Raw genomic sequence first — 114,263 nt, 5'->3', positions numbered from 1 at the left:
CACGATCGGCACGTTGACGAGGAAGACCGAGCCCCACCAGAAGTGGTCGAGGAGCACACCGCCGGTGATGGGGCCGATGGCGATGGCGAGGCCGACGCCGCCGGCCCAGATGCCGATGGCCTTCGGCTGCTCCTCGCGCTCGAAGACGTTCATCAGGACGGCGAGGGTGGCGGGCATGACGAACGCGGCGCCGAGACCCATCACGGCCCGGAAGGCGATCAGCTCCCCCGGCGAGCCGGAGAACGCGGCGAGCGCGGACCCGATACCGAACACGGCGAGGCCGCCGAGCAGCACCTTCTTGCGGCCGAGCCGGTCGCCGAGCAGCCCGGCGGTGAACAGCAGGCCCGCGAAGACCAGGGTGTAGGCGTTGATCGCCCACTCCAGCTCGCTCTGCGTGGCGCCCAGGCCGGTCGGGGCCGGGGTGGAGATCGTCTTGATGGCGACGTTCAGGATCGAGTTGTCGAGGACGACGATCAGCAGGCTCAGCATCAGCGCACCGAGGATCGCCCAGCGGCGCCGGTGCACCGCTTCCGGTATCGGGGGGCCGGTGGGGGCGGCGCGGTCGGCAGGAGTAGTCATACCGTCGAGCGTAGAACCATTTCGATACGAGACCGTCTCGTATTGGAATACCCTTACCGAGCTCTTACTCGCACGGCCCCATCGGCGCGCCGGGCGGAACTCACAGGGCCTCCCCTAGCCCTGCTTGGCACGAGGTGCCACCATGGACGTGGTCCGGGGACGCCGTCAGGGCGCCTCGAGATGACGTGTGAGGAGCCGTGCAATGACGCAGCTTTCGGCTGCCCAGAGCGCCAAGACGCTGTACGGGGGCAAGGGAACCCGCCGTATCACCGTGCGCGACATCGCCGCCGCCAAGGAGCGGGGCGAGAAGTGGCCCATGCTCACCGCCTACGACGCGATGACCGCGTCCGTGTTCGACGAGGCCGGGATCCCGGTCATGCTCGTCGGCGACTCGGCGGGCAACTGCCACCTCGGGTACGAATCGACCGTGCCCGTCACCCTCGACGAGATGACCATGCTGTCCGCGGCGGTCGTACGGGGCACCTCGCGCGCCCTGATCGTCGGCGACCTGCCCTTCGGCTCCTACCAGGAGGGTCCGGTGCAGGCGCTGCGCTCGGCGACCCGGATGGTGAAGGAGGCGGGAGTGCAGGCCGTGAAGCTGGAAGGGGGCGAGCGGTCGCACGAGCAGATCCGGCTGCTCGTCGACTCCGGCATCCCGGTCATGGCGCACATCGGCCTGACCCCGCAGTCCGTCAACGCGATGGGCTACCGCGTGCAGGGGCGGGGCGAGGAGGCGGCCCAGCAGTTGCTGCGGGACGCGAAGGCCGTGCAGGACGCGGGCGCGTTCGCGGTGGTGCTGGAGCTGGTCCCGGCGGAGCTGGCGGCCGAGGTGACGCGGACGCTGCAGATTCCGACGGTGGGCATCGGGGCCGGCCCCGAGTGCGACGCGCAGGTGCTGGTGTGGACCGACATGCTGGGTCTGACCGGCGGGCGCGTCCCCAAATTCGTCAAGCAGTACGCCGACCTGCGTGAGGTCATGAGCGGCGCGGCGAAGGCGTTCGCCGAGGACGTCGTCGGCGGAACGTTCCCGCAGGAGGAGCACTCCGTCCACTAGAGCCACAGCGGTACCACGGACGGCCCGCCGACCTTCCCCCAGTCGGCGGGCCTTCCCTCTTTTCTCTGTGGTGTCGGCGGGCTGTAGGCGGCTTGTCGGTGGTTTGTCGGTGGGCCCTGAGACCGTCTGTCCCATGACGCGAATCGACACACACGCCGGCGGCGCCGCGGTCACCGTGCGGGGGCTGGTGAAGCACTACGGCGAGACCAAGGCACTGGACGGGGTCGACCTGGACGTGCGGGAGGGCACCGTGATGGGGGTGCTCGGGCCGAACGGGGCCGGCAAGACGACCCTGGTGCGGATCCTGTCCACGCTGCTCGCCCCCGACTCGGGCCGGGCCACCGTCGTCGGCTACGACGTCGTACGGCAGCCCCGGCAGCTGCGCCGGGTGATCGGCCTCACGGGGCAGTACGCCTCCGTGGACGAGAAGCTCTCGGGCTGGGAGAACCTGTACATGATCGGGCGGCTGCTCGATCTGCCCCGCAAGAGCGCCCGGGCCCGGGCCGACGAACTGCTGGAGCGCTTCACGCTCACCGAGGCCGCCAAGCGGCCCGCGGCGACGTACTCCGGAGGCATGCGGCGACGGCTGGACCTGGCCGCCTCGATGATCGGCCGACCGGCCGTGCTCTTCCTGGACGAGCCGACCACCGGGCTCGACCCGCGCACCCGCAACGAGGTGTGGGACGAGGTCAAGCGCATGGTCGGCGACGGCGTCACCGTGCTGCTCACCACTCAGTACATGGAGGAGGCCGAGCAGCTCGCCACCGAGCTGACGGTCGTGGACCGCGGGCAGGTCATCGCGGGCGGCGCCATCGAGGAGCTGAAGGCGAAGGTCGGCGGCCGTGCGCTGCGGATACGCCCGGCCGATCCGGTGCAGCTGCGGCCCCTCGCCGCCGCTCTGGACGACTTGGGCATCACCGGCCTCGCGACCACGACCGTGGACAGCGACCGGGGCGACGTCCTCGTGCCGATCCTCAGCGACGAGCAGCTGACAGCCGTGGTCGGCGCGGTCACCTCGCGTGGCATCACGCTCTCCTCCATCACCACCGAACTGCCCAGCCTGGACGAGGTGTTCCTGTCCCTCACCGGCCACCGCGCCAGTGCCCCGCAGGACACCGTGCCCGCCGACGACCGTCAGGAGGTCGCCGTATGAGCGCCGCCACCGCAGCCATCCACGAGGGCGAGGCGGACGCCCGTATCTCGCCGCGTGCCCATCTGCGCCACACCGGGGCCCTGGTCCGCCGCAATCTGCTGTGGATCCGCAAGGACCCGGAGTCGATGGCCGACGCGCTGCTGATGCCGGTCATCTTCACCCTGCTGTTCGTGTTCGTGTTCGGCGGCTCGATCGGGCAGGCGCTGGGCGGCGGGCAGGACCAGTATGTGCAGTACGTGATCCCGGGCATGATCGCGATGATGAGCATGACGCTGTCCCAGGGCGTCGGCACCGGCTTCAGCCAGGACTTCAACTCCGGTGTCATGGACCGCTTCCGGTCCCTGCCCATCGGGCGCGGCTCGGTGCTCTTCGCGAAGATCTCGGTGGAGCTGCTGCGGATGCTGTTCGCGACCGCCGTGCTGATGATCGTCGCCGTCGCGGTCGGGTTCGAGATCACCAACTGGCCCGGTCTGCTCGCGACCGTGGCGCTGTCCACCGCGTTCGCCTCGTCGATCATGTGGGTGTTCCTCACCCTGGGCGTGATCATGAAGAACGCGCAGTCCGTGCAGGCGATGGGCTTCCTGGTGCTGTTCCCGCTCCAGTTCGGCTCGTCGATCTTCGCGCCGACGACCTCGATGCCGGGCTGGCTGCAGGCCTTCACCGACTACAACCCGCTGTCCACGCTGGCGGACGCCGCGCGCGGGCTGATGGTCGGCGGGCCGGTCGCGCACGATCTGTGGGTGACGCTCGGCTGGTCGGTGGCGATCACGGCGGTGATGGCTCCGATCGCGATCCACAAGTTCCGCACCAAGAGCTGAGCGGAGAGGCCGTCTTCGCGTCGTTCGCGTCAGACCAGGGCGGTGGCCTCCTCGGCGGAGAGGCCGCCGCCTTCCGCGTACGCGCTCTCGTACGCCGGGTCGCCGAGCACCGCCCGGGCCCGCAGCTCCGCCCGCTCGCGGGTCTCGCGCTCCTGCCGCGCGGCGACATGGCCGGGCGGCAGAAGGCCGTCGGCGGCGCCCAGGCAGCGGGCCGCGTCGTGGGCGCGGTGCCCGCCGTCGAGGCCGGCCAGGGCTCCGGCCCCGATGGTCAGGTACACCGCGCGCATATGGGGGGCGATGAGCTGCGAGCGCGGGTCGGCGGCACGCTCCAGCGCCTTGCGGATGAGGTCAAGGCACTCCGCGTGCCGCCCCTCCACGGCGTCCAGCCAGGCCTCGGCGCCGAGGATGAACGCATCGAAGACGATGAAGTGGGCGATACGGAAGTCCTGCCGCAGCCGTCGCAGTTGCTCGCGTGCCTCGGGCACCCGGTCCGTCAGGCCCAGCCGGACGGCCAGGTAGAGGCGGGCGGCGGGCATGGCCTCGCTGATCGAGTCCCCGCGCTCGGCGATCACCTCGCGCAGCAGCCGCTCGCCGCGCTCCTCCTCGCCGGCCTCCAGCAGCGCGTTGCCGAGCCGGGCGGTGAGCACGGCCGTCTGGCCGTGGGCGCCGAGGTGGTCCGCGTGGGCGATGGCGGCCTCGTAGTCGGCGGCGGCCAGGGCGTAGGCGCCTCTGCGTTCATGGGTCTCGGCGCGGGCGGAGAGGGCCTCGGCGGTGCCCCAGGCGTCGCCGAGGCGCCGGTAGATCTCCAGCGACTCGTCGGCGTCCCGGGCGGCGTCGCCCGCCCAGTCGGTGCGGTTGGCGAGGAAGTTGGCCCGCATCTGGAGGCCGGAGGCCAGCTCCCATTCAAAGCCGGGGGTCTCCCGGCAGGTGCGGATGGACGCCTCCATGACGACGCGCAGCCGGTCCATGTCGCCGGTCAGCATCACGGCGAAGAGCCAGAGCAGGCCGGGGAGCCGGCAGGTCTGCGGGAGGCCGGGCTCGTAGGTGTCGGCGATGGTGTTCAGCTTCTGCTGGGCCCGCGGGGTCTGCCAGGCGTCCAGTTCGGTGTCCATGCAGGCGAGATGCGCCAGGTGGATCCCGCGCCGGGCCTCCTGGAGGACCTCGCCGGTCATCGGGGGCGGGGCGTCGGTGCAGCGCTGCCAGACCGGGGCGGCGGGGCGGACGGGCTCGGTGAAGGGGTCGGGGCCGAGGGTCATGACCTCGCGGCACCAGGTGCGGGCCTCGATGCGCAGGTCGCGCATCTGCCAGTACCAGACGAGGGACAGCGCGAGGCAGAGCGCCTCCTGCTCGTCGCGCAGGGCGACGGCGTGGCGCAGGGCGGTGCGCAGATTCTCGTACTCCCGCTCCAGCCGGTGGATGGCGGCGAGCTGGCCGGGGCCGTGCAGCAACGGGTCGGTGCGGCGGGCGAGTTCGCGGAAGTACGTCAGATGGGCGCGTTCGGCCTCGGCGCGCTGTCCGGCCTCGTCCAGCCGCTCGGCGGCGTACTCGGCGACGGTCTCCAGCAGCCGGTAGCGCATCTCGCCGTCCGAGGACTCACCGGGCGGCGCGGCCACGACCAGGGAGCGGTCGACGAGCGAGCCGAGCACCTCCAGGGCGACCGGCCCGCACACCGCCTCGGCGGCGGGGAGGTCGCAGCCGCCCGCGAACACCGACAGCCGCCGCAGGACGTCCCGTTCGTCCTCGTCGAGCAGGTCCCAGGACCAGTCGACGACGGCTCTGAGGGTCTGCTGGCGGGGCAGGACGGTGCGGCTGCCGGAGGTGAGGAGGCGGAAGCGGTCGTCGAGCCGCTCGGCGATCTGGCGGGGGGTGAGCATCCGCAGCCGGGCGGCGGCGAGTTCGATGGCCAGGGGCAGACCGTCGAGGCGGCGGCAGATCTCCGCGCACGCCCCGGGGTCGTCCTGGACGCGGAAGCCGGGCCGGGCCGCCCCGCCCCGCTCGGCGAGCAGCCGCAGCGCGACCGGCTCGGGCAGCGGCTCCACGGGCCGCAGCAACTCCCCCGGTACGCCCAGGGGTTCACGGCTGGTGGCGAGGACGGTCAGGCCCGGGCAGCGCTCCAGCAGTTCCTCGGCGAGCCGGGCGGCTGCGTCGGCGACGTGCTCGCAGTTGTCGAGGATCAGCAGCATGCCGGGGCGGGAGCAGTGCTCGGCGAGCCGCTCGACGGGGTCGTCGAGCCGGTCGGCGACAGCGGCCCGCATGCCCTCGGCGCCGCCGCCGTACAGCACGGTCTCCCGGGCGCCTACGGCGGTGAGTACGGCTTCCGGGACGGCGGCCGGATCGTCGACGGGGGCGAGTTCGGCCAGCCACACGCCGCCGGACATGGCGGGCCGTACGGTCTCGGCGGCCTCCTGCGACAGCCGGGTCTTGCCGGCCCCGCCGGGTCCGAGAAGGGTGACCAGCCGGGCGGTGGTGAGATCGCCCCGGATGGTCTCGATGTCGCTCTCACGGCCGATGAAGGAGGTGAGCCGCGCCCGCAGATTACCGACGGGCCGGGGCTCGACGACGGGCGCGGGGCCGCCCCCGAGGCTCAGCAACTCCGCGTGCAGGGAGCGCAGTTCCGGCCCCGGGTCGGCGCCCAGCCGATCGGCGAGCGAGCGCCGGACCTCCTCGTAGGCGTCCAGCGCCTCCGCCGTGCGGCCGGCGTCGCGCAGGGCGCGCAGACGCAGGGTCTGGAGGGGTTCGTCCAGGGGGTGGCCGTCGCACAGGGCGGTCAGCTCCGGCAGGGACTGTTCGGCCTGGCCGAGGGCGAGGGCGGCGGTGTGGCGGGCGCGCAGGACGTCCAGGCGGCGGGTGTCCAGGCGGGCCGCCTCGGCGGTGCGGTCGGGGAGGTCGGCCAGGGCCGGGCCGCGCCACAGCGCGAGGGCGTCGTCGAGGATCACGGCGGCCTTGGCGGGGTCGTCGTCGGCCAGGGCCCGCAGTCCCTCGCCGGCCAGCCGCTCGAACCGGTGCAGGTCGACATCGTCGGGCGCGGCCGTGAGCCGGTACCCGCCCTCGGCGGAGGCGACCGCGTCCGCCCCGAGCGCCCGCCGCAACCGCCCGATCAGCGCCTGGAGCGCCGCCGGACCGTCGGCGGGCGGGGCGCCGTCCCACACCTCGTCGACGAGCAGCCCCACGGGCACGGTACGGCCGGCCCGCAGGGCGAGCACGGTCAGCAGCGCACGCAAACGCGCCCCGCCCACCGAAACGACCGTGCCGTCGGTGCGGAGCGCTTGCGTGGTGCCGAGGATGCGGTAGCGCACGGGGTCCATTGTCTCCGGTGGTACGAGAACGGGTCACGAGGTTTCTACGGCGCGGCGGACGCCCTTGGCTGCGGAGCCACCCGGCCTCAGCCCCGACGCCGCCCAGCGCCCTCTGTCCCCGGTGGGGCCACGCCCACACTCGGGGACTCCAGCGCCACCATCACCCCCGACTCCCTCCACCGTCGCCCCTGCTCCGCGTCACCGTCGGCGAACCACTTCGGGCACCGCTCGACCGCCCTCAGACTCCGCTCCCCCGGGACCGGCTGCCAGGAGCGCGAGCCGGGCGGGGTCTCGGCGTAGCCCTGGGACAGCACCCGCACGGCCCGTACCCGCCCGGTGACCTGGGGCCAGGACGCGCCGTGCCGCTCGACGGAGAGCAGCCCGACCGAGCGGGTAGCCCTCCGGGGCTGCCCGCCCAGGGCCACCGTCAGGCCCGACTCCTCCCGCACCACCCGGACGCCGCCCACGTGCTCCACCGGTCCGGCGACCTTGGTGAGCTGGTCGTGCCAGCCGCCGCCGTACACGTCGGCCGGGTCCAGGAGCAGCAGGGGCCAGCTCACCTCGTCCCCCACCGAGAACGGTGTGCCGCAGCACTCCATCTGCCAGTCCGCGTAGAACACGTGCCAGAGCCCCATGCCCCCACCCTCTCCGGAACCGACCGCCCCGCGCGAGACGTTTTCCCCGTGCGCCCGGTACGGTCGGGCAGTCCCATCGCGTGTCCGAAGAGTGCGAAGAGTGCAGGGAGCCCCATGACCACCGCCACCAGCCGCCACAGCGAGCGGCGGATCAGTCCCGTCTTCGTCGGGATTCTGGCCGTGACGGCGGTCACCGGGTGGGCGACCTGGACCGGTTTCGCGGAGCAGCCCGGTGTCGCCGTGTTCCTCTTCGTGACGGCGGCCTGGATCGTCTCCCTGTGTCTGCACGAGTACGCGCACGCGCGCACCGCCCTGCACAGCGGCGACATCTCGATCGGCGCCAAGGGCTATCTGACGCTGAACCCCTTGAAGTACACGCACGCGCTGCTCAGCATCGTGCTGCCGGTGATCTTCGTGATCATGGGCGGGATCGGCCTGCCCGGTGGCGCGGTGTTCATCGAGCGGGGGCGGATCCAGGGGCGCTGGAAGCACAGCCTCATCTCGGCCGCGGGTCCGCTGACGAACGTGCTGTTCGCGATCGTCTGCACGGCCCCGTTCTGGCTGGACGCCCTGGACGGCGTGCCGACCGACTTCCGGTTCGCCCTGGCCTTCCTCGCCCTGCTCCAGGTGACGGCCGCGCTGCTGAACTTCCTGCCGGTGCCGGGCCTGGACGGCTACGGCGTGATCGAGCCGTGGCTGTCGTACAAGATCCGGCGCCAGGTGGAGCCGTTCGCGCCGTTCGGCCTGCTGTTCGTGTTCGCGCTGCTGTGGCTGCCCGCGGTGAACGGCGTGTTCTTCGACGTGATCGACACGATCCTGAAGTCTCTGAAGATCAGCGACTTCGAGACGTACTGCGGTCAGGAGCTGTACCGCTTCTGGCAGGGCTCGAACGAGTTCTGCTCGGCCGCGCCCTGAGGGGTCAGCCCGTGGGCGACTTCTGGGCCTTGGCGCGCTTCACGTAGTACCAGGTCATGTTCGACGACAGTCCGGCGAGCAGCACCCAGACGATCCCCAGCCAGCTGCCCTGCACGAAGGAGACCACGGCCGCGGCCACGGACAGGACGCAGAAGATGGAGGCGTAGAGGGCGAGGCGGGGCATGGCGGTCGGCTCCTGTCGGGGGACACTGCGGGTCATACGGTCACTGCTGGTGCCGTCCAGTGTCCCCCATCGGCCTCACCGGCTCACACGTCGGTGACGCGCAGCCCGGCGTGTGCCTTGTAGCGGCGGTTCACGGAGATCAGGTTCGCCACCAGCGACTCCACCTGGTGGGCGTTGCGCAGCCGCCCCGCGAAGATGCCGCGCATCCCGGGGATACGGCCGGCGAGCGCCTGGACGATCTCGACGTCGGCCCGGACCTCGCCGAGCACCATCACGTCGGTGTCGATCTGCTCGATCTCCGGGTCCTCGAGGAGCACGGCCGACAGGTGGTGGAAGGCGGCCGTGACGCGGGAGTCCGGCAGCAGGGCGGCGGCCTGCTCGGCGGCGCTGCCCTCCTCGGGCTTGAGGGCGTAGGCGCCCTTCTTGTCGAAGCCGAGCGGGTTGACGCAGTCGACGACGAGCTTGCCGGACAGTTCCTCGCGCAGGGATTCGAGGGTCTTGCCGTGGCCGTCCCACGGCACGGCGACGATCACGATGTCGCTGCGGCGCGCGGTCTCGGCGTTGTCGGCGCCCTCGATGCCGTGTCCGAGTTCCCCGGCCGCCGCCTGGGCGCGCTCGGCGGCCCGCGAGCCGATGATCACCTTCTGGCCGGCCCGGGCCAGCCGGTAGGCGAGGCCCTTGCCCTGGGGCCCGGTCCCGCCGAGCACACCGACGACGAGTCCGGAGACGTCGGGCAGGTCCCAGGGGTCCTTGGCGGGGGCCTTCTGGGCGTTGTCGGTGGCAGCACTGTCGGTAGAGGTCATGGCCCCGACTCTACGTCCGTGCCCGTGCCGCCGATGTCTCCCCCAGCCGTTCCCTCATGGCACGGGTGAGCGACCCAACTGCCCGGGCCGGGCGAATCCGTGGAGACTTCCTCCGCACCCGCGACCGGCTCGGGCAGGATGCGGCTCCATGGATGCCGTACGGGTCGCGCTGCTGCGGGAAGTGCTCGCCGGGACCGAGTGGCTGGGCGCCACGCGGAGGTTCGCCGGGGCGCTGCGGGGGTCGGTGGTGTCGCACGGGGGCGGGCTGCTGCTCGTCGGCACCCCGGAGTACGAGCCGTGGCACCTGGCCGCGCACCTCGTGGACGAGGCCGCCTGGTCGGGCACACCGGAGCTGGCCCCGACGCTGGTACGGCACGACGCCCGCGCCTGCGACCCGGCGCACCTCGCGGTCGGCCTGGGACGGCTGGAGGCGGCCCGGCGGGGCGAGACGCTGCTCGTGGTGTCCCCCGAGGGACCCGGACCCGCCGCACCACTCCTTGAACGCGTGTCCGACGCCCGTCGCGCCGGGGCGACGGTCCTCGCCCTCGGCCCCGACGCGGGCGAACTTCCGGCGATGGCCCACGAGTCCCTGTCCGTCCCCACCGGCGCGGAACTGGACCTGGACACGGTCCAGCACCTGGTCAGCGCGGCAGCCGGGGAGAACGCGCTACCGGCCCCCGCGCGAGGCCCCCGGCGCCTCAGGGACAGGCTGTCCCGACTGGCGGACAACCTGACGGCGCCCCCGCCGGCCCGCTGGTGACGACTCCCGCGTGCGTCTCCCGCGCGTCTCCCGCGCGATGAGCAACCGAGCCCCGAAAAGCAGTTGCCCGCCCGCGCCCCTCCCCCGACCATGACCCTTCGTGACCGACGACCTCCCCGAACGTTCTTCCGGCCTCCGCGCCATGCTCCCCGACCTGTCCCCCTGGCGGGCCTCCGCCGACTTCCGGCGGCTGTGGGTCTCGGGGCTGATCACCAACTTCGGGACGTTCCTGACGTTCGTCGCACTGCCCGTGCAGCTGAAGGAGCTGACGGAGTCGGCGGCGGCGGTCGGGGCCATCGGGGCCGTGGAACTGGTGCCGCTGGTCGTGTTCGGGCTGTACGGCGGGGCTCTCGCCGACGCCTGGGACAAACGGAAGCTGATCCTGTGGACGGAGGCGGGGCAGGGGCTGCTCAGCGTGGTGCTGCTGGCCAACGCGCTGCTTCCGCGGCCCGCTGTCTGGCCGCTGTACGTCGTCGCCGCCCTGTCCTCCGCCCTGGTGTCCGTGCAACGGCCCGCACTCGACTCGCTGTGGCCGCGGATCGTGGCCTACGAACATCTGCCGGCGGCGGCCTCCCTGAACTCGCTGCGCTGGACGGTCGGCGGCGTCGCGGGCCCGGCGCTGGCGGGGGTGGTGGTCGCCTACGCCGGTGTCGGCTGGGCGTACGGCGCCGACCTGGCCACGTTCGTCGTGTCCGTGGTGCTGATCACGCGCATCGCGGCCTCGCCGGCCTCCCACGAGGCGGTGAAGCCCTCGCTGCGGGCCATCGCCGAGGGCGCCCGCTACGCGTGGAGCCGCAAGGAACTCCTGGGGACCTACGCCGTCGACCTGGCCGCGATGTTCCTGGCGATGCCGCTCGCCCTGCTGCCGTTCCTGGCGGACGAGCTGGACGCGCAGTGGTCACTGGGGCTGATGTACGCGGCGGTCCCGGCGGGGGCCCTGCTGGTGAGCCTGACCAGCGGATGGACCTCGCGGGTGCACCGGCACGGCCGGATGGTGGTGCTGGCGGCCGCACTGTGGGGCCTGGCCATCGCGGGCGCCGGGGTCGTCGGCAATGTGTGGCTGGTGCTGCTGTTCCTGACCCTCGCCGGCGGCGCCGACATGGTCAGCGGCGTCTTCCGCGCGGCCATGTGGAACCAGACGATCCCGGACGAGCTGCGCGGCCGTCTGGCCGGGATCGAGCTGCTGTCGTACTCGGTCGGACCGACGGTCGGTCAGATGCGCAGCGGCGGTTTCGCGGCCTGGCTGGGAGTGCGGACGTCGGTCTGGTCCGGCGGGCTGCTGTGCGTGGGCGCGGTGGCGCTGCTGGCGGTGTGCCTGCCGAGGCTCATGACGTACGACGTGCGAAGCAACGAGCACGCGGTGCGGCTGCGCGAGAAACGCGCAGCCGCCGCTGTGGCCGCCGAGGCGTGATCAGTCCTCTTCCCGGCCGCCCGTCGGGGCGTCGTGCCACTTGGGGTCGTTCTCCCACTGGAGGTTGCGCTCGCGGGCGGTCGCCATCGCGTGTTCGGCCTCCGGGCGGGAGGCGTACGGCCCGAAACGGTCCTTGTTGGGGCACTCCGGCCCCTCTTCGACCTTCTTGTGCTCCAGGCAGTAGTACCACTCGCCCGGCTTGCCGACCGTGCGCTTCTTGAACAGGGCCATGACCAGCTCCTCTCGCCATCGACATGTTCCCCCATGGGCGCTGGTTAGACTCGCTGGCATGTCTGGCCAGTCGCTGCTCGTCCCGGGGGAGCTGTCCCCCACCCGTCCCGTGCCCGGAAACATCCGTCGCCCCGAGTACGTCGGCAAGCCCGCGCCGACGCCGTACACCGGTCCGGAGGTGCAGACCCCCGAGACGATCGAGGCGATGCGCGTCGCCGGCCGGATCGCCGCCCGGGCAATGGCGGAGGCCGCGAAGCTGATCGCCCCCGGGGTGACCACGGACGAGCTGGACAAGGTGGCGCACGCATACATGTGCGACCACGGCGCCTATCCCTCGACGCTGGGCTACCGCGGTTTCCCGAAGTCGCTGTGCAGCTCGGTCAACGAGGTCATCTGCCACGGCATCCCGGACTCCACCGTCCTGCGTGACGGCGACATCATCAACCTCGACGTGACGGCGTACATCGGCGGCGTGCACGGCGACAACAACGCGACGTACCTGGTGGGCGAGGTCGACGAGGAGTCGCGGCTGCTGGTGGAGCGGACGCGGGAGTCCCTGACTCGCGCGATCAAGGCGGTCCGCCCGGGCCGGCAGATCAACATCATCGGCCGGGTCATCGAGTCGTACGCGAAGCGTTTCGGCTACGGGGTGGTCCGGGACTTCACCGGCCACGGCATCAACAGCTCGTTCCACTCGGGCCTGATCATCCCGCACTACGACAGCCCGCACGCGACGACCGTGATCCAGCCCGGGATGACGTTCACGATCGAGCCGATGCTGACGCTCGGGACGCACGAGTACGACATGTGGGACGACGGCTGGACGGTCGTGACGAAGGACCGCAAGCGGACGGCCCAGTTCGAGCACACGCTCGTGGTGACGGACACGGGCGCGGAGATCCTCACGCTGCCGTAGCGCCCCACACACCCCATGAAACGGCCCGCTCCCCTCGGAGGGCGGGCCGTTCGCTTGCCTTCGGCAGGTTTTTACCGACAGCGCGTCGGGAAGGTTACCGACAACAGGTCGGAAAGGCTATTGACTTAGGTTAGCCTAACCATAGAAAGTATCGCCCATGGATTCCTTCTCGACCCTCATTCGGACGGCTTCCCGAGAGCAGCACGAGGAGGTCAGGGGCTCGACCTTCATGAGCGACCTGCTGGGGCGCAAACTCGGCGTCGACGCGTTCGCGCGCTACACGGAGCAGCTGTGGTTCGTGTACGGGGCACTGGAGTCGGCGGCCGCGCGGCTCACGGCGGATCCGGTGGCCGGACCGTTCGTCCGCCCGGAGCTGTTCCGTATGGCCTCGCTGGAGCAGGACCTGGAGTATCTGCGCGGCCCCGGCTGGCGGTCGGGCATCAGCGCGCTGCCGGCCACGCTGGAGTACGCGGAGCGGATCACCGAGTGCGCCCGCGACTGGCCGGCCGGCTATGTCGCCCACCACTACACCCGCTACCTCGGCGACCTCTCCGGCGGGCAGATCATCCGCGACACGGCCGAGAAGGCGTGGGGTTTCCCGAAGAAGGGCGACGGGGTCCGCTTCTACGTCTTCGAGCAGATCTCCAACCCGGCCGCCTTCAAGCGGAGTTACAGCGCACTGCTGGACGCGGTGCCCGGTGACGAGCTGGAGCGGCAGCGGGTCGTGGCCGAGTGCAAGCGGGCGTACGCGCTGAACAACGCGGTGTTCGAGGAGCTGGGCGCGGAGTTCCCGCTGACGGCGTAGGGCCGGGAGAGCTCCGTCGGTTCAGCGTTCGAGGTGGACCCGGCCGCCGACCTCGGTCCAGCCGCCCGGCTGGGGTGCGGTCAGGAGCTGGGAGCCGGCGCCCTGGGTGATGTTGAGGGCCCGGCCCAGCCGGTCGGTGAGCAGCAGGGCGGCCGCCCCGGTCGCCTCGTCCTCGTCGATGCCGTCGCCGCGGCCGGGGAAGGCCCGGGCGCGGATCCGGCCGGCGGGCTCGTCCTCCCAGGCCCAGGCGTAGACCCACTCCCCCGGCGGCGGTACGGCCAGATCGTCGACCTCGGCGGCGCTGCCGTACTGCCGCAGGGTGCGCGGCGGCACCCACTCCGCCCGCGCCTCGATCCAGCAGAACTCGCCGTCCTGCCGGGCCCCGACCACCCCGGCGGGGACGACCAGTTCGGGCACGTCGAGCAGCCACGCCGTCCCGACGCAGGGGTGCCCGGCGAAGGGCAGCCGCAGGGTCGGCGTGTAGATGTCGATCACGCCGCGCTCGGGATCGTCGACGAACACGGTCTCGCTGAAGCCGAGTTTCGCGGCGAACTCCTGCCGCTCGCTCTCCCCGGGCAGCACCGAACCCTCGCGAACGACCCCGAGTTCATTGCCGTATCCACCGCGCGGCCCGCAGAAGACACGGAGTACGTCGTAGTCAGTCACGAGGGCAATTCTGCCTTGAACCTTCACCGCCACGACGACCGACAGAGAGCGCAGGTAAGGCTGGATGACCGTCCTGGAGAGGCCCACCACGAGCGCCCCGCCCGAGGTCCCGCCCCGAAGACGCCGTACGACGGCCTGGCTGCTGACCGCCGGGCTGGTCTCGGCCCTTCTCGTCCTGGTCCCGGTCGCCGCCGGCACCGGCGCCTATCCCGTCCCGGTCGGTGACGTCCTCGCCTCCGTGCAGCACCGGCTGGGGCTGGGCGGCGGGGAGCTGGACCGGGTGGCCGAGTCGGTGCTGTGGAACGTGCGGTTCCCGCGGATCGTGCTGGCCCTGCTGGTCGGCGCCTCGCTGGGCTGCGCGGGCGCGCTGATGCAGGGCGTGTTCGGCAACCCGCTCGCCGAGCCGGGTGTCATCGGGGTCTCCTCGGGCGCGGCGGTCGGCGCGGTCGGGGCGATCGCCCTCGGGGTGAACGTCCTCGGCACCTGGACGGTGTCCGTCTTCGCCTTCGTCTCCGGTCTGGCGACGGTCCTGCTCGTCTACGCGGTGTCGCGTTCGGGCGGCCGTACGGAGGTGGTGACGCTGATCCTCACCGGTATCGCGGTGAACGCCTTCGCGGGGGCGCTGATCGGCCTGTTCCTGTTCTTCGCGGACACGGCGGCGGTCAACCAGATCGCGTTCTGGCAGCTGGGCTCGCTCTCCCAGGCGACCTGGCCGAAGGTGCTGGCGGTCCTGCCGTGCGCGGTCCTCGGCCTGGCGGTCGCGCCCCTGTACTCCCGCCGCCTGGACCTCCTGTCCCTCGGTGAGCGGCCCGCCCGGCATCTGGGCGTGGAGGTGGAGCGGCTGCGGATCGTGCTGGTCCTCGTCATCGCGCTGCTGACCGCGGCGGCGGTGAGCGTCTCCGGGATCATCGGGTTCGTGGGTCTGGTGGTCCCGCATCTGCTGCGCATGCTGGCAGGGCCCGGTCACCGCTTCCTGATCCCGGGCAGCGCGCTGCTCGGCGCGCTCGTGCTGCTGGCGGCGGATCTGACGGCCCGTACGGTCGCCGCGCCCGCCGAACTCCCCCTCGGGGTGCTGACGGCCCTGCTCGGCAGCCCGTTCTTCTTCTGGCTGCTGCGCCGCACCCGGCGCCGACAAGGAGGCTGGGCGTGATCCGCCTGCGTACCCGACGTCCCACTCCCCCGGCCCGGCCGTCGCCCGGCGATGTCCTGGCCGAGACCCAGGATCTGTATGTCCGGCTCGGGGCCCGCGAGGTACTGAAGGGCGTCGACCTCACGGTCCGCGCCGGTGAGGTCCTCGCCCTGGTCGGTCCCAACGGGGCGGGAAAGTCGACGCTGTTGAGCGCGCTGGCCGCCGATGTCCCGGCCGCCGAGGGGGTCGTACGCGTCCACGGCCGCCCGGCGGCTGAGTGGCCCGCGCCCGATCTCGCCCTGCGCCGGGCGGTGCTGCCGCAGTCCGCGGCGCTCTCCTTCCCCTTCACGGTCGAGGAGGTCGTCCGCATGGGCCGCGCCCCGCACGCCGCCTCCCCCGCCTCGACCCCGGCCGACGACGACCGGGCCGTCGCCGAGGCCATGGCCGCCACCGAGGTCACCGGCTTCGCCACGCGCCCGTTCTCCGCGCTCAGCGGCGGCGAGCGGGCCCGGGTCGCGCTCGCCCGGGTGCTCGCCCAGCAGGCCCCGCTCCTGCTGCTCGACGAACCGACGGCGGCGCTCGATCTGCGGCACCAGGAGCTGGTGCCGCGGCTGTGCCGGTCAAGGGCGCACGCCGGTGACGCGGTGGTCGTGGTGGTGCACGACCTGGGTCTCGCCGCCGCCTACGCGCACCGGGTCGCGCTCCTGTGCGCCGGTCGCGTCGCGGCGGACGGCCCGCCCGCCGAGGTCTTCTCCGAACGCCTGCTGAGCGAGGTCTACGACCAGCCCGTGGAGGTCTTCCCGCACCCTCGGACCGAAGATCTCCTCATCACCCCGAGACGCGACCTTTGACCTTCCTTTGACCGGTTCATGAGGGCGATTTTGGGCCACTTAGGTAATCCTTATGTGCCCTAGGGGTGAGCGCCTTAGGTGAGCCTCACCTTCCCTGCCTGCCCTGCCTTCACTGGAGCCCTCATGCGACCCGTCAGACCCGCCACCGTCGCGATCGCCGTCGCGGCGGCCCTGACCGCCGTCACCGGCTGCACCGAGAAAGGCGGCGGGAAGGACGGCGACCGCGTCGTCCACGTCACGGCGACGGACGACAAGTGCGAGGTGTCGAAGAAGGAGTTCCCGGCCGGGCACGTCGAGCTGGCCGTGGAGAACAAGGGGTCCAAGGTCACCGAGGTCTACGTCCTCTTCCCCGACGACCGTGTGGTCACCGAGCGGGAGAACATAGGCCCCGGCACCGAGCAGCGCGTCACCGCCGAGGTGAAGGCCGGCGACTACCAGATCGCCTGCAAGCCCGGCATGAAGGGCAAGGGCATCCGCCAGGCCGTCAAGGTCACCGGCGGCAAGGCCGTCCAGCGCGACCCGCGCCTGGACAAGGCCGTCGCGGCCTACCGCGCCTACGCCCAGACCCAGGCCGACGAGACGCTGCCCAAGGCCGAGGCGTTCGCGCGGGCCGTCAAGGACGGCGACCTCGACGCCGCGAAGAAGGCGTACGCCCCCTCCCGCATCGGCTGGGAGCGCACCGAGCCGGTCGCCGAGTCCTTCGGCGACATCGACCCGAAGGTGGACGTCCGCGAGGACGGCCTGGAGGACGGCCAGGACCCGGCCACCGACTGGACCGGCTGGCACCGCCTGGAGAAGGCCCTCTGGCAGGACAAGAAGATCGGCGACCGCGAGAAGGAACTCGCCGACACGCTCATCACCGACCTGAAGGACTGGCAGAAGCGGGTCGGCAAGGCCGAGATCACCCCCACTTCGATGGCCAACGGCGCCAAGGAACTCCTCGACGAGGTCGCCACCGGCAAGGTCACCGGCGAGGAGGAGCGCTACTCGCACACCGACCTGGTCGACTTCAAGGCCAACGTCGAGGGCGCGCAGCAGTCGTACGAGCTGCTGAAGCCGGTCGCCGAGGAGAACGACGCGGCCCTCGTCACGGAACTGGACCGGCAGTTCGCGGCGCTGAACACCCTGCTCGACAAGTACCGCCCGAACACCGCGTCCTACGACTTCACCTCGTACGACAAGGTCGGCAAGGCGGACCGCAAGGAACTCTCGGACGCGGTGAACGCCCTCGCGGAGCCGCTGTCCAAGCTCGCCGCAGCGGTCGCCAAGTAGCGGGACACACCATGACGGACACCAACCCACCGTCCCCCTCCCGCCGTTCACTGCTCGGCTGGGGCGGCGCGGGCCTGGCGCTCGGCGCCGCCACGGCAGGCGGAGCGGTCGCCCTGGCCCACGGCAACGACGCAGCCCCGGCAGACCCCGGAGCGGCGGTCCCCTTCCACGGCATGCACCAGGCGGGCATCGCCACCCCGGTCCAGGACCGCCTGCACTTCGCCGCGTTCGACGTGACGACCGACGACCGCGCGCAGTTCGTCCAACTGCTCAAGGACTGGACGCAGGCCGCCCGGCGGATGACGGCCGGGCACCCGGTCGGCGAGGGCGCCTACGGCGGGCTGCCCGAGGCGCCCCCGGACGACACGGGCGAGGCCCTGGGCCTCAGACCCTCCCGCCTGACGCTCACGATCGGCTTCGGCCCGACCCTGTTCGAGAGGTTCGGCCTCACGGACCACCGGCCCGAAGCACTGATCGACCTGCCGAAGTTCGCGGGCGACAACCTCGACACGGCCCGCAGCGGCGGCGACCTCTGTGTCCAGGCCTGCGCGGACGATCCGCAAATCGCCGTGCACGCGATCCGCAACCTGGCCCGTATCGGATTCGGCAAGGTGGTCATCCGCTGGTCGCAGCTCGGCTTCGGCAAGACGTCCTCGACGACGCCCGAGGCGCAGACCCCGCGCAACCTGATGGGCTTCAAGGACGGCACGCGCAACATCGCGGGCACGGAGACGGACCGCTTGCGCAAGCACGTCTGGGTGTCCGAGAAGGACGGCGGCCCGTCCTGGATGACCGGCGGCTCCTACCTCGTCGCCCGCCGCATCCGTATGCACATCGAGCCGTGGGACCGCACCTCGCTCCAGGAGCAGGAGGACATCTTCGGCCGCGACAAGGGCGAGGGCGCCCCGGTCGGCAAGGCGAAGGAGCGCGACGAGCCGTTCCTCAAGGCGATGAAGCCCGACGCACACGTCCGGCTCGCGCACCCCGACTCCAACCGGGGGGCGACGATCCTCCGCCGCGGCTACTCCTTCACCGACGGCACGGACCGCCTCGGCCGCCTGGACGCGGGCCTGTTCTTCCTGGCCTACCAGCGGGACGTCCGCGAGGGCTTCATCCCGATCCAGCGCAATCTGGCGACAGACGCGCTCAACGAGTACATCCAGCACGTGAGTTCGGCGCTCTTCGCGATCCCGCCGGGCGTCCGCGACAAGGACGACTGGTGGGGCCGGACGCTGTTCTCCGGGGAGGCGTAGACCCGATGTTCTCCAACTACCTGATCGGCCTGCGCGAGGGTCTTGAGGCGAGCCTCGTCGTCTGCATCCTCATCGCCTATCTGGTCAAGACGGACCGCAGGGACGCCCTGAAGCCGATCTGGACCGGCATCGGGGTCGCGATCGCCCTGTCCCTCGGTTTCGGCTGCGCGCTCGAATTCGGCTCCCAGGAGCTGACGTTCCAGGCCCAGGAGGCGCTCGGGGGCTCCCTCTCCATCGTCGCGGTCGGACTCGTGACGTGGATGGTGTTCTGGATGCGCCGCACCGCACGGCATCTCAAGGCGGAGCTGCACGGCAGGCTGGACGCGGCGCTGGCGATGGGGACGGGGGCGCTGGTCGCGACGGCGTTCCTGGCCGTGGGGCGGGAGGGCCTGGAAACGGCCCTGTTCGTCTGGGCCTCGGTCCACGCGGCGAGCGACGGCACGCCCCGGCCGCTGGTCGGTGTGGGTCTCGGCCTTGCCACGGCAGTGCTGCTGGGCTGGCTGTTCTACCGGGGCGCGCTGCGGATCAACCTGGCGAGGTTCTTCACGTGGACCGGCGGCATGCTCGTGGTCGTCGCCGCGGGTGTACTGGCGTACGGCGTCCACGACCTCCAGGAGGCCGACTTCCTGCCCGGCCTCACGAACAGGGCCTTCGACATCTCCGGCACGATCCCTCCGGACAGCTGGTACGGCACCCTCCTCAAGGGCATCCTCAACTTCCAGCCCGACCCGACGGTCCTCCAGGTGACGGTATGGCTCCTGTACCTGATCCCGACCCTGGCCCTGTTCCTTGCCCCCTCGGGCCTCGTACAACGCCGGGCAATTACAGACCCGACCCGGGACAGCTGAGGCCGGGTGGGTCCGCAGCCCGGCGTGGCGGGGTGCCGCTGCGCCCACCCGTGCCGCCCCTAGCGGCACGCATGCCCGCAGCGGGGGCGGCAGGGCGGGCCCGCGGCCAGGCGGCGAGGGCGGGCCCGCGCGGCGGCCTGCGGCAGCCAGGGCGGGTGCGGCGGCTGGCGGAGCGCCACGACGCGCCCGCACCCGCGTACGGCGAGAAGGGGACGTGTCGGGGGGTGTCCGCCCGCAGCGGTTGGCGCGTCAACGAACAGTCAATTGGTCCCCGACCCCATCGCGCCGTTCCGAGGACGGACACCCCCCGGCGCGGCCCCGACCCACCACCGGCGCCTAGGCGCGGACGCGCCACCCGACGTCGGACGCGAACCCACCACCCGACGTCAGGCACAGACGCACCACCCGCCGTCAGGCGCGAACCCACCACCCGACGTCAGGCACAGACGCACCACCCGCCGTCAGGCGCGAACCCACCACCCGACGTCAGGCACAGACGCACCACCCGCCGTCAGGCGCGAACCCACCACCCGACGTCAGGCACAGACGCACCACCCGCCGTCAGGCGCGAACCCACCACCCGACGTCAGGCACAGACGCAGGGCCAGACCTACCCACCCCGCCCCAACCGCCGGAGGCACCCGGTAGGGTTCGCCTCCGGAAAGGGGAAGGTGAAGGCACCCGATGATCAGGGATCGCGACCCTCGAACACTCCGCACGCTGGGCCGGAGGAGCCTCATATCGGCCTCGGTGACCGCTTTGTCGTTGACGGCGAGCGGATGCGTCGTCGTGCACGGCGAACGGGAGATCCTCCCGTCCACGACCCGCGCCGAAGCCGCCAAGGCCCTCCAGGAGTTCACGGCCGCGTACAACGAGGCCGACAAGGCCTACGACGCCTCCCTGGACGCCGAGCACACCACCGGCGCCCTCGCCGACATCGACACGGCTCGTCTGGAGGCCGGCCGGAAGAACAACCCGGGCGGCAACCCGAACCACTCAGCACTGAAGCTGACGGACGCGAAGTTCACGATCCCGAAGAAGGCCGGCTGGCCCCGCTGGTTCGTCGTCGACGCCGCCGGCAACAAGGGCGGCACCGCCCGCTGGCTGCTGGTGTTCACCCGCAGCAGCCTCGACGACCCCTTCCAGGTCGCGTACCTGACGCTCGTCGCCCCCGACAAGGTCCCGGAGTTCAAGAAGGACGCGGACGGCTGGGCCGAGTCGGTGCCGGTGAACACGCCCGGCCTGGCGGCGCAGCCCGGCGATCTGAGCCAGACGTACACGACGTATCTGAAGAACGGCGGGGCCGTCTTCGCGGACGGCGCGCACACCAGCCAGTGGCGTGCGCTGCGCGAGAAGAACACCAAGAGGCCGGGCCTGGTCACCCAGTACATCGACGAGCCGCTGACGAACGGCGACTACGGGCCGCTGGCGCTGCGCACGACGGACGGTGGCGCGCTGGTGTTCTTCACGACGCGGCACTACGAGAAGCAGACGGCCTACGCGGGCACGGAGTTCCCGACCCCCAACAAGGACGTGCTGGCCCTGACGAAGGGCGAGATCAAGCAGTCGCTCACGCTGGAGTTCGTCTCCAACGAGGTGGCGCTGGATCCGAAGGGCCAGGGCAAGGTGACGATCCTGGGCCGGATCCAGGGCATGACGTCCGCGGAGGGCTCGTAACCAAGGGCCTGAGCCCGACTCAACACTCGCCCCGGCTCGGAGGCCTCAGCGTCGCGAGGGCCACGCCGACCCCGCCGAGTCGGCGTCGACGTACCGCCCGCAGACCTCGGTGAGCACCTCCAGCAGACTCAACGGGTCGGGCAGCTCGTGCTCGGGCCCGCGCACCCACCGCACGGCTTGGCCGTCACCGGGCAGCCGGGCGGGCGGCACGAGGACGTAGGAGCCGCGGCAGTGCCAGCGCAGCCCGGGGTGCTCGTCCGCCGTCTCGGGGTGACAGTCCAGCTCGCACGGCCACCACTCGTCCTCGTCCTCGGGCGTACCCCGGGTGAGGGTGAAGAAGAGCATGCGGCCGTCGTCGCTCTCGGCGACCGGCCCGACCTCGACACCCTCCGCGAGCAGCCGCTCCAACGCGTCGCGACCGGCGTCGAGGGGCACGTCGAGGACGTCGTGCATCATGCCGGTCGCGGTGATGAAGTTGGCTTCGGGCTGATGGCGGGCCCAGCGCTCGATCTGGGCGCGGTCGGTGGTGGACTGCGTCTGCCAGGCGAAGGACACGGGGTGCCGGGCCGGGGTGGGACAGCCGACACGGTCGCAGGAGCAGCGGTAGCCGGCCGGGTGGGCGGCGGGCGCGAGCGGCAGTCCCGCTCCGGCGGCGGCGAGCAGCAGGGCCTCACGGCCGCCGTCACCGGCGGCCTCCTTCGGCGGGCGCCCGGCACGCAGCCACTGGGTGAGTTTGCCCCGAAGGCCGGTCCGGCCGCCGAACTCCGCGCTCATCTATCCCCTCGCCTCGCCGTCGTGCGGAACAGCATGCCCTATGGTCCCATCTTCCCGCGCACCGGGGGGCCAGTGCCCACATCAGGGGCAGGAGCTATGAGACGGGTACCGGTGGGGCGAGCGAGGCATATGCCGCACCAAGATCGGTGTCATTGCCCGCTTTGACCCGATATAGCGCCCTACCGTATCGCCATGGTCACAACGATCGCGCTGACGGGCCTGGCCACCGCGGCTTCCGTGGTCGCGCTGACCCTCACGGCACACGGCACCGCCCCGCTGCCCCTGGAGTGGGGCAACGGCCCGCTGACGGTGGCGGCGCTCCCCCGGATCACCTACGTCGCGCACCGCGGCGGCGCCCACGAGGTCCCCGAGAACAGCATGGCGGGGCTGATGGCCGCCTACCGGCGCGGTACGGCGCAGGTGCTGGACTTCGACACCCGGCTGCTGCGCGACGGCACGCCGGTGGTGTTCCACGACGAGACCCTGAACCGCACCACCTATCTGGGCGGCGCGGTGCGCGGCCTGGACGCCCGGGAGTGGCAGGGCGTACGGCTGCGCCCGAGGGATGTGCTGCCGGGGAGCTGGCGGTCGGAGCGGCCGCCGACGGTCGCGGAGGTCCTGGACCGTTTCGGCGGGCGGATCGTGCTGATGCTGGAGGCGAAGGATCCGCGGAGTCTGGACCGGCTGGCCGCTCTGATCCGGGCCCGCGGCCTGACCCGCTCGGTCTTCGTGAACTCCAACGACCCCCGGGTGGCCCGGCGCGCCCACCGCCTCGGCCTGCTCACCCAGCTGTGGCGCTCGGCGCGCCAGATGCGCACGGACCGGCCGGAGCGCTGGCGGTCGTACGTCGATCTGCTGGACGTGGACCACCGGGCGCGCGACGCGGATCTGGTGCGGGCGGTGAACTCGGGGATCGCGCGGGTGTGGGCGCACACGGTGATGACGGACACCCAGCGGGACCGGGTGCTGGAGCTGGGGTGCACCGGGGTGATCACGGACGCGCCGGGGCGGCTGGCTCGGATCGCCGAGCGGGAGTCCTGGCAGGCCCGGGAGGCCCGGGAGGTCGCCCAGCGGGACGCCCGCAGGGCCTTTCAGCGGGGCGCGAGGCCCTGAAGGGCGTAGTCGACGAGGGTGTCGGTGTACTCGTAGGAGATCGGGCCGGTGTACTGCAGCCAGCGCTGGGCGAGGGGGGAGACCCAGAGTTCGAGGGCGATGCGCGGGTCGACGTCCGGGCGGACCTGGCCGGCCTCCTGCGCGGCGCGCACCCGGTCGGCGTACAGCCGGAGCGAGGGTTCGAGCAGATTGGCCACCATGACGCGGCCCAGCTGCTCGTCGACGACGCCCTCGGCGGCCAGGGCACGGGAGGGACCCTCGAAGCGGGGGTCCCGGAGCTGGTCGACGGTGAGACGCAGGACGGCCTTGAGGTCGGCGGCGAGGTCGCCGGTGTCGGGGATGGCGAAGTCGTACTCCCCGCCCGCGTCCCGGGACGCCTGTTCGCTCAGGTCGAGGAAGGCCTCCAGCAGGACGTCGGCCTTGGAGGACCACCAGCGGTAGATCGTCTGCTTGCCGACACCGGCCCGGGCGGCGATGCCCTCGATGGTGGTCTTGGGGTAGCCGACCTCCGCGACCAGGGTGAGGGCGGCGTCGTAGATGGCGCGGCGGGACTTCTCGCTGCGCCGGGTGGAGTCGGGGGCGGGCTGCGCGGGCTTCTTCGGGCTCATGGCTCGAATTTATCAGGTTGACAAGACGGTGCGTCTCGCCTGACAGTGGTGAAGGCAAGGAACGAGACGAAACGTCTCGTCGCATCACCATCGTACTCACGTACTCAGGAGAGGAGCCCCGACATGACCCGAGGCGGAGCCGGAAACATGCTGGGCGTCGGCGGATCACGCAAGAACCTCGGCCGCAGCGCGCTGCGCGGCGACGGCCGGGGCGGCCGGATCGGCGGCGGTCTCGATCCGCAGGCCCAGAAGCGCGAGCTGCTGCGCAAGCTCCAGGAGAAGCGGCAGCAACAGCAGGCAGGACAGGAGGGCGGTACGACCGGCCGGTCGTCGTGAGCCTCCCCCGTCCGGGGGAGGGCGTCCCCTCGCGCGCGGGATCCTCCCGGGACGTCCGGCGGATGTACTGAAGCGGTCGCGACACCGCGACCGCACACCGCGACCGACGGACACCCGGGAGGAAACACGATGGGCGTGTGGACGAGACGACGGCTGCTCACCTCGGCGGCCTCGGCGGCCTCCGCCGTCTCCGCTGCGGGCCTCGCCGTCACGGCGGCCGGACCGGCGAGGGCGGCGGACGGAGGGCCCCGGCCGGCGGACGCCGACATCGCGGACACCCTGCGGGCGCTGCCCGGACTGCGGCTGATCGAGGAGCGGCGGGACGCCGGAGCGGGGTACCGGCACTTCGTCCTCGGCCTGCGCCAGCCGGTCGACCACACCGACCCCTCGGCCGGCACCTTCGAGCAGCGCCTCACCCTGCTCCACACCGCCGCCGACCGGCCCACGGTGCTGTTCAGCACCGGCTATCACGCGGTCCTCACCCCGCGGCTCACCGAACCGGCGACGCTGCTGGGTGCCAACCAACTCCAGGTGGAACACCGCTACTTCGGCGTCTCACGCCCGGCGGACCCCGGCTACGCCCACCTCACCATCCGCCAGGCCGCCGACGACCACCACCGCGTCGTCCGCCTGTTCCGCCGGGTCTACCCCGGCGCGTGGCTGTCCACCGGCAGCAGCAAGGGCGGCATGACGAGCCTCTACCACCGGCGCTTCCACCCCGGTGACGTGGACGGCACGGTGGTCTACTCGGCCCCGAACAACGTCGACGACCGCGAGGACTCCGCCTGCCTGCGCTTCCTGGAGACGGTCGGCACCGCCCCCGCCCGTGAGGCCGTCAAGGCCGCCCAGCGCCGGATGCTGCTGCACCGGGCCGAGCTGGTCGCCCGCTACGAGGCCTGGGCGTCCGCCTCCGGCGACACCTTCCGCATCGTCGGCAGCGCGGACAAGGCCTTCGAAATCGCCGTGCTACGGGTGCTGTTCATGTTCTGGCAGCGCGCGACACCGGCCGACACCGCCGCGATCCCCGGCCCGGAGGCGACGACGGACGAGCTGTACACCTGGCTGGACAACTGGGCCGGGCTGTCCCTGTACGCCGACACGGCGGCCGGGCGGTACATCCCGTACTGGTACCAGATCGGCACGCAGCTCGGGTACGGCGATGTCCCCACCGGCCACCTCGCGGACCTGCTGCGCCATCCGGACGGCATCGCGGCGCGCAACTTCGTGCCCCGGGACATCCCCATGGTCTTCGACACGCGCGCCATGCCGGACATCGACCGCTGGGTCCGCCGCCGCGGCAGCCGGCTGCTGTTCGTCAACGGCGCCCAGGACCCGGCCGTGGCCGAGCACTTCCGGCCCGGGGGTCCCGACTCCCGGACGCTGTGGGTGCCGGGCGGCAATCACAGCGTCGACATCGCGAACCTGTCCCCCACCGACCGGGCGTCGGCGGAGGAGACGTTGCTGCGCTGGGTCGGTTCGGCAGGAGGCCGGTGATCAGGGGGCGGGCGGCCAGGCGTCTCCCCAGTCGGCGTCGCGTGCGGCCTTGTACAGGTCGCCGTGGCGCTTGGTGACGGTGGTGCGGTTCAGGGCCGGGTCGGTCTCGCAGAGGTCGAGGAGGACCTGGCCCTTGCGGATCTGGGGCTTGCGTACGACGCGTGCGGGGGCCGGTTCGACGGGGAAGCGGGCGGCGGCGACGTAGCTGAACTTCTCGTCCTCGTACGGCAGGGAGCCGCCCTTGACCTGGCGGTGCAGGGAGGAGCGGCTGACCCGGGCCGAGAAGTGGCACCAGTCCGTGCCGGGGGCGATGGGGCAGGCCTCGCTGTGCGGGCAGGGGGCGGCGATGTGGAAGCCGGCGGCGATCAGCCGTTCCCGCGCCTCGATGACGCGGGCGTAGCCGTCGGGGGTGCCGGGTTCGACGATCACGACGGCCTGTGCGGCGGCCGCGGCGGCGTCGACGAGGGCGGTGCGGTCGGGGGCGGTCAGCTCGTTGAGGACGTAGGAGACGGTGACGAGATCCGTGCTCTCGAGGCTGAGCGCCGCCCCGATCCGGGCGCGCTGCCACCGCACGTCCCGCAGGGCCGGGTCGGCCGCGGCGATCTCCCGGCCGAGGGCCAGCGCGGGCTCGGCCCAGTCGAGCACGGTGACGGGCCGCTCCCCGTCCCAGGTCGCGGCCACGGCCCAGGCCGCGGCCCCCGTACCGCCGCCGACGTCCAGATGCCCGCCGGGCACCCACTCGGGCACGGCATCCGCGAACGCCTCCAGCGCCGACCGCACGGCCTCGAAGGTCGCCGGCATCCGGTAAGCGGCATAGGCGGCCACATCGGCCCGGTCCCGGAGGATCGGAGCGTCGGTGGGAGTCGCCCCCCGATAGCTGGCGATCAACCGCTCCACCGCCCGCGAGGCCTGCCGAGGCGGCAGCCCGTCGAGCAGACCGGCAAGAGCGGCACGGAGGGTTTCGGCGGCCGGGGGTGCGGGGGCGTTCACCCGGCGATTCTACGAGGGCCGAGGGGGAGGGAGAGAGCGGTGCTCACGGGGCTCGTGCGACAGGGCGTGCTCACGCGGCAGGGCCGGCCGAGGCGCGCTCCCCTGGGAGAGCCGTGCTCTCAGATGCCCCGTACCGCTCGTGCCACCCGTGCCGCCGCCGCTGCCCTCGGTGCGTTGTCCGGGCGGCGGCGGACCGGGTGGACCGTGTTCGTGAGGAGGATCAGGAACGTGTCCGTCGCCGGGTCGAGGACGAGGGACGTGCCGGTGAAGCCGGTGTGGCCGGCCGCTCCTCGGCCGGCGAGGTCGCCCATGAACCAGGGCTGGTCGAGGGAGAAGCCGAGGCCGGGTGGGGTGAAGAGGAGGTCGACGAAGTCGGGGCCGAGGATGCGGGCGGGGCCGTGGGAGCCGCCGGCGAGGAGGGTGCGGCAGAACACCGCGAGGTCCCGGCCCGTGGAGAACAGGCCAGCGTGGCCGGCCACACCGCCCAGCGCCCAGGCGTTCTCGTCGTGGACCTCGCCCCGCAGCATGCCCCGGTCCGCCTTGGCCCACGGCCGCCGCTGGTCCTCCGTGGCCGCCGCCCCGGGGCACGGCCCGAACTCCGTCGCCGTCATGCCCAGCGGCCGGGTGATGCCGTCGCGGACGAGGACGTCGAGCGTGCGGCCGGTGACCCGCTCCAGGACGTACTGGAGGAGCAGCATGTTCAGGTCGGAGTAGCAGTACGTGCCGGGCACCCCGACCGGCGGTTCCGCCTGGAGCATCGCCAGCCGGTGCGCGGCATCCGCGCAGTCGTACAGCGGGAGTTCGGGCCGCAGCCCGGAGGTGTGGGTGAGGAGCTGTCGTACGGTGACGCCGTGCCGGGCTGCCGCCGTGAAGTCGGGCAGATACGCGCCCACCCTCGCGTCGATGCCCAGCGTGCCGCGCTCGATCTGCTGCACGGCGGCCACGGACGTGAACAGTTTCGTGAGGGACGCCAGGTCGAAGGGTGTGCCGACGGTCATCGGGACCCGGTCCTCGGCGGGCAGCTCCACACCGGCGTCGGCGTCCTCGTCGTAGGCCGAGTAGCGCACGGCCCAGCCCGCCGCCTCCTCCACCGCGATCACGGGGCCGCGTCCGACGACCAGGACGGCGCCCGGTGCCCAGGGGCGCTGCCCGGTGGTGAGGACGTGCACCTCCCGGATGAGGTGGCGCAGTTCCACGGGGTCGAGTCCGGCCCGTTCCGGCGTGCCGTCGCGCAGTCTCGGTGCGCTCAGCTGTCCGCTCCCTCCGCGCTCGCGGTGCTGTTCTCCGTCTCCGAGGCCTTCGGGGTCTTCGGAGCCTTCCAAGGTCGGCACATTCCCACGAAGCAGGCCACCGCCACCAGTGCGGCGGCCAGTTGGACGACAGCCATCGGGACGGCGGTGTCCTCGCCGGCGACGCCGACGAGCGGGGAGGCGATCGCGCCGATGAGGAACGACGACGTGCCGAGCAGGGCGGACGCGGAGCCCGCGTTGTGCTTGGTGCGCATCAGGGCGAGGGCCTGGGTGTTGGGCAGGGTGATGCCCATCGCGGACATCAGTACGAAGAGCGCGACGGCGACGGGCGTGAGGCCGACCTCGCCGAAGACGCCCGTGGACATCAGCAGCAGCGCGGTCGCGGCGGTGATGACGATCGTCAGGCCGATGCCCAGCACCCGGTCCAGGCTGACCCGGCCGACCAGGACCTTGCCGTTGATCTGGCCGACGAGGACCAGCCCGACCGAGTTGACGCCGAACAGCAGGCTGAACGTCTGCGGGGAGGCGCCGTAGATCTCCTGGATGACGAAGGGGGACGCCGAGATGTAGGCGAAGAGGGAGGCGAAGGCGAAGCCGCCGGTGAGGGTGTAGCCGGCGAAGGAGCGGTCGGCGAGCAGGCCGCGCATCGCGCGCAGGGCCTCGCCGACGCCGCCGCTGTGGCGCTCGGCGGGCGGCAGGGTCTCGGGCAGCTTCGTCCAGACCAGGACGCCGATCGCGATGCCGATGCCGGTGAGGACGACGAACACGCCCCGCCAGTCCGTGACGCGCAGCACCTGTCCGCCGATCAGCGGCGCCACGATCGGGGCGACCCCGGAGATCAGCATGAGGGTGGAGAAGAAGCGGGCCATGGCCATGCCGTCGTAGAGGTCGCGGACGACGGCCCGGGCGATGACGATCGCGGCGGCGCCCGCGAGGCCCTGCGCCAGCCGGAAGGCGACCAGGGACTCGACGGTGGGGGCGAGGGCGCACAGGACGGTGGCGACGACGAAGACGGCGAGCCCGGCGAGCAGCGGCCGGCGGCGCCCCCAGCGGTCGCTCATCGGCCCGACGACGAGCTGGCCGAGGGCCATGCCGGCGAGGCAGGCGGTGAGGGTGAGCTGGACGGTCGCGGCGGGCGCGTGCAGGGAGCGGGTGACCTCCGGCAGTGACGGGAGATACATGTCCATCGCCAGCGGCGGTACGGCCGTCAGGCTGCCGAGGAGGAACGTGACGAGGAGCCCGGTGCGGCGCTGCGCTGTGAGGTCGGGGCGCTCCGTGCCTGCTGCGGCCCCCTGTGCGGTGTTCGATATGGACGCCCCACCCTCGGGCATGAGTCCCTCCCTGTTCGATTCGATCGCCCCCTATGCTCTCAGCTCGTACGGACTGCTCGGGGTCACAAGGCGAAGGCGGCGCGGTATGACGGCGGACACGGTGCGGTGGGGCGTCCTGGCGACCGGTGGGATCGCCGCCGCGTTCACGGCGGATCTGTTCGACCTGCCGGACGCGGAGGTCGTGGCGGTGGCGTCACGGTCCGAGGAGTCGGCGAAGGCGTTCGCGGAGCGGTTCGGGATACCCCGGGCGTACGGCGACTGGAACCGGCTCGCGCGGGACGAGGACATCGATGTCGTCTACGTCGCCACACCGCACACGGCGCACCGGACCGCCGCCGGTCTGTGTCTGGCGGCCGGGCGGAACGTGCTGTGCGAGAAGCCGTTCACGCTGAACGTGCGCGAGGCGGCGGAACTCGTCGCGCTGGCGCGGGAGCACGGGCGCTTCCTGATGGAGGCGATGTGGATGTACTGCAATCCGCTGGTGCGGCGGCTGAAGTCCCTGGTGGACGATGGTGCGATCGGTGAAGTGCGCAGTGTGCAGGCCGATTTCGGGCTGGCCGGGCCTTTCCCGCCCTCGCACCGGCTGCGGAACCCGGAGCTGGGCGGGGGCGCGCTGCTCGATCTGGGTGTGTATCCGGTGTCGTTCGCGCAGCTGCTGCTCGGGGAGCCGTCGGACATCACGGCGCGAGCGACGCTCTCGGACGAGGGCGTGGACCTCCAGACCGCGGCCCTGCTCTCCTGGGAGAGCGGCGCCCTCGGCTCGGTGCACTGTTCCATCGTCGGCGGTACGGCGACCTCCGCCTCGGTCACGGGCTCGCGGGGCCGGATCGACGTCCCGGGCGGGTTCTTCTTCCCGGACCGTTTCGTGCTGCACCGGGACGGCCGTGACGCCGAGGAGTTCACGGCCGATCCGGCGGACGGGCCGCGCAACAGCCTGCGCCACGAGGCCGCCGAGGTGATGCGCGCCCTGCGCGCCGGTGAGACCGAGTCGCCGCTCGTCCCGCTCGACGGCACGCTCGCCGTGATGCGGACGCTCGACGCGATCCGGGACCGCGTCGGCGTCCGCTACCCGGGCGAGACGGGCGAGTACCCCGATGAGACGGGCGAGCCGCGCCTCACGCCGGCTTGAGCCCCTGCTCCCCCACCTCCGTCACGAAGGACGCGGCGGCCGAGTTCACAGTCGCCGTCCGTCCCGCCGCGTGACGCGACCCTCACCGCCGCGCGGGCCGAATGGCGCGGCCCACCACCGGAGCCTCTGCCACGCTGGCATCGTGCAGAAGCCCACCTCCGTCACCCCTGACCCGTCCGCCGCCATACCCGTCCCGCTCCTCACGCAGCAGTGGCTCGACCTCTCCTTCATCCACTGGGCCGTCGACCCGGACGCCGTGGCGGGTCACCTTCCGCACGGCACCGTTCCCGACACGCACGACGGGGTCACCTACGTCGGACTCGTCGCCTTCCGGATGCACCGGGTCGGGTGGCTCCGGCTGCCGGGGGTCCCGTATCTCGGGACGTTTCCGGAGACCAACGTCCGCCTGTACTCGGTGGACGCCGACGGGCGGCGCGGAGTCGTCTTCCGGTCGATGGACGCCTCCCGGCTGATACCGGTACTGATGGGCCGCGCCGGCTTCCGACTGCCGTACCTGTGGTCCCGGATGACCGTCCGTACCGCCGGAGACACCGTCACCTACACCAGTTCCCGCCGCTGGCCCGGCCCGCGCGACGCGTACAGCCGCATCACCGTACGCACCGGTGAACGTATCGAGGAGCCCACCGAGCTGGAGCATTTCCTCACCGCCCGCTGGGGCATGCACAACGCGTTCCTCGGCGGAACGGGGTACCTGCCCAATCACCACCCGCGCTGGCCCCTGTACCGCGCCGAGTTGGTCCGTTGCGACGAGAACCTGATCACGACGTCCGGCCTCCCGGCGCCGAGCGGCGCCCCGGTCAGCGTCTTGTACTCCCCGGGCGTCCCGGTCCGCCTCGGCCGCCCGGCACGCCCGGCGGGCATCCCCACTCCCTGAGGGGAACCGAAGAAGCACTTGAAGGAGCACTGGTGGAAACGGACAGGCAGCACGTCGAGCGGGCGGAGGCGCGGTCGAGGATCGCGGTGGTGACCGGGGCGGGTTCCGGCATCGGCCGGGCGGTGGCCGTGGAACTGCTGCGCGCGGGCTGGCCGGTGGCGCTGGCGGGCCGGCGCGTGGAGACCCTGGAGGAGACGGCGGCCCTGGCGCCCGAGGGGACGGCGGCAACGGCTCCGGGTGGCGCGGCTCTCACCGTACGGACGGACGTCTCACGCCCCGAGGACGTGGCCGCCCTCTTCGAGGCCGCCGTCGGGCGCTTCGGGCGGGTCGACCTGCTGTTCAACAACGCGGGCACGTTCGGGCCCGGCGGTGTGCCGGTCGAGGAACTGCCCTACGACGCGTGGCGGCATGTGGTGGACACCAACCTCAACGGGGCGTTCCTGTGCGCGCAGGAGGCGTACCGGCGGATGAAGGAGCAGGACCCGCGGGGCGGGCGGATCATCAACAACGGCTCGATCTCGGCGCACACGCCCCGGCCGCACTCGGTGGCCTACACGGCGACCAAGCACGCGCTGACCGGCCTGACCAAGGCGCTGTCGCTGGACGGGCGGCCGTACGGGATCGCGGTGGGGCAGATCGACATCGGCAACGCGGCGACCGACATGACGTCCCGTATGCAGACGGGAGCGCTGCAGGCGAACGGGGAGGTGGCCCCGGAGCCGGTGATGGACGTCGCCGATGTGGCCCGCACCGTGCGGCACATGGCGGAGCTGCCGCTGGAGGCGAACGTGCAGTTCGCGACCGTCCTCGCCACGGCGATGCCGTACATCGGGCGCGGCTGAACGCCGCCCGCGCGGTCGTCAACGCGTCAACCTGCACAACCGGAATTTCAACGTCCGCCCTATTGCGGCCGGTCCGGCGCATATGCTCAACTCTCCTACACCAAAGCTTCACACTTGGAGCAGAGAGCTTCCGTCAGCCACATCCAGGGGGGAGGCGGCAGTCGTTCCACGGCACCGGGTGGGGGTGGACCCCGCGTGGGACCGCGGGGTACGCACCGGTACGTGGAACGACTGCCGCACAGCTCGACGGGGCTACCGCCCGAGCAACCGGTCGATCTCGGCCAGTTGCCCGCCGGTCAGTGCTCCCTTCGCCATCGCCCCCGCGTTCTCCTCCGCCTGCGCGACCGAGCGGAAGCCGGGGATGGGGACGGTGGCGGGGCTGCGGGCCCACAGCCAGGCCAGGGCGCCCTGGGCGAGGGTCCGGCCCTCGCTGGTGAGCAGGGAGCGGAGGGCCTCGACGCGGGCGAGCCACTCGGGGTCGGCGCCGGATCCGTCACCGAACCCCTGGAGCCAGGCCGGCGGCCTGCTGCGGATGTCCCCGCTCTCCGGCGGCTGATGGGCCCGGCGCTTCCCGGCGAGCAGCCCCATGGCGAGCGGGCTGCGGTTGATGCTCGCCAGCCCCGCCTCCTCGCACAGCCGGAGCATCTCGGGCGCGTCCTGAAGGACGTTGAGGGCGTGCTGGACGGCGGCGCAGTGCGGGCCCTCGGCGAACACGGCGGCACGGGCCGGGTCGTCGGTGCTCCAGGCGTAGGCGCGGATCAGCCCTTCGCGCACCAGGTCCTCGCAGGTGTCGCGGAGCAGCGCGGCCTGCTCGGGTTCGGCGTCCCCGATGTGGAACTGGTACAGGTCCACATGGTCCGTGTCGAGGCGGCGCAGGGACGCGGTCAGCGCACGGCGCAGATGGGCCGGGGAGGCGTCGCTGCCGTCGGCGGTCCGCGTCCGCTCGTCGAAGAGATAGCCCCACTTGGTGGCGACGACGACATCGGCCCTGCGCTTGCCGAGGGCCCGGCCCAGCACGCGCTCGCTGTGCCCGGTGCCGTAGTTGTCGGACGTGTCGAAGAAGGTGACACCCAGGTCGAGGGCGCGCCGCACCGCCCGTACGGACTCCTCGTCGTCGACCTTGCCCCAGCCGAACGGCTGCCCCTCGGGCCCCTGCCACTCCCCGCCGATCGCCCAGCAGCCGAAGCCCAGGGCGCTCACCTCGATGCCGCTGCGTCCCAGTGTGCGTGTGGTGTCCATGGCCGGGGACGCTACGAGTTGGAGCGCAGGCGAGGACAAGGCCCCGGGTAGGAGGTTTTTACGGTCTTTCAGGCCTGCCCGGTCTCGAAGCGGGAGATCCTGCCGTCCTCGTCGACCGTGAAACTCCACCGGGTGCGCATCTCGCCCCAGGTGTCGTTGTTGTAGTGGGCGACGAGGGAACGGCCGTCGTTGGACTCGCTGTCGACCCGCATATGGCCGTGGGAGAAGAAGATCTCCCGGTCCACCCAGTCGGCGAGGTCGCGGTCGGAGCCGTCGTCCGCCATGGTCGCGCCCGGCGCGAGGAGCTCCATGAAGCTCTCGCGGTCGTGGTTGTTCACGGCGGTCACGAAGGCGCGGACGGCCGGGTCACTGAGGCGCGTGGTCTGAATCGTCATGCCAGTCAGCCTCGTACCGGTCGGCGGCCCCCGCCACCCGTGCCACCCGAACGGCGTCCCGGGCGGCTCCGCCGGGTGTCGCGGCAGGCCAGGGGTGCGACGGTGGGAGCGTGACGAGGAGTACTCATCCGCTGTGCCGTCCGCTCCGGGAGACGACGTGAGCCGTTACGACCGACGTGATCTGGGCCTGCTGCTGCTCCGGCTGGGGACGGGCGGTGTGCTGGCCGCCCACGGCACGCAGAAGCTGTTCGGCTGGTTCGGCGGGGGCGGCATCGAGGGCACCGGGCAGTTCATGGAGGCCGTCGGCTACGTCCCGGGCAAGGTGAGCGCGACGGCGGCCGGTCTCGCGGAGACCGGCGGCGGCACCCTGCTGGCCCTGGGCCTGGCCACTCCGGCGGCCGGTGCGGCGGCGGCCGGTGCGATGGCGGGGGCGGCCGCGGTGCACACCCCGAACGGGTTCTTCAACCAGGGCGGCGGCTACGAGTACGCGGCGGCGCTGGGCCTGACGGCCGCCGGCCTGGCCGTCACCGGCCCGGGTCGGCTCTCCGTGGACCATCTGCTCGGGCACGCGGTGAACCGCGGCTGGATGATCCCGGCGGCGTTCGCGGCGACGGCGGCCGGGACGGTGCTGGTCGTGGGGGCGCGGACCAGGCGGCTGCGGAAGGCGAAGGAAGGCGAGCAGGACCCGCTGTTCGACGAGGAGTACCTGGAGTAGGGCGACGGCTGGGGGGCGTTGTCAGACCCTCGTGGCAGGCTGCCGGCCCATGAACGATCAGACATCGCCCGCCCCGGCCTCGCCCGAGCTGTGGGGCACCATCGACACCCTGTGGGAGTGGCTCGAGACCCACCGCCCCGTCGAGGGCCGCGAGGGCTTGCTCCTGCGCATCCTGAAGCTGTCCGAGGAGGTCGGGGAGGTCGCCGAGGCGGTGATCGGCGCGACCGGCCAGAACCCACGCAAGGGCGTCACCCACGGCTGGGACGACGTCCAGTCGGAGCTGTGCGACGTGGTGATCACGGCCCTGATGGCCCTGCGGACCCTGACGCCGGACGCGCGCGAGGTGTTCGCCCGAAATCTGGAGCGGGTGCGGGAGCGGTCGTCGGCCTCGCCGGGCTGATCATCCGATACGCGCCGATGCCGATCGCCCGATACTCCACAACACCCCGCCCCCGCCGCTTCGTCGGGCTACGCTGCGAGTGAATATGCCGAGCGGCCGAATCCTGGCCCTTGCGGGTTGAGGAGTTTGGTGACGGGGGTGGACTTAAGGTTCCGGTCCCTGGTGGTCGCGCACGCCGTGTCGGCCTACGGGACCTACCTGAATCTGATCGCGCTCAGCCTGTTCTCGTACGAGGTCACCGGCAGCGCCCTGGGCGTGGGCGCGGTGATGGCGGTGCGGCTGCTGTCCGGTGTCACGGCAGGTCTCACCGCCGGGGCCCTGACCGCGAGGCTCACCCGCCGGACCGTCATGGTGGCGACGGACCTCGCCCAGACCCTCGCCATGGTGGTGCTCGCGCTCTGGGCGACGCGCACGCCGCTGTGGGTGCTGCTCGCGGCGGTGGTCGTGCTGGGCGCGGGGAACACGTTCTTCAACGTCGCCCTGCGCAGCGCGGTTCCGGTCATGGTCGGGCAGGACGACCGCGCCCGCGCGAACGGCGTGCTGGTCACGGCCCGTTCCATCGCCACGGTGCTGGGCTTCGCGTCGGCCGCGCCGGTCATCGCCCTCGGCGGTTTCGGCGTCGCCTTCGGGGTCAACGCGGCGAGCTTCGCGGTGTCCGCGGGTGCGGTGCTGCTGCTCCGGCCGCGTACGGACACGGGCGGCGACGGGGGGTCGGTGAGCGACCCGGGCGGTACGGAGGACAGCGGGAGCGTCACGGAGGACGGCGGGGACGGGTTCTCGTCACGGCGTGGTGGGTGGCTGCGGGGGCGCATCGTGGGGCTCGCGGGCCCGTTGCTCGCCCTGATCGCGCTGCGGGGGCTCGACGCGCTGGCGTCCGCGTCGCACAACGTGGCCCTGCCGCTGGCGGCGCACGCGGCCGAGCCGTCCGAGCCGGCCGTGTTCATGGCCCGGTTCTGGGCGGCGTGGGCGGTGGGCACCCTGATCGCCCACCAGGTCCTCAAACGCCGCTCGCACGGGACGTCCTGGGGCGAGCGCGCGTTCGCCGTCGGCACCTGCGCGATGTCGCTGTGCTTCGTGGCCGCGTTCACCGGACCGCCCGCCCCGGCCCTGATCGCGGCGGCCGTGGCGGCCGGGTTCGCGGACGGCTGGACCGAGATCGTCTACACCTCACGCCTCCAGGCGGCCCCCGACCGGCAGCGCGCCCGGCTGTTCGGACTGTCCGCCACCGCCGAGCAGTCCGGGTTCGCCCTGGGCACGATCGCCGCCGCGGCCGCGCTGGAGGCGCTGCCCGCGCTCGCCGTCGTGGGCGTCTTCCACGGGGCCGCGGCGTGCGGCGCGCTGGTGCTGCTGCTCACCGTCCGGCGGCGCGACGCGCGTAGAGACCGGGACCACTCAGACCGATCGTCCACCAGCGGAGAACCGGACCGTTCGTCCACCAGCGGGGAAAAGGGAGAGAACACGCATGGAACGTCTACGGGGGCACGCCCTCTGCCAGGGCCCTGAGCCCGAGCGCACCGAGGCCGATCCGGTCGACGCCGTGCGGGCGCTGCTGAGCGCCGCCCGGTCCGCCTCCGGCGGAGCCGTCGTCACCGTCGCCGCCGACGGCACGACCGCCTCGCGGTCGTATCCCGAACTGCTGGACGCGGCCCGCCGTATGCTCGCCGGCCTGCGGGCCCACGGGCTGCGGCGCGGCGACGCGGTGGTGCTGTGCGGGCTGCCGCTCGCCGAGTTCTTCCCCGCCTTCTGGGCCTGTGTGCTCGGCGGCGCCCTGCCGGTGGCCATCGCCGAGCATCCCGCGCCGGGCTCCCCGGCCTTCGAACGCCTGCGGCAGACCTGCGCGTTACTCGGCCGGCCCCTGGTCCTGACCGACGCGCCCGGCGCCGCCGCGCTCGCCCACGCCTCGCCCGCGCCGCGTGTCGCCCTCGCCGGGGACTGCCTGAACGCGCAGGCCGGGGACGCCGACGACGACCACCTCACGCCGGACCCGTCCGACACCGCCCTGCTGATGCTGTCCTCGGGCAGCACCGGCGTACCGAAGGCGGCGCGGCTGACGCACGCCGGGCTGGCCGACTTCGCGGCGAGCAGCCGGCGGATCCTGGACGTCCGCCCGGACGACACCATGGTGAACTGGCTGCCGGTCGACCACAGCGGCGCCTTCCTGCTGTACCACCTGCTCGCGGTCTTCACCGGCTGCACCAACGTCCACGCGCCCACCGAGCATGTGCTCGCCGACCCGCTGCGCTGGCTGGACCTCGTCCACGAACACCGGGCGCGGCACAGCTGGGCGCCCACCTTCGCCTACCGGCTGGTCACGGACGCGCTCGCCGAGCGGCCCGAGGGCCACTGGGACCTGGGCGGCCTCAAGTCCCTGCTGTGCGGGGGCGAGCGGGTCGCGCTGCCGGTGCTGCGCCGCTTCCTCGACGCGACGGCCCCGTACGGGGTGCGCGAGGAGCACATCGTCCCGGCCTGGGGCATGGCCGAGACGGTCACGGCCGTCACCTACGGCCGCCTCGACCGGCCCGGGACCGTGCACCGTCTGCTCAAGAGCAGCCTGGGCGGGGACCTGGTCCCGGCCGGTGCGGACGCCCCGGACGCCGACTGCGTCACCTTCGTCGCCTCCGGCTCGCCCGCGCACGGCGTCACCCTGCGCGTCGTCGACGACCACGGCGACCTCGCCCCGCCGGGCCGGATCGGGCGGCTCCAGGTCCACTCCCCCGCACGGCTCACCCCCGGCTACGTCGACAACCCCGAGGCGGACGCCGCCGCCTACCCCGCCGGGCGGGACTGGCTGGACACGGGCGATCTGGCCTTCCTCGACAGCGGCCAGGTCGTCATCACGGGCCGCCGCAAGGACCTGATCATCCTCAACGGCCACAACGTGTACTGCCACGAGGTGGAGGAGACCGCCACCACCGTCGAGGGCGTCCGGCAGGGCGAGATCGCCGCCTGCGGCATCCCGCATCCGGAGCGGGGCACCGAGGAACTCGCGGTGTTCTTCGTCAGCCGCGGCGCCCCCGAGGACACCCGGATCGCCAAGGAGCTGAAGGCGGCGCTGTTCACCCGCCTCAGGCTCACCGCCGCGTACGTCCAGCCCGTGCCGCCCGATGAGTTCCCGCGCACACCGGCGGGCAAGGTGCGCCGCGCGGAGCTCCAGAGCAGGTTGATCGACGGCGGCTTCGGCACCACGGCACCGGACGCGGACACCGTGACCCGGGCTGTCCGCGAGGAACTGTCCGCCGTACTGGGCCGCCCGGCCGACGCGGACGTGCCGTTCTACGAACTCGGCCTGACCTCCGTACTCCTGGTGCGCCTGCGGAACCGGCTGGCGGAACGTCTCGGCATACCCATCGCGCAGACCGCGTTCTTCGAGCATCCGACGGTCACGGCGCTCGCCGCGCATCTCGCGAGCGGGCCGGTGGCGGAGGCGGCCGGGCCCGAGGCGGTCACCGACGAGGTCACATCCCCCGAGCGACGTATCGCCGTCATCGGACTGGCGCTGCGCTTCCCCGGAGCGCACTCGGCGGAGGGGTTCTGGGCCAACCTGCGGGACGGCGTGGACAGCGTCCGGGTGTTCGACGCGCCGCAGCCCTCGGCATCCGGGCACGTGCCCGTCGCCGGAGTCCTCGACGGTGTCGAGGAGTTCGACACGGACTTCTTCGGGCTGAGCCCCAAGGAGGCCGGACTCACGCATCCGGCGCACCGGCTGTTCCTGGAGTGCTGCCACCAGGCGCTGGAGGACGGCGGCCACGCGGCGACCGCGCCGGGCGTCAGGGTGGGGGTGTTCGCCGGTTCGGGCATGAACCTCTACGACCACCAGCAGCCGTCCGTCACCGGCTCTCAGTACGACCCGGCCGACCCGGCCGCCGGAATGCAGACCGCCATCGGCCAGGAGCCCGACTTCCTCGCCACCCGGGTCGCCTACCGGCTCGGTCTCACCGGCCCGGCGATCGGTGTGCAGACGGCCTGTTCCACCTCGCTGGTCGCGGTGCACCTGGCGGTCCAGGCGCTGCTGACCGGCGAGACGGACCTGGCGCTGGCGGGCGCGGCGGCCGTGCATCTGCCCCAGGAGTCCGGCTATCGCAGCCACCCCGGGTCGATCCTGTCCCCCACGGGACGGTGCCGTGCCTTCGACGCGGAGGCCGACGGCACGGTCGGGGGCAACGGTGTGGCCGCCGTCCTGCTCAAGCGCCTCGACCGGGCCCTGGCCGACGGCGACACCGTGCACGCGGTGATCCTGGGCTCCGCGGTCAACAACGACGGAGCCGCCAAGGTCGGCTTCAGCGCGCCCGGAGTCGAGGGGCAGGCCGACGTCGTACGGCAGGCCCTGCGCAGGGCCGACGTACCGGCGGAGACGATCTCGTACGTGGAGGCGCACGGCACGGGAACGCGGCTCGGCGACCCGGTCGAACTCACGGCGCTGGCGCGGGTTCTGGGCGAGGACGCGGGGAACTCGGGCCGCTCCGGCGATGGTTGTGTCGTCGGCTCGGTGAAGCCGAACATCGGGCACCTCGACAGCTGCGCCGGAATGGCCGGGCTCATCAAGACGGTCCTGATGCTGCGCCACCGCACCCTGGTGCCGACACCGCACCTGAACCGGCCCAACCCGGAACTCCCGCTGTCCGACGGCACGTTGACGCTGGCCACGGAGCTACGGCCCTGGGCGGTGCCGGACGGTGTGCCCCGCCGGGCCGGGGTCAGCGCGCTCGGCGTCGGTGGCACCAACGCCCATGTGGTGCTGGAGGAGGCCCCGCCCGTCCGCCCCCGGCCGGCTCTCGAACTCCCCGTCCTGGTGCCCGTGTCGGCGCGTGACTCCGAGTCCCTCGCCGCACTCACGGCAGGGCTCCGCGACCGGCTGCTGGCCCTGCCCGACCTCCCGGCCGCCGACGTGGCCGCCACCCTCGCCCTCGGCAGACCGCACCGCACGGCACGCACCGCCGTGGTCGGCCGCACGGCCGGTGAACTCGCCCGCGCGCTGGAGGAAGACGTCCGCTTCGAGGCCGCGCCTCCGGGCCCGGTCGCCTTCGCCTTCCCGGGCCAGGGCAGCGCCCGCCACGGCATGGCGAGCGGCCTGTACGCCGCGTACCCGGCCGCGCGGGCCACGCTCGACCGGTGCGAGAAGCTCTACGCCGGGGAGTTCGGCGGCAGCCTGCTGGAACCACTCCTGACCGCCCCCGGTCACGCCGGTCCCTCTACGCAAGACGACATCTGGCCCACCGAGACCGCGCAGGCCGCCCTCTTCACACATCAGGCGGCGCTGGCGGACGCCTGGCGGGCCGCCGGAATACACCCCGGGCTCCTGCTCGGCCACAGCGTCGGCGAGTACGCCGCCCTGTACGCGGCCGGTGCCCTGAGCCTGGAGGACGGGCTGCGGCTCACCGCCTGGCGCGGGCGCCTCATGCAGGCCCTTTGCCCGGCCGGGGGCATGCTCGCCGTCCGGGCCGACCTGGCCACCGCACGACGCGTCGCGGACGCCGCCGGTGCGGAACTCGCCGCGGTCAACGGCCCGCACGCCCAGGTGCTCTCGGGCTCGCCGGGGGCCCTGAAGGAGGCGGCACGGCTGTTCGATCTGGACGGCCTGCGCTGGCGTGCGCTGCCGGTCGACCGAGCGTTCCACTCCTCGGACGTCGACAGCGCGCTGGACGAGTTCCGGACCCGGGCGCGCGAGGTGACGTACCGGCCGCTGCACACCCCGTTGGTGACCACGGCCGACGGCGAGTGGCGCCCGGTCGGCTGGACGGTCGACGCCGACTACCTCTGCCGTCAGGCCCGGCAGCCGGTCCGCTTCGACCTCGCCATGGAGACCGCCGTCGGACAGGGCTTCCGGGACTTCGTGGAGACCGGCGCCGGGCGGACCCTCACCGGGCTCGGCCGGCACTGCGTCACCGACAGCCGCTGGCTGAGCGGGCAGGGCGAAGGGGACGAGGCCGCCGAGCAGGCCCACGGATTCCTGACGGCCCTCGGCTCGCTGTACCGCAGGGGTGCCGACCTGGACTGGCGGGCGCTCCTCGACGACAACGGCGGCCGGGTGCCGCTCCCCGGGCATCCGCTGCGGCGGAGCAGGGTGCCGTACCGAACCGGGACGCCGGTGGCGGCACCCGAGCGACCGGAACCGCGCACGGATGAAGTCCTGGACTCGATAAGGCAGTTGACGGCGGACAAACTGGGCCGCCCGACCGCCGACGTCACCCCCGACAGCTCCTTCTTCGAACTCGGCGCCGACTCGCTCTCCCTGATGAGCATGACGACCGAGCTGGAGCAGCGGTACGGCGTCCGGGTCCCGGTCCGCGAGGTGTTCGACTCGGCCGACACACCACGCCGACTGGCCGAACGGGTCGCGGGACTGCGGGGCGACGAAGCGCAGGTGGCCGCGCCGGTGATCGCGCCGGTGGTGCGGGAGGAGCCCGTGGCCGAGGACCCACCGGCGGCGCCCGCCGCTCCCCAGGAGGCGCCCTCGGACCTCCACGCCCTGTTCGGCCAGCAGCTACGGCTGGCGGAGCAACTGGTCGACCAGGTGGGTGGGATGATCTCCCGCCAGCTGGACGTACTCGCGGCAACGCCCGGCACCATCACGGCACCGACCACTCCGGAACCGGTACCGACCCCTCTCGCCCCCGAGCCCGCCGCATCCTCTTCCGGAGCCGTCGACTTCAGCCTCTACTTCTTCGGCGACTACCCCCAGCACTCCGACGACGACAAATACGGCCTGATCATGGCCGCCGCCGACTTCGCCGACCAGCACGGCTTCCACGCCCTGTGGTTCCCCGAACGGCACTTCAACTCCTTCGGCGCGCTCTTCCCCAACCCCTCCGTGCTGGCCGCGGCCCTCGCCGCGAGGACCAGCCGGGTCCGGCTGCACGCCGGTTCCGTGGTGCTGCCGCTGCACCATCCGGCCCGGGTCGCCGAGGAGTGGTCGGTCGTCGACAACATCTCCGGCGGCCGGACGGGCCTGTGCTTCGCGAGCGGCTGGCACGCCACCGACTTCGCACTCGCCCCACAGCACTTCGGCCGGCACCGCGAGGTGATGTACGAGCAGCTGGCGGCCGTACGGGACCTGTGGTCGGGGCAGGCGCTGAAGACCACGGCGGGCGACGGCACCCCGGTGGAGGTCCGCCTGCATCCGCGTCCCGTACAGGAACGGCCGCCGATGTACGTGGCCGTCGTAGGGAACCCGGACAGCTACCGCCGGGCGGCCGCCGAGGACCTCGGCGTGGTCACCAATCTGATGACGCAGACGGTGGAGCAACTGGCCGAGAACATCGCGCTGTACCGGCGCTGTCGTGCCGAGCACGGTCTGGACCCGGCGGCGGGGCGGGTCGTGGTGCTCGTGCACACGTACCTGGAGGACGACGCGGAGCGGGCGCGGGCCGAGGCGTACCGGCCGTTCCTTTCGTATCTGCGGTCGTCCCTCTCCCTCTTCGACCAGGTCACCAACAGTCTCGGCTTCCAGGTGGACCTGGAGAACACCCCGGAGGAGGACGTGGAGTTCCTCCTCGGGCGCGCCTACGAGCGCTACTGCGAGTCCCGCGCGCTGATCGGCGACGAGCACACGGCGGCGGAGACCGTAGGGCGGCTGCTGGCCGCCGGAGCGGACGAGATCGCCTGCTTCGTGGACTTCGGCGTACCGAGGGAGAAGGTGCTGGCGGCGCTGCCGGTACTGGACCGCCTGCGCCGGACGACCCCCGCGGTTGAGGCGCGGCCCCTGCCCGAGCCCCGCCGTACGCCGCCCCGCGCCCCCCTCACCCCGGCCCAGCGCCGCATCTGGTTCCTGGAGCAACTGCACCCGGGCACCGCCATGTACCACGAGCCCAAGGCGATCCGGCTCGACGGCCCCCTGGACGTACCGGCGTTGCGCTGGGCGCTGGACCGTGTCGCGGACCGGCACCCGGCGCTGCGCACGGTCTTCGGTGACACGGCCGGTGTCCCGTACCAGGAGATACGCGACCGTATGCCGCTGGACTGCCCGGTGGAGGACCACACGGGATCGACGGAAGAGGCGGCTCTACGGGCGACGCTCGCGGCGGATCACGGACTCGACCTCGTCTCGGGCCCGCTCGTGACGGCCCGCCTGCTCCGGCTGTCCCCGGAGCACCATCTGCTGTTCCTCATGGCGCACCACATCGTCTTCGACTCCTCCTCCACGGCCGTCCTGGCCCGCGATCTGGCCGCGTACTACCGCGCACGGCGGGGCGGAGGTTCCGCACCGGGGCCGCTGTCCGAGCCGCCGACGGCCGTCGAGCCGGACCCCGCGTCCCTCGACTTCTGGCGGCAGCGGCTCGGCGGCGCACCGGAGCTGACGCTCCCCACCGATCGCCCCCGCCCGCCGGTCAGATCGGGAGCGGGCGCGAGCCTCACGCACGCCCTCGACGCCGAACTGACCGGCGGGCTGCGGGCGTTCGCGGCCCGCCACCGCGCCACGCTCTTCATGACGCTGACCGGCGCGATCGGCGCGGTCCTGGGCCGGTTCAGCGGGCAGCGGGACGTGGTGATCGGTACCGCGGTCGCCGCGCGTCCCGCCGGTGCCGAGGACCAGGTGGGCCTGTTCCTCGACACCGTGCCGCTGCGCCTGGACCTCACCGGGGACCCGGACTTCCCGGCCCTGCTGCGCCGGGTCCGCGAGAGCAGCACCTCGGCGTACGAGCACAGCGGCGTCCCGTTCGACGATCTGGTGGGCGCGCTCAACCCGCGTCGCGACCCGGGGCGCAATCCGCTGTTCCAGGTGATGGTGGAGTACGAGAACGAGGGCGAGGCCCTCTTCGACCCGCCGAATGTGACGGCCACCCTGCTCGATGTGCCGAGCGCCCGCGCCCCGTTCGACCTCAGCGTCTATCTCACCCATCACGCGGGCGGCGTCCGGTTCATGGTCGAGTACGACACGGCCCTGTTCGACGAGGCCACGGTGCGCCGTTTCGTGGACTACGTCGAGCAGGTGCTGCGCCGCGCCCTGGCCACGCCCGAGGCGCCCCTGCCCGAACTGACCGCCCTCACCGCCGCCGACCGCGCGTCCCTGGCCCGCTGGGAGCACCCGGCGGGCGTGGACGACGGGGCCTCCCCCGGCACCCTGCACGGCCTGTTCGAGCGTCAGGCCCGCCGTACCCCGGACGCCACAGCGCTGATCAGCGGGGACGATCGGCTCTCCTACGCGGATCTGGACGCGGCGGCCGACCGCCTCGCCCGGCAGCTCCGGGCCCGGGGAGCAGTACGCGGGGAGCGGGTGGCGGTGCGCCTGCCGCGCGGCCCGCACCTGATCACGGCCCTGCTCGGGGTGCTCAAGAGCGGGGCGGCCTACCTCCCGCTGGACCCGTCCCTGCCCACCGCGCGTCTCGCCCTGCTGCTCTCCGACGCGCCCCCCGTCCTCCTGCTCACCTCCGACGCCGCCCTCACCGCACACCCGGAGCTGGCGACCGGACTGCCCGTCCAGCGGGTGGACCAGGTGGACGACACGCTCCCCACCGGCCCCGTACCGGACAGCGCCCGCCCGGAAGACCCGGCGTACTGCATCCACACCTCGGGCTCGACCGGCCGTCCGAAGGGCGTCGTCGTACCCCACCGGGGCCCGGCGAACCTGGTCCGCGCCCACCTGGACCGCCACCCGGCCCTGCGCACCCTGCAGTGGACGTCACCGGCGTTCGACGTCAGCGTGCAGGAGATTTTCACGACGCTGGCCTCGGGCGCCACGCTGGTCCTCGTCGACGACGCCGTACGGCACGACCCGGCGGCGGTGGCCGAGGCGGTGCGCCGTCATGAGGTGCAGCGGATGTTCATGCCCTGCACCCCGCTGAAGTACCTGATGGAGACCGCCCCCGAACTGCCTGCCCTGCGCGAGCTGTTCTCGGCCGGTGAGGCGCTCCAGCTCACGGCCGGCTTCCGCCGCTTCCTCGCCACGCACCCGCGCTGCGCGCTGTACAACCAGTACGGCCCCACGGAGACCTCGGTCATCGTCACCTCGCACCGCGTCGACCCCGACGGCGAGGAGTGGCCGCCGATCGGCACCCCGGTGCCGGGAGCACGCGTCCTGCTGCTGGACGGCACGGGCCGTCAGGTCCCGGTCGGGGCGGTCGGCGAGATCCATGTGGGCGGGATCCCGGTGTCGTACGGCTACCACGACCGCCCCGCCGAGACCGCCGCCGCCTTCCTCGACGACGGAACGGGCGGGGTGCTGTACCGCACGGGCGACCTGGGCCGTCTGCGGACGGACGGCACCCTGGACTACCTGGGCCGGGCGGACGACCAGGTCAAGATCCGCGGCTACCGGGTCGAACCCGGCGAGATCCAGGCGGCGTTGGCGGCACTCCCGTCCGTCCGGGACGCGGCGGTCCTCACGCGCCGCGACCGCCACGGCGACACGGAACTGGTCGCGTACGTGGTCCCCACCGACCCGACGGCCGGCCTCGACTCCCTGCGCGCCGCGCTCGCCGCCGACCTGCCCGACCACTTGGTCCCCCGCCGCTGGGTGTCCCTGGACCGCCTCCCGGTGAACGCGTCGGGCAAGCTGGACCGCGCCGCCCTGCCCGAGCCGGGCGACGGCTCCGGCGAGGCTCCGGCCGCCGTACCGGCCACGGCCCTGGAGAAGACGCTGCACGACCTGTGGTGCGAGGAGCTGGAGGCTGACCCGGTCCCGGTCACGATGTCGTTCTTCGAACTCGGCGGCCACTCCCTGAGCGCGATCAGGCTGCTGAACCGTATGCGGGACGAGGCCGGTGTCGACCTCACGATGGCCGACTTCTTCCTGGACCCGACGATCCGGGGCATCGCGACCCGCCCCCGTGTCGAGGACACCGCACCGATGCCGTCCACCCTGCGCCGACTGTGGCGCCGCCACCACGCGCTCACCGACCCGAGCGTCTACAACATCGCCCACCGCACGGACCTGCGCGGCGATGTGGACCCCGGCGCGCTGCACCAGGCCCTCACGGATCTGGTGGCCCGCCATCACGCCCTGCGCAGCCGCGCGGTACGCAGGCAGGACGGCCGCTACGAGGTGGAAGTCCTGGCGGAGGTCCCCGTCCCGCTGCCGGTCACCGACCTCACGGGGGCGTCGGCGGACGCGGTGGACCGCTGGTGCGACGAGCAGGTGTCCACGCCCTTCGCGATGGACCGGGCCCCGCTGCACCGCTTCCGCCTGGCGAGGCTCGCCCCGGACCACTGGATCCTGGTGACGGTCTTCCACCACGCGGTCTGCGACGGCTGGTCCCTGGGCATCGTCCGACGCGACCTGGCGGAGCTGTACAACGCGCGACGGGCGGGAAGGACTCCTCAACTACCAAGCGATATAAGGCAGTTCACCGACTTTGCCCGATCGGAACACGCCCTGCCGGACGACCGCAGGACAGCCCTGGAACGCTTCTGGCGCACGGAACTCGACGGCATCCCCCTGCGCCCGTCCCTGCCCTACGACCACCCGCACCCCGGCACGCTGTCCGGCCGGGGCGCCCTGCACACCTGGGTCATCGACGACGACACCCCCGCCCTCCTGGCCGACACGGCGACCCGCCTGGGCACCACCACCTACACGGTCCTGGCGGCCCTGTTCGCCAGGTGGCTGGGCGAGCTGTGCGGCGAGGGGAACGACATCGTCCTGGCGGCGTCGAGCGCGAACCGGGTTCAGCGGGACCGTTCGGAGATCGTCGGCATCCTGGGTGACGCCGTACTGCTGCGGGCCCGGCTCGGTGAGGCGGAGACCTTCGGCGACCTGGTCGCGCAACTCGGCGCCTCCCTCTTCACGGCCCTCGACCACCAGGAACTCCCCCTGACGGATGTGGTGTCCCTGGTGGCACCCGACCTGGAGGGCGCCCTGTTCCCGACGGTCCTGTTCACGGTGATCACCACGGAGCCACCGGCCCTGGACCTCCAGGGCGTGACGACCTCCGTGCACGCCCTCTCCGTCCGGGGCGTGGCCCGCAACGAGCTGTACGTGGTGATCGCGCCCGAAGGCGACCGCATCACGGTCGCCTTCGAGTACTCGACGGATCTGTTCACCAGGGAGACCGTCGAGGGGTGGGCCAGGTCCTTCACCCGGTTCCTGCGGGGGTAGGCCGGGCGGCGTCACCGCTGGGCCGACTCCGCGTACTCCTCGTCCCGGTCCGCCTCCGCCACCGGGTCGTCGTCGCCGGGCTTGACCGTGGCCTTGCGGCCGGGCAGCACGGCGATGACGATCATGGTTCCGGCGGCCATGATGACGGCGCCGACGAGGCTGGTCTGGGCGATGGCGTGGGCGAAGGACTCGTGCACCGCGTCGATGAGCGCCTGGGCCTGCCGGACGCCGCCGTCGGGGGTCTTCGCGACCTGCTGGGCGACCGCGAGGCCGCCGCCCACCGAGTCCTGGGCGGTGTCCATCGCGGCGGCCGGGAGGTGACCGCCGACCAGGTCGGTCAGCTTGTCCTTGTAGGACGTGGCGAGGAGCGAGCCGAGGACGGCGATACCGAGGGCGCCGCCGAGTTCCAGGGCGGTGTCGTTGGCGCCGCCGCCGACACCCAGTTCCGACTCGGGGAAGGAGCCCATGATGGTGTCGGTGGCCGGGGACAGGCTCAGGCCGATCGCGAAGCCGAGCAGCAGCAGGGGCGCCAGGAAGTCGGTGTAGGTGGAGCCCGACTCGATCCGCGTGAGCAGCAGGACGCCCACCGTGCCGAGCGCCATACCGGTCCCGACCACCAGCTTCACGCCCAGCTTCGGGGCCAGCCGGCCGGTGACCGCGGCACCGGCGAAGACGGCTCCGGCCAGCGGCAGCAGCCGTACGCCGGTCTCCAGCGCGCTGAAGCCGAGGACGAACTGCAGGAACTGGGTCGCGTAGTAGATCGAGCCGAAGGTGCCGAAGAAGAAGAACAGCACCGCGAGCATCGACCCGCTGAAGGGGCGCTCCCTGAACTTGCGCACGTCCAGCATGGGGTTGGGGTGGCGCAGCTCCCAGGCGACGAAGGCGAGCAGGCCGACACCGGCGACCACGGCCGCGGTGATCGGGCCGGTGCCCCAGCCGAAGTGCGGGCCCTCGATGGCCGCGTAGACCAGGGAGCCGATGGAGACGATGGAGAGCAGCCCGCCGACGTAGTCGATCGCGCCCATCCGCTCGGCCTTGGACGGCGGCACCAGAAGGAGCGCGCCGACGACGCCGAGGACCGCGATGGGGACGTTGATCAGGAAGGTGGAGCCCCAGGCGTGGCTCTCCAGCAGCCAGCCCGCGGCGAGCGGCCCGGCGGCGATGGCAAGGCCCGAGGTGGCGCTCCAGGCCGTGATGGCCTTGGCCCGCTCCCGCCTCGGGAAGATCGCGACCAGCAGGGACAGGGTGGCCGGCATGACGACGGCGGCACCTATGCCCATGATCGCGCGGGCCGTGATGACCAGGGTGGTCTCGTCGACCATGCCGCCCATCACCGAGCCGCCCGCGAAGATCAGCAGACCGAGGATCAGTGCCCCGCGGCGGCTGTACTTGTCGCCGATCGCGCCCAGGACGAGCATCAGCGCGGCGTACGGGACGGTGTAGCCGTCGACGACCCACTGCAGGTCGCTGCTGGTCAGGCCCAGGTCCTTGGTCATGTCCGGCGCCGCCACGATCAGCGACGTGTTCGCCATGACGACGATCAGCAGGCTCAGGCAGAGCACCAGCAGGGCCCACCAGCGCCGTGGATAGGGGGCTGTCATCTTCTCGGCGGGTGTGTCGGCAAGCAGCGGCATCGAAGGCTCCTCGGGGGCGAAGCGGCGGGCAAAGCAACGGGGCAGTTATTTGCCCAACGATGTGCAGACTAGTTTATTGCCCACCGGTGTGCAAATATCGAGGCGCCCGTCGAGCCGCCCTCCCTCGTCGCCCGGAGGTCAGATCCGCCATGACCCGCCCACGCCGCCCGGCACCCGCCACGAGGGCCCGCATCCTGGAAGCGGCGAGACGGGAACTGGGCCGCGACCCCGACAGCAGCCTCACGGACATCGCGGCGGCAGCCGGGGTGGTGCGCCGCACGGTCTACGGCCACTTCGCGGGCCGGTCCGCGCTGGTGGAAGGCCTTGCCGCCGAGGCCGCGGAGGCGCTGCGCGACGCCCTGGCGACGGCCCCGGATCCCCCTTCCGACGCCGTCACCGCGCTACGGCGCTTCGTCCTGGCGCTCTGGCCCGTCGGCGACCGCTATCGCATCCTGCTGAGACTCGCGCCGCAGGACCTGGGGACGGCACGGGTCGACGAGATCCTCGCCCCCGCACGTGACAGGGCGACGGCGATCATCGAACACGGACAGCGACAGGGCGTCTTCCGCACGGCCATCCCACCGGCCCCGCTCGCCAGAGCACTGGAGAGGCTCCTCCTCGCCCTCCTGGACTGCGTGAACGCCGGCACCTGGAGCGACGACGGGACGCGCAGCGCGAGGGCGGCACTGATCACGGTGGGGGCGGATGCCCCTGTGGACCCCCGGGATGAACTCACAAGCGGGTCAGAGGCCCACTGAACCCCGCAATCAGCTGTCGGAAGCGTCGCCGTCCCGCATCTCCGACGCCACATCCCGCACGATCGACGTCGCGGCCTCGTCCGACACCCCCGCGGCGACCAGCGTGGCCACCGCCGTCCGGGTCCCGTCGTCCTCCCAGGCGCCCGTGTTGACGCTCTCCAGAAGGGAGAGGGTGACGGCCTCCAGCGCCGCGCTCAGCACCGCCGCCGGCAGATGATCGTGGAACACCCCCGCACGTTGCCCGCGCTCCAGGATCGCGGTGGCCTCGTCACGGGCCGGGGCGAGGGTCTCGGACACCCGCTGCGTGCCCAGGTCCTGGCGGGCGAGGGAGAGGAGCAGCCGGTAGCGGTCGCCGACGGGCCAGATCGACAGGACGAACCGGGCCAGGGCCCGCTCCGGCGCCTCCTCGGCGTCGGGCACCCCGGCCGCGATGCCGCGCAGGGTCTCGGACGCCTCCTCGGCGAGCGCCTCCAGCAGGGCCGCGCGCCCCGGGAAATGCCCGAAGAGCGTACGGCGGACCACCCCGGCGGCCCGGGCGATCTCCTCCAGGGTCACATCGGGGTTCCGGCCGAGTTCCTGCCGGGCGGTGGCGAGGATGCGGGCGCGGTTGGAGCGGGAGTTGCGGCGCAGCGGTTCACGGACGACGGGTTTGGTCATGGCGCTGAAAGCCCCTGTCAGTCGAGGTCGGGCAGGGGGCGGCGGGCGACGTCACGGGCGTCCTCGGGCGGCACTCCCAGCATGCGCAGCAGCATCTCGGCCAGGTTGGACGCGGCCTCGTCGCCGTCGAGCTCGGGCCGGGCGAACCGCAGTTCCACCAGCGCCAGCAGGGAGCCGCCCAGGGCGGTCACGGCGACGGTGGGATCGGTGACGGTGAACCGGCCGGAGGCGATCCCGGCCTCCAGATCGCGCACCGCGCGCGGGGCGAGGCCCGATTCCGAGTGGATGTGTCCGAGGCCGCGGTGGCGCAGTACCTGCATCAGCTCGGGCCGGGAGTCGGCCATGCGCGCACTGAGGCGGAAGCCGGTCGCGACGAGTTCCGCCGGGTCGTCGACGCCGTTCAGATGCTCGTCGAAGGTCTGCCCCAGCTCTTCGAGGGCGTCCCGCACCGCCGCGTCGAACAGCTCCGTCTTCGACTCGAAGTGGTTGTAGAAGGAGCCGAAGCCGACGTCCGCGCGCTCCGCGATCAGCTGGATGCTCGCGCTGGTGTCCCCGGTCTCGGCGAGGATCTGCCGCGCCGCGCGGACGAGTGCCTGACGGGTCTCGGCACGGCGCCGTTCGAAGCGGTTGCGGGGCGGGGCTGACGACGGCATGCGCGCGAGTCTAACAACCCCCCGCGGGGCGCCACAGTTCTGACGAAATCCTCAGTTTCAGCGCGGGCGACTATTGACGATCGAAGAGTCAAAGCTGATGATTTCCTCAATTCAGCGATGTCGCATGGAGGACGTCATGTCCAAGACGGCCCATCAGGACCTCCACAGCGAGCGGGGCGCCCTGCGTGGCGAGCACGTTGGCCGCTCCCGGAACCCGGTGATCAAGGTGGCCGACCTGGCCTGGCTGGAGTTCGAGAAGCCGGACCTGGACCGAGCCGAGGTCTTCGCCCGGGACTTCGGCTTCGCCATCGCCGCCCGCACCGAGCGGGAACTGTGGCTGCGCGGCACCTTCGCGGGCTCACCGTGCATGGTGATCCGGCGCGGCCGTACGTCCCGCTTCATCGGCCCGGCCTTCCGCGCGGCGGAGCGGCCCGACCTGGACCGGCTGGCCCGGGCCACGGGCACGGCCGTACGGGACGCCGATGTGCCGGGCGGCGGAAAGGCGGTCGCCCTGCTCGACCCCTCGGGCTTCCCCGTACGCGTGGTGGTGTGCGGCGAGGACCTGTCGGCCCTGCCCGAACAACGGCCGCTCCCCCTCAACACCGGCACCGGGCACCCCCGTACGAACGCCACGCAACGCCCCCCACGCGAACCGTCCCGGATCCAGCGACTGGGCCATGTCGTCCTGGAGACCCGCGTGTTCACCCGGGCCCTGGACTGGTACCTGGACACGCTCGGCATGATCGTGTCCGACTTCCTCTTCCTCGACGGGCAGCGCGAGCGCGGCCCGACCATGGCGTTCATCCGCTGCGACCAGGGCGGCCTCGCCGTGGACCACCACACGCTGGCGATGCATCTGGGGCCGGGCACGGGCTACGTCCACTCCGCCTACCAGGTGACCGACCTGGACTCGATCGCCGCCGGCGGCGAGTACCTGTCCGAGCGCGGCTACCGGCGCAGCTGGGGCATCGGCCGGCACATCCAGGGCAGCCAGCTCTTCGACTACTGGCGCGATCCCGACCGTCTCATGCTGGAGCACTACGCCGACGGCGACCTGTTCTCCTGCGACATCGAGCCGGGCTGGGCGCCCATGTCGACGAGCGGCCTGGCCCAGTGGGGCCCACCGGCCACCCGCGACTTCCTCGGCGCGAGCCCCTCCCCGCAACGGGTCCGCGACGTCGTCCAGGCCCTGCGGGGCGACAACGAACTGGACCCGGCACGGCTGCTGGGCCTGCTGAAGGCCGCGAATTCCTGACCACCGCCCACGAGATGAAGGCACCGACGTGAGTACGAACGTCCTGCGCACCACCGACGGCTGGTGGGTCGCCCTCGGCGACCGCGCCGTCCCTGTCGACACCAAGGCCGTCACCACGGCCGAACTGCTGGCCGACCGGGCCACCGTACGGGAGGCGGCTCTGTCCGGCGAGGCGGGCACACCGGTCGCCGAACTGGCACCCCTCTCCCCGGTCACCACCCCCTGCCGGGTGATCGCCCAGATGGTCAACTACCGCAGCCACGCCAGCGATTCGGGCTTCACCGGCGACATCCCGCCCGCATTCTTCCGCAAGGCGTCCGGCTCGATCAGCGGCCCGCAGGACACCATCGTCCGCCCGCCGCACGTGCGGCTCCTCGACTACGAGATCGAACTGGGCCTGGTCATGGGCGCGCCGCTGAGCGTCGGCACCGTCGTAGAGGAAGGCGATCTGCCGTCGTACGTCGCCGGACTCGTGATCGCCAACGACGTCAGCGCCCGGGACGTACAGCTGACGAAGACCCAGTTCTACGAGAGCAAGTCGTACCCCACCTTCACACCGACAGGCCCCGCCCTCTGCCTCCTGGAACCGGAGGACTTCGCCCATCTCCCCGACCTGCGCCTGCGGTTGTCGGTCAACGGCGAGCCACGCCAGGACCGCACCCTCACCGACATGATCGTCCGTCCGGCCCGGGCACTCACCCTGCTGGCCCGCTTCCAGACCCTCGACCCTGGCGATCTGCTGCTGACCGGCACGCCCGGCGGCACCGCCCTCAAGGCCCCGCCGAAGCCCGTCGAGAAGATCGCCGCGCTGCTGCCGCCCGCCGTGAAGTGGAAGACGTTCTTCAAGACCCAGGCGAAGAACCCCCGCTACCTGCGCCACGGCGACGTGGTGACGGCGACCATCGCCACCCCGGACGGGCGCATGGACCTCGGGGAGCAGCGCACGCCGGTGTCCCACGCGGAATGACCCGCGCGACCGAAACCGAAGACCAGACTCCGACACCCGAATGAGCCGCACATGACCGTCGAGTCCCCCTCGGCCTCCGCACCAGTGGTGATCGTCGGAGCCGGCCCCGTGGGCGTGACCGCCGCCCTCCTCCTGGCCCGGCGCGGCGTGCGTACCGTCGTCCTCGAACGCCACCACGACGTCTACCCCCTGCCGCGCGCCGTCGCCGCCGACGACGAGGTCCGCCGCATCCTCCAGGCCGCCGGGGTCGAGGCGGAGTTCGCCGCGATCGCCCGCCCCGCACGGGGCCTCCGGCTGCTGGACGCCCGACACCGGGTGCTGGCGGAGTTCCCACGCGCCGCGCGGGGCGCCCACGGCTTCCCGCAGACCAGCATGTTCGACCAGCCGGAGCTGGAGCGGGTCCTGCGTGAGGCGCTGGCACGCAGGCCGGAGTGCGAGCTGCGCGGCGGGGTGGAGGTCGTCGGCGTGGAGCAGGCCGAGATGGACGACGACGGTCCGGTGCGCGTGACGTACCGCGACGACACGGGCGAACACGTACTGCGGGCGAACGCCGTCCTGGGCTGCGACGGCGCCAACAGCCTCACCCGCGAGGCCATCGGCGCCGGCTGGGAGGACCTGCGCTTCGAGGAACGCTGGACCGTCGTAGACGTCCGCACGAGCCTCCCGGTCCGCTGCTGGGAAGGCGTGGAACAGATCTGTGATCCACGGCGCCCGGCGACGTTCATGCGCATCGGCGAGGACCGCTACCGCTGGGAGTTCCGCGTCCAGGACGACACGGAACCAACTCGGGAGCGGCTGCGAGAACTGGTCGCCCCATGGGTGGACTTGGCGCACGCCGCCGAATTCGAGGTGCTGCGCCAGGCGCGCTACACCTTCCGGGCACGGATCGCCGACCACTGGCGCCGAGGCCGGGTCTTCCTGCTGGGCGACGCGGCCCACCTGACCCCGCCGTTCATCGGGCAGGGTTTGTGCGCGGGCCTGCGGGACGCGCACAACCTGGCGTGGAAGCTCACCGCCGTCCTCCGGCGGGGAGCGGACGAACGGTTGCTGGACACGTACGAGACCGAACGCAAGCCGCACGCCCGCCACATGATCCGGCTCGCAGTCGCGATGGGCTGGGCGATGACCGGCGGCCAGGACGGCGCCGCGGCCCTCCGCCGCGGCGCCCTGAACGCGGCGGTCCGTATCCCCGGCCTGAGCACGGCGGCCGCCCGCGACCTCACTCCGGCCCTGACCACGGGCCCGCTGGTCTGCCGCCGCCCTCTCGGGGCGGGCCGCCGTCTGGTGGGGCACGTCTGCCCGCAACCGTGGGTGACGGCGGCCGGGCCCCCGGAACACCGCACCCGCCTGGACACCCTGCTGGGCGACTCCTTCGCGGTCCTGATGACGGGGCCACCGTCCCCCTCTCTCCAAGCGCTGGCCAACGCCCTCGGCGCCAGGACGATCCTCGTGACCGACCTCGGCGACGACGGCCGACTCGCGGCATGGCTGCGCACGGGACGAGCGGACGCCGCACTCCTGCGCCCGGACCGGGTCGTGATGGACGTGATCCCGCACGGGGACGTCGAGTTCACGGCAGCCACGACCTGGGCGCCCCTGCTGCACACCACCACCCACACCCCACCACTGCTCGAAGCGCGCCGAGGAGCACCGAGATGAAGTACCCGGACTCTTTCTTCACTCCCGATCCGGAGGCCGCGGCAACCAGCCGCATCGCGGACTTCACCCGCTGGGCGGCGGCCCGGCACCGGGACGTGGCGGCCGACGCCGACTACAGCGCCCTGCACCACTGGTCGGTCACCGACCTGGAAGGCTTCTGGGGCGCGGTGTGGGAGTACTTCGCCATCGAGTCGGACACCCCGTACGAGCAGGTGCTGGCCGAGGAGACCATGCCGGGCGCCCGCTGGTTCCCCGGAGCCACCCTCAACTACGCCCACCACGCCCTGCGCAACCTCCCCGACGACGACGTGGCGATCATCGCCCTCGACGAGACCGGCTCCGGATACGAGGTGACAGGGAACCGCCTGCGCGCCCAAGTCGCCTCGCTCGCCGCGACCCTGCGCGACCTGGGAGTGGGACGGGGCGACCGGGCGGTCGGCTACCTGCCCAACACCCCACACACGATCGTCGCGTTCCTGGCCACCGCGAGCCTGGGCGCGGTCTGGTCGGTGTGCGGCCAGGACTACGCGCCCCGAGCCGCCTCCGACCGGTTCGCCCAGCTCGAACCCACGGTCCTGATCGCAGCCGACGGCTACCTCTTCAACGGCACGACGCACGACCGCCGCGACGCCACGCGCGAACTGGCGCAAGCCCTCCCGACGTCGAAGGCCACGCTCCTGGTCGACCACGTAGGCCTCCCCTGGCCCGGCACCACCCACCCCTCCCTGACGATCCCCTGGGAGGACGCCACCACCCGCACCGAGGAACTGGTCTGCACCCCGGTCCCGTTCGACCACCCTTTGTGGGTCGTCTTCTCCTCCGGCACCACCGGCCTCCCCAAGGGCATCGTCCATGGCCACGGCGGCGTCCTGCTCGAACACCTCAAGACCCTGACCCTGCACTCGGACCTGGGCCCGGGCGACCGCCTCCTCTGGTACACGACCACCCACTGGATGATGTGGAACCTGGTCGCCTCGACCCTGCTGACCGGCGCCACGACCTGCACGTACGACGGCAGCCCGGCGCCGCTCTCCCGCCCGGACATCCTCTGGGACCTGGCCGCCCGCCACCGGGTAACCGTCTTCGGCACCAGCCCCCAATACCTGCTGGGCATGGCCAAATTCGGCATCGACCCGTCACCCCACGACCTCTCCTCCGTCCGCGTGATCGGCTGCACCGGCTCCACCCTCCCGGCCTCCGCCTACCCCTGGGTCCGCGACCACGTCGGCGCCGATGTCCTGCTCGCCTCCATCAGCGGCGGCACGGACGTGGTCTCCGCCTTCGCCGGCAGCGCGCCGACCACCCCCGTATGGGCAGGCGAGCTGTCGGCACCCCACCTGGGCGTAGCGCTGTCCGCCTACGACGAGGCAGGCCTCCCAGTCACCGCCCAGGTAGGCGAACTGGTCATCACCCGCCCCCTGCCCTCCATGCCCCTCCATTTCTGGAACGACCCCGACGGCACCCGCTACCACGACGCCTACTTCTCCTCCTACCCCGGCGTCTGGCGCCACGGCGACTGGATCACCCTCACCCCGCACGGCTCGGTCATCGTCCACGGCCGCTCCGACAGCACCCTCAACCGCAACGGCGTCCGCCTGGGCAGCGCCGACATCCACGACGCGGTGGAACGCCTCCCGGAGATCGCCGAGGCCCTGGTCATCGGAGCGGAGGAGCCCGACGGCGGCTACTGGATGCCGCTGTTCGTGGTGCCGGCGACCGGGGTCCCCCTGGACGAAGACCTCCGCGAAGGGATCAGAACGGCGATCCGCACCGGCGCCTCCCCGCGCCACGTCCCCGACGAAATCCTCCAGGTCCCGGCCATCCCCCACACCCGCACCGGCAAGAAACTGGAGATCCCCGTCAAACGCCTCCTCCAGGGCGCGCCTGCGGAGCAGGTCGTCAATCCTGCAACAGTGGATACCCCGGAGCTCATCGAGTACTACGCGCGGCTGGGGGCGGAACACCGTGAGCAGAGGGGCGGGACATGAGAACGACGGCGTCCTGAAGCAAGGCATACGACGCGGGCTGTACGGCCTGTCGAAGACGCTCTGCCCTGCGCGGTCGGCGACGACGCGGACCGGACCGGAGAGTATGTCGGCCAACCGCCGGGAGGTTCCCGACAGTCGAACCACCAGCTCTTTCCCGCGACGCGACATCTCCCACAGGTCACGTCGGCGGAGCGGCCATGAATGAGATGACCGCGGTGGCGGATCGTTGACGGTATGCAGGAACCGGTACGCATGACGTCTACACGCACAGGCGCTCCCGGCCTCCACCCCGCGGCCTACGGCGCTCTAAATCCAGCAAACCGCCAGGTTGTTGGCCCGATCAGGAACGCATCGCGTTGCGATAAGCTCCTACTGCTGCGCACCTTCCCGGAGGGTACGAGGCGGAGTCCACGGTCCAGTCCGCTGGATGTGAGTGACGGATGGGACGGATGCCCGGTAGGGCGGTCCTACCGTTCCGAACTCACACCATGGAGTGGGCCTATATGGAACCGGTCGAGTACAAGCCTGCGCGTCGTCCTTGGATCCGCGAGATCCTGGTCGGCGTCGCCGCGAGCGTGATCTCCAACCTCGTGTGGGAGGCACTGGCGGTGGCAGCGCGCCACCTCATCTGAGGTAGGCCTGTGGCGGGCCCGGCGAGCCCGCCACTCTTCCGCCTGTCTGGCCTCGGCCATGCGACGAGGATCCCTCAGAAGAGCAACTCCTGCCCGGGAGAGGTGTCGTTACCCCTCCTATTCGGGCTGGGAAGATGCGGCACCCGCGCCTCGGCAGGGAGATTTTCCCACGTAGGCCGCAGGCCGTGTACCTGCAAGTCACCCACGCAGGTCTTGAGGTACTCCTGTGTCTCCTCATCCGTGGAGTACAGCACCGTCGCCCGGCTCGCTCTGGTCATGAGCACGTGGTAGGCGTGGCGAATGCAGCGCGCGAACTCCTCCTCTCTTTCCGCCTCACTCCCCGTCCCCTCCCGGAGCTTCATGTCGAACGAACCGGGCACTTTGACCCGTTTGACATTGTTCTCGGAGTCCTTGTACCACTGCCCCTTGCGGTAGACCCAGCGGTCGCCGCGTCTCACCATGTCCTCGCCGAGGATCACCCCGCACCAGTCCCACTCCAGGCCCTGAGCCGTGTAGACGCAGCCGATCTGGTTGATGCCATACGGGTGCACTGACCACTTCGTGGACGGGGGCACCAATCCGTTCTCGCGGAAGGAGTCGCCCTTTGCATTCCACGGACGGTGCCAGTCACCGATCCGCACGTCTGACTCCAAGCGCGCGGCCCTCCCCTTCCCCACCGGCTCGGTCCACGGCCAGCAGAAGCCGGCCACCATGCGCGCCGTGGCTCCCGCCTCCGCCTCGGTCCTGATGATGTGCTCGAGTTCCTCTGGGCTGTCGGCCACCTCGACATGCATCAAGCCGTCGGGGGTCCACTCGGTGGTTCCTGCCTCGATGTCGAGGACGGCCCGCACCCAGCGGATGTAGGCGTCGCTGCCCCCGCAGCGCCATTCCTCCCTGAGCTTGTAGTGGAGTGGAACGATCCCCCGCGCCCTTGCGGCCTCCTCGACCAGGCTCACCGTGCCGACTTCCTTGGGTCGCACGGACTGGCTCTCGTCGAGAAAGAACACCGTGAGGCGAGAGGCATCCAGCAGATCGTCCACCTGAGGCTGCTTGCCCGACTTCTCCTCTCGGCGATACATGTCGATGGTTCGCTCTCTCATGCGATGCGCCTCGTCGCAGATGAGGACGTCCAAGGGAGGGTCCGGAGGCGTCACGAAGTGGCTGAAGTAGGCGAACCTCTTCCTGAACTCGTTGTCGGTGTAGCCCACCTGCTCCTGAAGTGCCCCGTTGAAGGCACGGCTTCCGCTGGCGTACTTCACCGTTTGGCCGGCTGCCTCAAAGTCGGCCCTGAGCTGTAGGCCCACTGCGCTCTTTCCCGTACCTGCACCACCCGTCACGATGAACACCGCTCGTTCGTCATCCGGCGGCGGAGCGGGCTGATCAGGATTGCCGAGAACAAGGGCGGCTCGTTTCAGAACACTCGCCGCCACTCTCTTCTGCTGTCCACGCAAGGTGAACACCGTGTCCTCTCCGCGCGATCTGATCATCGCGTCGAGAAGCGGCGTGTTGCGCAGATTCATGAACCGCAGTAGTTGCTCGACCTCGGAAGCCGCGCCATCCTCCGCGAAATGTCGACGCAGGTCCGCAAGGAGCAGGTCACGACTGTCGTGGGTGTACACACGCTCATAAGCTCCGGTCGGCGCCAACGTATCGAGCAGCGGTCGAACCGAGTCATCGGTAGCATTGTGCAGGTACGCGAATCCGCCGCATTCGACCGTGATGCCACGTAGCGGCCCCTGGTCTCCAGAGAACAATCGGTATGTTTTCCTGAGTTGCAACGCAGGGTGCTTCTTGGGCGTCTTGTATCCCGGGACACTCACGAGCTCCGCGGTGGCCGCTTCAACCCGCGTGACCATTGACCATCGCTTCAGCTCGACGAGTTGGAACGACGGCAGGCACGTCTCCGGGTGTCGGCCCACAAGCACGACATCGATAAGGGGCGGCTCCCCCTTCTGAGGTTCGTCGACCGTCGCAGCGCACTCGACGACCATCTCGACATTGCCCCGCTCCGCCTCAACCAGGTCTTCCGCCAGCACGACCAGGCTTTCGGCCCATGCCTCCCGTTCCGTGTTTGACACATCGCGCCCTCGGAAATACCGGTATCTGGCGGCGAGGTGCGGCACCATCCGGCGCCTCGAGTTCAGAGTGAGCAGGTCCTGCGCAGACAGCTTCAGCAGGAGCATGGACACGAGGTGGTTCCCCCAGGGCACGAGTGACTCGTGCGGGTGGGGGCGTGTCCTCGCTCAGAGGAAGCCCGTCGGGCCGCGATTGGTATGGGTGATCTTAGGGAGCACGGCAGCTTGTGCGAACTCCTCCCGCCGACTCACAACATGTCAGCGGCAAGTTGACGGAATAGCTGCAGGGTCCGGCCGATCGTTCACACCGTAACAGTCACGCGCCGCCCGACCCCCAGCAGTTCTCGTAGCTTTTCTTGCGTCTCCCTATCCGTGGAGTAGACCACCGTGCCGACCATTCCGCGGGTCAGCAGCACCTTGTACGTGTTGCGGATCAGGCGATCCACATCGGCGTCTGGTGTCGAGCGCTTGAACACCGGATCCTTGGACGCCGTACGGTCCGTCACCCATCGGTCGCCGCGCCACACCAGGTCGGGGCCGATAATGACGCCCGACCAGTCGTACTCGAAGCCCTGCGCGGTGTAGACGCATCCGATCTGACCGAAACCCGCAGGGTCCGTGGCCCACAAGGCGGACGGGGGTGCGCCGGAGACTGAGCGATCGCCGCGCAAGTTCCAGGGCCGCGCCCAGTCGCCGATTCTCACGTCGGCCGGAAGGGGCTGTCCCGGCTTGGGTTCCGGGGACCACGGCCAGCAATAGCCAGCTGACATGCGAGCGCTGTATCCCTGGCCGCGGCGGCCATCCAGGAAGCTCTCCATCTCCTCCGGGCTGTCTGCCATCAGGAGTGCCATGCGGTCATCGGGTTCCCACTCGACCGGGCCGCCTGGCTCCAAGTCCAGAAGCCGTACCACCCAGCGCAAGTAGGCGTCGCTCCCGCCGCAGCGGAACTGGCTTTCGAGCCTTACGACCGGGCAGTTCAGACCCCTGCGTGCCGCTGCGGCTCGGATGTCTTCCACTGTGCCCATCTCCCCCGGGCGCACAACCTGGTGCTCGTCGAGCAGGAAGACGGGCACTTTGGCCACGTCTATCAGTTCGTCGATCTGCCGCTTGCCGGTCCGGCGCGCGGCCGGCGTGTACCGGTTGGCCGACGTCTCACGGATGCGATGGGCCTCATCACAGACCAGCACGTCGAGACTGTTCTTCTCTGTTGCCATGAAACTGTTGAAGTACTTGAAGAGATCCTGCACCTCACGCTTCCTGACACCCGCCACCTTGCGCATCGTCTTGGTGAAGGACTGGGACCCGGTCGCATGCAGAGCCGGGATGCCACGCCGGTACAACTCGCCGAGCAAGGAGAGGGCGATAACGCTCTTGCCGGTGCCAGGACCGCCGGTGATCACCACGACCTCCTTGTGGTCCGACTGCTGGGCCTTGCGCACCGCGTTGAGGACCTTGCGGTAGGCAACCTGCTGCTCGTCGAGGAGCACGAACTGCTCCCTCTCACGAACTTCCTGTGCTGCGACCGCCATGAGCTGCTTCGACGGGACTGTCTTGCCCGCGAGCAACGCGTCAGCGGTTGCGGCACCCGGATGCCCAGAGCTGAGCCGGGCACGGACGTAGTCGATGAACTCACCGCGGGTGTCGCCCGCGAACAACTGGCCCCACTGGTCGGACTCGATCTCGCGCAGTGGACCCACATCGAACTCGGTTGCGTTGTGCAGGAAGGCCACTCCCCCGACCCTCTCCGGATGGCCGGCGACCGCGCCGTTGAAGTTGACCAGGTACTCGCAGTAGCGACGAACCTGCTCGATGGGGTTGAGGACCGGCTGAGTAAAGGAAGCGACATGGCAAAGGACCGGGTCGTCCTCGTCCGGGACGACGTCACTCCACTGCTTGAGTTCCACCACGACATAGGAGGGGTCTCCCGTGCGTGGGTGAATCCCGGCGAGAACCGCGTCGGCTCGCTTGCTGTTCATCGGGAGCGCGTACTCGAGCATGACCTCCACGTCACCGAGACCCGCGTCATTGAGCGCCGCGGTCAGCGCTGGGATGCTCCGCTCCCAGGACCGCGCCTCCGAGGGGTTGGGCCGGTAGCCGTGCATATGGGTGAACTGCTCGGTGAGGTGGAGATAGAGCGAACTGTCGAGCGCCATAGCGGCGACCGTTTTCGCAGACGCGCGGAACAGCAAGGACTTCCCTCGGGCAGCACGAAGAGGCTCGTGCGGGTGGGGGCATGTCCTTCGAGGTTCCACCGGCGTGGAACGGAAGCCCGTCGGGCCGCGTTGACGATGTGTTTTAGGGTACCTGGCGGTGCGGGCCGTCGTACCGGGGATCTGAGTGGCGGTAGCACATGTCGTGCCTGATCTCCTCCGCCAACGCCCTGACGCCCGTCTTCAATTGTCGAACCGTGCTTCGCACTCACGGCAGGGCCCGATGTGGAGCGGCAGACGAGTCGGGCTGTACGCCGGGTTCTGTTCCGGCGGGTCCTCGCGGTCCCGTCGGCGACGGCCATCCATCTAGGGCCGGCGTTGCCACCGGCCTCGTGCGGTCTACCCGCGGACTCGGGCGAGCAGCCCTCGAACATCCGCGCAGGGACGCCTCCGAAAAGGCGGCCCCTCTTGACCTTGCTCCGGGTGGGGTTTACCTAGCTGCCCAGGTCACCCTGGGCACTGGTGGTCTCTTACACCACCGTTTCACCCTTACCGAGGACCAAAGTCCCCGGCGGTCTGTTTTCTGTGGCACTGTCCCGCGGGTCACCCCGGGTGGCCGTTAGCCACCACCCTGCCCTGTGGAGCCCGGACGTTCCTCGGGGAGCTCCCCGTCAGGGGGACTCCACGCGGCCGTCCGCCCGGCTCGTCTGCCGTGTCGACCATGGTACCGGGCGGGAGAGGCGCTTTCCGCCGGGTCCGGCCGTCGCCAGGACCGAGCCCGCGAGGATCAGCGTGAACGCCGCCGCGATGCCCGCCGTGAGCGGCTCGTCCAGGAAGATCGCGCCCGCCGCCACCGCGACCGCCGGATTGACGTACGTGAAGACCGTCGCCCGGGTCGGGCCCGCCTCCTTGATCAGCTCCAGGAAGGCCACGAAGGCGATCGCCGTGCAGACGACGCCCAGGGCCGCCAGCGCGGCCAGGACCGAGGGGGAGGGCATGGTCGACGGCCAGGTCATCGCCGCCGCCGGGGCGTAGACCAGTGCCGCCAGGGCCAGGCAGGGGGCGATGAGCTGGAGGGTCGGGACGTTCCTCAGGTGGCGGGCCGCTATCAGAGGCGCCGTCGCGTAGCCCACCACCGTCACCAGTACCTCGGCCAGGGACTTCGCGTCGCCGCCCGTCAGGTGCGGGACCGTGAGGACCCCTACGCCGGCCAGGCCCAGGCCGAGTCCGGTCATCCGCCTCGTCCCCAGCCGCTCCGTCTCGCCGAAGAAGCGGGCCAGGGCCACGCCCACGATGGGGACGCCGGCGATCAGCAGGCCCGCCGTCGAGCTGGAGAGGTGGCGTTCCGCGTCGGTCAGGGTCCACCAGGGGCCGACGATCTCGATGACGGCGAACGCCAGCATCGGCTTCCAGCGGGCCCGGACGGTACGACCGAGACCGCCCTGGCGTATCGCGAAGGGGAGCAGGAGCACGGCGCCCAGCGCACAGCGCGTGAACACCACCATGGACGGGGACACGGCGTCCACCGCCACCTTGATCATCAGGTAGGGAACGCCCCAGACCACTCCCATCAGGGAGAACAGGAACCAGCCGCGTGCAGTCATGCGGCGAGTCTCGGCCGTCTCACCCTGCCGTGTCTTGAACGCTGTTGCGGTATGCCGCCGGGGTCACGCCCAGCACGCGGCGGAACCAGCGGGTGAGGTGCGCCTGGTCGGCGAAGCCGACGAGGCCGGCGACCTCGGCGGGGCGCAGGCCGGACTCCAGGAGGCCGCGGGCCTTGGTGACCCGGTGCTGGGCGAGCCAGGCGTACGGCGGTACGCCCATGGTCGTGCGGAAGGCGCGCAGCAGTTGGTAGCGGGACAGGCCCAGGTCGGTGGCGAGGTCGGCCAGGGAGGGTGGTTCCAGCAGTTCGTCCGCGAGGCGGTCGCGTACGGCTCTGGCGATGGGGCCGGCGCCGGGGACCGTGTCGTCGATCGCCCGCGCTGTCGAGTGGCGGCGGGCCAGGGCCGTGAGCAGCCAGGGCAGCCGGGACTCAGCCTCCAGGGGGTCGGGGCAGGTGCTGATGTCCGTATGGGCGCGGCGGAGGGCGGTGGCCAGGTCCGGGTCGTGGAGGACGGCGTCCCGGAAGTGCGGGAGCCCGCCGCCGAGGGTGCCGTCGGTGAGGAGGGACGGCTCGGCGTAGAGGGCCTGGTAGGCGTAGCCGTCGGCGGCGGCCGGGCCGCCGGTGTGCATCTCGCCCGGTTCCAGGACGACGATCGAGCCGGGGTAGGAGTGGATCCGCCCGCCGCGATAGGCGATGACCTCCGAGCCGCCGACCGTGACACCGATGGTGAACTCGGTGTGCGCGTGCGGCGCGTAGACATGCTGGTCGAAGTGGGCGGTGAGGAGGTCGAGGGGCGGGCCGGCCCGGCCCAGGCGTGCCCTGGTCCAGCGGGCCTGTTCTCGCATGCGGTGCTGTGTGCTCACGTCGTACCCCCGACTCACAGAGGATCAGAGGAAGTCGGTGGTGTCCAGGCCGAAGGCGAAGGGGTCGGGGAGAGTGAGGGGTCTACCGAAGGCCGCTGTGCAGAGCCGGCGGTAGTCGTCCTTCTCCGGCTCGCTGAACAGGGTTGTCGAGGAGGCGTCGCGGTCGACGAGCAGGTAGAGGGGGATGCCACCACGGGCGTAACAACGGCGTTTGACCTCGCTGTCGATATCCGGCCTGGTGAAGGTCACCTCCAGCACCATGGTGACTCCCTCACAGGGCATCCAAGGGGGCGCCCCTCGGAAGAACCGTGGTGCGCGGGCGACGATCGTGCCATCCGGGATCACGTGGTCCTGAGGAAGGCCATGCGCCTGCCCCAGCTTCAGACCCTTGTTTCCTGAGAACTGAAGGTCGAACTCGGAGCGCCGGTGGAGCTGCCTCACGATCCGGCTGATGCAGTGCTCGTGATGCCCGTCCGGCACCGGTGTAAGGACGAACTCTCCCTCGACCAGCTCCGCCCGGAAGCCCTCCGGGGTGTCCAGTTCGACGAACCAGTCCAGCAGCAACTTCCGGGTGTACGGGTCCTGCGCCACGGCGATGATGCTCCTCTCCGACGATCACTGACCAGACTGGGCCACGGCGTGGATCACGTCCGGGGGAAGGGGAGGCGTTCCCTCGATGGTGGTCGCTTGACCTTGCCGCAACGTCAACGTCTTCACTGGTCCCATGCGGATCGGAGAACTCGCCGCCGCCGTCGGCGTCACCACGCGGGCTGTGCGGCATTACCACCAGCTGGGCCTGCTGCCCGAACCGGAGCGGCTGGCGAACGGGTATCGGGAGTACGGGCTGCGGCACGCTGTCGTGCTGGCGCGGATCCGGCGGCTGACGGAGTTGGGACTGGGGCTGGCCGAGGTGCGGGATGTGCTGGCGGACGAGGCCGGGAAGGACCTGGTCGAGGTGCTGACCGAGTTGGACGAGGATCTGGCGCGGCAGGAGGAGGCGATCCGGGAGCGGCGGGGGCGGTTGCGGGTTCTGTTGGAGGCGGAGGGCGGGGTGCCGGTCGAAGGGCCGGTGTCGCCTGAGCTGGCCGCGTTGTTCGCCGGGTCGGCGGGGCTGTCGGAGTCGCCCATGGCCGCCAAGGACCGCGAGATCATGGCCTTCCTGGAGACGGCCATGCCGGACGAGGCACGGGAGCAGCTCGTGTCGTCATTGGGTGAGGCGCTGGGGAGTCCCGAGGCGGTGGCGCGGGCCCATGAGGCGTACGCGCTGCTCGACGCGCTCGCCGGGGCGGAGCCGGACGATCCGCGTGTCGACGGGGCCGCCCGGGCCCTGGCCGGCTGCATTCCCCCGGGGCTGTTCCCGGAGGTCGGGGAGCTCGACCACGACGACGGTGTCATGCGGGCCTTCTACGACGACCTGGCCCCGGCCCAGGCGGAGGCGGTCCGCCGGACCCTGCGACTGCTCGCCGAGGAGCGACGATGAGGATCGTGCGGCTGCTGGTCCGGCACGAGGTGCGGGTGCTCGTGAGTCTCGTGTTGTGGGTGGCGCGGCGTACGCACGGGGTCGGGGGTGGTGGTCAGGGGTTCGGGTACGCGCGCGGGCAGGGCGCGATGATGTTCGGGTTCGGCTTCGTGTGTGTCGTCGAGACCGTGGCGATGTCCGTGCTGCTGCGGGACTGGCCGACCGTGCACGCCGTCTTCCTCTTCGTGGACGTGTACAGCGTCGTCTTCGTCGTCGGGCTGCACGCCTCGTCGGTCGTACGTCCGCACGTACTGGATTTGGTCGGTGGTGAGCTGCGGATCCGGCGGTACGTCCATGTCGATCTGCGGGTGCCGCTGGAGCGGATCGCCTCGGTGCGGCGCGAGCTGCGGATGACGCATGAGCCGGCAGACGGGGAGCTCAATGTGGAGGTGGGGTCCCAGACCACCGTCACGGTCGAGCTGACGGAACCCGTCACTCATGTCGGCTTCTTCGGGCGTCGGCGCCCGGTCGGCGTCATCCGTTTCCACGCCGACGACGCCGACGGGCTCGCGCGTGCCCTCGGCCGGGCGCGGGTCTGAGGTCGACGCCGGTCCCCGTACGCTGTCGGCGGAGTTCGATCGAAGGAGTACGCGTGCTTGTCCTGCTGCCGCCGTCCGAAGGCAAGGCCCCCTCCGGCCGCGGTGCCCCGCTGAAGCCGGAGTCGCTGTCGCTGCCCGGGCTGGCCGACGCCCGGGAGGCCGTCCTCACCGAGCTGGTCGAGCTGTGCGTCGGCGACGAGGACAAGGCGCGCGAGGTGCTCGGGCTCAGTGAGGGGCTGCGGGGCGAGGTCGCGAAGAACGCGGAGCTGCGGACGGCGGGGGCGCGGCCGGCCGGGGAGATCTACACCGGCGTGCTCTACGACGCCCTCGGCCTGGCGACCCTGGACGCCGCCGCCAAGCGGCGGGCGGCGCGCTCGCTGCTCGTGTTCTCCGGGTTGTGGGGTGCCGTGCGGGTGACGGACCGGATTCCGTCGTACCGGTGCTCGATGGGGGTGAAGCTGCCGGGGCTCGGGGCGCTGGGCGCGCACTGGCGTACGGCGATGGCGTCGGTGCTTCCCGAGGCCGCCGGGGGCGGGCTGGTGCTGGATCTGCGGTCCGCCGCGTACGCCGCCGCCTGGAAGCCGAAGGGCGAGATCGCCGGGCGCACGGCGTCGGTACGGGTGCTGCACGCGCCGACGCGGAAGGTCGTCAGCCATTTCAACAAGGCGACCAAGGGGCGGATCGTGCGCGGTCTGCTGACCGCCGGGGCCGATCCGAAGGACCCGGGCGAGCTGGTCACGGCCTTGCGGGACCTCGGGTACGTCGTGGAGGCCGAGGCACCGGCCAAGGCGGGGCAGGCCTGGGCGCTGGATGTGCTGGTGGACGAGGTGCACTGACCCGACCGAGGTCGATCGTTGCAGCATGCGCAATGAGCTTTGCGCATGCTGCTGCGGGGGCGGCAGGATACCGCCATGGTCTCCTCCCTGCCCGCCTCCGTGCTGGATCTCGCGCCCGTCATCCCCGTCGTCGTCATCGAGGACGCGGGCGACGCCGTACCGCTGGCGCGGGCGCTGGTGGCCGGTGGGCTGCCCGCGATCGAGGTGACGCTGCGGACGCCCGCGGCGCTGGACGCGATCCGGGAGATCGCGGGGCAGGTGCCTCAGGCGCTGGTCGGCGCCGGGACGGTGATCAGCCCCGGGCAGGTCGACGAGTCGGTGGCGGCGGGCGCGCGGTTCCTGGTCAGTCCCGGCTGGACGGATCTGCTGCTGGACGCCATGCGGGCGTCCGGGGTGCCGTTCCTGCCGGGGGTGTCGACCACATCGGAGGTCGTGGCGCTGCTGGAGCGCGGGGTGCGGGAGATGAAGTTCTTCCCGGCCGAGGCCGCGGGCGGTACGGCGTATCTGAAGTCGCTCGCCGGGCCGCTGCCGCAGGCCCGCTTCTGCCCGACGGGCGGGATCGGCCCGGCCTCCGCGCCGGACTATCTGGCGCTGCCCAACGTCGGCTGTGTGGGCGGGAGTTGGATGCTCCCGCAGGACGCGGTCGCGGCCCGCGACTGGGGGCGCGTCGAGGCGCTGGCCCGTGCGGCGGCGGGGCTCAGCGCAGGTGGGACGTGTCGTTGAGGAGGCGGACGCTGGCGTTGCCGTCCGCGTAGTACGCGACCACCGACAGGGACGCGGCCGAGAGTTCCATGCGGAACAGGGACTCCGGAGGGGCGCCGAGGGCGAGCCGGACCAGCGTCTTGATCGGGGTCACGTGGGTGACGAGCAGGACCGTGCGGCCCGCGTACGCCGCGACCAGCTTGTCGCGGGTGGCGGCGAGCCGGGTGCCCGTCGCCGCGAAGCTCTCTCCGCCGCCGGTGGGTTCGACGTCCGGAGAGGCCAGCCAGGCGTTCAGGTCCTCGGGGTGGCGCTCGCGCACCTCGGCGAAGGTGAGTCCCTCCCAGTCGCCGAAGTCGGTCTCGCGCAGCCCGTCCTCGATACTCACGTCGAGCCCGAGCCGGTCGGCGACGATACCGGCGGTCTCCCGCGTCCTGGCCAGCGGCGACGACACGACGGCCTGGATGGTGCCGCGCCTCGCCAGCAGCGCGGCGGCGCGCTCGGCCTGTTCCCGGCCGACGTCGGAGAGGGAGGGGTCGGTGCCGCCGCTGCCGGAGAAGCGCTTCTGGGGGGTGAGAGGGGTCTCGCCGTGGCGCAGGAGGACGAAGGTGGCGGGGGCGCCCATGTCGGCGGGTGCCCAGCCGGGCGCGGCAACGGCTTTGGCGGCACGGGCGTCGGCGTCGGCCTTCGCCCCTGCCGAGCGGGCGTCGGCCTCGGCTGCGGCTCGGACGTCCTGCGCACTGGCGTCGGGCTCGTCGGGGTCGGCCTTCGCATCGAGAGCAGCGTCCAGCTCAGCCGTCGACGCCGCCTCCGACCACTGCTCCCCCCTGGCCCCCGCGTCCATCGCCTCGTTGGCCAGCCGGTCCGCGTGCTTGTTCTGCTCCCTCGGCATCCACTCGTACGTGACCCGGCCCGGCGGGAAGACCCGGGCCGACTCCGCCGCCAGCGGCTTCATGTCGGGGTGCTTGATCTTCCAGCGGCCCGACATCTGCTCGATGACGAGCTTGGAGTCCATCCGGACGTGGACCGTGGCCGCCGGGTCCAGTTCATGGGCGGCGCGCAGGCCGGCGAGGAGACCGCGGTACTCGGCGACGTTGTTGGTGGCGACGCCGATGTACTCGGCGGCCTCCCGCAGGGTCTCCCCCGTCGCCGCGTCGCTCACCACGGCCCCGTAGCCCGCGGGCCCCGGGTTGCCCCGCGACCCGCCGTCGGCCTCGACGATGAACTCCCGCACGGCCACCGCCCCTGTCGCCCTTACAGACCCGACTCGGACGTGCGCACCAGGATGCGCCCGCAGTTCTCGCAGCGGATCACCGTGTCGGGCGCCGCCTTGCGGATCTCGGCGATCTCCGTGAGGGCCAGCTCCTGCCGGCAGCCCTGGCAGCTGCGCGCGTACAGCTTCGCCGCGCCGATGCCGCCCTGCTGCGCGCGCAGCCGGTCGTAGAGCTTGAGCAGATCGGCGGGCACGGACCCGGCGACGACCTCGCGCTCCTTGGTGGCGGTGGCGGCGTCGCCGTCGAGCTGCTCGAAGGCGGCGTCCCGGCGGGCGGTCGCGTCGTCGATCTTCGACTGGACGGAGGAGACCCGCTCGGTCAGCTCGGCCGTCCGCTCCTGCGCGGACTCCCGGCGCTCCATGACCTCCAGCACGACGTCCTCCAGATCGCCCTGCCGCTTGGCGAGGGAGGCGATCTCGCGCTGGAGGTTCTCCAGGTCCTTGGGGGAGGTGACGGCGCCGGAGTCCAGGCGCTGCTGGTCGCGGGTGGCGCGCTGGCGCACCTGGTCCACGTCCTGCTCGGCCTTGGTCTGCTCGCGGGCGGTGTCGCTCTCCTCGGTCTGCGCGGCCACGAGCAGGTCGCGCAGCTGGATGTGGTCCTTGGCGAGCGACTCGATCTCGGCGTGCTCGGGCAGCGACTTGCGCTTGTGCGCGAGCTGCTGGAGGCGGACGTCGAGGTCCTGGACGTCGAGGAGTCGGATCTGGTCGGCGGGCTCGGCGTTCAGTTCGGGGCTCCCAGGGGGTCAGAAGTGGTGGAGGCCGCGTGCGCGGTCCAGGGGTCGGTGACCGTCTTCGAGACGTGGACGCGCAGGTCCCATCCGTGCCGGTCGGAGATCTCGTCGAGCTGACTCGCGGCCAGCTCGCACCAGGGCCACTCGGTGGCCCAGTGCGCCGCGTCGAGCAGCGCGAGGGGGCTGTGGGCGCGATCCGCCAGGAACTCGGCCGCGGGGTGGTGCCGCAGGTCCGCCGTGAGGAAGGCGTCGACACCCGCCGCGCGTACATGGTCGAAGAGGCTGTCGCCGGAGCCGCCGCTGACGGCGACCGTACGGACGACCGCCTCGGGGTCGCCGGCGACGCGGATGCCCTGCGCGGTGGCGGGCAGTCGCTCGGCGGCACGGGCGGCGAACTCGCGGACGGTCAGCGGGGAGTCCAGCGCGCAGACGCGGCCCAGGCCCCGGCGGCCCTCGGGGTCGGTGGGGTCCGGGACGAGCGGTCCGGTGACGCGCAGGTCGAGCGCGCCCGCGAGGGCGTCGGAGACACCCGGGTCGGCGGTGTCGGCGTTGGTGTGGGCGACGTGCAGCGCGATGTCGTTCTTGATGAGGGTGTGGACGACACGGCCCTTGAAGTGGGTCGCCGCGACGGTCGTCGTGCCGCGCAGATAGAGCGGGTGGTGGGTGACGAGCAGGTCGGCGCCCAGCTTCACCGCCTCGTCGACGATCTCCTGGACCGGGTCGACGGCGAACAGGACCCGGGTGACCTCCTGGTCCGGGTCGCCCACGACGGTGCCGACCGCGTCCCAGGACTCGGCCCGCTCGGCGGGCCACAGGTTCTCGAGCGCGGTGATGACTTCAGACAGACGGGGCACGGGAGCAAGGCTACCCGTCTGATCTGTGGCGTTGAACCGCCACCGCCACCGCTACCGCCACCGCGGCCGGGACCGTCCCGGCCGCCACCCCGGCCACCGACACCGGCCCCGTCGGCCGCCTGTCGCCCCGCCGAGCACAAATGCACCCTTTTCCTCAGGCGAATCGTTCCTGGAACACCCTTATGTGTGAAGCCGGAGCGCCCGGATTCCCCACCTGTGGCATGAAAACTACGTTCGTCACTGGAGGTGACCGAACGATGACTGCCTGTGCGATCGAGCCTTCGGCGGGACACGAGGACGGTGACAGGGCGGGGCCGGTGAGCTGCGCGCTCTCCGCCGACGGTGCCTACGCCGCACGCCTGGCGTCGGCCGGCGACTCCTGGTTCCCGGAGCGCTGGACCCTGAACGGCCCCGAGCCGTACGCGGTGCCGCTGCCCCGCAACCAGCCGGAGGAGCCGGGCACCGAGGTGCAGCCGATGGCCGACGGGCGGGTCCTCATCCACCGTCTGGTGGCCGGGCGGCACGCCTTCTCCCTGCTCTACCCGACCGGCCCCGGCACCGGCGAGCTGCCCCTGGGCGCGATCCGGTGCCCGGACACGGCGGCCCGGCTGTGGCTGCTGCCGCCCGCCCCCGGCGGCGAGCGGGCGTACGCCCTGGCGGTCGGCCGGCGTTCGACGGCGGTGTGGCTGATCGCGGGCGGCCCCGCCGGACCTCAGCAGGTGGCCGAGTTGCCCGGCCGCTGCTCGGGCGGGGTCTGGCTGGACCCGGCCGGGCGGCTGCTGGCGCTGGACCGGGAGACCGGCGGGCCCACCAAGACCGTCGTGGTGGATCTGGAGTGCGGCGGCCAGGTGTCGCCCCTGCTGCAGATCACCGCCTACAGCGACGACCGGCTGCTGCTCGCCGACCACGACAGCGGGCTGCTGATCGTCCGCTCGGACGCGCCGTCGCCGGGTCATGGCCGGCTGGGCTGGGGTGTCCTGGGCAGTTCCCTGCCGGTGCGTTTCCCGGAGTGCCTGCGGTTGCGGGACTGCGCGGTCACACCGTTCGCGATCCAGCCGGGGCAGGTGCTGACACCGGAGAGCTGCGCGGTGGCGTTGCGCGTGGACGGGCCGGCGGGCAGCTGGGTCGCCGTGTGGCGGCCGGCCGAGCGGCGGGTGCACCATCTCCCGGCGCCCGAGGGGTGGTTGGCGGGCACCGGCCTGTGGACCCCGGAGGGAGTGCTGCGGCTGCCGTACGCGACGGAGGTCGTGCCGTGCGGCGTGGCGCAGGTGAGCCCACCCGGGGCTGCGGTGCCGTTGCCCGAGCCGGGCGAGGAATCGGGGCAGGAGGCGGGCGCGCGGACAGCCGGCCCGACCGCCGCACCGGGGCATCCCCCTGAACCGGGACCGGCAGCGGAAGCGGCTGCTCCGACCCCCTCCGCCCCTCGACCGGTGCCGCTGCAGCAAGCGCCGCTCGGACGGATGTAACGAACTAGTGCCGGTTGGCGTGGCCGCCTGGATCACGGGTGAGGGGTGCCGGTTACACTCGCCCGGCTGTAAGAAAGATCATGTTGACGGGGTGAATTCCATCCGATGAGCGACGCCGGCACGAACCAGTTGCATGCTGACGACGTCCAGGAGACTTCCGCCGGCCACGGCCGGCACCGTGGTGAGGTCTCCACGCACGACGGCGAGACGGCTCCGCGCGGTCGCCACCGCAAGCCGGTGGCGGAGACCGAGCAGACCGAGACGGCGGCCTGACGAAACGTCAGTGCCCTGAACAGCGAACGGCCCCACCCCTGATATGGCGGGCGGGGCCGTTCGGCGTTCCTCAGCCGCGTTTCAGTCCCAGCACCTCCGCCGCCGCGAAGGTCTCCCCCTCCGGCCGGTCCGCGTAGTACGGCCCGAGGACGGCGTCCAGTTCGTCGTACGTGAAGGTGTCCTGCTTGCTGTCGAACTTGGCGGCGACCCGGGGTCGTTCGACGACGGCGACCATCCCGCCGTGCACCACGAGGAGCTGCCCGTTCACCCGGGCGGCGGCGGGCGCGGCCAGATAGCCGACGAGCGGGGCGACATGCTCGGGGGCGAGCGGGTCGAGGCCGGTGCCACAGGCGCCCTCGACGCCCGCGAAGACGTCCTCGGTCATCCGGGTGCGGGCGCGGGGACAGATCGCGTTGGCCGTCACGCCGTACTTGCCGAGGGCGAGGGCCGTGGAGGTGGTGAGGCCGACGATCCCGCCCTTGGCCGCCGCGTAGTTGGGCTGCCCGGCGGAACCGGCGAGGAACGCCTCCGAGGAGGTGTTCACGATCCGCCCGTACACCGGCGCCCCGGCCCGCTTGGACCGCTCCCGCCAGTGGGCGGCGGCGTACCGGGTGGTGTTGAAGTGGCCCTTGAGGTGCACCCGGATTACGGAGTCCCACTCCTCCTCGGCCATCGAGAACACCATGCGGTCGCGCAGGATGCCCGCGTTGTTGACGAGGATGTCGAGCTTGCCGAACGCGGCGACGGCCGACTCGACCAGTTCGCCGGCCTGCCGGAAGTCGGAGACGTCACCGGTGTGCGCGAGGGCGGTTCCGCCCGTCGCCCGGATCTCGGCGGCGACCTCCTCGGCGGGCCCGGCGGAGGCCTCGCCGCTGCCGTCGCGGCCCGGCTGCCCGTAGTCGTTGACGACCACGGCGGCGCCGAGCCGGGCGAGTTCCAGCGCGTCGGCCCGGCCTAGCCCGCGGCCCGCGCCCGTGACGACGGCGGACAGTCCCTGGAGAGGCAGCGTCATGGTGGACGTCCTCACATCTCGATGCAGGTACGCAGGGCGGTCCCGGTCCGCATCTGGTCCAGGGCCTCGTTGACGTCGGCGAACGGGACCCGGTGGGTGATCAGGCCCGCCAGGTCGACCCGGCCGGCGCGCCACAGGGCGATGGTGCGTTCGTAGGAGCGCAGGACGTCTCCGCCGCCGTACATGGAGGGGAGTATGCGCTTCTCGTCGAAGAACAGCTCGAACATGTTGAGCTGGAGGGAGTCGTCCATGGCGCCCGCGCCGACCACGACGAGGGTGCCGCCGCGCCGGGTGGTGTCGTACGCGGTCCGTGCCGTGGCCGACTTGCCGACGACCTCGAAGACGTAGTCGAAGCCCTCACCGGCGGTGACCTGCTGCTTGGCGTCGGGGAGTTCGTCCGGGGAGATCGCTCTGGTGGCGCCGAACTTGAGCGCGCTCTCTCGGCGGGAGGCGATGGGGTCGACGGCGACGATCTCGGCGGCGCCCCGCAGCCGGGCGCCCTGGATCACGGAGATGCCGACGCCTCCGCACCCGATGACGGCGACCGACGAACCGGCCTCCACGTCGGCGGTGTTGAGCGCGGCGCCCAGCCCGGTCGTCACGCCGCAGCCGATGAGCGCGGCGATGTCGAACGGCACGTCGTCGGGTATCGGCACCGCGCAGCCGGCGTCGACGACGACCTCCTCGGTGAAGGTGCCGGTGCCGGCGAAGCCGAAGACGTCCCCGCCGGGGCGCTTGAAGTTGGGCGTGCCGGCGTTCATGAACCCGGCGAGGCACAGTTCGGTCTGGCCGCGCTTGCAGGCGGGACAGGCGCCGCAGGCGGGCAGCCAGCAGACGACGACCCGGTCACCGGCCTTCAAGTGGCCTACGCCCTCGCCGACTTCGAGGATCTCCCCCGCTCCCTCGTGCCCGGGCACGAACGGCGCGGGCTGCGGCAGCACCCCGCTCATCGCGGACAGGTCCGAGTGGCACAGCCCCGTGGCGCGCACCCTGATCCGCACCTTGCCGGGTCCGAACCCCACCGCCTCGACGTCGTCGAGGACCTCCAGTTTGTCCTGGCCGATCTCGTGCAGTACGGCTGCGCGCATGGTGCGGCTCCCCTCGTACGGCGTGCTGGACTCGACATCGTTGTGGACTCAGGTGTGTTCGACGATGGTGTCGGCGAGGACGGGCGCGTCCTCCCGCTCGGCGGCGCTGACGGCCACGCGTGTGGACTCGGGCTGGTGCCACATACGGATCCGCAGGGTCTCCCCCGGGTACACGACTCCGGCGAACCGGGTGGTGTACGTCCGCACCCGGGTCACATCCCCGTCGAGGAGGGTGTCGACGACGGCCTTGAGCGTGATGCCGTAGGTGCACAGCCCGTGCAGGATGGGCCGCTCGAATCCGGCGACCTTGGCGAACTCGGGGTCGGCGTGCAGGGGGTTCCAGTCGCCGGAGAGGCGGTAGAGGAAGGCCTGGTCCTCGCGGACGGGCCGCTCGACGATCCGGTCCGGCTCACCGGCGGGCGGGTCGAGCCGGGCGGAGGGGCCGCGGTCGCCGCCCCAGCCGCCCTCGCCCCGGATGAAGATCTGGGCGTCGTTGGTCCACAACGGGCCGTCGGCGTCGCCGACTTCGGTCCGCAGGACCAGGACGGCCGCCTTGCCCTTGTCGTACACGGCGGCGACCCGGTTGGTGGCGGTGGCGGTGCCCGTCGCCGGGAGGGGCCGGTGGAGGACGAGGCTCTGGCCGCCGTGCAGGACCCGGGCGAGGTCGACCTCGATGCCGGGCATGGACAGCCCGCCGGTCACCCCGGGCTTTCCGCCGCCCGCGACCGTGGCGAAGCTCGGCAGGACGTGCAGCCGGGACTCCAGGGTGTAGCGCAGCTCGTCGGGGTCGGTGGCGGGGGTGCCCGCGCCGATGCCGAGGTGGTAGAGCTGCACGTCCCTGTGGTCCCAGGTGATCTCGCCGGTCCGGGGCTCGGCGGCGAGCGCCTTGGCTGCGTCGATGGGCATGGGGCTCCTGATCGCCGTGGGAAAGGGCCTCGGCATCGCCGTGGAAGAGACCTCGGCACGGCCGTCCGCACCGTCGGCCGCACCGAGGCCGTCTGGGACCGAACTGGAACGCGTTCCAGTCCTGCGACCTCTGTATAGCCCAGGCCCGCGGAGTTGTGAAGCCTCCTGACGTCGTGTCAGATGCCGGGGTTCCGGGAGGGCGGACACCGGTGACATTCGTCCTGCCGGACTCCGTACAACCGCCTCTGCCGCCGGGGGCGGCGGATCCGTAGCGTCACCGACATGACCACGAGCGGAGGCGGGGACATGTCCTGGACGAGCAAGGTCGGGTGCCACGTCGAGGCGACACGGTCGGCCGCCCGGCAGGCCAGGAAGCACCGGCGCCGGCACGCCACGGACACCGAGAGCCCCGGCCCGCCGCCCAGCGGTTTCACGCTGCTGCCCTGGCTGCTGATGGGGATGGGCGCGTTCTCCAACCTCTTCCAGGACCGGACGACGGACCCGTGGATCGGCGGGCTGGGCCTGTTCGGGTTCAACTCGCTGTACATCTACGTGGCGTTCCGCGCCTTCGACCGGGAGAAGCGCGAGGCCCTCTCCACGCGGGTGGCGCTCGCGGTGCTGGCGGCCGTGACGTGCGCGCTCGGCGCGGGCTACGGCGGCACCTGGCTGCTGTTCTTCCCCCTGCTCGGACTCGCCACGGGCGCGGCCTTGCGGCTGTCGCATCTGCGGCCCGCCGGTACGGCCGTGGCGGTGCTGGCGGGTGCGGTGTCCTGCTACCACGACGGCTGGGGCGGCCTCGACATCGCGTACGCCACATGGATCTCGGCCATGGTGACGGCCGCGATCATCCGGCTCTCCGAGGCCGTACGGGAGCTGCGCGCCGCCCGTGAGGAGCTGGCCCGCCGGGCGGTCGAGAAGGAACGGCTCCGTTTCTCCCGGGACCTGCACGATCTGCTCGGGCACACGATGTCGGTGATCGTCGTGAAGTCGGAGGCGGCCCGCCGCCTGGCCGCCCGCGACCTGGACGCGGCGCTGGCCCAGATCACGGATATCGAGGCCGTGGGCCGCCAGGCCCTGACGGAGATCCGCGAGGCCGTGACGGGCTACCGCCAGGGCAGCCTCGACACGGAACTCGACCGCGCGCACTCGGTCCTGACGGCGGCGGGCATCGCCCTGACCGTGTCCCGCACCGGCCCACCGCTCGGACCGCAGACCGAGGCCCTGCTGGGCTGGGTGGTGCGGGAGGCGGTCACGAACGTCGTACGGCACAGCGGGGCGGAGCGTTGCGACATCGCGCTGGCGGGGGTGGACGGGGAGCGGGTGCGGGTGCGGGTGTCTGTGGTCGATGACGGGGTGGGGGTGGTTGCTGAGGGTGGCGCGGTCGGTGGTGAGCTCGGGGCCGTGAGCGGGCCCCGGGGTTCCGGTGGACTCGGCGGCACGGGGCTTACCGGGCTGACGGAGCGGCTCGCGGTGGCGGGCGGATCGCTGACGGCGAGGCCTCGGGCCAAGGGCGGATTCGCGGTGACGGCGGAACTGCCGCTCGATGTCGAGAGGGCGGATACGCGCGCGGCGGTGGCGGAAGCGGTGTGACGGGTTCGCTGTCCGGCGGTCGCGGAACCGACGCTATGGGTTCGCCGCCCGGCGGTGCCGGAATCGGCGTGACGGTTCGCCGCCCGGCGGTGGCGGAACCGGCGTGAGCCTTCGCCGCCCGGTGGTGGCAGCACCGGCGCCACGGTTCGCCGCCCGGCGATGCGGAACCGACGTGACCGTTCGCCGCCCGGCGGTGGCGGCACCGGCGTGAGCGTTCACCGCCCCGGCGGCAGGCGCCCCCGCCGCTCCCTCCGCCCGCCGGAGGCAGGCAGGCCCCCTCCGCCCACCGGGGGCAGGCCCCCTGCCGAAGAACACCCCCGTGTACGTTGGCCGACGGGTCGCGCCGTATCTCGAGGCGTGGGCAACTGCTGGGGGAAATGGGGCACATGGGACGCGTCGCTGTCATCACCGCGCCGAACATCGGGTATCGCAACACCGGGATGCTGACCGTCGACTTGGCGTTCGAGTCGCTGCGGCGGCGGATGGCCGCCGAGGGCCACGAGGTGGAGGCCGACTGGTTCACTCTGCACACGCCGGAGACCGTGCCGCTGCGGGAGTGCGCGCGAGGCACCGACTTCCCGTTCCGCTTCCGGCCGCTGGCCGAGCACCTCGACACGCTCCGCGACCATGACGCGGTCGTCTTCTGGGGCGACTTCCTGCACACCCGGCACTATCTGGCACAGGACGCGACGAACCGTCTGCTCGACTTCGGTTTCGCCGCGGACCGGGACGCCGCCCGGGCCCTGCTGAACCGGACCCTGCTCTTCGCGGACCAGCCCGACGAGCTCCTCGCGCGGACCCTCAGCTACGGCGGCACCATCCTGCACAACACGCAGTCCGACTACGAGGACAAGGAGTACGGCCCCCTGTTCTCACGTCTGGTGACGCGAGGCCACCGCACCTGGGTGCGTGACCCGCTCTCCGCGGCGAAGATCACGCATCTGCGCGGGGACCGTACGACCGACCACTTCGGTTCGGACGCGGCGCTGCTGTCCCGCCCCGGCGACCTCGACCACCTCCCCACCACCGACTGGTCCCGGTCCCTCCCGGAGGGCGGGGCGATCGGTGTGTTCCTCGGCGCCAGGACGCCCGTCCCCGACTGGCTGCCCGCCGCCTGCCAGGACCTGTCCGACCGCCTGGGCGCCCCGCTGGAGTGGCTGCCCTGGTTCGACCGGGACGTCCCCGCGCCGCTCGGTCACATCGCGGCCCGCCCGGGCAAGCACACCATCGGCGACCTGGTGGCGGTGCTGCCCCGCTACCGGCTGGTCATCACGGACACCTACCACCTGGCGGTCAACGCCTGGGGCGCCGGCACCCCGGCGGTGTGCGTCGGCGCGCCCGAGCCGACGCCGAAGACCCACGACGACTACCTGACGCTGAGCGATGTGAAGAAGCACGTCTTCCACATGGCCTACGACGCGACGGACTTCTACCTGTCCACCCACGCACCGCACGAGCAGACCGTCGACCGCGTCGTGCGGCTCGTGGAGGGCGGCGGAGCCGACGCCGTGGCGACCCGCGTCCGCGCGCACGCCGATCATTCTGCGGCGGCCTTCACCGAGACGCTGACCTCGCTGCTCGGCTCGCCGCGGCCTGTCCGGCCTACCCTGGGCGCGTGACCGACAGACCCGTCCGCGTACTGCTCGCGGAGGACCAGGGCATGATGCGCGGCGCGCTCGCGCTGCTGCTCGGCATGGAGGACGACATCGAGGTCGTTGCCCAGGTGGCGGCGGGTGACGCGATCCTGGACGCGGCGCTCGCCCACCGCCCCGACGTCGCCCTCCTCGACATCGAACTCCCGGGCAGGAGCGGCCTGGACGCCGCCGCCGACCTGCGGACCCGGGTCCCGGACTGCCGCGTGCTGATCCTCACGACGTTCGGCCGGCCCGGCTATCTGCGCCGCGCGATGGAGGCGGGAGCCACCGGCTTCCTCGTGAAGGACGGCCCCGTCGAGGAACTGGCCGCCGCGATCCGCCGTGTCCTGGCCGGTGAGACCGTGGTGGACCCGGCCCTCGCCACCGCCGCGCTCAGCGCCGGGCCGAACCCCCTGACCGGCCGCGAGAGCGACGCCCTCAAGGCCTCGGCGGACGGGGCGACCGTCGCGGACATCGCCGCCCGGCTCCATCTGTCGGAGTCGACCGTCCGCAACTACCTCTCCTCCGCCATCGGCAAGACGGGCACCCGCAACCGCATGGAGGCCCTACGCGAGGCCCGCAGCCAGGGCTGGCTCTGAGGGGTCCTGCGCCCCCGCCCGGCGGAACAGGGCCGTCCACAGGAAGCTCTCCCCGAAGTACGCCGACTCCTGCGGCTCGTCCCGCATCCGCCGCAGTTCTACGTCGGTGAGCCCCGAGAAGATCCCCCGCAGCGACTCGGGCGTGTACGCGAGCCCGCCCCGCAGTCCGCCCGCCTCCCGGTAGAAGTCCGCGTCGGACAGCTCCGACCCCATCCCTCCGGCCCCGGCGGCGAAGCAGGTGAGGCCGAACAGGCCCCCGGGCGCCAGGACGTTCTCCAGCAGGGCCCGATAGCTGATCCGCCGGTGCGGGGGCAGATGGTGGAAGCAGCCGGAGTCGTAGACGAGGTCGTACGGCCCGGTGAGTTCCGTACCGGCGAGGGCGAACGCGTCGCCGAGGTGGAACCGTACGCCCTCCACCCCTGCCTCCCGGGCGCGCTCCCCGGCCCATGCGACGGCCGCCGGGGACAGGTCGACGGCGTCCACCTCGAAGCCCCGGGCCGCCAGATACAGCGCGTTGCGCCCCGGGCCGCACCCGAGTTCCAGCGCGCGGCCCCCGCCGGTCTTCCCTTGCTCCACCCAACTCGCCAGGTTCTCGTCCGGCTTCGCCACGAAGAACGGCACCGGCCGGGAACGGTCGGCGTAGAACCCGTCCCACCAGTCGGCACCCCGGTCCGTCCATCGATCGGCCTCGGGTGCGAACAGCCCGTCGAGCAGGGCGAGTACGTCGTCGACGGTGCGCATGTTCCGGTCCATCCGGCCCCCTTCCGCGTCCGCCAATCGTACGCCGGGATCCATCAAAACCCCAGGTCAGAGCAGGTTTTCGGGCGTCGGCGAAACGCCGTCCACGGCCCTCAGCGCCGCCGGAACACACCCCGCCGACGCACCCCTTCACCCCCGGCCCGATACAGCGGCGGAACACCGTCCAGGGGCCTCGAAGCCCCCTTCCCGGGCCACGCGACCCGCCCTGATTTCCACCGCCCGGCAGATGGCAGACGTCCGGCCGCCCTACCGTTCCCCCGCACTCCGCGGCAGCCAGACCCACATCAACAGCACGCCCGCGACCAGCACCCCGATCCCCACCCGGAACGCCAGCGCGTAGCCCTCCGTCAGCGCCGCGGGCGACTCGCCGCCCGCCGTCCGGGCCGCAGCGAGGGTGGACAGGACGGCCAGGCCCAGTGAACCGCCCATCGTGCGGGAGGTGTTGACGAGGCCGGACACCAGACCGGCCTCACCGGGGGCCGCGCCGGACGTGGCCAGGGCGGCGAGCGGGGTGGACGCGAGGCCCGCGCCGAACATCATGAGGAGGCCGGGGACGAGGATCGCCGTCGCGTAGGAGCCCTCGGCGGTCATCGTGGACTGCCAGCCGAAGCCGGTCACGGCGACCAGCGTGCCCAGCACCGCCACGGTACGAGGGGCGGCCGCCCGCATCAGCCGGGGCGCGAGCTTGGAGCCGAGGACGACGGCCAGGGAACTCGGAGCCAGGGCCAGCCCGGCCTCCAGGGGCGTGTACCCCAGGACGTTCTGCGCGTACAGGGTCATGAAGAACCACATGCAGAACATCGCGAAGCCGCACAGGAACATCGCGACGTTCGCGGACGCCACCGACCGCAGGCGCAGCAGCCCGAGCGGCATCAACGGGCTCGCGGTACGGGCCTCGACCGCGAGGAACAGGGCGAGCAGCGCGAGCCCGGCGAGCAGCGGCAGCAGCGTGGCCGCCGCCGTCCAGCCCTCCGCCTCCGTCTGGGAGATGCCGTAGGCGAGCGTGCCGAGCCCGGTCGTCACGAGCAGCGCGCCCGGCAGGTCGAGGCGCCGCCGGTCGCCGGCCCGGGCCTCGACGAGGAACCAGGCGGCGGCGCAGAGCACCACGACGCCCACGGGCACATTGATCAGCAGCACCCAGCGCCAGTCCAGCGCCTCCACCAGGAGCCCGCCGGCCAGACCGCCCGCCGCGCCGCCGGCGCCCCCGACCGCGGTCCAGGTCCCTATCGCCCGGGCCCGGGCCGGGCCCTCCGGCACGGCCGAGGTGAGGATGGTCAGCGTGGAGGGCGCCAGCACCGCCGCGCCGAGCCCCTGGGCGGCCCGGGCGACCAGCAACTGCCAGTCGTCCTGCGCCAGTCCGCCCGCCGCCGAGGCCAGGGTGAACACACCGAGTCCGACGAGGAACATCCGCTTGCGGCCGTAGAGGTCTCCGGCCCGACCGCCGAGCAGCATGAACCCGGCGAAGGCGATGGTGTAGGCGTTCACCACCCACTGCAGGCCCTGCTCGCTCAGCCCGAGCCCGGTCCGCATCGAGGGCAGCGCCACGTTGACGACGGACACGTCCAGGACGACGAGGAACTGCCCGGCACAGGTGAGCGCCACCACCAGCCAGGTGGGCGGCGACGCGGCACGGCGAGGTGTTCGGGTCCTTTCGGCGGCTTCAAGCATGGGTGTCATGCTCTCAACCGCTTCATGCTCATGGCATCGGGATTTCGGCCTAGGGCTTGCGACCGCAGACCTAGGCCCCCGCCCCAAGAGATGGTCAAGAATTCGTTAGAGTGCCGAAGCAACGGAATAGTTGCCTACGCATACAAGTTCAGGCACCACGTAACCATGTAACCCCGCCCTGGAGGCCCCCCTCAATGACGCAGACGACGACAGAACGCCCCGCCGGCAGAGCGAGCGGGGCCGTGGTCCCGGTGCTCGCCTTCGCGGGCATCGTTGTCGCGGTGATGCAGACCCTGCTCGTCCCGGTCATCAAGGATCTGCCGCAACTGCTGGACACCGACCCCGGCAACGCGACCTGGGTCCTGACCTCGACCCTTCTCTCGGGTGCGGTGGCCACCCCGATCATGGGCCGCCTCGGCGACCTGTTCGGCAAGCGCCGCATGCTGATCCTCAGCCTCGCCGTCATGGTGGCCGGCGCGCTGCTCAGCGCCCTCACCAGCGATCTGCTGCTCATGATCACCGGCCGTACGCTCCAGGGCTTCGCGATGGGCGCCATCCCGCTCGGCATCGGCCTGATGCGCGACATGCTGCCCCGGGAACGCCTCGGCTCGGCGATGGCCCTGATGAGCTCCTCCATAGGCGTCGGCGGCGGCCTCGCCCTGCCCGCCGCCGCGCTGGTCGCCCAGCACGCCGACTGGCACGCCCTCTTCTACGGCGCCGCCGGCCTCGGTGTGCTCTCCATCGTCCTCACCCTCCTCGTCGTACCGGAGTCCCCGATGCGCGCCGAGGGCTCCTTCGACCTGCTGGGCGCGCTCGGTCTGTCCGCCGGTCTCGTGCTGTTCCTGCTGCCGATCACCAAGGGCAGCGACTGGGGCTGGACCTCCGGCACCACGCTCGGCCTGTTCGGCGCGGCCGTGGTCGTGCTGCTCCTGTGGGGCGTGATGGAACTGCGCCTCAAGGCCCCCCTGGTGGACCTGCGCACCACGGCCCGCCCGGCCGTCCTCTTCACCAACCTCGCCTCGATCATGGTCGGCGTCTCCTTCTACGTCGTCTCCCTGGTCCTGCCGCAGCTGCTCCAGCTGCCGACGTCCACCGGCTACGGCCTCGGCCAGTCGATGGTCGTCGCGGGTCTGCTCGTCGCGCCGCTCGGCCTGACGATGATGTTCACGGCGCCCGTCTACGCCCGGCTGTCCGCGAAGTACGGCCCCAAGGTCACCCTGATCCTCGGCCTGCTGATCATCGCGATCGGCTACGGCGCCGGCCTCGGCCTGATGAGCGCCGCCTGGCAGAGCCTGGTCATCTCGGTGCTGCTGGGCGCGGGCATCGGCCTGGCCTACTCCTCGCTGCCCGCGCTGATCGTGGGCGCGGTCCCGGCGTCGGAGACGGGTGCGGCGAATGGCCTCAACACCCTGATGCGTTCCATCGGCACGTCGGTGTCGAGCGCCGTGATCGGCATGGTGCTGGCCAACACCGCGAACCACGTCGGCGGCGTCGCGATCCCGACCATGCACGGCTTCCGGGTCTCCTTCCTGATCGCCACCGCCGCGGTCGCGGTGGGCCTGGTCCTGGCCCTCTTCCTGCCCGGCCGCCGCCCCGCCGCCCACCCGCAGCTGCGGGCCAGCAGCGAGGAGGACGCCAACCTGGAGCACGCCGAGGCGGTCCTGCGCGGCTTCCGCGGCCGGGTCCTGGACGCCGACGGCGCCCCGGTCGCCCGCGCCAAGGTCACACTGATCGACCGGCGGGGCCGCCAGGCCGGCGCGACCCTCTCCGCCGAGGACGGCAGCTACGCCCTCACCGTCCCCGCCCAGGGCTCCTACGTCGTGGCCGCCCGCGCCCCGGGCCACGCCCCGCTCGCCTCGTCCGCGACCCACACGGGCGACGACCGCCCGGTCGACCTGGACCTGGACCTGCCGAGCAGGACGGTCCCCGCCTGACCGGCCCGCCGCTCCCCTACTCACCGGTACCCCCTGTCGCCCGTCGGCAGGGGGTACGGCAGCATGGCGCCCACAACCGTCGTACGACCGGAGGGAACCCCATGCCGCCCGCGGCCCCGAAGCCCGAGATCCTGGCCGCGTTCGAGGCGGCGAAGGGGTTCATGCCCGTGGACGAAGGGCTGGCCCTGTACGCGGCGGCGGTGGAGGCCGGGGGGCTGGGGCTGCCGTTGCTGGAGGTCGGGACGTACTGCGGCCGGTCCACGATCCTGCTCGCCGACGCGGCCCGGGAGGCCGGGGCGGTCGCGCTGACCGTCGACCACCACCGCGGCAGCGAGGAGCAGCAGCCGGGCTGGGAGTACCACGACCCCGAGACGGTCGACCCCGAGCTCGGCCTGATGGACACGCTGCCCACGTTCCGCCGCACCCTGCGCGGGGCGGGCCTGGAGGACCACGTGGTGGCCCTGGTCGGCCGCTCCCCGCAGATCGCCGGGTTCTGGCGCACGCCCCTGGCCCTGGTCTTCATCGACGGCGGCCACACCGACGAGCACGCCAACGCCGACTACGAGGGCTGGGCGCCGCATGTCGCCGAGGGCGGCCTGCTCGTCATCCACGACGTCTTCCCGGATCCCCAGGACGAGTTCACCGGCCAGGCCCCGTACCGCGTCTACCTGCGCGCTCTCGCCTCCGGCGCGTTCACCGAGGTCTCGGCGACGAACTCCCTGCGTGTGCTGCGGCGCACGGGGCCGGGCGTCTGAGAGCGGGCGCGGCCGGGTGCAGGCCGGGGCACTGCGCCCCCGGCACCCGGCGGCGACGGCGGGACGCCTGCCTGCACCGGGCCCGGGCCGGATGCCGGGCATCCATGGAGCGGGCGGCCGGCTGAGCGCCGGGCGTCAGCGAGCTCGACGACTTGACGCCGGGCCCCGGGTGTCCGAGGAACTCGACGGCCGGGCGGCCGGCCGGTCCCCGGGCATCCGCAGAGCGCGGCGGCTGGCCGGGTGAACCGGGCCCCCTCCGCACTCTCCCGGTCGGCCCACGGGCGGCGTGGCGCGTCGGCGGGGGACGGCCGCTGTTCGAGGATCCGGCCGCGTGGCACACACCATCGCATTCGCAGAACTCGTGGAGAAGCAGCGCGCGGCGGACGAGGCGCACGCCCGTATGCGAAAACTGCGGGACGCCTACGGTCCGCCCACCCAGACCAAGTGGAGCGACCAGCAGACCACGACGTGGGAGACCGCCTGGCGCGCCTGGCGCGACCTCGCCCGCGACGTCCAGGCGGCGCTGACGGCGTACGCGAAGCAGGAGGACACACCCCGCCAGGAGATCGAGGCGGAGGTGAAGGAGGCGGTACGCCGCGAAGACCCCGACGGAAACGGCAGCTAGCCACCACCCGCCCGGCCGTGCTCGGCCCACGGACGGCCTGGGCGGGCGGCTAGGGTGAGGGACGTGTCGTACGTAGGCCCGGACTTCGAACCACCCCAGCCCCGCCGCTCCCGCCGCGGCCCCCTGACCGTCGCGCTCGCCGCGCTGGTGCCGGGGGCGCTGCTCGGCTGGCTGGTGTACGAGACCGTGGGCGGCTCGGGGGACGGAGACGGCTCGGGTCAGGCGACCGTGCGGTCCTCCCCGCCGGCCGCGTCGAGCCCGCCCGCCGAGGACGCCACGGACGAGGCCACCGACGACGCGACCGACGACGGCAAGAAGCCGGGCGCCGATCCCACGCCCACCGCGTCCGGCCCACTCAAGGGCAAGGTCGTCGTCATCGACCCCGGCCACAACCCGGAGAACTTCCAGCACCCGTCCGAGATCAACCGCAAGGTGAACATCGGGACGAACTGGAAGGAGTGCGACACCACGGGGACGTCCACCAACGACGGTTACACCGAGGCCAAGTTCACCCTGGACGTCGCGCACCGGATGCGCGCGCTCCTCGAAGCGCAGGGCGCCACGGTGAAGCTGACGCAGGACGCCGACCGGCCGTACGGCCCGTGCGTGGACGAGCGGGCCCGGATCGGCAACGAGGCGAAGGCCGACGCCGTGGTCTCGATCCACGCGGACGGCTCGGGCACCGGCAACCGCGGCTTCCACGTCATCCTGCCCGGCGCGGTCCACGCCGGCTCCGCGGACACCCGCGCCATCGTCGCCCCCTCCCGCGACCTCGGCGAGCGCGTCGCGGGCCGCTTCGTCGCCGTCACCGGCAACGCCCCGTCCAACTACATCGGCGACGGCTCCGGTCTCGTCACGCGTAAGGACCTGGGCGGTCTCAATCTGTCAACGGTTCCGAAGGTGTTCATCGAGTGCGGCAACATGCGCGATAGCAAGGACGCGGCGTTGTTGACCAGTGGCGCGTGGAGGCAGAAAGCGGCGCAAGGGATCTCTGAGGGAATCGTGAGTTTCCTGCACGGGTAGTTCTCGACGGGCGGATCCCGGCGGACACCCTGACAGGGCGGACGATAGTGTCTCCCTACGATGAGGGGCCACCCCCGCGCTTCACACAGGGGCCTGACGGCGACATGGTGACAGCGACGCCTCTACCGACGATGAGACGACCTACGAAGGACCTGAAGTGAATATCCGCTCCCTCACTCGAGGCGATGGCGTGGTGCTCGGAGCAGCGGTGTTGCTCTTCATCGCGTCGTTCCTCGACCTGTACTCCTTCGACGATGTCCCCGACAGCGTCGACCTCCCCATGCTGTGGGGCAGCGGCCCGGTCGTGTTCAGCGTCGTGCTGGCCGGAGTCATCGGCGCCGCGCTGGTCGTCGTGGCCCGGGGCCTGCCGCAGGTCCCGAAGGTCGCCGGCCTCGACCTCGGCCAGTTCGGCGTCGCGTTCACGGTGTTCGCCGCGTGGAGCGCGCTCGGCAACATCGTCGACGTACCGGGTGGCTTCGACAACATCGGTGACAACGCGAGCGAAGGCGCCCCGAGCCCCGGCATCGGCATGATCCTCGCGCTCGTCGCGACGCTGCTCATGGCCGCCGCCGCGATCGCCACCCCCCTCGTCCCGGCGCTCAAGGGCGCCCTCCTCCCGGCCCCCCGCCCGGCCGCCCCGCAGCCCTACGGCGCTCAGCCCCCCGGTGGCTACGGCTACCCGGGCGCGCAGCAGCCCGGTGGCTACGGTCACCCGCAGCCCGGGCAGCCGGGTCAGCCCGGGCAGCCGCAGCAGGCGCAGCCGTTCGGCGGGCAGCCTCAGCCGCAGCAGGCGCAGGCGCCGCAGGCTCCGGCCGGGGACTTCTCGCCGTTCTGGTTCGCGGTGCCGGTGCCGCGTCCGCTGTTCGCGGAGGACGGTTCGCCGACGCCGATCGCCGAACTCGCCCCGGGTACCTGGTACCTGGCCGTCGAGCAGCGCGGTCCGGCCCTGGTCGCGCAGACGCAGGACGGCCGCCGCGGTGTCCTCCAGGACACGTCGGGCATCCAGCGCGGCTGAGCCCACGGCCCCTTTCACGGCCCCTCGCCCTTCCGGGCGGGGGGCCGTTGCCGTACAGTCGTCGCCCCAGTCGGCTGACGCACCGTCAGGAGGCAGGTATGCGGCTCGGTCTCGCACTCGGCTACTGGGGCCGCGGCCCCTCCCCCGACCACATTCCGCTGGCGCGGGAGGCCGAGCGGCTGGGCTACGACTCCGTGTGGACGGCGGAGTCCTGGGGCTCGGACGCGTTCACGCCGCTCGCCTGGATCGCCGCCCACACCTCCACCATCAAGCTGGGCACGGCGGTCGCCCAGATGGCGGCCCGCCCGCCGACCACCACCGCCATGCAGGCGCTCACCCTCGACCATCTCTCCGGCGGCCGCATGATGCTGGGCCTCGGCCTGTCCGGACCACAGGTCGTGGAGGGCTGGTACGGCCGCCCGTTCCCGAAGTCCCCGCTCACCGCCACCCGCGAGTACGTCGATGTCGTACGGCAGGTGCTGCGTCGCGAGGCCCCCGTCGAACTGGAGGGAGGTTTCCACTCCCACCCCTACCGGGGCCCGGACGCCACCGGCCTCGGCAAGCCCCTCAAGCCGATCACGCATCCGCTCCGCGCCGAGCTGCCGATCCTGCTCGGGGCGGAGGGGCCGAAGAACGTCGCCCAGACGGCCCGGATCGCCGACGGCTGGCTGCCGCTGTACTGGTCGCCGACCCGGCCCGAGGTGTACGGCCCGGCCCTGGCCGATCTGCCCGAAGGGTTCCTGGTGGCACCGATGGCGCAGGCCCGGGTCTGCGACGACGTCGCCGAGGGCCTGCTGCCCGTCAAGATGATGCTCGGCTTCTACATCGGCGGCATGGGACACGCGGCCCGCAACTTCCACGCCGACCTGATGGCCCGCATGGGCTACGAGGAAGAGGCCCGCCGCATCCAGGACTTGTTCCTCTCCGGCCGCCGGGACGAGGCCGTCCGTGCCGTCCCCGACGCCTTCGCCGACGAGATCTCCCTGGTCGGCCCGCGCGAACGGATCGCGGAGCGGCTGGAGTCGTGGCGCAAGGGCCCGGTGACGGACCTGCTGGTGCTCAGCCCCGACCGCCACACGCTGCGCGTTCTCGCCGAGTTGAACGCCTGAGCGAATCCCCGGGTTTCATCCAGAGTTCAAGGGCAATCCGAATGCCATGTCCCCTCGAAGTCGCAACGGTGCGAATCAGGTCGGCACGATCGTCGCGGTCGTGGCCGACATCATGGCTCTCATCCTGGGTCTGTGGATCCTGATGTACCTGCTGGACGCCAACCAGGCGAACAGCTTCGTCCAGTTCATCCACGACGCGGCCCGCTGGCTCGCCGGCTGGTCACACGACCTCTTCACCTTCGACGAAGCCTGGGCCCGAGTGGTCTGCGGCTACGGCTTGGCAGCGGTGGTCTACCTGCTCGTGGGCCACGCGATCGCCAATCGCGCACACCGGCACTAGAACGCCTGAAGGGGCTCGTCCTTCAGGGGCGCGGGGAACTGCGCGACAAGCCACGCACAACCCGCGCCCGCACAACCGGCGAGCCCTCGAACTCCTAGGCGCAGCAGTCCGAGTCCAGCCCGCTGGGCAACTCGTCCCCACCGAACACCTGACACGTGGCCTCGTGCCCACCCAACGCGGCCACGGCCAGCAACAACGACCCGGCCGTCCACGTGGTCAACTCCCGCGGCCAGATCGCCTCGTCCTCGAAGACGAACCCGGTCCAGTACAGCCCGCTCTCCGGATCGCGCAGATGCTGGATCGACTGCAGCACCTCCAACGCCCGGTCGGACTCGCCCATCGCCCAGAGCGCGAGGGCGAGTTCGGCCGATTCCCCACCCGTCACCCACGGGTTGGGCACGACACACCGCACACCCAGCCCCGGGACGACGAACCGGTCCCAGTCCTCCTCGATACGGGCCTTGGCCTCGGCCCCGGTCAGCGCACCGCCGAGCACCGGGTAGTACCAGTCCATCGAGTACCGGTTCTTGTCGAGGAACCGCTCCGGATGCCGACGTATGGCATGCCGCAGCGCACCCGCCGCCAACTCCCAGTCCGGCTGCGCCTCCTCCCGCTGCTCGGCGATCGCCAGCGCGCACCGCAGCGCTTGGTGGATCGAGGAGCTGCCGGTCAGCAGCGCGTCCGCCGTGTCCGTGCCGTCGTCGTCGCGCCGCCAGCCGATCTGCCCGCCCGGCTGCTGCAGGTGCAGCACGAACTCGATCGCCGCGTAGACCGCCGGCCACATCCGCTCCAGGAACGTGTCGTCGCCGGTGGAGAGGTAGTGGTGCCAGACGCCCACGGCGATGTAGGCGACGAAGTTGGTCTCCCGGCCCCGGTCGGTGACGTCGCCGGCCTCTCCGTCCGCGTAGGCGGCGTACCAGGAGCCGTCGTCGTTCTGGTGCCGGGCCAGCCACAGGTAGGCCCGCTCTGCGGCCTCGTGCTCGCCTGCCGTGTCGAGGGCCATGGCCGCCTCGACGTGGTCCCACGGGTCGAGGTGATGCCCCCGGAACCAGGGGATCGCACCGTCCTCGCGCTGCACGGCGAGGATGCCGGCGACGGTCGCGGCGGCCTGCCCTGCGGTGAGGACCCCGGGCAGGACCAGATGTTCCGTCCGGGGAGTGGTCACTGGGCGTCCGCCCCGGCGTCGGAGACACGCGGCAGGTGCGGCTTGGTCGCGTACGCCACGAAGCTCTTGCCGATCAGCGGGTTCAGGGCCTGCTCGGCGACCCGGGTGGCCAGCGGCTTCTTCATGATGTCCCAGACGAGGAGCTTGTGGTACGCCCGCACCGGCAGCGCCTTGTCGTTGTCGACGCCGAACGCGCACTTCAGCCACCAGTAGGGCGAGTGCAGCGCGTGCGCGTGGTGGGTGCCGTAGGGCTTGAGGCCGGCCTCGCGGATGCGCGTCAGGAGTTCGTCGGCCTTGTAGATGCGGATGTGGCCGCCCTCGACCTCGTGGTAGGCCTCGGAGAGGGTCCAGCAGACCTTCTCGGGGCCGTAGCGCGGGACCGTGATGGCGATGCGGCCGCCGGGCTTGAGCACCCGGACCATCTCCGCGAGGACGCCCTTGTCGTCCGGGATGTGCTCCATCACCTCGGAGATGATGACGACGTCGAAGGACGCGTCGGGGAAGGGCAGCGCGAGGGCGTCGCCCTCCATGGCCGTGGCGGTGGCGCCCTCGGGGGCCTCGCCGGCCTCCTTCATCGCCGCGAACCACTTGGCGACCTCGCGGATCTCCTCGGCGTTCTGGTCCAGCGCCACGACCTGCGCGCCGCGCCGGTAGCACTCGAACGCGTGCCGGCCGGCACCACAGCCGAGGTCCAGTACGCGGTCGCCCGGCGCGAGCGGGAACCGGGAGAAGTCGACGGTCAGCACGTGGCCCTGCTTTCGGAGTTGACGCCTTGTACATCTGTGGGGGCTGTGGAGGCGGGGGCCGTGGGCACGGCATCCGTGACAGCCACGCGCTCTGCACCCGGCAAGGCCGTGGAGCGGCCCGCCCCGACGCCCTCGGACCCGGCGATCGCCTCGCGGTACCGGGCCACCGTCCCCTCCGCCGCCCTGGCCCACGTGAAGTGCCGCAGCACGCGTTCGCGACCGGCCGCGCCGAGCCGGGCCCGCAGTTCGGGGTCGCCCAGCAACCGGTTCAGACCGGCGGCCAGCGCGCCCGCGTCGCCCGGGGGTACCGCCAGGCAGGTCTCCCCGTCGCGGCCCGCGACCTCGGGTATGGCGCCGCCGGTCGTGGCGAGCAGGGGCGTGCCCGTCGCCATGGCCTCGGCGGCCGGCAGCGAGAAGCCCTCGTAGAGCGAGGGCACGCACGCGACCTGCGCCGAGCGCACCAGGTCGACGAGTTCCGCGTCGGAGATGCCCTTGACGAACTCGACGGCGCCGGCGAGGCCGTACCGCTCCATCGCCTGGGCGACGGGCCCCTCCGTGGGCCGCTTGCCGACGACGACGAGGTGCGCGCCGGGGTGCTCGGTGCGCACCTTGGCGAGCGCCTCGACGAGATGGACCAGGCCCTTCAGCGGCACGTCCGCGCTGGACGTCGTCACGATCCGGCCCGGCACGACCGGCACCGAGGGATCCGGCGAGAACAGGTCGGTGTCGGCGCCGATGTGGACCACATGGATCCGGTCCTGGCGTACACCGAGGTGGTCGACGATCTCCTGGCGGGACGTGCCGGAGACGGTGAGCACGGAGGGGAGCCGGCGGGCGACGCGCTTCTGCATGCGGGTGAAGGCGTACCAGCGGCGCACCGACAGGCGCCGCTTCCAGCCGTCCGCCGCGTCCAGCTCCAGCTGCCGGTCGACGGTGATGGGGTGGTGGATCGTGGTGACGAGGGGCGCGCCCACGTCTCCCAGCAGTCCGTACCCGAGCGTCTGGTTGTCGTGGACGACGTCGAACTCGCCGCGGCGGGCGCGCAGATGGCGGCGGGCGCGCAGCGAGAACGTCAGGGGCTCGGGGAAGCCGCCGGTCCACATGGTCGCCACTTCGAGCGCGTCGACCCAGTCGCGGTACTCGTCGCGCTTCGGGGTGCGGAAAGGATCCGGCTGGCGGTAGAGGTCGAGGCTGGGCAGCTCGGTGAGGCTCTGGCCGTCGTGGCCCTCGTCGAGGACGGGGTAGGGCTGGGCACCGATGACCTCGACGCGGTGGCCGAGGCGGGACAGCTCGCGCGAGAGGTGCCGGACGTAGACACCCTGGCCGCCGCAGAACGGGTTCCCTTTATAGGTGAGGAGCGCGATGTGGAGCGGTCGCAAGCCGTCGGCGGCGGGGTCCTCCGAGGGCCCGGCCTCCCTGGCCTCAGCGGTCACTCTGGGCCCCCTTCTCCCTGCACTGTCCCGCGAGATTACGCCGGGACGCTAATCTAGAACAAGTTTCAGACTTGATCGTTCGGAGGCACTGAATCTACCGGCAGGTAGCGGCGCTGTGAGCAGTGGATCAGGTGATTCACGCCACGGCCGAGCCGTGCCATGCTGTGTGATCACTCGCCCTCACGGACCGTCACGGAACGGGACCCCAGCCCCGCGGAAGCCAAGGTGAACACAGTGGCCAAGGTGGAAGCCAGAGCCGCAGCCCCCGCCTCCCCTCCCCTCACGGAGCGGCAGGAGGCCCGCCGTCGCCGCATCCTGCACGCGAGCGCGCAACTGGCCAGCCGGGGCGGCTTCGACGCCGTGCAGATGCGCGAGGTCGCCGAGTCCTCACAGGTGGCACTCGGCACCCTCTACCGCTACTTCCCTTCCAAGATCCATCTGCTGGTCGCCACGATGCAGGACCAGTTGGAGCACATGCACGGCACGCTGCGGAAGAAGCCCCCGCAGGGCGATTCGGCGGCCGAGCGGGTCGCGGAGACGCTGATGCGGGCCTTCCGCGCCCTGCAGCGCGAGCCGCATCTGGCCGACGCGATGGTCCGCGCCCTCACCTTCGCCGACCGCAGCGTGAGCCCGGAGGTCGACCAGGTCTCGCGGCAGACGACGGCGATCATCCTGGACGCGATGGGGCTCGACGACCCGACCCCGGAGCAGCTCTCGGCGGTCCGGGTCATCGAGCACACCTGGCACTCGGCGCTGATCACCTGGCTGTCGGGCCGCGCCTCGATCGCCCAGGTGCGGATCGACATCGAGACGGTGTGCCGGCTGATCGCCCTGACGGCCCCGGACACGCGGAACTGACCTGGTCGCACGGAAGAGACCTACGAGACGGGTTCCCTTCGCCGGCATGGTCCGGATCAGGTGCTGGGGGTCGCCTTCCGGTCGCCCGGCCTCTCGGCCTCGCTTCCTTCCGGCCTCTCAGCCCTACCGTCGCAGTCGGCACCGGCGGAAACCCAAACCCCTGGCTTCCTGCCACCGTCGGCTACTCCGGTCGGACTCCCTCACTCGCCTCGTAGGCCGACTTCCAGAATAGAACACTCGACCGGGAATGAACCCCCCGGAAGCATTATTTTTCGGGCACTCTCCGGAAAGCTATTCCTCCGGCGGGAACACCGCCTCACCACCACCCCCCAGCGTGATCACGATCGCCTCCACCGGACAGCTCTCCGCCGCCTCCAGCACCCGCTCGTTCGCGTCCGTGTCCGGGGCGACCGGATGGGACTGGCGGGCCGGGTCGAGGCGGAAGCCGTCCGGGGCGTGGTGGACGCACTGGGCGCTGCCGATGCACAGCGAGCGGTCGACCTCGACATGCCAGCGGTCGCCCATCGCTACGCTTCCGCCGGGAGGTGGATCATCTTGTGCTCCAGGTACTCCCCGTACCCCTCGGGCCCGAACTCCCGCCCCAGGCCGGAGTTCTTGTAGCCGCCGAAGGGGCCCAGCATGTCCAGGCTGAAGGTGTTGACCGAGTACGTGCCCGTGCGGACCTGGCGGGCGATGTCGATGCCGCGCTCGACCTCCGCGGTCCAGACGCTGCCGCTCAGTCCGTAGTCGGAGTCGTTGGCGATCTTCACGGCGTCGGACTCGTCGTCGTAGGGCAGCAGGCAGATGACCGGGCCGAAGATCTCCTCGCGGGCGATGCGCATGGAGTTGTCGACGTCGCCGAAGAGGGTCGGTTCGACGTACCAGCCGCGGTCCAGGCCGGCCGGGCGGCCGCCACCGGTGATGATCTTCGCGCCCTCCTCCTGCCCGATGCGGATGTAGTCGAGGTTGCGCTGCTGCTGCCGCTTCGCCACGAGCGGGCCCACCTGGGTGGCGGGGTCGAGCGGGTCGCCGACGACGAGCGCGCCGGCCGCCGCGGCGAGGGCGTCGGCGAACTCGTCGTAGCGGGAGCGCGGGAGCAGGATGCGGGTCTGGGCGACGCAGGCCTGGCCGTTGTTCATCCAGGCCGCGGGGGCGATGCCCGCGACGGCCGCCTCGACGTCCGCGTCGGGCAGGACGACGGCCGCCGACTTGCCGCCCAGTTCGAGCGTCACCCGGGTGAGATTGCGGGCCGCCACCTCCATGACACGCTTCCCGGCCGCGACCGACCCGGTGAAGGACACCTTGTCGATGCCGGGGTGCCCGACCAGGTACTCGCTCACCTCCCGGTCGGCGGGCAGGATCGACAGCACGCCCTCGGGCAGCCCTGCCTCGCGGGCGATCTCGCCCAGCAGATACGCGTCGAGCGGCGACTCGGGCGAGGGCTTGAGGACGGCCGTGCAGCCGGTGAGCAGCGCGGGGGCGAGCTTGGCGGCGGCGACGAACTGCGGGACGTTCCAGGGGGCGACGGCCGCGACGACCCCGACGGGCTCGCGCCGTACGAGGATGCGCCCGAGCACGCCGTCCCGGCGCTCCTCGTAGGTGAAGTTCCGTGCGACGGTGATCGCCGAGTCCCAGACCATCACCGCGCCGAAGGCCTGGGCGAGGACGCTCCAGGAGTACGGCGAGCCGTTCTGGCCGGAGATCACGCGGGCGATCTCCTCGTGCCGGGCGACGATCCCGTCCTTGATCCGGCTCACGACCTCGATCCGCTCGTCGAGGCTCATGCGCGGCCAGGGCCCCTCGTCGAACGCCCGCCGTGCCACCCCCACGGCCCGGTCGACATCGGCGGTCGAGGCGTGCGGGACGCGTCCGATGACCTCTTCCGTGTGCGGCGAGATCACCTCGATGACGTCCTGGCCCAGGGGGTCGGTCAACTCCCCGCCGATGAACAGCTGTCCGTGTTCCACGAATCCGGTCATGGCCGACTGCCTTCGCATCTGACGGTGTTTCAGAAACTGATACCAGTTCTAGTTATAGTGGGCAATGGCCGTGGGACGGACGGAGGGCAGATGACAGGCAGCCAGGACCGCGAACCCACACCGGCGGTGTACGACCACGGCGGAGGCGTCCGGTCCCTGCGGGTCCCGATCCCGGACAACCCCCTCGGCCACACCCTGGTGTACGTCGTCGACACCGACCGAGGGCCGGTCCTCATCGACACCGGCTGGGACGACCCGAAGTCCTGGGACACCCTCGCGTCCGGCCTCACGGCCTGCGGCACCTCGATCTCCGAGATCCACGGCGTGGTCATCACCCACCACCACCCGGACCACCACGGCCTGTCCGGCCGGGTCCGCGAGGCGTCGGGCGCCTGGATCGCGATGCACGCGGCGGACACCGCGGTCGTACGACGGACCCGGGACGCCCGTCCCGAGCGCTGGTTCTCGTACATGACGGCCAAGCTCACCGCCGCCGGAGCGCCCGAGGAGCACATCGCCCCGCTGCGCACACCCCGGCCCCGCTCCCTGCCCGGCCTCTCCCCCGCCCTGCCCGACCGCGACATCATCCCGGGCGAACTCCTGGACCTGGCCGGCCGCCGCCTGCGCGCGATCTGGACCCCGGGGCACACGCCCGGCCATGTCTGCCTCCACCTGGAGGAGAACCACCCGGCCCGACTCCCCGGCCACGGCCGCCTCTTCTCCGGCGACCACCTGCTCCCCGGGATCACCCCGCACATCGGCCTCTACGAGGATCCCGACGACGCCACGGTCACCGACCCCCTCGGCGACTACCTCGACAGCCTCGAACGCGTCGGCCGCCTGGCCCCCGCCGAGGTACTCCCGGCCCACCAGCACCCGTTCCCGGACGCCGCCGCCCGCGTACGCGAACTGCTCCACCACCACGAGGCCCGCCTCACCACCCTCCACGCCCTCCTCGCCGAGCCCCTCACCCCCTGGCAGCTCGCCGAACGCATGGAGTGGAACCGCCCCTGGGCCCAGATCCCGTACGGCTCCCGCAACATCGCGGTCTCGGAGGCCGAGGCCCATCTGCGCCGCCTGGTGAAACTGGGCCGGGCGGAGGCGGTACCGGGGAGCGAGCCGGTGAGGTACGTGGCGGTGTAGGGGCCGGCGTGGCTGGGTGTCTCCGTGCCCGTCCGGGCCGGGTGCTAGAACCGAGCCCATGGACTCCACAGACCCCATGGCCCCCATCGAGCACCTCCTCGCCGAGCGCGCCTGCGAGCGTCTGATCCTCGACTTCGTCCACCGGCTCGACCTGGGCGACCCCTCCTCCGTCGCGGAGCTGTTCACCGAGGAGGGTGTCTGGCAGTGGCCGGAGGACGGGCGGCTGGTCAAGGGCCGCGACGCCCTGCGCGCCTACTTCGGCTCCCGCCCCGCCGACCGGCTCTCCCGCCGCATGATGTCCAACGTCCTGGTCACGGTGGAGTCCCCGGACACCGCCAGGGCGATCTCGTACTTCACGACGTACCGCGTCGACGGCTACGACGGCGGCATCGTCCCGCCCGGACCGCCGGTCCAGGTCGGGCACTACGAGGATGTCTTCCACCGGACCGACGGCACCTGGCTGCTCGCCTCCCGGACGCTCCACCTGCCCTTCGGCGGGCCCACTCGTCGGCCGAACTCGCCTTCGGCATAAGCCGGATCGCCTCAGGGCAGGGCCTCTAGGATGAATGAGCCGCGGCGTCCCCACGCGTGCGGCGTTGCGTACCACCGCAAGGAGACATGCCCATGGGCACCGAAGAGGCCGCTCGAACGTCGCCCTTCAGCGGAGTCCTGGACGGGAGATCGGCCGGGCCGATGGTGCCTCGGCTGGCGTTGGGCGCTCGGCTGCGCAGGCTGCGGGACGGGCGGGGCATCGGCAGGGCGGAGGCGGGGGACGTCATCCGGGCCTCCCCCTCCAAGATCAGCCGCATGGAGGCCGGGCGCCACGGGTTCAAGCTGCGGGATGTCGCCGACCTGCTCACGTTCTACGGCGTCACGGACGAGGCCGAACGCGCCACGCTGCTGGCGCTGGCCGAACAGGCCAACACCCACGCCTGGTGGCAGTACTACAGCGACGTGGTGCCCTCCTGGACGCAGAGCTACCTCGGCGCCGAGCAAGCCGCGAGCGTCATCCGCTGCTACCAGATACAGCGCGTTCCCGAGCTGCTCCAGACGCCCGACTACGCGCGTGCCGCCGTCCGGCTCGTGCACCCCGACGCCGACGCGCGGGAGACCGACCGGCGGGTGGCGCTGCGGATGACCCGGCAGCGGATCCTGCACCGGCAGCCGGGCACGGCCCGGCTCTGGGCGGTGATCGACGAGGCGGCGCTGCGGCGTCCGGTGGGCGGGGCGGAGGTGATGCGCGCTCAGCTCAGGCATCTCATCGAGGTGTGCCGGCTGCCGCAGGTCACCGTGCAGATCCTGCCGTTCCGCTCCGGCGGGCATGCCGCGGAGGGCGGTCCGGTCACCATTCTGCGGCTGCCCGGGGGCCAGTTGCCCGACGTGGTCTACCTGGAGCAGCTCACCACCGCGCTCTATCCCGACCGGCCGGCCGACATCGAGCGCTACTGGGACGCCATGAACCGGTTGGTGGTCGAAGCCGAGTCGCCGGACGAGACTCCGACCATCCTGCACCGCATACTTCAGGAGACCTGAGTTCAGCGCTTGAGGGCGACACCGCCGTACTGGTGCACCTCCGCGGGCAGGCCCAGGGCCTCGGCGTCGGGACGCCAGCGCGAGCAGGACGTGACGCCCGGCTCCAGCAGCTCCAGACCGTCGAAGTAGCGGGCGATCTGCTCGGGGCTGCGCAGGATGTACGGGATCGAGCCGCCGTCGTTGTACTGCCCGATGGCCCGGAGGTAGTCCTCGCTGGTGTCGGTGGAGTCGTACTGGACGAGGTAGCTGCCGGGCGGCAGCGCGTCGACCAGCTGCCGCACGATCTCGCGGGCCTCGTCGTGGTCCTCGATATGGCCGAGGATGCCCATCAGCATGAGCGCGACGGGCTGGTCGAAGTCCAGGGTCTTCCCGGCTTCCCGGACGATCGTGCTCGGCTTGCGCAGGTCGGCGTCGACGTAGTTGGTGACGCCTTCCGGTGTGCTGGTGAGCAGCGCGCGGGCGTGTGCCAGGACCAGCGGGTCGTTGTCGACGTAGACGATCCGGCTCTCCGGGGCCACCCGCTGGGCGATCTGGTGGGTGTTGTCCACGTTGGGCAGCCCGGTGCCGATGTCCAGGAACTGACGGATGCCCTCTTCGGCGGCGAGATGGCGGACGGCGCGGGCGAGGAAGTAGCGGGCGGCGCGGGCCCCGGTCTCGATCCCGGGGAAGATCTCACGGAACGCGTCACCGGCCACACGGTCGACTTCGTAGTTGTCCTTCCCGCCCAGCCAGTAGTTCCAGATCCGCGCCGAGTGCGGAACCGAGGTATCGATCTTGGAGAGCGGCTCCTGCTCGGAGTTCTCCACCTGATCAGTCATGGACGCTCCTGCGTGTGGTCGTGGAGCTTCACGTTAACCCGTTTTGCCTCACGGACAGGATCAACTCCTCGGCGTGGTGCAGCAGTTCGACCTCACCGCACATCCGGGCGGCGACCCGAGTCCAGGAGGCGTCCAGGTGGTGTTGTCGGCACGGGAGGAAGGTACTCTCGGCCGTTTTGCTACTTCCGGGTACAGTGGGCGGGTCGTCATCACCCGTACAGGGAGAAGCCGGTGCAATTCCGGCGCTGACCCGCAACCGTGGACCGCCCTGCCAGGCGGAAGCCGGATCGCCCCGTACGGATCGTGACCGGCTCACGTGCCCGGCGCCTGCCGGTGCACGGCACCGTCGAGGTATACGGAGCCGAGCCGCCGGGGTGTCCCGTGCTGCCCGGCTCCCTCACAGGGAGAGGCACCCGCCGATCATGAACGTCCGCCGCAGCGCCGCGGTCCTGGCCGCCGTCACCGTGATCGGCGCCGCCACGCCGGCCGCCGCCGCACCGTCGCCGAGTCCGTCCCCGTCGCTCCCCTCCGCCCTGTACGGCGACAAGGACCCCAAGTTCGACGGCGTCTGGCGCCAGTCGCTCGCCCTGCTGGCCCAGGACACGGTGGGTGAGAAGCCGGCCGCCAAGTCCGTCGAGTGGCTGGTCGGGCAGCAGTGCGCGGACGGCGGGTTCGCCGCGTACCGTCCCGACCCGGCCGCCGCGTGCGACGCCAAGACCATGCTCGACACCAACGCCACGGCCGCCGCCGTCCAGGCGCTCGCCGCGCTCGGCGGGCAGGACGCCGTCACCGACAAGGCCGTCGGCTGGCTGAGGTCCGTACAGAACAAGGACGGCGGCTGGGGTTACGCGCCCGGCGGCGCCAGCGACACCAACTCCACGTCGGTCATCATCGGCGCGCTCGCCGCCGCCGGTGAGAAGCCGGACCAGGTCGAGAAGGGCGGCAAGTCGCCCGACGACGCCCTGCTGAAGCTCGCCCTCCCCTGCGGCGGGGACGACGACGGCGCCTTCGCGTTCCAGCCGGACAAGAAGGGCGAGCTGGCCGCCAACGCGGACGCCACGGCGGCCGGTGTCCTCGGCGCCCTGGGCAAGGGCATGGTCGTGGAGGAGGGCAAGAAGTCCGGCGCCACGTGCGCGGACCCCTCCACGCCGCGGCAGGCCGCCGACAACGGCGCCGCGTACCTCACCCAGACCCTCGCCAAGGACGACGACCACCTCACCTCCGCCCTCGCCGGCGCGGACCCCCAGCCCGACCACGGCAACACCGCCGACGCGGTCGTGGCGCTCGCCGCGCAGGGCGAGACCGCGCAGGCCGAGAAGTCCGTGCAGTGGCTGGAGAAGAACTCCGCCGACTGGGCCGAGCAGGGCGGCCCCGCCGCCTACGCCCAGCTGATCTTCGCCGCCCACGCGACGGGCGTGAACCCGCGTGACTTCGGCGGCACGGACCTGGTGAAGCAGCTCAACGCGACGGGCCCGGCCCCGCAGGCCCCCGACCAGGCCTCGGCGACCGACGAGAAGGACGACTCGGGGTCGGGCTTCTTCGGCGTCTGGTGGTACGTCGGGGTCTGCCTCGTCGCCGGTATCGGCATCGGCTTCCTCTTCACCGGCCGCAAGAAGAGGCAGCAGTCGTGATCCGCCGGGCCGCTCTCCTCCTCCTGGCGGCCTCGCTCCTGCTGATCGCGGGCGCGGGCCAGGCCCAGGCCGCCGGTTACCGGTACTGGTCGTTCTGGGACCGCGAAGGCGACCGCTGGGTCTACGCCACCCAGGGCCCGTCCATGGCCCGCCCCTCGGACGGCGACGTCCAGGGCTTCCGCTTCGCGGTGAGCGAGGACTCCTCCGAGGCGGCCCGGCCGCGCGGCACGGCCGACTTCACGACCATCTGCGCGAAGACCCCCGCGCAGGACGGCAAGAAGCGCGTGGCGCTCGTCATCGACCCCGGCACCAAGGCGGACGCCCCTCAGGGCGAGGCCCCGCCCCCCGCCCGGACGGCCTGCGCCCGCGTCTCCCCCGACGCGACCACGGCGGAGGCCCTCGCGAGTGTCGCCAAGCCCCTGCGCTACGACACGAACGCCCTGCTGTGCGCGATCTCGGGCTATCCGGAGAAGGGCTGCGGGGAGCAGGTGGCGAGTTCCCGGGAGTCGACACCGGCGGCGAAGAAGGACACGTCCGACGGCAACACGTCCGACGACGACGGCCCGTCCCTGGGCCTGCTGGCGGGCATCGGCGTGGTGGCGGTCCTGGGCGCGGCGGCGATCTGGCAGGTACGGCGGCGTGACCAGGCTTAGCAGCATGGACCGGATCGGCCAAGGCCCGGCACGCCCCCGGCGCCCGCGCCGAGCGCCCCTGCACCCGGGCGCCTGGTGGCTGTGGTCCCTCTCCCTGGGCACCGCGGCCACCCGCACCACCAACCCCCTGCTCCTGTGCCTCCTCATCGCGGTCTCCGCCTACGTCGTGGCGACCTGCCGCCCCCCGACCCCCTGGTCCCGTTCCTACGGCGCCTTCGTCAAACTCGCCCTCGCCGTCCTGGTCATCCGGCTTCTCTTCGCGATCGTCCTCGGCTCCCCCATCCCCGGCACGCACACCGTCGTCACCCTCCCCGAGGTGCCCCTCCCCGACTGGGCGCAGGGCATCCGCCTCGGCGGCGAGGTCACGGCCGAGGCCCTCACCTTCGCGCTGTACGACGGTCTGAGACTGGCCACCCTGCTCATCTGCGTCGGCGCAGCGAACGCCCTCGCCAACCCCTCCCGCCTCCTCAAGTCCCTCCCGGGCGCCCTGTACGAGATGGGCGTCGCGGTCGTCGTCGCCCTCACCTTCGCGCCGAACCTCATCGCCGACGTCCAGCGTCTGCGCGCCGCCCGCCGGCTGCGCGGCCGCCCGGACAAGGGCGTCCGGGGCCTGCTCCAGGTGGGCCTGCCGGTCCTGGAGGGCGCGTTGGAGCGCTCGGTGTCCCTGGCCGCGGCGATGGACGCGCGCGGCTACGGCCGTACCGCCCAGGTCCCCGCCGCAGTCCGCCGCACCACCGCCGCCCTCACCCTCGGCGGCCTGCTCGGCGTCTGCGCCGGAACGTACGGCCTGCTCACCGCCGAGGGCGCCGCCTACGGCATGCCCGTCCTCCTCGTCGGCCTCGCCGCCGCCCTCGCGGGTCTCCGGCTCGGCGGCCGACGCTCGCTGCGCACCCGGTACCGCCCGGACCGCTGGGACGTGCGCGCCCTGCTGGTCGTCGCCTCCGGCGTGGCGGTCGCCGCGCTGCTCGTGCTCGCCGCCGTCCGGGAGCCCACGGCCCTGCACCCCGGCGTGGTGCCGCTCGTGGCCCCCACGCTCCCCGTCTGGCCCGCGGCGGCGATCCTCCTCGGCCTGCTGCCCGCGTTCGTCGCCCCCGAGCCCAAGGAACCGTCGTGATCCGCTTCGAGGACGTCTCCGTCACCTACGACGGTGCCTCCGAACCCACCGTCCAGGGCATCGACTTCGAGGTCCCCGAGGGCGAACTCGTCCTCCTGGCCGGTCCCTCCGGCGTCGGCAAGTCCACCGTCCTGGGCGCGGTCAGCGGGCTCGTGCCGCACTTCACCGGCGGCACCCTGCGCGGCCGGGTCACGGTGGCCGGACGCGACACCCGCACCCACAAGCCCCGCGAACTCGCCGACGTCGTCGGCACGGTGGGCCAGGACCCGCTCGCCCACTTCGTCACCGACACCGTCGAGGACGAACTCGCCTACGGCATGGAGTCCCTGGGCCTCGCCCCCGACGTGATGCGCCGCCGCGTCGAGGAGACCCTCGACCTCCTCGGCCTCGCCGACCTCCGCAACCGCCCCATCGCCACCCTCTCCGGCGGCCAGCAACAGCGCGTCGCCATCGGCTCGGTCCTCACCCCGCACCCCAGCGTCCTGGTCCTGGACGAACCGACCTCCGCCCTCGACCCCGCAGCAGCCGAAGAGGTCCTGGCGGTCCTCCAGCGCCTCGTCCACGACCTCGGCACGACGGTCTTCATGGCCGAACACCGCCTGGAACGAGTCATCCAGTACGCCGACCAGGTCGCCCTCCTCCCGACCCCGGGCGCACCCCCGATCGTCGGCCCCCCGGCGGAGGTGATGGCGGTGTCCCCGGTGTATCCCCCGGTGGTGGCTCTGGGCCGACTGGCAGGTTGGACACCGTTGCCGCTGACGGTCCGTGACGCGCGACGAAGGGCAGCGGATCTACGCGGACGGCTGGACATCGCCCCCAAGGGGCGCGGGGAACTGCGCGACCAGCCACAACCAACCCGCACCCGCGAACGGTCCACACCCCCCACCCTCCTGGGCGAAGTCCAATCCCTCTCAGTAACCCGCTCCCGAATCCAAGCCCTCACCCACATCACCCTCACCATCACCCCCGGCGAAACCATCGCCCTCATGGGCCGCAACGGCGCCGGAAAATCCACCCTCCTCAACGCCCTCGTCGGCCTCATCACCCCCACCTCGGGCACCGTCAAACTCGGCGAATCCACCCCCCACCGCACACCCCCCAAGGACCTCGTCCGCAAGGTCGGCCTCGTCCCCCAGGAACCCCGCGACCTGCTCTACGCCGACACCGTCGCAGCCGAGTGCACGGCAGCCGACCAGGACGCCCAAGCAGCACCCGGCACCTGCCGAGCCCTGGTCACCGAACTGCTCCCGGGCGTCACCGACGACACCCACCCCCGGGACCTCTCGGAGGGCCAGCGCCTCGCCCTGGCCCTGTCCGTCGTACTGACCGCCCGCCCCCCGCTGCTCCTGCTGGACGAGCCCACCCGAGGCCTGGACTACGCGGCGAAGGCCCGCTTGGCCGGTGTGCTGCGCAAGCTCGCGGAGGAGGGGCACGCCATCGTGCTGGCGACGCACGACGTGGAGCTGGCCGCCGAGATCGCCCACCGGGTGGTGCTCCTGGCCGAGGGCGAGGTGATCGCCGACGGCCCGACGGCGGAGGTCGTGGTCTCCTCGCCGTCCTTCGCCCCGCAGGTCACCAAGATCCTGGCCCCGCAGCACTGGCTCACGGTCAACGAGGTCCGCGCGGCGCTCCAGTCCGGGACGGACGCGTGAACGCCCAGCGCCAGGCCCGGGCCGTCCGCCTCGGCCCCCGCTCCCTCGCCGCCCTGCTCCTGGTCAGTGCCGTGGGGGTGGCCGCGTTCGGCTGGCCCTTCCTCGCCCCGCCCACCTCGCAGCTCAGCGCGCACGCGCAGGACGCGCCGTGGCTCTTCGCGGGCCTGCTGGTGCTGCTCGTGGGGGTGGTGGGCGCGGCGATCTCCGAGTCCGGTCTCGGCCCGAAGGCGGTGGCGATGCTCGGCGTGCTGGCCGCGACGGGGGCGGCCCTGCGGCCGATCGGCGCCGGTACGGCCGGGATCGAGCCGATGTTCTTCCTGATGGTGCTGAGCGGCCGGGTCCTCGGCCCGGGTTTCGGGTTCGTGCTCGGCTCGGTGACGATGTTCGCGTCCGCGCTGCTCACGGGCGGGGTGGGCCCGTGGCTGCCGTTCCAGATGCTGGCGATGGGCTGGTTCGCGATGGGCGCGGGCCTCCTGCCGGGCCCGGACCGCCTGCGCGGCCGGACGGAACTCGTCCTCCTGGCGGCCTACGGCTTCCTCGCCGCCTTCGCCTACGGCACGGTGATGAACATGGCGGGCTGGCCCTTCATGAGCGCGCTCGCCTCGAACGTCGCCTTCGACCCGCAGGCGACGGTCCCCGCCAACCTGGCCCGTTTCGTCGCGTACTGCCTGGCCACCTCGCTCGGCTGGGACCTGGGCCGGGCCGTCGTCACGGTCGTCCTGACCCTCACCCTCGGCCCGGCGGTGCTCAGGGCCCTGCGCCGCGCCACACGCCGGGCGGCGTTCGAGACGCCGGTCACCTTCGACACCCCGCCGAGCGTGAAGCACCCCACGTGACTCAGGTCACATACGAAGCGAGGCCGTAGAGACCGCCCCCGGTCACAGGCCGGACCGCCGCTCCGCATGCGGTCACCCCTAGTAAAAGGGGGCATTGCGGGCATTCGCGAAGACTGTTTCCGTGGACGACTGCCCCGCCCACGACGAAAGGTCACCGCGTGCCCGCCGCATCCGTCCTCCGCCGTGCCGCCACCCCGAAGAACGCCCTCGCCGGTACCGCCCTGGCCGCGGCCACCTGCGGCACCCTGATCGCCGCCGCGCCCGCCCACGGCGCGACGACGGGGGCCTCCTCGGCGAAGACGGTCGCGAAGAAGATGATCGGCGACGACGCCCAGTACGAGTGCTTCTCCGAGATCGTCGAGCAGGAGAGCGACTGGGACGTGAACGCCCAGAACACCTCCAGCGGCGCCTACGGCCTGGTCCAGGCCCTGCCGGGCGCCAAGATGGCCTCGGCCGGTTCCGACTGGAAGACCAACGCGGCCACCCAGATCGAGTGGGGCCTGGACTACATGAAGGACCGCTACGGCAGCGCCTGCGGCGCCTGGGACCACTGGCAGTCCCACGGCTCGTACTGAGCCGGCCCCACCCCCAAGACCGAAGGCGGCGGCCCCCCGATCCCCGGGGCCGTCGCCTTCGCCCCACTCAGCCGGCCGTACTCACCCGGAGCTCCTTCACCCCGTTGATCCACGCCGACCGCAGCCGACGCGGGTCCTCGACCAGCCGCAGCCCCGGCATGGCGTCGGCGATGGCGTTGAAGATGAGGTCGATCTCCAGCACCGCGAGGGACTTGCCCAGGCAGAAGTGCGGGCCGCCGCCGCCGAAACCGAGGTGCGGGTTGGGATCGCGGGTGACGTCGAAGTCGTCCGGGTCGTCGAAGACCTCGGGGTCGTGGTTGGCGGAGGCATAGAAGAGGCCGACGCGGTCGCCCTTGCGGATCCGCTTGCCGCCCAGCTCGGTGTCCTGGGTGGCGGTGCGCTGGAAGGCGGCGACCGGGGTCGCCCAGCGCACGATCTCCTCCGCCGTCGTCGACGGCCGGTCCCTCTTGTACAGCTCCCACTGCTCGGGGTGGGTGAGGAAGGCGTGCATGCCGTGGGTGATGGCGTTGCGGGTGGTCTCGTTGCCCGCGACGGCCAGCATCAGCACGAAGAAGCCGAACTCGTCCGAGTTGAGGTTGCCCTCGTTCTCCGCCGCGACCAGCTGCGTGACGATGTCGCGGGCGGGGCACTGCTTGCGGTCGGCGGCCATGTTCATCGCGTAGGCGATGATCTCCGTGGCCGACTCGGCGCCGACCTCGGCGGTGATGGCGTACTCGGGATCGTCGTACGCGATCATCTTGTTCGACCAGTCGAAGATCTTGTCCCGGTCCTCCTGCGGGACGCCCATCAGCTCCGCGATCGCCTGGAGGGGCAGTTCGCAGGCGACCTGGGTGACGAAGTCGAACGGCCCGGAGTGCGCGCGGGCGTTCGCGACGATCGCCAGGGCCCGGGCCCGCAGCCGTTCCTCCAGGGCGCGGATCGCCCGGGGCGTGAAGCCGCGCTGCACGATCTGCCGGACCCGTGTGTGCTCCGGCGGGTCCATGTTGAGCAGGATGAACCGCTGCGCGTCGATGGAGTCCCGGTCGATGTGCTCGTTGAAGCGGATGATCGCCGTGTTGAGGTACGACGAGAACAACTCCGGGTGCGTGGAGACGTACTTGACGTCGGCGTGCCGGGTGACGGCCCAGTACCCCTCGTCCTGGAAGCCGGCGACATTGGCCGGCTGCGGCACCCAGCAGACCGGCTCGACCCGGCGCAGCTCGGCGAACTCCGGCAGGGGCACGCGTTGATGCAGCAGGTCCGGGTCGGTGAAGTCGAATCCCTCGGGCAGCGCGGGACAGGGCATGGGCGGCTCCCACCACTCGTACCGACTCTTGTTCTGACGGCCCATCAGCTGTGCGGAGTTGCGGTGACGGTAGTAACGGGTTCTACAACTAGCAAGAGGCATGGACCCCTCAATTGCCCGCACGACCCTTGCGGTCACCGAGTGGCGCTCAGCACACTGCTGACAGAACTAGAACGCGTACTAGTTCCGCGTAGCCTCCCGGAGAGGACCCGCACCCATGGCTGCCGAACCCGTGATCGTCGAAGCCGTACGCACCCCGATCGGCAAGCGCGGCGGCGCGCTCGCCCATCTGCACCCGTCCTACCTGCTGGGTGAGACCTACCGTGAACTCCTGGGCCGCACCGGCATCCCCGCCGACTGCGTCGAACAGATCGTCGGCGGTACGGTCACCCACGCCGGCGAGCAGTCCATGAACCCCGCGCGCACGGCCTGGCTCACGATGGGGCTGCCCTACGAGACGGCCGCGACGACCGTCGACGCGCAGTGCGGGTCCTCCCAGCAGGCCTCCCACATGCTGGCCAACATGGTCGCCGCCGGCGTGATCGACGTCGGTATCTCCTGCGGCGTGGAGTCGATGTCCCGGGTGCCGCTGGGGTCGGGCTCCAAGCACGGGCCCGGGAAGCCGTTCCCCGACGAGTGGAACGTCGACCTCCCGAACCAGTTCGAGGCAGCCGAGCGCATCGCCCGCCACCGGGGCCTGACCCGCGAGAACGTCGACGCCCTCGGGCTCGCCTCCCAGGAACGGGCCGCCCACGCCTGGGCGGAGGAACGCTTCAAACGAGAGACCTTCGCCGTCCAGGTCCCGACGACGGAGGAGGAGCAGCACGCCGGGCAGGGCATGTGGCGCCTGGTCGACAAGGACGAGGGTCTGCGCGACACGTCGGCGGAAGCGCTGGCCTCCCTGAAGCCGATCATGCCTACGGCGGTGCATACGGCCGGCAACTCGTCGCAGATCTCCGACGGGGCGGCGGCGATCATGTGGGCGTCGAAGAGGATGGCTCGTGCGTTGAAGCTGCGGCCTCGGGCGCGGATCGTGGCCCAGGCGCTGGTGGGAGCCGACCCGCACTTCCATCTGGACGGGCCGATCGACGCGACGAACGCCGTGTTGGGCAAGGCCGGGATGTCCCTGAAGGACATCGACCTCGTCGAGATCAACGAGGCGTTCGCGTCCGTCGTCCTGAGCTGGGCGCAGGTCTTCGAGCAGGGCCTGGAGAAGGTGAACGTCAACGGCGGTGCGATCGCACTCGGGCACCCGGTGGGAGCCACCGGGGCCCGGCTCATCACGACGGCGCTTCATGAACTGGAGCGCACGGACAAGGAGTTCGCGCTGATCACCATGTGTGCGGGGGGCGGTTTGGCCACCGGCACGATCATTCAGAGGCTGTAGTCGCCGTCCGTCGTCGTCCAGTTGACGAAGGTCGTGAACGCGGCGGGGTCGAGGGTGAGGATCGGTCCCGCCGGGTTCTTGGAGTCGCGTATGGCGATGGTGGTGTGGGGGGTTTCGGCGATCTCGATGCAGTTGCCGCCCTGATCGCTGCTGTATGTCGACGCGCGCCAGGCCAGGGCCCCGATCGGCGCGCATTCGACGCAGTTGCCGCCTTGATCGCCGCTGTAGCTGGACTTACGCCACCGGATCCCCGTCGGAATCGCGTTGCTCGCCATAGCGTTCCTCCATCACTCGCCGCATCAACTCCGCCGAATCCCTGAGGGAGAGCGCGGCGGCCTGAAGATGATCGTAACGGAGCGAGCAGTCCTTGACGGTGTCCGGATTCGCGGTGGGATGCCCGCTGCCGTAGCCCTCCGTGTAGACGATGGCCGGGTCGCTCGCGAAGCGGTAGACGTCGAACGAGCCTTGCAGTCCCGCGTGTGCTCCGGCCGAGAACGGCAGCACCTGGATGTTGATCCGAGGGTTGTACTCGAAGGACAACAGGTGGGCGAGTTGCTCGCGCATGGTCTCCCGGCCGCCGACCTCCAGGTACAGTGCGGCCTCGCTGAGGATCGCCCAGAAGACAGGCGGCTCCTCCTTCTCGAAGATGCCCTGGCGCGCCAGTCGTACGGCGGTGCGGTCTTCGAGGTTGCTCTTGTCCAGCACACCGAGCACGGCACACGCGTACGCACGGGTCTGGAGCAGGCCCTGGACCATGAGCGCCTCGAAGGAGCAGATCTCCACTGCTCTCGCCTGGAGCTCCGCCACCTGCTGAAACCAGGCCGGAAGTTGGCTACGCAGCACCAGGTCGACCAGTCGGGACAACTGCCCTCCCGTCTCCAGCGCCGCATCCGCCCGTTGACTGAACTCCGGCGTCGGGAGCTTCCGGGCCGTTTCGATCTGGCCGACGAGCGAGCCGGTGTAGTTGACGATCTCCCCGAGCTGTTTCTGCGTCAGCCCGGCCGCCTCTCTGTGCCGCCTCAGCTCGAAGCCGTAGTAATCCAAGGGGGACGCACCCGGGTCAAGGGCGTTGATGTGGGTCACGGCAGTAGCCCCTCTCACGCAACACGGCCCACTACAGGACCGGTTGTATCCGTTCCGTAGCCGAGGGTAGTCACCGCACGTCAGCCTCGTCCTGTGAATGAATACTTTCCCGCCCAGTACACGATCCGGCTCACCGTCGGTGAACACGCCGCCCAGCACATCCGCCGTATCGCCCGCTCCTTCCTCGAAGAGTGGCGCATGCCCGAGCTGTCCGACGCCGTCGAACTCGGCGTCACCGAACTGCTCGCCAACGTCGTACGGCACGTCCCGGACCGGCGCTGCACCCTGCTGTTGCTGCGGCAGCCGCACGGCGTGCGCGTGGAGGTGTCGGACGGCAGCAACCGACTGCCCGTACCCCCGCCCCGGCAGGACCCGGAGTCCGAGAGCGGCCGGGGACTGCTCCTGCTCGACGCGATGGCCGACAAGTGGGGCGTGTCGGTGTGGCGTGACGGTGGGAAGACCGTGTGGTTCGAATGCGGGGCCGGGGCCGTCGCCCTAGAGTGAAGGGTCCTGCTGAGCTCGGGGGACGGGTGCGATGGCGCGGATCGTTGGTGTGCACGGGGTGGGGAAGCAGCGGCTGGGGAGCAAGACGCTGCTGAAGGAGTGGGAGCCGGCGCTCGCCGACGGGCTCGACCTGGCGGGCGGTCCGGAACTCACCCCCGGTGACCTGCGGATGGCGTTCTACGGCGATCTGTTCCGGCCCCCCGGGCACACCCTGGCCGTCGGCGACCCGATGTTCACGGCGAAGGACGTGGAGGACGGGTTCGAGTCGGAGCTGCTGCTGGAGTGGTGGGCGGAGGCGGCACGGGTCGATCCGGGCGTGCCCCCGCCCGGTGGGGACACGCTGGTCCGCTCCCCGCGTGCCGTGCAGGCGGCCCTGCGCGTCCTCCAGCACTCGCGCTACTTCGCCGATGTGACCCTGCGGGGGCTGGTCTTCGACCTGAAACAGGTCCGCCGCTATCTGCTGGACGGGGAGCTGCGGGCGGCGGCCCGGAGCCGGGTCGAGGAGGCGATAGGCCCCGACACACGGGTGGTGGTGGCGCACTCGCTGGGCTCGGTCGTCGCCTTCGAGGCGCTGTGCGCGCTCGAAGGGCACGGGGTGCGGGCGTTGGTGACGCTGGGGTCGCCGCTGGGGATGCGGATGGTCGTCGACCGGCTGCGTCCCGGGCCGGAGACCTGGCCCGGGACGGCGTCGTGGACGAACATCGTCGACGAGGGCGATGTCGTGGCGGCCGTGAAGGACCTCTCGCTGTTCTTCGGGGCGAACGTCGTCGGCAAGGTCGTACACAACGGCTCGCACGCGCACGACGCCACGCTCTATCTGACGGCGAAGGAGACGGGCGCGGCGGTGGCGGAGGGCCTGGCATGAGCGGGCCCGAGCCCCGGCGCTTCCTCATCGCGACCGCGGTCAGCCACTACCCGAACGCGGCGGCGGAGCTGGAGTGGGACCGGCCCGGACTGGTGGAGGCCCGTCGCAAGGTGGTGGAGCTGTTCACCGGAACGCTCGGCTACACCCACGTGTCCGACCTGGGGCTGAACCCGACCAAGCCGCAACTGCTGCGCGAGTTGCGTGAATTCTGCCGTGCCCCGGACCGCCGCCCGGACGACATCGTCGCCGTGTACATCGCGGGGCACGGGGAGATCCTCGACAACGGCGACTATGTCCTGCTCACCGCCGACACCGAGCCCGACGACCTCTACGACGCGCTGCTGCCCGGCACGCTGGCGCGCAAGATCCTCGCCGGGACGCAGGTACGGCGGCTGCTGCTGATGCTCGACACGTGCTTCTCCGGGCAGGGCGGCAACGAGTTGCTGGCCGCGATGTCCCGTTGGAAGAGCGACTGGCGGGAGGAGGAGTCCGGTCTTGCGGTCATCACCTCGGCGCAGCCCCGGGAACTGGCGCGGACGGGCGCCTTCCCGGAACTGCTGACGGAGGCGGTGACCAGCCTCGCCACGGCCGGTTACACCCCGCCGCTGCTGGCCCTGGACGCGGTCGTGAACGCCACGCGCACCAACCCCAAACGCCCGGACTTCCAGCACATCGGCCTGGAGATCATCGGGCTGACCGGTGAGATCCCGCCGTTCCTGCCCAACGCGAAGCACAGCCAGCGCCTCTCCCACACGGACTTGGCGCTGCAACAGGCCGCCGAGTGGGACGAGCAGGACAAGCGCCGGGACGTGGAGTTCCGGTCGCGGCTGCTGCGGCGGGCGATGGGGCACAGCGATCCGAGCAAGGTGGGCTGGTGGTTCTCGGGCCGTCACCGGGCGCTTCACGACATCACCGAGTGGCTGGGCGACCCGACGGCGGAGGCGTGTCCGGCGCTGGTGGTCACCGGGGCTCCGGGTTCGGGCAAGACGGCCGTACTGGGTCTGCTGGCGGCGGTGAGCGACCCCGAGTACCGGCGTACGGTGCCGCTCTCGTCGATCGGACTGCGCGAGCATCAGCTTCCGCCCGAGGGGGCCATCGGGACGACCGTGTACGCGCAGAGCCTCACCGACCAGCAGGTCGTGCGGGCGGTCTGCGCGGCGCTGCGGTTGCCGCCGGCGGAGGCGGTGGCGGACCTGCTCAACCACCTCGGCGCCCGGCCCGCACCCGACCGCCCTCACGTCATCCTCATCGACGGCCTGGACGAGGCGGCGACGCCGACGACCCTGTGCGGCCAGGTCTTACGTCCGCTCATGGAACTGGCGGCCCCTCACCTGCGCCTCCTCCTCGGCACCCGCCCCCACCTCTTCGGGCCCCTCGGTCTGTGCCAGGACGACCACGTCGACCTCGACTCGGACCGGTACGCCGACCCGGACGCCGTCCTCGTCTACACGCTGCGCAACCTCCTGGACGCCCACCAGGACTCCCCGTACCTCGATTGCCCGCACCGGGTGCGCATGGGTGTGGCGGAAGCGGTCGCCGACGCCGCGGGCAACTGCTTCCTGGTCGCCCGCATCACGGCGGGCACGCTCGCCGCGACCCCGGCCCTGCCCGACCCCCGGGACCCCGTCTGGCGCCGCTCCCTCCCCCGCGCGGCGGCCGACGCCATGCACCACGACCTGCACCAGCGCTTCGCCGACGACGCCGACCGCATCCTCGACCTCCTGCGCCCCCTCGCCTACGCCGAGGGCCAGGGCCTCCCCTGGGAGGACATCTGGGCCCCACTCGCCTCGGAGCTCTCCGGCCGGACGTACACCAACGACGACCTCTACCAACTGCGGCGGGACGCCGGGGCATACGTCGTCGAGGCGAAGGAGGACGAGCGGTCGGTGTACCGGCTCTACCACGAGTCGATGGCGGAGTATCTGCGCCAGGGGCAGGACTCGGGGCGGGCGCATCGGGCGTTCACGGTGGTGTTGCGGGGGGCGGTGCCGTATCACCTCGACGGCGCGCGCGACTGGGGGCGGGCGCATCCGTATGCCTTGCGGCACCTGGCGACGCATGCGGCTGCGGGTGGGCTGCTGGACACGCTGCTGGCCGATATCGAGTACCTGGTGCACGCGGAGTACGAGACGTTGATGCCGCGTCTGCTGGAGGCGGAGGGCGAGGAGGCGCAGCTGAACACCGCGGTGTTCCGGTCCTGCCTGCATGTGCTGCGTGATCTCGACGCGGCGGCTCGGCGGCAGGTGCTCGCGGTGGAGGCCGCGCGGTTCAATGTGCCGCGTCTTGTCGAGGCGCTCAACGGGAGGGCGGATCGCCGTGCTTGGAAGCCTTTGGCGGCGTCCGGTTCCCGGCTGTCGAGCAATCTGCGCAACGCGCTCACCGGGCACACGGGGCTGGTGAAGGCCCTGGCCTGCACGGAGGTGAACGGCCGCCCGGTCGCCGTCACCGGGTCGCAGGACAGGACCGTACGGATGTGGGACCTGATCACGGGGGCACCCGTCGGCAACGCCATGACCGGACACAGCGACGACATCGAAGGAGTGGCCTGTACCGAACTGGACGGACGCCCGGTCGCCGTGTCCGTCGCGCGCGACAAGACCGTACGGCTGTGGGACCTCGGAACCGGCCGGGCGGTCGGCGAACCGATGCGCGGTCACACCGAGCCCGTCTACGCCGTCGCCTGCGTGGAGCTGGACGGCCGCCCGGTCGCCGTCACCGGGGGCTGGGACAGCACCGTGCGGGTGTGGGACCTGGCGACCGGCCGGGCCGTGGGCGAGCCGGTGAAGCACGTCGGCCAGGTGAACTCCCTGGCGTGCGCCGTGCTGGACGGCCGCCAGGTCGTCGTCACCGGCTCGACGGCATCCCTGGACCTCTGCGACCTGAGAACCCGTCGGCGCCTGAAACGGCTGGACCGGCGTAGCCACTCCCCCTGGTACAAGGGCGTGGCGTGCACGGTTCTGAACGGCCGCCCGGTCGTCGTCAGCGCGGACAGGGCAGGGCGGGTACGAGTCCGGGATCTCGGGAACGGCCGGATGATCTGGGAGTTCAACGGGCACGAGGGCTGGGCGTCCTCAGTGACATGTGCGGTGCTGAACGGCCGACAGGTCGTTGTCGCCGGGTACCAGGACGGCACGGCGGAGATCTGGGACCTCGAAGCCGGCCGCTCGGCGGGGCCGCCCCTCAGCGGCCACGCCTTCCCCCTGCTGACGGTGGCGTGCATCGAGCTGGCCGGGCGGCCGGTCGTCATCACCAGCGCCTTCGACACCCTCCGGATCTGGGATCTCTCCCGCCGGTCCTTCGGCAGCCCGATCGTCGGGCACACCCAGCGCGTATCCGCGGTGGGCCACGCCGTGGTGGACGGCCGGCGGATCCTCGTCAGCGGGTCCGAGGACACCACCATGCGCAGGTGGGAGCTGTCGGCGGGCCTCAGCTCCACCGAGCCGCTCCCCCACCACCGCAGCGAGGTGAGGTCCGTGACCTGCCGGGTGCTGGACGGCCGTCCGGTCGCTGTCTCCAGCCCCAGGAAGGGCGCCGCGCTGGTCTGGGACATCGCCACGGGCCGGGCGGTCCACACGCCCCTGGAGCACGAGGGCGAGGCCGACCTCTTCCAGTCGTTCACGGCGTGTGTGGAAATGGACGGCCGCGAAGTCGTGGTGACGGGCAGGACGGACGGCTCGGCCCGGGTGTGGGACCTGGCGACCGGCGAGTTGAGAGACCGCTTCGACTGCCCCGATCTCGGAACGTATGCCGACTGCGGCGTCATCGACGGGCGCCCGGTCATGGCGGCGGGCTCACCGTACAGGCCGCTGTACGTCCATGACGTGACCACCGGCCGCAGGCTCGGCCAGGCACCGGACTCTCACACGCTCAGAGACGTCGCCATCGGCCGGCTGCACGACCGTCCCATCGCGGTGACCACCGCTGAGGACGGGACCGTACAGATCTGGGAGCTGCCCGGCTGCCAACCCCTCGGCGAGCCGCTCACCGGCCACACCAGGTCGGTCTGGAGGGTGACCCTGACCGAACTCGACGGCCGCCCCGTCGCCCTCACCGGCTCCGCCGACAACACCCTCCGCATCTGGGACCTGGAACAGCGCACCACCCTCCACGTCATCCACCTGCCCGGCCCGTGCAACGCGCTCTCCCTCAGCGACGACGGGCTCCTCGCCTGCGCCTTCGGCAACGACGTCGCCGTCTTCAGCAGAGACGCCCGTCAACTGTCCTGATGCGCCAGCTGCGGATGGACGTCGTTCGGGCTCCCCCCGTCCACCCTGACGGTCGTGGCGACCGGCGCGTACCCGCTGGCGATCAGGGAGTAGTCCCCCGCGTCCAGGTCCGTGAAGGCGTACGCCCCGTCCGTGCCGGTGGTGGCCGTGCCCACGACGTTCCCGGCGGCGTCGACGAGGGTGACGCGGGCGTCGGCCACGGGGGTGCGGTCGGCGCCCGTGCGGACGACGCCCTGCAACCGCGCGCCGGGGTGCAGGAGCAGCTCAAGGCCGGTGGTCGGGGCGCCGGGCGGCAGGGGGAGGGCGGCCGGGCGGTAGCCGGTGGCGTTGACGGCGATCGTCAGGTCACCGGCCGGGAGGGGGCCGAAGCCGAACGCGCCGGTGGCGTCGGTCGTGCCCGTGGCCAGGACGTCGCCGCGGATGTCGGTCACGACGACCATCGCGCCTTCGACCGGCAGCCTGTCGTCGGCCGTGGCGACCGTGCCCGCGAGGCCGCTGCCGCCGGACAGGACCACGTCGTGGGGCAGCGGCTCCTCGCCGAGTACGAGGGTGGTGGCCTGGGGCTGGTGGCCGTCGGCCGCCGCGATCAGGACGTAGGAACCGGCTCCGGGGGCGGTCAGCCGGTAGTGGCCGCCGGTGTCGTGTGACACGGTCCGGCCTACCTGGCGTCCGGCCAGGGAGATCAGGGTGAGCGTGGCGCCCGTCATGGCGTTTCCGGCGCCGTCGGTCACTCGGCCGGTGACGACCGGGCCCGTCTCGGCGACAGACGCGGGCTCGCGCTCGGGCTCCGGCTTCCGCTTCGGCTTGCGCAGCAGCA

At 71.9% G+C, this 114,263-nt stretch carries 99 protein-coding genes, 1 other RNA gene, 1 pseudogene and 1 riboswitch (2 of these 102 cut by a window edge); of the genes and pseudogenes, 60 read left to right on the top strand and 41 right to left on the bottom strand.

Features of this window, described 5'->3' with window-relative positions; translation table 11 throughout:
• Positions 1–579 carry the start of an MFS transporter gene (locus NNW99_RS27570; protein WP_215121861.1) on the bottom strand. Its footprint begins 1,023 nt before the window's first position, so the window shows 579 of its 1,602 coding nt (coding positions 1–579); its start codon is at positions 577–579; its stop codon lies beyond the left edge, outside the window.
• 202 nt (positions 580–781) lie between these two features.
• Between NNW99_RS27570 and panB the strand changes: the two genes are divergently transcribed.
• The 3 genes from panB (at position 782) to NNW99_RS27555 (ending at position 3,604) form a co-directional block, all read left to right on the top strand.
• Entirely contained in the window at positions 782–1,633 is an 852-nt protein-coding gene (gene panB, locus NNW99_RS27565; protein ID WP_215121860.1) for a 3-methyl-2-oxobutanoate hydroxymethyltransferase, read from the top strand.
• Between the two features lie 133 nt (positions 1,634–1,766).
• On the top strand, positions 1,767–2,786 hold the full coding sequence (locus NNW99_RS27560) for an ATP-binding cassette domain-containing protein (protein ID WP_215121859.1): 1,020 nt from the start codon (positions 1,767–1,769) through the stop codon (positions 2,784–2,786).
• Positions 2,783–3,604: an ABC transporter permease gene (locus NNW99_RS27555; RefSeq protein ID WP_215121858.1), complete on the top strand. Its 822-nt coding sequence runs from the start codon at positions 2,783–2,785 to the stop codon at positions 3,602–3,604. The genes NNW99_RS27560 and NNW99_RS27555 overlap by 4 nt, the downstream gene beginning before the upstream one ends.
• 29 nt (positions 3,605–3,633) lie before the next feature.
• Here the strand turns inward: NNW99_RS27555 and NNW99_RS27550 are convergent, their stop codons facing one another.
• On the bottom strand, positions 3,634–6,909 hold the full coding sequence (locus NNW99_RS27550) for a BTAD domain-containing putative transcriptional regulator (RefSeq protein ID WP_215121857.1): 3,276 nt from the start codon (positions 6,907–6,909) through the stop codon (positions 3,634–3,636).
• A 77-nt stretch (positions 6,910–6,986) separates the two neighbouring features.
• Entirely contained in the window at positions 6,987–7,535 is a 549-nt protein-coding gene (locus NNW99_RS27545; RefSeq protein ID WP_251057961.1) for a DUF6578 domain-containing protein, read from the bottom strand.
• A 114-nt stretch (positions 7,536–7,649) separates the two neighbouring features.
• Here NNW99_RS27545 and NNW99_RS27540 point away from each other — a divergent pair, with 114 nt between their 5' ends.
• Positions 7,650–8,450, top strand: a complete 801-nt coding sequence (locus tag NNW99_RS27540; protein ID WP_215121856.1) for a site-2 protease family protein — start codon at positions 7,650–7,652, stop codon at positions 8,448–8,450.
• A gap of 4 nt (positions 8,451–8,454) precedes the next feature.
• On the opposite strand, the gene NNW99_RS27535 is transcribed toward NNW99_RS27540, so the two are convergent.
• Entirely contained in the window at positions 8,455–8,670 is a 216-nt protein-coding gene (locus tag NNW99_RS27535) for a hypothetical protein (RefSeq protein ID WP_370869164.1), read from the bottom strand.
• Positions 8,671–8,717: 47 nt separating this feature from the next.
• The gene (gene npdG, locus NNW99_RS27530; protein ID WP_215121854.1) at positions 8,718–9,437 is read right to left on the bottom strand and encodes an NADPH-dependent F420 reductase; all 720 of its coding nucleotides are present in this window, start codon (positions 9,435–9,437) and stop codon (positions 8,718–8,720) included.
• 148 nt (positions 9,438–9,585) lie between these two features.
• On the opposite strand from npdG, the gene NNW99_RS27525 reads away from it, so the two are divergent.
• Together NNW99_RS27525 and NNW99_RS27520 are read left to right on the top strand one after the other, a co-directional pair.
• On the top strand, positions 9,586–10,197 hold the full coding sequence (locus tag NNW99_RS27525; RefSeq protein ID WP_215121853.1) for a hypothetical protein: 612 nt from the start codon (positions 9,586–9,588) through the stop codon (positions 10,195–10,197).
• Between the two features lie 142 nt (positions 10,198–10,339).
• On the top strand, positions 10,340–11,608 hold the full coding sequence (locus NNW99_RS27520) for an MFS transporter (protein ID WP_215124486.1): 1,269 nt from the start codon (positions 10,340–10,342) through the stop codon (positions 11,606–11,608).
• On the opposite strand, the gene NNW99_RS27515 is transcribed toward NNW99_RS27520, so the two are convergent.
• Entirely contained in the window at positions 11,609–11,839 is a 231-nt protein-coding gene (locus tag NNW99_RS27515) for a hypothetical protein (RefSeq protein WP_215121852.1), read from the bottom strand. It abuts the gene before it with no gap.
• A gap of 58 nt (positions 11,840–11,897) precedes the next feature.
• On the opposite strand from NNW99_RS27515, the gene map reads away from it, so the two are divergent.
• Positions 11,898–12,755, top strand: a complete 858-nt coding sequence (gene map, locus NNW99_RS27510) for a type I methionyl aminopeptidase (protein WP_215121851.1) — start codon at positions 11,898–11,900, stop codon at positions 12,753–12,755.
• A 157-nt stretch (positions 12,756–12,912) separates the two neighbouring features.
• On the top strand, positions 12,913–13,560 hold the full coding sequence (locus NNW99_RS27505) for a heme oxygenase (biliverdin-producing) (RefSeq protein WP_215121850.1): 648 nt from the start codon (positions 12,913–12,915) through the stop codon (positions 13,558–13,560).
• Between the two features lie 21 nt (positions 13,561–13,581).
• On the opposite strand, the gene NNW99_RS27500 is transcribed toward NNW99_RS27505, so the two are convergent.
• Positions 13,582–14,226, bottom strand: a complete 645-nt coding sequence (locus tag NNW99_RS27500; RefSeq protein WP_215121849.1) for a PhzF family phenazine biosynthesis protein — start codon at positions 14,224–14,226, stop codon at positions 13,582–13,584.
• A 64-nt stretch (positions 14,227–14,290) separates the two neighbouring features.
• Between NNW99_RS27500 and NNW99_RS27495 the strand changes: the two genes are divergently transcribed.
• The 6 genes from NNW99_RS27495 to NNW99_RS27470 all read left to right on the top strand — a co-directional run bounded on the left by NNW99_RS27495 (position 14,291) and on the right by NNW99_RS27470 (position 21,256).
• Positions 14,291–15,376 (top strand): iron ABC transporter permease, encoded by a 1,086-nt coding sequence (locus tag NNW99_RS27495; RefSeq protein WP_215121848.1) that lies wholly within the window; start codon positions 14,291–14,293, stop codon positions 15,374–15,376.
• Positions 15,376–16,206 (top strand): heme ABC transporter ATP-binding protein, encoded by an 831-nt coding sequence (locus NNW99_RS27490; RefSeq protein WP_215124485.1) that lies wholly within the window; start codon positions 15,376–15,378, stop codon positions 16,204–16,206. Before NNW99_RS27495 ends, NNW99_RS27490 begins: the two co-directional genes overlap by 1 nt.
• A gap of 123 nt (positions 16,207–16,329) precedes the next feature.
• Positions 16,330–17,478, top strand: coding sequence for an iron uptake system protein EfeO (efeO, locus tag NNW99_RS27485; RefSeq protein WP_215121847.1), 1,149 nt, complete (start codon positions 16,330–16,332; stop codon positions 17,476–17,478).
• Between the two features lie 11 nt (positions 17,479–17,489).
• Positions 17,490–18,731, top strand: a complete 1,242-nt coding sequence (gene efeB, locus NNW99_RS27480) for an iron uptake transporter deferrochelatase/peroxidase subunit (protein ID WP_215121846.1) — start codon at positions 17,490–17,492, stop codon at positions 18,729–18,731.
• A 5-nt stretch (positions 18,732–18,736) separates the two neighbouring features.
• Positions 18,737–19,579 carry an iron uptake transporter permease EfeU gene (efeU, locus tag NNW99_RS27475; RefSeq protein WP_215121845.1) on the top strand — a complete coding sequence of 281 codons (843 nt, stop codon included), beginning with the start codon at positions 18,737–18,739 and terminating at the stop codon, positions 19,577–19,579.
• Between the two features lie 684 nt (positions 19,580–20,263).
• A complete protein-coding gene (locus NNW99_RS27470; protein ID WP_215121844.1) occupies positions 20,264–21,256 on the top strand; it encodes a hypothetical protein in 993 nt (330 codons plus the stop codon).
• A gap of 45 nt (positions 21,257–21,301) precedes the next feature.
• On the opposite strand, the gene NNW99_RS27465 is transcribed toward NNW99_RS27470, so the two are convergent.
• A complete protein-coding gene (locus tag NNW99_RS27465; RefSeq protein WP_215121843.1) occupies positions 21,302–22,030 on the bottom strand; it encodes a bifunctional DNA primase/polymerase in 729 nt (242 codons plus the stop codon).
• Positions 22,031–22,222: 192 nt separating this feature from the next.
• On the opposite strand from NNW99_RS27465, the gene NNW99_RS27460 reads away from it, so the two are divergent.
• Entirely contained in the window at positions 22,223–23,143 is a 921-nt protein-coding gene (locus NNW99_RS27460; protein WP_215121842.1) for a glycerophosphodiester phosphodiesterase family protein, read from the top strand.
• Here NNW99_RS27460 and NNW99_RS27455 read toward each other — a convergent pair.
• The gene (locus tag NNW99_RS27455; protein WP_215121841.1) at positions 23,122–23,751 is read right to left on the bottom strand and encodes a TetR/AcrR family transcriptional regulator; all 630 of its coding nucleotides are present in this window, start codon (positions 23,749–23,751) and stop codon (positions 23,122–23,124) included. The genes NNW99_RS27460 and NNW99_RS27455 overlap by 22 nt on opposite strands.
• Positions 23,752–23,874: 123 nt before the next feature.
• Between NNW99_RS27455 and NNW99_RS27450 the strand changes: the two genes are divergently transcribed.
• On the top strand, positions 23,875–24,087 hold the full coding sequence (locus tag NNW99_RS27450) for a DUF6243 family protein (RefSeq protein WP_215121840.1): 213 nt from the start codon (positions 23,875–23,877) through the stop codon (positions 24,085–24,087).
• 129 nt (positions 24,088–24,216) lie between these two features.
• Positions 24,217–25,581: a S28 family serine protease gene (locus NNW99_RS27445; RefSeq protein ID WP_215121839.1), complete on the top strand. Its 1,365-nt coding sequence runs from the start codon at positions 24,217–24,219 to the stop codon at positions 25,579–25,581.
• Here the strand turns inward: NNW99_RS27445 and NNW99_RS27440 are convergent, their stop codons facing one another.
• From NNW99_RS27440 to NNW99_RS27430, 3 genes are all read right to left on the bottom strand, one after another.
• Complete coding sequence (locus tag NNW99_RS27440; protein WP_215121838.1) at positions 25,582–26,571, bottom strand: small ribosomal subunit Rsm22 family protein; 990 nt, start codon at positions 26,569–26,571, stop codon at positions 25,582–25,584.
• A gap of 119 nt (positions 26,572–26,690) precedes the next feature.
• Positions 26,691–27,893 (bottom strand): serine hydrolase, encoded by a 1,203-nt coding sequence (locus NNW99_RS27435; protein WP_251057960.1) that lies wholly within the window; start codon positions 27,891–27,893, stop codon positions 26,691–26,693.
• On the bottom strand, positions 27,818–29,152 hold the full coding sequence (locus NNW99_RS27430) for a multidrug effflux MFS transporter (protein WP_215121837.1): 1,335 nt from the start codon (positions 29,150–29,152) through the stop codon (positions 27,818–27,820). The genes NNW99_RS27435 and NNW99_RS27430 overlap by 76 nt, the downstream gene beginning before the upstream one ends.
• Before the next feature lie 85 nt (positions 29,153–29,237).
• Between NNW99_RS27430 and NNW99_RS27425 the strand changes: the two genes are divergently transcribed.
• The 3 genes from NNW99_RS27425 (at position 29,238) to NNW99_RS27415 (ending at position 32,018) form a co-directional block, all read left to right on the top strand.
• Positions 29,238–30,281, top strand: coding sequence for a Gfo/Idh/MocA family protein (locus tag NNW99_RS27425; protein WP_215121836.1), 1,044 nt, complete (start codon positions 29,238–29,240; stop codon positions 30,279–30,281).
• Between the two features lie 142 nt (positions 30,282–30,423).
• The gene (locus NNW99_RS27420) at positions 30,424–31,176 is read left to right on the top strand and encodes a YqjF family protein (protein WP_215121835.1); all 753 of its coding nucleotides are present in this window, start codon (positions 30,424–30,426) and stop codon (positions 31,174–31,176) included.
• Positions 31,177–31,208: 32 nt separating this feature from the next.
• A complete protein-coding gene (locus NNW99_RS27415) occupies positions 31,209–32,018 on the top strand; it encodes an SDR family oxidoreductase (protein ID WP_251057959.1) in 810 nt (269 codons plus the stop codon).
• A 252-nt stretch (positions 32,019–32,270) separates the two neighbouring features.
• Here the strand turns inward: NNW99_RS27415 and NNW99_RS27410 are convergent, their stop codons facing one another.
• Complete coding sequence (locus tag NNW99_RS27410) at positions 32,271–33,257, bottom strand: aldo/keto reductase (protein WP_215121834.1); 987 nt, start codon at positions 33,255–33,257, stop codon at positions 32,271–32,273.
• Between the two features lie 68 nt (positions 33,258–33,325).
• Positions 33,326–33,652, bottom strand: a complete 327-nt coding sequence (locus NNW99_RS27405; RefSeq protein ID WP_215121833.1) for a nuclear transport factor 2 family protein — start codon at positions 33,650–33,652, stop codon at positions 33,326–33,328.
• Between the two features lie 157 nt (positions 33,653–33,809).
• On the opposite strand from NNW99_RS27405, the gene NNW99_RS27400 reads away from it, so the two are divergent.
• From NNW99_RS27400 to NNW99_RS27385, 4 genes are all read left to right on the top strand, one after another.
• Positions 33,810–34,367: a DoxX family membrane protein gene (locus tag NNW99_RS27400; protein ID WP_215121832.1), complete on the top strand. Its 558-nt coding sequence runs from the start codon at positions 33,810–33,812 to the stop codon at positions 34,365–34,367.
• A gap of 49 nt (positions 34,368–34,416) precedes the next feature.
• Positions 34,417–34,767: a MazG-like family protein gene (locus tag NNW99_RS27395; RefSeq protein WP_215121831.1), complete on the top strand. Its 351-nt coding sequence runs from the start codon at positions 34,417–34,419 to the stop codon at positions 34,765–34,767.
• A gap of 138 nt (positions 34,768–34,905) precedes the next feature.
• Positions 34,906–36,270 (top strand): MFS transporter, encoded by a 1,365-nt coding sequence (locus tag NNW99_RS27390; protein ID WP_251057958.1) that lies wholly within the window; start codon positions 34,906–34,908, stop codon positions 36,268–36,270.
• Positions 36,230–46,798 (top strand): non-ribosomal peptide synthetase/type I polyketide synthase, encoded by a 10,569-nt coding sequence (locus NNW99_RS27385; RefSeq protein WP_215121829.1) that lies wholly within the window; start codon positions 36,230–36,232, stop codon positions 46,796–46,798. Before NNW99_RS27390 ends, NNW99_RS27385 begins: the two co-directional genes overlap by 41 nt.
• Positions 46,799–46,809: 11 nt before the next feature.
• Here the strand turns inward: NNW99_RS27385 and NNW99_RS27380 are convergent, their stop codons facing one another.
• The gene (locus NNW99_RS27380) at positions 46,810–48,432 is read right to left on the bottom strand and encodes an MFS transporter (protein ID WP_215121828.1); all 1,623 of its coding nucleotides are present in this window, start codon (positions 48,430–48,432) and stop codon (positions 46,810–46,812) included.
• Positions 48,433–48,581: 149 nt separating this feature from the next.
• Here NNW99_RS27380 and NNW99_RS27375 point away from each other — a divergent pair, with 149 nt between their 5' ends.
• The gene (locus NNW99_RS27375) at positions 48,582–49,190 is read left to right on the top strand and encodes a TetR/AcrR family transcriptional regulator (protein WP_215121827.1); all 609 of its coding nucleotides are present in this window, start codon (positions 48,582–48,584) and stop codon (positions 49,188–49,190) included.
• A gap of 9 nt (positions 49,191–49,199) precedes the next feature.
• Here the strand turns inward: NNW99_RS27375 and NNW99_RS27370 are convergent, their stop codons facing one another.
• Positions 49,200–49,847, bottom strand: coding sequence for a TetR/AcrR family transcriptional regulator (locus tag NNW99_RS27370; protein WP_215121826.1), 648 nt, complete (start codon positions 49,845–49,847; stop codon positions 49,200–49,202).
• A gap of 17 nt (positions 49,848–49,864) precedes the next feature.
• Positions 49,865–50,500: a TetR/AcrR family transcriptional regulator gene (locus NNW99_RS27365; RefSeq protein WP_215121825.1), complete on the bottom strand. Its 636-nt coding sequence runs from the start codon at positions 50,498–50,500 to the stop codon at positions 49,865–49,867.
• Between the two features lie 136 nt (positions 50,501–50,636).
• On the opposite strand from NNW99_RS27365, the gene NNW99_RS27360 reads away from it, so the two are divergent.
• From NNW99_RS27360 to NNW99_RS27340, 5 genes are all read left to right on the top strand, one after another.
• Entirely contained in the window at positions 50,637–51,755 is a 1,119-nt protein-coding gene (locus NNW99_RS27360) for a VOC family protein (RefSeq protein ID WP_370869163.1), read from the top strand.
• Positions 51,756–51,783: 28 nt separating this feature from the next.
• A complete protein-coding gene (locus NNW99_RS27355) occupies positions 51,784–52,722 on the top strand; it encodes a fumarylacetoacetate hydrolase family protein (RefSeq protein WP_215121823.1) in 939 nt (312 codons plus the stop codon).
• A gap of 51 nt (positions 52,723–52,773) precedes the next feature.
• Positions 52,774–54,381, top strand: a complete 1,608-nt coding sequence (locus NNW99_RS27350) for a bifunctional 3-(3-hydroxy-phenyl)propionate/3-hydroxycinnamic acid hydroxylase (protein WP_215121822.1) — start codon at positions 52,774–52,776, stop codon at positions 54,379–54,381.
• Positions 54,378–56,369 carry an acetoacetate--CoA ligase gene (locus NNW99_RS27345; protein ID WP_215121821.1) on the top strand — a complete coding sequence of 664 codons (1,992 nt, stop codon included), beginning with the start codon at positions 54,378–54,380 and terminating at the stop codon, positions 56,367–56,369. Before NNW99_RS27350 ends, NNW99_RS27345 begins: the two co-directional genes overlap by 4 nt.
• A 488-nt stretch (positions 56,370–56,857) precedes the next feature.
• Positions 56,858–57,001, top strand: coding sequence for a DUF6408 family protein (locus NNW99_RS27340; protein WP_215124630.1), 144 nt, complete (start codon positions 56,858–56,860; stop codon positions 56,999–57,001).
• Between the two features lie 74 nt (positions 57,002–57,075).
• Here NNW99_RS27340 and NNW99_RS27335 read toward each other — a convergent pair whose 3' ends face one another.
• From NNW99_RS27335 to NNW99_RS27305, 6 genes and pseudogenes are all read right to left on the bottom strand, one after another.
• Positions 57,076–59,184, bottom strand: coding sequence for a DUF2075 domain-containing protein (locus NNW99_RS27335; protein WP_251058137.1), 2,109 nt, complete (start codon positions 59,182–59,184; stop codon positions 57,076–57,078).
• Between the two features lie 194 nt (positions 59,185–59,378).
• On the bottom strand, positions 59,379–61,265 hold the full coding sequence (locus tag NNW99_RS27330) for a DUF2075 domain-containing protein (protein ID WP_215121819.1): 1,887 nt from the start codon (positions 61,263–61,265) through the stop codon (positions 59,379–59,381).
• A 255-nt stretch (positions 61,266–61,520) separates the two neighbouring features.
• An RNA gene (gene rnpB, locus NNW99_RS27325) (RNase P RNA component class A) lies at positions 61,521–61,932 on the bottom strand.
• A 118-nt stretch (positions 61,933–62,050) separates the two neighbouring features.
• Positions 62,051–62,767: pseudogene (locus NNW99_RS39200) on the bottom strand (DMT family transporter); the annotation flags it as partial.
• Positions 62,768–62,849: 82 nt separating this feature from the next.
• Entirely contained in the window at positions 62,850–63,674 is an 825-nt protein-coding gene (locus NNW99_RS27310) for an AraC family transcriptional regulator (RefSeq protein ID WP_215124482.1), read from the bottom strand.
• 42 nt (positions 63,675–63,716) lie between these two features.
• Positions 63,717–64,292: a Uma2 family endonuclease gene (locus tag NNW99_RS27305; RefSeq protein WP_215124481.1), complete on the bottom strand. Its 576-nt coding sequence runs from the start codon at positions 64,290–64,292 to the stop codon at positions 63,717–63,719.
• 124 nt (positions 64,293–64,416) lie between these two features.
• On the opposite strand from NNW99_RS27305, the gene NNW99_RS27300 reads away from it, so the two are divergent.
• The 4 genes from NNW99_RS27300 (at position 64,417) to NNW99_RS27285 (ending at position 67,309) form a co-directional block, all read left to right on the top strand.
• Complete coding sequence (locus tag NNW99_RS27300; protein WP_215121817.1) at positions 64,417–65,172, top strand: MerR family transcriptional regulator; 756 nt, start codon at positions 64,417–64,419, stop codon at positions 65,170–65,172.
• Complete coding sequence (locus NNW99_RS27295) at positions 65,169–65,750, top strand: hypothetical protein (protein ID WP_215121816.1); 582 nt, start codon at positions 65,169–65,171, stop codon at positions 65,748–65,750. Before NNW99_RS27300 ends, NNW99_RS27295 begins: the two co-directional genes overlap by 4 nt.
• Positions 65,751–65,803: 53 nt before the next feature.
• Entirely contained in the window at positions 65,804–66,586 is a 783-nt protein-coding gene (gene yaaA, locus NNW99_RS27290) for a peroxide stress protein YaaA (RefSeq protein ID WP_215121815.1), read from the top strand.
• A 75-nt stretch (positions 66,587–66,661) separates the two neighbouring features.
• The gene (locus NNW99_RS27285; protein WP_215121814.1) at positions 66,662–67,309 is read left to right on the top strand and encodes a bifunctional 4-hydroxy-2-oxoglutarate aldolase/2-dehydro-3-deoxy-phosphogluconate aldolase; all 648 of its coding nucleotides are present in this window, start codon (positions 66,662–66,664) and stop codon (positions 67,307–67,309) included.
• On the opposite strand, the gene NNW99_RS27280 is transcribed toward NNW99_RS27285, so the two are convergent.
• From NNW99_RS27280 to NNW99_RS27270, 3 genes are read right to left on the bottom strand one after another with little or no spacing between them, the layout of a single operon-like run.
• Entirely contained in the window at positions 67,284–68,519 is a 1,236-nt protein-coding gene (locus NNW99_RS27280) for a bifunctional RNase H/acid phosphatase (protein ID WP_215121813.1), read from the bottom strand. The genes NNW99_RS27285 and NNW99_RS27280 overlap by 26 nt on opposite strands.
• Positions 68,520–68,539: 20 nt before the next feature.
• Positions 68,540–69,283: a zinc ribbon domain-containing protein gene (locus NNW99_RS27275; RefSeq protein WP_215124480.1), complete on the bottom strand. Its 744-nt coding sequence runs from the start codon at positions 69,281–69,283 to the stop codon at positions 68,540–68,542.
• Complete coding sequence (locus tag NNW99_RS27270; RefSeq protein WP_215121812.1) at positions 69,280–70,143, bottom strand: Nif3-like dinuclear metal center hexameric protein; 864 nt, start codon at positions 70,141–70,143, stop codon at positions 69,280–69,282. The genes NNW99_RS27275 and NNW99_RS27270 overlap by 4 nt, the downstream gene beginning before the upstream one ends.
• A gap of 257 nt (positions 70,144–70,400) precedes the next feature.
• Between NNW99_RS27270 and NNW99_RS27265 the strand changes: the two genes are divergently transcribed.
• Complete coding sequence (locus tag NNW99_RS27265) at positions 70,401–71,609, top strand: hypothetical protein (protein WP_215121811.1); 1,209 nt, start codon at positions 70,401–70,403, stop codon at positions 71,607–71,609.
• Positions 71,610–71,714: 105 nt separating this feature from the next.
• Complete coding sequence (locus tag NNW99_RS27260) at positions 71,715–71,882, top strand: hypothetical protein (protein WP_215121810.1); 168 nt, start codon at positions 71,715–71,717, stop codon at positions 71,880–71,882.
• Positions 71,883–71,952: 70 nt separating this feature from the next.
• Here NNW99_RS27260 and NNW99_RS27255 read toward each other — a convergent pair whose 3' ends face one another.
• From NNW99_RS27255 to NNW99_RS27245, 3 genes are read right to left on the bottom strand one after another with little or no spacing between them, the layout of a single operon-like run.
• On the bottom strand, positions 71,953–72,894 hold the full coding sequence (locus NNW99_RS27255) for a 3-oxoacyl-ACP reductase (RefSeq protein ID WP_215121809.1): 942 nt from the start codon (positions 72,892–72,894) through the stop codon (positions 71,953–71,955).
• 11 nt (positions 72,895–72,905) lie between these two features.
• On the bottom strand, positions 72,906–73,982 hold the full coding sequence (locus NNW99_RS27250; protein WP_215121807.1) for a Zn-dependent alcohol dehydrogenase: 1,077 nt from the start codon (positions 73,980–73,982) through the stop codon (positions 72,906–72,908).
• Positions 73,983–74,030: 48 nt separating this feature from the next.
• Positions 74,031–74,888 (bottom strand): MaoC/PaaZ C-terminal domain-containing protein, encoded by an 858-nt coding sequence (locus NNW99_RS27245; protein ID WP_215121806.1) that lies wholly within the window; start codon positions 74,886–74,888, stop codon positions 74,031–74,033.
• A 306-nt stretch (positions 74,889–75,194) separates the two neighbouring features.
• Here NNW99_RS27245 and NNW99_RS27240 point away from each other — a divergent pair, with 306 nt between their 5' ends.
• From NNW99_RS27240 to NNW99_RS27230, 3 genes are all read left to right on the top strand, one after another.
• Positions 75,195–76,478 (top strand): sensor histidine kinase, encoded by a 1,284-nt coding sequence (locus NNW99_RS27240; protein ID WP_215124479.1) that lies wholly within the window; start codon positions 75,195–75,197, stop codon positions 76,476–76,478.
• 386 nt (positions 76,479–76,864) lie between these two features.
• A complete protein-coding gene (locus tag NNW99_RS27235; protein ID WP_215121804.1) occupies positions 76,865–78,097 on the top strand; it encodes a hypothetical protein in 1,233 nt (410 codons plus the stop codon).
• Positions 78,094–78,711, top strand: coding sequence for a response regulator transcription factor (locus NNW99_RS27230; protein ID WP_215121803.1), 618 nt, complete (start codon positions 78,094–78,096; stop codon positions 78,709–78,711). The genes NNW99_RS27235 and NNW99_RS27230 overlap by 4 nt, the downstream gene beginning before the upstream one ends.
• Here the strand turns inward: NNW99_RS27230 and NNW99_RS27225 are convergent.
• Together NNW99_RS27225 and NNW99_RS27220 are read right to left on the bottom strand one after the other, a co-directional pair.
• Positions 78,679–79,464, bottom strand: a complete 786-nt coding sequence (locus NNW99_RS27225; protein WP_215121801.1) for a class I SAM-dependent methyltransferase — start codon at positions 79,462–79,464, stop codon at positions 78,679–78,681. The genes NNW99_RS27230 and NNW99_RS27225 overlap by 33 nt on opposite strands.
• 252 nt (positions 79,465–79,716) lie before the next feature.
• The gene (locus NNW99_RS27220) at positions 79,717–81,147 is read right to left on the bottom strand and encodes an MFS transporter (protein WP_215121799.1); all 1,431 of its coding nucleotides are present in this window, start codon (positions 81,145–81,147) and stop codon (positions 79,717–79,719) included.
• A 185-nt stretch (positions 81,148–81,332) separates the two neighbouring features.
• Here NNW99_RS27220 and NNW99_RS27215 point away from each other — a divergent pair, with 185 nt between their 5' ends.
• The 7 genes from NNW99_RS27215 to NNW99_RS27185 all read left to right on the top strand — a co-directional run bounded on the left by NNW99_RS27215 (position 81,333) and on the right by NNW99_RS27185 (position 87,939).
• Positions 81,333–83,072, top strand: a complete 1,740-nt coding sequence (locus tag NNW99_RS27215; protein WP_215121798.1) for an MFS transporter — start codon at positions 81,333–81,335, stop codon at positions 83,070–83,072.
• A gap of 101 nt (positions 83,073–83,173) precedes the next feature.
• Positions 83,174–83,827: a class I SAM-dependent methyltransferase gene (locus NNW99_RS27210; RefSeq protein ID WP_215121797.1), complete on the top strand. Its 654-nt coding sequence runs from the start codon at positions 83,174–83,176 to the stop codon at positions 83,825–83,827.
• 331 nt (positions 83,828–84,158) lie between these two features.
• On the top strand, positions 84,159–84,452 hold the full coding sequence (locus NNW99_RS27205; RefSeq protein ID WP_215121795.1) for a hypothetical protein: 294 nt from the start codon (positions 84,159–84,161) through the stop codon (positions 84,450–84,452).
• A 63-nt stretch (positions 84,453–84,515) separates the two neighbouring features.
• The gene (locus tag NNW99_RS27200; RefSeq protein ID WP_215121793.1) at positions 84,516–85,475 is read left to right on the top strand and encodes an N-acetylmuramoyl-L-alanine amidase; all 960 of its coding nucleotides are present in this window, start codon (positions 84,516–84,518) and stop codon (positions 85,473–85,475) included.
• A gap of 157 nt (positions 85,476–85,632) precedes the next feature.
• A complete protein-coding gene (locus NNW99_RS27195; protein ID WP_215121792.1) occupies positions 85,633–86,490 on the top strand; it encodes a DUF5336 domain-containing protein in 858 nt (285 codons plus the stop codon).
• A gap of 98 nt (positions 86,491–86,588) precedes the next feature.
• A complete protein-coding gene (locus tag NNW99_RS27190) occupies positions 86,589–87,599 on the top strand; it encodes an LLM class F420-dependent oxidoreductase (protein ID WP_215121790.1) in 1,011 nt (336 codons plus the stop codon).
• Between the two features lie 46 nt (positions 87,600–87,645).
• Positions 87,646–87,939, top strand: a complete 294-nt coding sequence (locus NNW99_RS27185) for a hypothetical protein (RefSeq protein WP_215121788.1) — start codon at positions 87,646–87,648, stop codon at positions 87,937–87,939.
• Between the two features lie 94 nt (positions 87,940–88,033).
• On the opposite strand, the gene NNW99_RS27180 is transcribed toward NNW99_RS27185, so the two are convergent.
• From NNW99_RS27180 to NNW99_RS27170, 3 genes are read right to left on the bottom strand one after another with little or no spacing between them, the layout of a single operon-like run.
• The gene (locus tag NNW99_RS27180) at positions 88,034–89,104 is read right to left on the bottom strand and encodes a prenyltransferase (RefSeq protein WP_215121787.1); all 1,071 of its coding nucleotides are present in this window, start codon (positions 89,102–89,104) and stop codon (positions 88,034–88,036) included.
• On the bottom strand, positions 89,101–89,850 hold the full coding sequence (locus tag NNW99_RS27175; protein ID WP_215121786.1) for a class I SAM-dependent methyltransferase: 750 nt from the start codon (positions 89,848–89,850) through the stop codon (positions 89,101–89,103). Before NNW99_RS27175 ends, NNW99_RS27180 begins: the two co-directional genes overlap by 4 nt.
• On the bottom strand, positions 89,844–91,283 hold the full coding sequence (locus NNW99_RS27170) for a glycosyltransferase family 4 protein (protein ID WP_215121785.1): 1,440 nt from the start codon (positions 91,281–91,283) through the stop codon (positions 89,844–89,846). Before NNW99_RS27170 ends, NNW99_RS27175 begins: the two co-directional genes overlap by 7 nt.
• Before the next feature lie 159 nt (positions 91,284–91,442).
• Here NNW99_RS27170 and NNW99_RS27165 point away from each other — a divergent pair, with 159 nt between their 5' ends.
• Positions 91,443–92,141: a TetR family transcriptional regulator gene (locus NNW99_RS27165; RefSeq protein ID WP_251057954.1), complete on the top strand. Its 699-nt coding sequence runs from the start codon at positions 91,443–91,445 to the stop codon at positions 92,139–92,141.
• Positions 92,142–92,432: 291 nt separating this feature from the next.
• On the opposite strand, the gene NNW99_RS27160 is transcribed toward NNW99_RS27165, so the two are convergent.
• The gene (locus NNW99_RS27160) at positions 92,433–92,666 is read right to left on the bottom strand and encodes a ferredoxin (protein WP_184592076.1); all 234 of its coding nucleotides are present in this window, start codon (positions 92,664–92,666) and stop codon (positions 92,433–92,435) included.
• A 2-nt stretch (positions 92,667–92,668) separates the two neighbouring features.
• Positions 92,669–94,120, bottom strand: coding sequence for an aldehyde dehydrogenase (locus tag NNW99_RS27155; protein WP_215121784.1), 1,452 nt, complete (start codon positions 94,118–94,120; stop codon positions 92,669–92,671).
• A 90-nt stretch (positions 94,121–94,210) separates the two neighbouring features.
• On the opposite strand from NNW99_RS27155, the gene NNW99_RS27150 reads away from it, so the two are divergent.
• The 3 genes from NNW99_RS27150 (at position 94,211) to NNW99_RS27140 (ending at position 96,796) form a co-directional block, all read left to right on the top strand.
• Positions 94,211–95,263, top strand: a complete 1,053-nt coding sequence (locus NNW99_RS27150) for an MBL fold metallo-hydrolase (protein WP_215121782.1) — start codon at positions 94,211–94,213, stop codon at positions 95,261–95,263.
• Between the two features lie 76 nt (positions 95,264–95,339).
• Positions 95,340–95,795, top strand: coding sequence for a nuclear transport factor 2 family protein (locus tag NNW99_RS27145; protein ID WP_215124477.1), 456 nt, complete (start codon positions 95,340–95,342; stop codon positions 95,793–95,795).
• A 92-nt stretch (positions 95,796–95,887) separates the two neighbouring features.
• A complete protein-coding gene (locus NNW99_RS27140; protein WP_215121780.1) occupies positions 95,888–96,796 on the top strand; it encodes a helix-turn-helix transcriptional regulator in 909 nt (302 codons plus the stop codon).
• Between the two features lie 2 nt (positions 96,797–96,798).
• On the opposite strand, the gene NNW99_RS27135 is transcribed toward NNW99_RS27140, so the two are convergent.
• Positions 96,799–97,614, bottom strand: coding sequence for an SAM-dependent methyltransferase (locus NNW99_RS27135; protein WP_215121778.1), 816 nt, complete (start codon positions 97,612–97,614; stop codon positions 96,799–96,801).
• 178 nt (positions 97,615–97,792) lie between these two features.
• Positions 97,793–97,925: riboswitch (cobalamin riboswitch) on the top strand.
• A gap of 111 nt (positions 97,926–98,036) precedes the next feature.
• Here NNW99_RS27135 and NNW99_RS27130 point away from each other — a divergent pair.
• From NNW99_RS27130 to NNW99_RS27105, 6 genes are all read left to right on the top strand, one after another.
• Entirely contained in the window at positions 98,037–99,245 is a 1,209-nt protein-coding gene (locus tag NNW99_RS27130; RefSeq protein WP_215121776.1) for a prenyltransferase/squalene oxidase repeat-containing protein, read from the top strand.
• Complete coding sequence (locus NNW99_RS27125; protein ID WP_215121775.1) at positions 99,242–99,898, top strand: SCO2322 family protein; 657 nt, start codon at positions 99,242–99,244, stop codon at positions 99,896–99,898. Before NNW99_RS27130 ends, NNW99_RS27125 begins: the two co-directional genes overlap by 4 nt.
• A gap of 4 nt (positions 99,899–99,902) precedes the next feature.
• The gene (locus NNW99_RS27120) at positions 99,903–101,012 is read left to right on the top strand and encodes an energy-coupling factor transporter transmembrane component T (RefSeq protein WP_215124476.1); all 1,110 of its coding nucleotides are present in this window, start codon (positions 99,903–99,905) and stop codon (positions 101,010–101,012) included.
• A complete protein-coding gene (locus tag NNW99_RS27115) occupies positions 101,009–102,664 on the top strand; it encodes an ABC transporter ATP-binding protein (RefSeq protein ID WP_215121773.1) in 1,656 nt (551 codons plus the stop codon). Before NNW99_RS27120 ends, NNW99_RS27115 begins: the two co-directional genes overlap by 4 nt.
• Positions 102,661–103,500: an ECF transporter S component gene (locus NNW99_RS27110; protein ID WP_215121771.1), complete on the top strand. Its 840-nt coding sequence runs from the start codon at positions 102,661–102,663 to the stop codon at positions 103,498–103,500. Before NNW99_RS27115 ends, NNW99_RS27110 begins: the two co-directional genes overlap by 4 nt.
• Before the next feature lie 158 nt (positions 103,501–103,658).
• Positions 103,659–104,075 (top strand): transglycosylase SLT domain-containing protein, encoded by a 417-nt coding sequence (locus tag NNW99_RS27105; RefSeq protein WP_215121769.1) that lies wholly within the window; start codon positions 103,659–103,661, stop codon positions 104,073–104,075.
• Positions 104,076–104,142: 67 nt separating this feature from the next.
• Here NNW99_RS27105 and NNW99_RS27100 read toward each other — a convergent pair whose 3' ends face one another.
• Positions 104,143–105,381 (bottom strand): cytochrome P450, encoded by a 1,239-nt coding sequence (locus NNW99_RS27100; RefSeq protein ID WP_215121768.1) that lies wholly within the window; start codon positions 105,379–105,381, stop codon positions 104,143–104,145.
• A gap of 217 nt (positions 105,382–105,598) precedes the next feature.
• On the opposite strand from NNW99_RS27100, the gene NNW99_RS27095 reads away from it, so the two are divergent.
• Positions 105,599–106,768: a steroid 3-ketoacyl-CoA thiolase gene (locus NNW99_RS27095; protein ID WP_215121766.1), complete on the top strand. Its 1,170-nt coding sequence runs from the start codon at positions 105,599–105,601 to the stop codon at positions 106,766–106,768.
• Here the strand turns inward: NNW99_RS27095 and NNW99_RS27090 are convergent.
• Positions 106,756–107,043: a DUF397 domain-containing protein gene (locus tag NNW99_RS27090; protein WP_215121764.1), complete on the bottom strand. Its 288-nt coding sequence runs from the start codon at positions 107,041–107,043 to the stop codon at positions 106,756–106,758. The two genes, NNW99_RS27095 and NNW99_RS27090, sit on opposite strands and share 13 nt — an antisense overlap.
• Positions 107,003–107,851, bottom strand: a complete 849-nt coding sequence (locus NNW99_RS27085) for a helix-turn-helix transcriptional regulator (protein ID WP_215121763.1) — start codon at positions 107,849–107,851, stop codon at positions 107,003–107,005. Before NNW99_RS27085 ends, NNW99_RS27090 begins: the two co-directional genes overlap by 41 nt.
• Before the next feature lie 93 nt (positions 107,852–107,944).
• Between NNW99_RS27085 and NNW99_RS27080 the strand changes: the two genes are divergently transcribed.
• From NNW99_RS27080 to NNW99_RS27070, 3 genes are read left to right on the top strand one after another with little or no spacing between them, the layout of a single operon-like run.
• Positions 107,945–108,355 carry an ATP-binding protein gene (locus tag NNW99_RS27080; RefSeq protein WP_215121761.1) on the top strand — a complete coding sequence of 137 codons (411 nt, stop codon included), beginning with the start codon at positions 107,945–107,947 and terminating at the stop codon, positions 108,353–108,355.
• Positions 108,356–108,386: 31 nt separating this feature from the next.
• A complete protein-coding gene (locus tag NNW99_RS27075; protein ID WP_215121760.1) occupies positions 108,387–109,220 on the top strand; it encodes a hypothetical protein in 834 nt (277 codons plus the stop codon).
• Positions 109,217–113,446, top strand: a complete 4,230-nt coding sequence (locus tag NNW99_RS27070) for an AAA family ATPase (RefSeq protein WP_215121758.1) — start codon at positions 109,217–109,219, stop codon at positions 113,444–113,446. Before NNW99_RS27075 ends, NNW99_RS27070 begins: the two co-directional genes overlap by 4 nt.
• On the opposite strand, the gene NNW99_RS27065 is transcribed toward NNW99_RS27070, so the two are convergent.
• Positions 113,434–114,263 carry the 3' end of an MFS transporter gene (locus NNW99_RS27065; protein ID WP_251057952.1) on the bottom strand. The gene runs 1,447 nt beyond the window's last position, so the window shows 830 of its 2,277 coding nt (coding positions 1,448–2,277); its start codon lies beyond the right edge, outside the window; it ends in the stop codon at positions 113,434–113,436. The genes NNW99_RS27070 and NNW99_RS27065 overlap by 13 nt on opposite strands.

Source organism: Streptomyces sp. CRCS-T-1 (assembly GCF_024442335.1).
Taxonomy (GTDB): Bacteria; Actinomycetota; Actinomycetes; order Streptomycetales; family Streptomycetaceae; genus Streptomyces; species Streptomyces koelreuteriae.
Note: the sequence above shows the minus strand (reverse complement) of the source record. Positions and strands in the feature narration are given on the sequence as shown.

Excerpts from the sequence above, each read along its gene's own strand:
- NNW99_RS27300 (WP_215121817.1), top strand. The coding sequence starts at position 64,417 with ATGCGGATCGGAGAACTCGCCGCCGCCGTCGGCGTCACCACGCGGGCT.
- NNW99_RS27070 (WP_215121758.1), top strand. The coding sequence starts at position 109,217 with ATGAGCGGGCCCGAGCCCCGGCGCTTCCTCATCGCGACCGCGGTCAGC.
- NNW99_RS27155 (WP_215121784.1), bottom strand. The coding sequence starts at position 94,120 with ATGACCGGATTCGTGGAACACGGACAGCTGTTCATCGGCGGGGAGTTG.
- NNW99_RS27140 (WP_215121780.1), top strand. The coding sequence starts at position 95,888 with ATGGGCACCGAAGAGGCCGCTCGAACGTCGCCCTTCAGCGGAGTCCTG.
- NNW99_RS27495 (WP_215121848.1), top strand. The coding sequence starts at position 14,291 with ATGACCGTCCTGGAGAGGCCCACCACGAGCGCCCCGCCCGAGGTCCCG.
- NNW99_RS27535 (WP_370869164.1), bottom strand. The coding sequence starts at position 8,670 with ATGACCCGCAGTGTCCCCCGACAGGAGCCGACCGCCATGCCCCGCCTC.
- NNW99_RS27425 (WP_215121836.1), top strand. The coding sequence starts at position 29,238 with ATGACGGCGGACACGGTGCGGTGGGGCGTCCTGGCGACCGGTGGGATC.
- NNW99_RS27525 (WP_215121853.1), top strand. The coding sequence starts at position 9,586 with ATGGATGCCGTACGGGTCGCGCTGCTGCGGGAAGTGCTCGCCGGGACC.
- NNW99_RS27160 (WP_184592076.1), bottom strand. The coding sequence starts at position 92,666 with ATGGGCGACCGCTGGCATGTCGAGGTCGACCGCTCGCTGTGCATCGGC.
- NNW99_RS27100 (WP_215121768.1), bottom strand. The coding sequence starts at position 105,381 with ATGCCCTGTCCCGCGCTGCCCGAGGGATTCGACTTCACCGACCCGGAC.
- NNW99_RS27395 (WP_215121831.1), top strand. The coding sequence starts at position 34,417 with ATGAACGATCAGACATCGCCCGCCCCGGCCTCGCCCGAGCTGTGGGGC.
- NNW99_RS27245 (WP_215121806.1), bottom strand. The coding sequence starts at position 74,888 with ATGCCCATCGACGCAGCCAAGGCGCTCGCCGCCGAGCCCCGGACCGGC.
- NNW99_RS27445 (WP_215121839.1), top strand. The coding sequence starts at position 24,217 with ATGGGCGTGTGGACGAGACGACGGCTGCTCACCTCGGCGGCCTCGGCG.
- NNW99_RS27460 (WP_215121842.1), top strand. The coding sequence starts at position 22,223 with ATGGTCACAACGATCGCGCTGACGGGCCTGGCCACCGCGGCTTCCGTG.
- NNW99_RS27130 (WP_215121776.1), top strand. The coding sequence starts at position 98,037 with ATGAACGTCCGCCGCAGCGCCGCGGTCCTGGCCGCCGTCACCGTGATC.
- NNW99_RS27370 (WP_215121826.1), bottom strand. The coding sequence starts at position 49,847 with ATGACCAAACCCGTCGTCCGTGAACCGCTGCGCCGCAACTCCCGCTCC.
- NNW99_RS27190 (WP_215121790.1), top strand. The coding sequence starts at position 86,589 with ATGCGGCTCGGTCTCGCACTCGGCTACTGGGGCCGCGGCCCCTCCCCC.
- NNW99_RS27465 (WP_215121843.1), bottom strand. The coding sequence starts at position 22,030 with ATGAGCGCGGAGTTCGGCGGCCGGACCGGCCTTCGGGGCAAACTCACC.
- NNW99_RS27185 (WP_215121788.1), top strand. The coding sequence starts at position 87,646 with ATGTCCCCTCGAAGTCGCAACGGTGCGAATCAGGTCGGCACGATCGTC.
- NNW99_RS27470 (WP_215121844.1), top strand. The coding sequence starts at position 20,264 with ATGATCAGGGATCGCGACCCTCGAACACTCCGCACGCTGGGCCGGAGG.
- NNW99_RS27220 (WP_215121799.1), bottom strand. The coding sequence starts at position 81,147 with ATGACACCCATGCTTGAAGCCGCCGAAAGGACCCGAACACCTCGCCGT.
- NNW99_RS27350 (WP_215121822.1), top strand. The coding sequence starts at position 52,774 with ATGACCGTCGAGTCCCCCTCGGCCTCCGCACCAGTGGTGATCGTCGGA.
- NNW99_RS27260 (WP_215121810.1), top strand. The coding sequence starts at position 71,715 with ATGAGCGACGCCGGCACGAACCAGTTGCATGCTGACGACGTCCAGGAG.
- NNW99_RS27455 (WP_215121841.1), bottom strand. The coding sequence starts at position 23,751 with ATGAGCCCGAAGAAGCCCGCGCAGCCCGCCCCCGACTCCACCCGGCGC.
- NNW99_RS27545 (WP_251057961.1), bottom strand. The coding sequence starts at position 7,535 with ATGGGGCTCTGGCACGTGTTCTACGCGGACTGGCAGATGGAGTGCTGC.
- NNW99_RS27360 (WP_370869163.1), top strand. The coding sequence starts at position 50,637 with ATGTCCAAGACGGCCCATCAGGACCTCCACAGCGAGCGGGGCGCCCTG.
- NNW99_RS27165 (WP_251057954.1), top strand. The coding sequence starts at position 91,443 with ATGCTGTGTGATCACTCGCCCTCACGGACCGTCACGGAACGGGACCCC.
- NNW99_RS27285 (WP_215121814.1), top strand. The coding sequence starts at position 66,662 with ATGGTCTCCTCCCTGCCCGCCTCCGTGCTGGATCTCGCGCCCGTCATC.
- NNW99_RS27235 (WP_215121804.1), top strand. The coding sequence starts at position 76,865 with ATGGGACGCGTCGCTGTCATCACCGCGCCGAACATCGGGTATCGCAAC.
- NNW99_RS27295 (WP_215121816.1), top strand. The coding sequence starts at position 65,169 with ATGAGGATCGTGCGGCTGCTGGTCCGGCACGAGGTGCGGGTGCTCGTG.
- NNW99_RS27515 (WP_215121852.1), bottom strand. The coding sequence starts at position 11,839 with ATGGCCCTGTTCAAGAAGCGCACGGTCGGCAAGCCGGGCGAGTGGTAC.
- NNW99_RS27225 (WP_215121801.1), bottom strand. The coding sequence starts at position 79,464 with ATGGACCGGAACATGCGCACCGTCGACGACGTACTCGCCCTGCTCGAC.
- NNW99_RS27555 (WP_215121858.1), top strand. The coding sequence starts at position 2,783 with ATGAGCGCCGCCACCGCAGCCATCCACGAGGGCGAGGCGGACGCCCGT.
- NNW99_RS27210 (WP_215121797.1), top strand. The coding sequence starts at position 83,174 with ATGCCGCCCGCGGCCCCGAAGCCCGAGATCCTGGCCGCGTTCGAGGCG.
- NNW99_RS27450 (WP_215121840.1), top strand. The coding sequence starts at position 23,875 with ATGACCCGAGGCGGAGCCGGAAACATGCTGGGCGTCGGCGGATCACGC.
- NNW99_RS27075 (WP_215121760.1), top strand. The coding sequence starts at position 108,387 with ATGGCGCGGATCGTTGGTGTGCACGGGGTGGGGAAGCAGCGGCTGGGG.
- NNW99_RS27430 (WP_215121837.1), bottom strand. The coding sequence starts at position 29,152 with ATGCCCGAGGGTGGGGCGTCCATATCGAACACCGCACAGGGGGCCGCA.
- NNW99_RS27135 (WP_215121778.1), bottom strand. The coding sequence starts at position 97,614 with ATGACTGATCAGGTGGAGAACTCCGAGCAGGAGCCGCTCTCCAAGATC.
- NNW99_RS27250 (WP_215121807.1), bottom strand. The coding sequence starts at position 73,982 with ATGCGCGCAGCCGTACTGCACGAGATCGGCCAGGACAAACTGGAGGTC.
- NNW99_RS27265 (WP_215121811.1), top strand. The coding sequence starts at position 70,401 with ATGACTGCCTGTGCGATCGAGCCTTCGGCGGGACACGAGGACGGTGAC.
- efeU (WP_215121845.1), top strand. The coding sequence starts at position 18,737 with ATGTTCTCCAACTACCTGATCGGCCTGCGCGAGGGTCTTGAGGCGAGC.
- NNW99_RS27550 (WP_215121857.1), bottom strand. The coding sequence starts at position 6,909 with ATGGACCCCGTGCGCTACCGCATCCTCGGCACCACGCAAGCGCTCCGC.
- NNW99_RS27095 (WP_215121766.1), top strand. The coding sequence starts at position 105,599 with ATGGCTGCCGAACCCGTGATCGTCGAAGCCGTACGCACCCCGATCGGC.
- NNW99_RS27520 (WP_215124486.1), top strand. The coding sequence starts at position 10,340 with ATGCTCCCCGACCTGTCCCCCTGGCGGGCCTCCGCCGACTTCCGGCGG.
- NNW99_RS27145 (WP_215124477.1), top strand. The coding sequence starts at position 95,340 with ATGGCCCCCATCGAGCACCTCCTCGCCGAGCGCGCCTGCGAGCGTCTG.
- efeO (WP_215121847.1), top strand. The coding sequence starts at position 16,330 with ATGCGACCCGTCAGACCCGCCACCGTCGCGATCGCCGTCGCGGCGGCC.
- NNW99_RS27310 (WP_215124482.1), bottom strand. The coding sequence starts at position 63,674 with ATGCGAGAACAGGCCCGCTGGACCAGGGCACGCCTGGGCCGGGCCGGC.
- npdG (WP_215121854.1), bottom strand. The coding sequence starts at position 9,437 with ATGACCTCTACCGACAGTGCTGCCACCGACAACGCCCAGAAGGCCCCC.
- NNW99_RS27255 (WP_215121809.1), bottom strand. The coding sequence starts at position 72,894 with ATGACGCTGCCTCTCCAGGGACTGTCCGCCGTCGTCACGGGCGCGGGC.
- NNW99_RS27405 (WP_215121833.1), bottom strand. The coding sequence starts at position 33,652 with ATGACGATTCAGACCACGCGCCTCAGTGACCCGGCCGTCCGCGCCTTC.
- NNW99_RS27365 (WP_215121825.1), bottom strand. The coding sequence starts at position 50,500 with ATGCCGTCGTCAGCCCCGCCCCGCAACCGCTTCGAACGGCGCCGTGCC.
- panB (WP_215121860.1), top strand. The coding sequence starts at position 782 with ATGACGCAGCTTTCGGCTGCCCAGAGCGCCAAGACGCTGTACGGGGGC.
- NNW99_RS27380 (WP_215121828.1), bottom strand. The coding sequence starts at position 48,432 with ATGCCGCTGCTTGCCGACACACCCGCCGAGAAGATGACAGCCCCCTAT.
- NNW99_RS27340 (WP_215124630.1), top strand. The coding sequence starts at position 56,858 with ATGGAGTGGGCCTATATGGAACCGGTCGAGTACAAGCCTGCGCGTCGT.
- NNW99_RS27410 (WP_215121834.1), bottom strand. The coding sequence starts at position 33,257 with ATGGACACCACACGCACACTGGGACGCAGCGGCATCGAGGTGAGCGCC.
- NNW99_RS27215 (WP_215121798.1), top strand. The coding sequence starts at position 81,333 with ATGACGCAGACGACGACAGAACGCCCCGCCGGCAGAGCGAGCGGGGCC.
- NNW99_RS27560 (WP_215121859.1), top strand. The coding sequence starts at position 1,767 with ATGACGCGAATCGACACACACGCCGGCGGCGCCGCGGTCACCGTGCGG.
- NNW99_RS27375 (WP_215121827.1), top strand. The coding sequence starts at position 48,582 with ATGACCCGCCCACGCCGCCCGGCACCCGCCACGAGGGCCCGCATCCTG.
- map (WP_215121851.1), top strand. The coding sequence starts at position 11,898 with ATGTCTGGCCAGTCGCTGCTCGTCCCGGGGGAGCTGTCCCCCACCCGT.
- NNW99_RS27120 (WP_215124476.1), top strand. The coding sequence starts at position 99,903 with ATGGACCGGATCGGCCAAGGCCCGGCACGCCCCCGGCGCCCGCGCCGA.
- NNW99_RS27540 (WP_215121856.1), top strand. The coding sequence starts at position 7,650 with ATGACCACCGCCACCAGCCGCCACAGCGAGCGGCGGATCAGTCCCGTC.
- efeB (WP_215121846.1), top strand. The coding sequence starts at position 17,490 with ATGACGGACACCAACCCACCGTCCCCCTCCCGCCGTTCACTGCTCGGC.
- NNW99_RS27240 (WP_215124479.1), top strand. The coding sequence starts at position 75,195 with ATGTCCTGGACGAGCAAGGTCGGGTGCCACGTCGAGGCGACACGGTCG.
- NNW99_RS27090 (WP_215121764.1), bottom strand. The coding sequence starts at position 107,043 with ATGGCGAGCAACGCGATTCCGACGGGGATCCGGTGGCGTAAGTCCAGC.
- NNW99_RS27505 (WP_215121850.1), top strand. The coding sequence starts at position 12,913 with ATGGATTCCTTCTCGACCCTCATTCGGACGGCTTCCCGAGAGCAGCAC.
- NNW99_RS27345 (WP_215121821.1), top strand. The coding sequence starts at position 54,378 with ATGAAGTACCCGGACTCTTTCTTCACTCCCGATCCGGAGGCCGCGGCA.
- NNW99_RS27385 (WP_215121829.1), top strand. The coding sequence starts at position 36,230 with ATGGAACGTCTACGGGGGCACGCCCTCTGCCAGGGCCCTGAGCCCGAG.
- NNW99_RS27150 (WP_215121782.1), top strand. The coding sequence starts at position 94,211 with ATGACAGGCAGCCAGGACCGCGAACCCACACCGGCGGTGTACGACCAC.
- NNW99_RS27335 (WP_251058137.1), bottom strand. The coding sequence starts at position 59,184 with ATGCTCCTGCTGAAGCTGTCTGCGCAGGACCTGCTCACTCTGAACTCG.